Genomic DNA, 115,343 nt, shown 5'->3' on the forward strand with positions numbered 1-115,343 from the left:
CGCGTCGTAGCGCCCCGCGTAGGTGCGCGCTCCCGTCGCCTCGACGACCGGGGCCAGGGCCTGCCAGTGGTCGCCGTGCCGGTGGGTGGTGACGACTGAGGCGATGCCGTCGGAGCCGATGAGTTCGAGCAGCGTCTGCGGCTCGGCGGCGGCGTCGATCAGCAGTTGCTCGCCGGTCCTGCGGCAGCGCAGCAGATAGGCGTTGTTGTTCATGGAGCCGACCGCGACCTTGGAGATCATCAGGTCGGTCAGCTCGTGCACGTCGGCAGGTCCCCCGACCTGCACCTCTCCGGTGTAAGCCATGGGGACACCCTAGGGGGCCCGCCGCGGGCGGGCGCCAGGACGGCGCCGCGTCACAGCGCGGGCAGTTGCGGGAGCGGGTCACGTGCGGACAGGCCCGTGCCGGTGCTGCGGCCGGTGAGCCAGGCGACCAGGGCCGTGGGGCTTCCGGCGACGACGACGGTCTTGGCGGTGCCGTCCTCGGCCGCGCCCGTACGCCAGCTCACACCGTCCTCCGTACGGAGTTCGACGGGTACGCCGATGCCGGGGTGACCGGCGAAGCGCCGTGCCATGTTGGCCAGTTCGCGCTCGATGAAGGCGGCGGGCAGATCGTCCATGGCGTAGCCCACGCCGAGGTCGACATGGTGCAGCTCGACCTCGATCCAGCGCCGGAACGGCAGGGAATACGCCCGGTCCGTCACGCCGTTACGCAGCTCTACGGTGCGTTCCCAGTCGGAGTCGCGCTGTGCGGCGAAGGCACCGTCGAGGCGGGCCGCGCTGTCGCGCACGTCGACGAGGTGCTCGGCCACGCTGCGGGGTGCGTCGCGCTCGATGTCGGCGTCGCGGCTCTCGGCGCTGTCGTACATCGGGCGGGCGGCGAGGACGTTGATCAAGGCGTCGGCGTTGCGGGCGAGATGGGCCAGCACGTGGCCGCGGGTCCAGCCGGGCAGCAGCGAGGGCTTGGACGCGGTGGCGTCGTCGAGCTGCCCGACCGCGGCGAGCAGCCTGTCGGTGGCTCCCCGCAGGGCGGCGGCGTCGGCGACGGGGTCGGGAGCGGAGGGGGCGGGATTCGCTGACTGCGTCATGATCCCCAAGCTAGCCCCGCGCCTCCTCCGGGTGGAAGACGGCGCAAGCCACGGAAACGGCGCGGAATTCCCGCGAGGGAGACATGGTGAAGGAAGGCTCAGAATCGAATGCACGTGCTATAAGCTCTGAGGGCGGTACCGCTACGGTCCGGGACACACTCGGACGACACCGCCTCTAGTCTTGAGCGGGGGGCTCCTGCGCAGTCGGGGCACCCTGCTTCTCACACGAAAGGTGCCAACCGGCGTGGCCTCTGACCGTCTTCTCGTCCGTGGCGCTCGCGAGCACAATCTCCGGAATGTCTCGGTCGACCTCCCGCGCGACTCGCTCATCGTCTTCACCGGCCTGTCCGGCTCCGGCAAGTCCTCGCTCGCCTTCGACACGATCTTCGCCGAGGGGCAGCGCCGCTACGTCGAGTCGCTGTCCGCGTACGCCCGGCAGTTCCTCGGCCAGATGGACAAGCCCGACGTGGACTTCATCGAGGGCCTGTCCCCCGCGGTCTCCATCGACCAGAAGTCGACGTCGCGCAATCCGCGTTCCACGGTCGGCACGATCACCGAGGTCTACGACTACCTCCGGCTGCTCTTCGCCCGCATCGGCAAGCCGCACTGCCCGGAGTGCGGCCGTCCCATCGCCCGGCAGTCGCCTCAGGCCATCGTCGACCGGGTGCTGGACCTCGAGCCGGGCAGCCGCTTCCAGGTGCTGTCGCCGCTGGTGCGGGAGCGCAAGGGCGAATACGTCGACCTGTTCAACGAGTTGCAGACCAAGGGCTACAGCCGCGCCCGCGTCGACGGGCAGACGATCCAGCTCTCCGAGCCGCCCAAGCTGAAGAAGCAGGAGAAGCACACGATCGAAGTCGTCGTCGACCGCCTCACCGTCAAGGAGAGCGCGAAACGGCGGCTGACCGACTCCGTGGAGACCGCGCTCGGCCTCTCCGGCGGCATGGTGATCCTCGACTTCGTCGACCTGGACGAGGACGACCCGCAGCGCGAGCGGATGTTCTCCGAGCACCTCTACTGCCCGTACGACGACCTGTCGTTCGAGGAGCTGGAGCCGCGCACCTTCTCCTTCAACTCCCCCTTCGGCGCCTGCCCGGACTGCACCGGCATCGGCACGCGCATGGAGGTCGACCCGGAGCTGATCGTCCCGGACGAGGAGAAGTCGCTGGACGAGGGCGCGCTGCACCCGTGGTCGCACGGGCACACGCGTGACTACTTCGGCCGTCTCATCGGCGCACTCGCCGACGCGCTCGGCTTCCGTACGGACATCCCGTGGGCCGGGCTGCCGCAGCGCGCCAAGAAGGCACTGCTGCACGGCCACAAGACGCAGATCGAGGTGCGCTACCGCAACCGCTACGGACGGGAGCGGGCCTATACGACGGCGTTCGAGGGCGTCGTCCCCTTCGTCAAGCGCAGGCACCAGGAGGCGGAGACCGACAGCAGCCGGGAGCGCTTCGAGGGCTATATGCGCGAGGTGCCCTGCCCCACGTGTGAGGGCACGAGGCTGAAGCCGATCGTGCTCGCGGTGACGATGCAGGGGAAGTCGATCGCCGAGATCTCGGCGATGTCCATCAGCGAATGCGCCGACTTCCTGCGGGAGATGACGCTCAGCGACCGGGACAAGAAGATCGCCGAGCGGGTGCTGAAGGAGGTCAACGAGCGGCTGCGCTTCCTCGTCGACGTCGGACTCGACTACCTCTCGCTCAACCGTGCCGCAGGGACGCTCTCCGGCGGCGAGGCACAGCGCATCCGGCTGGCCACGCAGATCGGCTCGGGTCTGGTGGGTGTGCTCTACGTGCTGGACGAGCCGTCGATCGGACTGCACCAGCGCGACAACCACCGGCTGATCGAGACGCTGGTGCGGCTGCGGGACCTGGGCAACACCCTGATCGTCGTGGAGCACGACGAGGACACCATCAAGGCGGCCGACTGGGTCGTCGACATCGGTCCCGGCGCGGGCGAGCACGGCGGCAAGGTCGTGCACAGCGGCCCGCTCAAGGAGCTTCTGGCGAAGGCCGATTCGGTGACCGGGGACTATCTGGCGGGGAAGAAGAGCATCCCGCTTCCCGCGGTGCGCAGGCCCGCCGACCCGGAGCGGCAGTTGACGGTGCGCGGCGCCCGGGAGAACAACCTCCGCGACATCGACGTCTCCTTCCCCCTCGGCGTTCTCACGGCGGTGACGGGCGTGTCCGGATCGGGCAAGTCCACCCTCGTCAACGACATCCTCTACACCCACCTCGCACGGGAGCTGAACAACGCCAAGTCGGTGCCGGGCCGCCACACCCGGGTCGACGGCGACGACCTCGTCGACAAGGTCGTGCATGTCGACCAGTCGCCGATCGGCCGTACGCCGCGCTCCAACCCCGCCACGTACACGGGGGTCTTCGACCATGTGCGCAGGCTCTTCGCGGAGACGACGGAGGCGAAGGTGCGCGGCTACCAGCCGGGGCGCTTCTCCTTCAACGTCAAGGGCGGCCGGTGCGAGAACTGCTCCGGCGACGGCACCATCAAGATCGAGATGAACTTCCTCCCGGACGTCTTCGTGCCGTGCGAGGTCTGCCACGGCGCGCGCTACAACCGCGAGACGCTGGAGGTCCACTACAAGGGCAAGAACATCTCCGAGGTGCTGGAGATGCCCATCGAGCAGGCGATGGACTTCTTCGAGGCGGTGCCCGGCATCGCCCGCCATCTGCGGACGCTCAACGACGTCGGCCTGGGCTACGTAAGGCTGGGGCAGCCCGCGCCGACGCTCTCCGGCGGCGAGGCGCAGCGGGTGAAGCTCGCGAGCGAGCTTCAGAAACGCTCCACGGGCCGGACGGTGTACGTGCTCGACGAGCCCACGACGGGGCTGCACTTCGAGGACATCCGCAAGCTGATCTCGGTGCTGGACGGGCTGGTCGACAAGGGCAACACGGTCATCGTCATCGAGCACAATCTGGACGTCATCAAGACCGCGGACTGGGTCGTCGACATGGGCCCGGAGGGCGGATACGCCGGCGGTCTCGTCGTAGCCGAGGGCTCGCCGGAACAGGTGGCGGCCATTCCGGCCAGCCATACGGGGAAGTTCCTGCGGGACGTGCTGGGCGACCGCGTGAGCGACGCGCCGCCGTCAACGGCCCGGCGCCGTACGGGCGGGAGCAGGGCGGCGGGCACCACGGCGGGAAGCGGAGCGTCAGGCGGTGCGAGCGGCGCTGCGGGCGGCGGCGCGCGGAAGCGGACGTCGAAGACGAAGCGGTAGCAGCGGACGTCGAAGGCTGTAGTCACGGCACAGCACGGCACGACGCGACCACGGGCATAGGCACGGCACCGCGCGGTCGGCACGGCGACAGCACAGCAGTGCTGCCGTGCGCGGTCGCGCGGCCGGTGAACGTGCGCCCCGCCGCGCAGCTCGGCGAAGTCCCCGGATTTTGCTGCCGGTTCGCGTTCCACAGCGACAGGCCCGGTTGAGCCTCGGCTCAACCGGGCCTTCTCTCGGGTAAAACGGGGTTTCTCCGTCTTCGTCGAATTTCTTCCCGCCGTCTGGTGCGGACTGGAGTGCGCTGAGACGCTTTGCGGCGCTGTGCGCAAAAGCGTACGCAACAGCCGTGTTCATAGGGGATGTTGTGATACGAGTCAACGTACGCAGAAGAGTCCTCGCCCGGTCGTTGCTCACGGCAGTAACGGCCTTTTCGTTTCTGGCGGCCTTTCAGCCCCCCACACCCACACCAGCGACGACGACACGGACCAGCGCCACACACCTCGCAGCACAGACGGCAGCGGCTGCCGTACCGGCCGGGATACCGGACGGCGACGGCATGGAACTCTCCCGTACCAGCCGCCCCGTCGCACCGGGCACCCGGCTGACGTCCTTTCAGCGACTGGAGTCCGACAAGTGGCTGCGGGCGGACGCTCTGAGCATGAAGCTCGGCAGCGGCAGCAGCGGCGGTGACTCCCGAAGCGAAGCCGGTGAGAGCCGCACGGCCGGAGAGAACAGCGAAACCCACGGGAGCGGCGAGACCCGAGAAAGCAGCAGCGAAGACGGCGAAGCCGACGGCGGCACCCGCGCCGACTACCTCTCCTCCGGTGAGGTCTCGACCCGTAAACCCCTGAGCGAACTGGCCGATTCGTACGACCCGGGAAAGGGCCGCCGTACCGTGGCGGCCTTCAACGCGGACTTCTTCGACATAGACGAGACCGGCGCGCCGCTGGGTCCTGGCATCCGCGACGGGCACGTCACGCACTCCCCCGCCCCCGGCAACTCGGAAGCGCTCGGCTTCGGTCCCGACGCGGCAGGCCGGGTCCTCGGTCTCTACTTCGAGGGCACCCTCACCCTGCCCTCGGGCAAGCAGCCGCTGACCGCGTACAACGCGGCCAACGTCCCCGAGAACGGCGTCGGCGCGTACAACTCCCGCTGGGGCAGCGCCGACCGGGACCTCACCACGGACCGCGACCCCGACTCGACGGAGGTGCGGCTGCGGCAGGGCCGCGTCACGGAGGTGCTGGACGAGCCCGGCAGCGGGCCGATCGCCGACGGCACCACCGTGCTGATCGGGCGTGACGCCGCCGCGAAGTCCCTCGACGCGCTGAAGGCCGGCGACCGCGTATCGCTGGAGTACCACGCCCGTACGGCAGACGGCAGCGCGGCGCCGAGGACCGCGGTCGGCGGCCGGGGCCTGCTGGTCGTCGACGGCCAGGCGCAGAACTGGGAGGGCAGGCCCAACAACGAGGCGGCGCCGCGTACGGCGGTCGGTTTCTCCAAGGACGGCACGACCATGCATGTGATCTCGGTGGACGGACGCCAGGCCGCCTCAGGCGGTGTGACGCTCACCGAACTCGGCCTGATGATGAGGGACTTGGGCGCCTACAACGCGCTCAATCTGGACGGCGGCGGGTCGTCCACCCTTCTCGTACGCGAACCGGGCGCCGAGAAGCCCCAGTTGGAGAACTCGCCGTCGGACGGTGAGGAGCGCGAGGTGCCCAACGGCCTCGCGCTGACGGCCCCTGAGGGCAGCGGGGAGCTGAGGGACTTCTGGGTGGAGACCGCCGCCGATCCGAAGTCCGCGCCCACGGCCGACAACATGCCCGTGGGTCATCCGGAGCGTGTTTTCCCCGGCCTGACACGGAAGTTGACGGCCGCGGGCTACGACGAGTCCTACGGCCCGGCGAAAGGCGACCCGCGCTGGTCGGCCTCCCGTCCCGCCGTCGGGAAGGTGGACGGCAGCGGTGTCTTCCACGCACGCCACGCAGGCTCGACGCGGGTGTCAGCCCGTCAGGGCGAGGCGGACGGGTCGACGCGGCTGTCGGTCGTCGGGGGCCTGTCGCGCATCCAGCCCACACATGAACGGGTGGGCCTCGCCGACGGCGCCGACGAGGGCTCCTTCGGCATCGTCGGCTTCGACGCGGGCGGCACCAGCGCGCCGGTCGATCCGGCCGACGCACGCCTGGAGTACGACAGTTCGCTCTTCTCGGTCTCGCCCGACGACGCCTCCGGCGGCTTCACCGTGAAGGCGAGGCCGCAGGAGTCGGGGTCCGGCATCGTCACCGTCGATGTGCAAGGGCACAAGACGAGGCTCGCCGTCACGGTCGGACTGCACGACGAGAAGACCGCGAGCTTCGACGACGCGGCCGACTGGAAGTTCAGCGCGGCCCGCGCCGAGGGCTCCCTCGCGGCCGATCCGAACGGCCGGGAGGGCATGGGGCTGAGGATGACGTACGACTTCGGCCGCTCCACCGCCACACGCGCCGCGTATGCCACCCCGCCGAAGGAAGTGCCCGTACCGGGGCAGCCGTCGAGCTTCACGATGTGGATCAAGAGCGACGGCAAGGGCGCGTGGCCGTCGCTGCATCTGAAGGACGCGGCCGGAACGGACCAGGTGCTGCGCGGCGAGCATCTCACCGAGGAGGGATGGCAGCAGGTCACCTTCGAGGTCCCGGAGACAGTGACCTATCCGCTTCGGCTGCACCGCTTCTATCTCGCCGAGACCAGGCCCGCCGAACAGTACGCGGGTGAGGTCGTACTGGACGAGCTGACGGCACGCGTGCCGCCCGACGTCGAACTGCCCGAGAGCGCCCGCCCGCACGATCCGCTGATCTCCACGGCGGCCGATGTGGCCGGACGGGACTGGCGGTTCGCGGTGGTATCGGACGCGCAGTTCGTGGCGCGTGACCCGGACAGCGCGGTGGTACGGCAGGCGCGCCGCACCCTGCGGGAGATCCGCGCCGCCCGCCCGGACTTCGTGATCGTCAACGGAGACCTGGTCGACGAGGGCTCGAAGGAGGACCTCCGCTTCGCCCGGCGGGTGCTGGAGGAGGAACTGGGTGACTCGGTCGAGTGGACCTATGTGCCGGGCAATCACGAGGTGATGGGCGGCAGCATCGCCGACTTCACGGCCGAATTCGGCCCGGCGCAGCGCACGTTCGACCACAAGGGCACGCGCTTCGTCACGCTCGACACCTCCTCGCTGACGATCCGGGGCGGGGGCTACGCCCAATTCCAGGAGCTGCGGCGGCAGTTGGACGACGCGGCGGATGATCCGTCCGTCTCCTCGGTGGTCGTCGTAGAGCATGTGCCGCCACGCGATCCGACGGGGCAGCAGGCGAGCCGGCTGACGGACCGGATGGAGGCGGATCTGCTGGAGGACTGGCTGAGCCGCTTCCGCGCCCGCTCGGGGAAGGGCGCCGCCTTCGTGGGATCGCACGTCGGGGTGTTCGACGCGTCCCGTGTCGGCGGCGTCCCGTATCTGGTGAACGGCAACTCCGGGAAGGCGCCCGCGGCACCACCCGGCAGCGGCGGCTTCACCGGCTGGTCACTGCTCGGCGTCGACCAGGGACGTGCGGGCCAGACGAGCGGAGACCAGGCACACGGGGACGCGCGGGGCGGCCGGGACTGGATCGCCGCGCAGACCAGGCCACATGTCGACGCGCTCACGATGCGTGTACCGGACGGGCTGCGGGTGGGCGAGTCGGCACAGGCGTCGGCCACCGTCGTCCAGGGCAGCGGCGAGTCGGCGCGGAAGGTGCCGGTGGGATGGCCCGTCAGCGCGGACTGGTCCGGGTCCGGGAATCTCTGCGTGAAGGGCGGACGGTCCGCCGCCGACGATGTGCGGACGCGCTGTGCGGCTTCGTACGATCCGCGCACCGGTACTCTCACGGCGCACCGGCCCGGGACGGTCACGCTCGCCGTGGAGGTGTCCGGTGAACGGGCGGAGAGGCAGGTGACCATCGCCCGCTGAGCCTCGGCGCGAATCAGTGGTTCGTGCGCCGACATGCCGCCGCCCGGCCGGAGTCGGACAGGCCGGGCGGTCGGCACCGCCTCCCGTAGGGGCGGTCGGGATCAGGACGGACCGTGCCAGGCGGCACCGGGGCGGCACCCGTGGCGGGCACCGCTCAGACGCCGGCGTCCGTCTTCTCGCTCTCCTGCCTGCGGGTGGCGGCGAGGCTTGTGACCGTCGTGATGACGAGCACGGCGCAGATGACGCCCAGCGACACCGGAATGCTGATCTCCGGTACATGCACGCCGGATTCGTGCAGTGCGTGCAGCACGAGCTTGACGCCGATGAAGCCGAGGATGACGGACAGTCCGTACGACAGGTGCACGAGTTTCTTCAGCAGGCCGCCGATGAGGAAGTAGAGCTGGCGCAGCCCCATGAGAGCGAAGGCGTTGGCGGTGAAGACGATGTACGGGTCCTCTGTGAGGCCGAAGATCGCCGGGATGGAGTCCAGCGCGAAGAGGACGTCCGTCGATCCGATGGCCAGCATCACGATCAGCATGGGAGTCATCAGCCGCTTGCCGTTCTCGACGACGAACAGCTTGGTGCCGTGGTACCGGTCGGTGGAGGGGAAGCGGCGCTCGACCGCCTTCAGGAAGCGGTTCTCCTCGTACTCGTCCTCCTCGTGGCCCTGGCGTGCCTCCTGGATGAGCTTCCAGGCCGTCCAGATGAGGAACGCGCCGAAGATGAAGAAGACCCAGGAGAACGCCGAGATCATCGCGGCGCCAGCGGCGATGAAGACGGCTCGCAGCACCAGCGCGATCAGTACGCCGACCATCAGCACCCGCTGCTGATACGCCGCCGGTACCGAGAACTTCGCCATGATGAGGACGAAGACGAAGAGGTTGTCGACACTGAGCGACTTCTCAGTGAGGAACCCGGCGAAGAACTCACCGGACGCCTGAGGCGTGCCGAAGAGCCAAAGCCCCAGCCCGAACGCTCCCGCCAGGGCGATCCAGACGGTCGTCCACACCCCGGCCTCCTTGAGGGAGACCTCGTGCGGCTTGCGGCCGCCGATGAAGAAGTCGACGGCGATCAGGGCGCAGAGACCGACGATCGTCAGTGCCCAAAGGTTCAGGGAGACGTCCATGTACGCATCCTCCGGCTCGCGTGCTCGCATCGGCCGGAGGTCTCCTCCACCTGGCGCACGCCGTCGCACGGTGCGTCCGGGCCGGCGCCCCGGGACCGGTCGGGTCCGGTCCGTATTGACGGGCACGCCGCGTGGAAGTCGGGAGTACTCCCCTCCGCTCAAGGAAGCGTAAAGCAGTACCAAATAAACGTAAAGAAGCGCTGTTCAGGGGGCCTCGGTCTCGTACCGGCTCAGGTCCGGGTGCGGGGTCGGGGGCAGATCGGGGGCAGAGGGATATGTGGTCGGAAGTCAGGGAGCGGGGCTCAGGGGCGTCGTGCGGAGGCGACCTGGCTCAGCACCTGCGTCAGCACTCGGCTGCCGTGCGGCACCAACGGAGGCTCATACGTCCAGTGATGACCGACCCAGGGATCGGCCAGGTGATCGTCCGGAACGGGCGTGATCCGCAGCAGCGCACGCCACAGCGGTGAGAGCACGGGCCCGTAGGCGGCGGCGTCCTCGCGGTCGGCGACCATCATCAGATGGACGCCGGATGACGGCCCCTCATCGGCGATATAGCGAAGCTGTGTGACGGCGCGGTCGTCGAACCCATGAGGGAAGTCATGGACGACCAGGAGCTGTTCGGCGGTGTCGAGGTCGGGCGGCAGCGAGTCGACCGCTCCGCTGCGGACCGCCATCTGCACCAAGTCGACGCGGCGGGTGAGCTGTTCGAGCACGGTGGTCACTCCTGCCGCGCCCGCGGCAGGCGGCCCCGGCAGTACGCCGCTGTCGATGAGCGGCGCCAGCGCCGCCGACGCGGAACCGGCCGGGTCGATCACATGGAGCGTGAAGTCGCCCGGCGGGTGCACCGCGACGAGCCGCGCGGCCACGGCCGTCGCGGTCTCCGCGGCGAGGCGGCGCAGTTCGTCGGAGGTTATGACCGAGCCGGCGGCCGTGCCCGCTCCGGAGGAACCGCCCGTACCGTGACCTCCGCTGTCGATCCACAGGCCGCGCTCCAGCGGAAGCCGCACCAGCATCGGGATCCGCAGCCCGGCGCTCTCGGGGAGGCCGAGGTCGCCGAGGCGCATCGCCATCGGTGTCTGGTCGGGCGGGCGGTAGCCGTGCCATACGGGGTTGTCCCAGCGGGCGTACGCGGCCGGGAGCGCGGGCTCGACCACGTCGGATTCCGCGTGCAGTTGACCGAGGTCGCGTTCGAGTACCTCGCGGGCCTGCTCGACGAGCCTCACCTGCTTGGTGCGTGCCTCGGCGCGTGCGGCGTCCGCGGCGGGGCCGACGCGGGTGCGCGGGTCGGAGAGGACCTTGTCCAGCTCCTGCTCCATGCGGGACTCGGCGAAGTCGACCGCGGAGCGATAGGCCGCGACCGTACGGGCCAGGTCCTCGAACATGTCCCAGACCTGGTTGTAGAGCCGCTCGTCCATGGTCCAGCCGTTGGCGTCCCCGGCGACCGGCACATGGGGGCCCGCCGCCTTCCCGGGGGAGGGCGGGGGCACGGACGGGCCGGACGACCCGGACGCGGGCGTGGGTGAGGGAGCCGCCGGGCCGCCCGCGACCGGGCCCGGACCGGTCTCCGCGGAAGAGGACGCCGTCTGGGAAGGGGGTGAAGGTGGCGGCGCGGAGGCTCGGTTGGGATGCTGGTAGCTGATGCGGCCGTCGCTCGGGGCGGCCGTGCCCGCGCCACCGTCGGCGGCGCCTCTGGCACCGCCGACGGTGGCTTCGCGGGACCGCTCGCCGTCCTTGCGCGGCGGAGGCACGGCGACGGACCTGGCCCTGCCCGCCGCGACCGCCTCGTTGATCGTCGCCGCCAACTCCTGTGCGTGGGGCAGACCTTGGTCCGCGAGCATCGCGGCGAGCCCGCCCGCGTACCCCTGTCCGACCGCGCGTACCTTCCAGGCGCCCTGCCGTCGGTACAGCTCGACGGCGAGTACGGCGGACTCCGCGTCGAGCCCGGTGAGCGTGCAGTTCGCGATGCCCTCGCCGTCGAGCCCGGTCAGGGTGACGAACGGGGCCGCCAACTCGCCGAAGCGGGTGGGCTCTCCGTCCCCCGAGGGCAGGGCGAGCAGCACGTTGAGGCGGTGCGCGTCCTCGGGAAGGGCGTCGAGGTCGACGGCGAGACGGTGTTCGGCCGCGGCCTGGCGGGACACCTCAAGACCGGGAAGCTGCGGCCGGGCGGGGTGAGCTATCCATCTCTCCTCGCGCATCCTGCCGTCCTGGTCGTTGAGCGTGGCTCCGGCGATGACCGGTCGCTCGACCGACACCCGGATCTCCAGCCGGGACCCCGGCAAGGGGTGGTTCTGCCCCCGTACCAGCTCGGCCGTCATTACGTCCCCCTTCTCGCTGCCGGCGACGACCGCCACTGCGTCGTGTCAACGCCCCTGCGGCGAGCCTGCCGTTCGCCGCGTCGTCCGCCGTGTGTCCGTGCCGCCCTCGGGCGTCACAGGTGCGGCACCATCGCGGGCATCAGGTCCTGGAAGGTACGGCCGTTGGTCGGCGCCCCCACTGCCGTCATCTGCCAGCCCTTGCCCTGCCGGTGCACCTTGGCCATGATCTGCGCGGTGTACTGGCCGCCGCCGGTCAGCGTGTAGCGCGCCAGTTCCTGCCCGTTGGTCTCGTCCACCAGTCGGCAGAAGGCGTTCTCCACCTCTGCGAAGGTCTGCCCCGTGAAGGAGTTGACCGTGAAGACGATCTGGTCGATGTGCACGGGCACACGCTGTAGATCCACCATGATCGCCTCGTCGTCGCCGCCCTCGCCCGCGCCGCCGACGAGGTTGTCGCCGGTGTGCTTGACGGAGCCGTCGTCGCTGACGAGGTGACGGAAGAAGACCACGTCGACCGGCTGCTTGTCCGCGAACAGCACCGCGGACGCGTCGAGGTCGATCTCCTTGCTGCGCTTGCCGAACAGCCCCCGGCGCGGGGCGGCCTTCCAGCCGAGCCCCATCCGCACGGCCGACAAACTGCCGCCGTCCTCCTTCTGAAGACTGATGGCCTGCCCCTTGGACAAGTTCACCGACACGTGCCTACCCCTCTCGACTTTCTCTGCCATCCGCTCGGCGATGGCGGTCACGCTCCGACCCTACGCATGCACGCGAAGCACCCGGTCAGGGCGTACGGCTTTGTGTCGCTCTTGCAACATCGAGGGCCGCGCACCCGTACCCGTGTACGCTCCGCGCCCGCACGCTCGCCCCCTCGGGCCGCTCCCAACAGGGCCTCCGCGGCGCCTACTTGAGCCCTGCCTCCCTCATCTGCCGCAGCTCCTTCTTCAGCTCCGACACCTCGTCGCGCAGCCGGGCGGCCACCTCGAACTGGAGCTCCGCCGCCGCGGCACGCATCCGCTCGGTCATCTCCTCGATGGTCTCCGCCAGTTCGCTCGCGGGACGGTCGGTGAGGACCTCGGCGCCGCGCTCCTTGCGGCCCGCGGACTTCGCCGGCGTGGGTGCCTTGCCCTTGGCCGTACGGTCGGCGCCGCCCCGTCGCTCCTGGCGGTAACCGGAGCCGAGAAGCTGCTCGGTGTCGATGTCCTCGCGTGCGATGTCGGCGACGATGTCCCCGATCTTCTTGCGCAGGGGCTCCGGGTCGATGCCGTGCTCCTTGTTGTACGCGATCTGCTTCTCGCGGCGGCGGTTCGTCTCCTCGATCGCCTTCTCCATCGCCGGGGTCGCCTTGTCCGCGTACATATGGACCTGGCCGGAGACGTTGCGCGCGGCACGCCCGATCGTCTGGATCAACGACGTACCGGAGCGCAGGAAGCCCTCCTTGTCGGCGTCGAGGATCGCGACGAGGGAGACCTCGGGCAGGTCGAGCCCCTCACGCAGCAGGTTGATGCCGACCAGCACGTCGAACTCGCCGGAGCGCAGCTCCCGCAGCAGCTCGATGCGGCGCAACGTGTCCACGTCGCTGTGCAGATAGCGGACCTGGATGCCCAACTCCAGGAAGTACTCGGTGAGATCCTCCGCCATCTTCTTGGTGAGGGTCGTCACGAGCACCCGCTCGTCCTTCTCCGCACGCATGCGGATCTCGTGCACCAGATCGTCGATCTGACCCTCGGTGGACTTGACCACCACCTCCGGGTCGACGAGGCCCGTGGGGCGGATCACCTGCTCCACATGGCCGTCGCTGCGCGAGAGTTCATACGCCCCCGGCGTCGCCGAGAGATAGACGGTCTGGCCGATGCGCTCCTGGAACTCCTCCCACTTCAGCGGCCTGTTGTCGATCGCGGACGGCAGCCGGAAGCCGTGCTCGACCAGGGTGCGCTTGCGGGAGATGTCGCCCTCGAACATCGCGCCGATCTGCGGAACCGTCTGGTGCGACTCGTCGATGACGAGCAGGAAGTCGTCGGGGAAGAAGTCGAGCAGGGTGTGCGGCGCGGTGCCCGGGTCGCGGCCGTCGATGTGCCGCGAGTAGTTCTCGATGCCCGAGCAGGTGCCGATCTGGCGCATCATCTCGATGTCGTAGGTGGTGCGCATCCTCAGCCGCTGCGCCTCCAGCAGCTTCCCCTGCTTCTCCAGCGAGGCGAGCTGCTCCTCCAGCTCGCTCTCGATTCCGGCGATGGCGCGCTCCATGCGCTCCGGACCGGCCACGTAGTGCGAGGCGGGGAAGACGTAGAGCTGCTCGTCGTCGGAGATCACCTCTCCGGTGAGGGGGTGGAGGGTGGAGAGCGCCTCGATCTCGTCGCCGAACATCTCGATGCGGACGGCCAGTTCCTCATAGACCGGGAAGATCTCGATCGTGTCGCCCCGCACGCGGAAGGTGCCGCGCGTGAAAGCCATGTCGTTGCGCGTGTACTGAACGTCGACGAAGCGACGCAGCAGTTCGTCCCGGTCCGTCTCCTGTCCGACCTTGAGCGGCACCATGCGGTCGACGTACTCCTGGGGGGTGCCCAGACCGTAGATGCAGGAGACCGACGCTACGACGACCACGTCGCGCCGGGTCAGCAGCGAGTTGGTGGAGCTGTGCCGCAGCCGCTCGACCTCCTCGTTGATGGAGGAGTCCTTCTCGATGTAGGTGTCCGTCTGCGGGACGTACGCCTCCGGCTGGTAGTAGTCGTAGTACGAGACGAAGTACTCCACCGCATTGTTCGGCAGGAGTTCACGGAACTCGTTCGCGAGCTGGGCGGCCAGCGTCTTGTTCGGCGCCATCACCAGCGTCGGCCGCTGGAGCTTCTCGATCATCCAGGCCGTCGTCGCCGATTTGCCCGTGCCCGTCGCTCCGAGCAGCACGACGTCCTTCTCGCCCCCGCTGACGCGCTGCGCCAGCTCGGCGATCGCGGTGGGCTGGTCACCGCTGGGCTGATACGGGCTGACGACCTCGAAAGGCGCCACCGTGCGTTCGATCTGAGTCTCGGGCCGCATGCTGCCAACCGTACGACTCGCCACTGACAACGAGCCCGCCGGAAGAGGCCCAGGCGTCGCGCCCCGTTCACACCCAAGACACTCCGCTTCTGCTTCCGTGTATCGCACAACGGGAAGCCTCTAGCCGACAGTGTCCGCACGACCGCGAGGAGTCCCCGTATGTCGATGCGCCGTGCAGTAGCCGCCGCTACCGGTGTGCTCCTGGGTATGTCCGCTCTCACACTGACCGCCTCCCCGGCCTACGCGGCCGACAGCCAGGACACCACGAGCGACGGCGCACCCGTCGTCGTCGCCCACCGCGGAGCTTCCGGTTACGCGCCGGAGAACACGCTCGCGGCAGTCCGCAAGGCCGACAAGCTCGGCATCGACTGGGTCGAGAACGACGTACAGCGCACCAAGGACGGCGAACTCGTCGTCATGCACGACACCACGCTCGCGCGCACGACCAACGTCGAGAAGCTCTACCCGGACCGCTCGCCGTGGAACGTCTCCGACTTCACGGCGAAGGAGATCGCCCGCCTGGACGCCGGAAGCTGGTTCAGCGACGCCTACGCGGGTGAGAAGGTCCCCACCCTCGAGCAGTACCTGCGGCAGATCAACAAGAGCGGACAGAAGCTGCTGCTCGAACTGAAGTCCCCGCAGCTGTATCCCGGCATCGAACTGCAGACGCTCGGGGAGCTGCGGAGCGAGGGCTGGGCGGACCGGGCGCATCTGAAGGACAAGCTCATCATCCAGAGCTTCGACGCCAACTCCGTCAAAACGACGCACACTCTCAACGGCAGCGTGAAGACAGGGTTCCTGGGCAATCCGAAGGTCTCGGAACTGGCCTCGTACGCGAAGTTCACCGACCAGATCAACCCCACGCACTCGGCGGTGACCAAGGACTACGTCGACGCGGTGCACTCGCACAAGGGCGTCCGCGGGGAGCGGATGGAAGTCCTCACCTGGACCGTGAACGACGCCTCGACGGCGCGCACCGTGGCCAAGGCCGGGGTCGACGGCATCATCAGCAACTTCCCGGACGTGGTACGGGACGCCACGGGCGGCTGAGGCGGCCGAGGCTTCCGGGTCGCGGGGATCCACCGGCACGGCTTGCCGTGCCGGGTCCGCGGGGACGTCGCACAAGGACGGCAGGCACCGGCACCGCTCCTCCGCGCCGGCGCTGCTCCCCGTCCCGGACCGTCCCAGACCGCGTTGTCAGAGGGTGCCTCTATGGTTCCCGCATGAGTGAGACGACGGCGAGCACCACGGCCCGCACCTGCGCATGGACGGTGCGGGGCACCCCTGTCGGGCCCCTGCTGCTCGCCGCCACCGAAGAGGGCCTGGTCCACGTCGTCTTCCACGCCGACGACGTCACGGCGGACCGGGCCCTCGCGCGGCTCTCGGGGCGGCTCGGGGCGCGGACGGTCCGTGTGGACGAGCCCGCCGGTCCAGGGCGCGGGCCCGGAAAGGCGCCTGCGGGGGCGGTCGGCGAGGCGCCGTCGGCAGCGACAGTGCCGGAGGGCGCCGGGCGCGTTCTCGCCGCCGCCGTTGCGGAGCTGGACTCGTACTTCCGCGGTGAGCTGCGCGAGTTCACCGTTCCGCTGGACTGGACGCTCTCCGGCGGCTTCCACGAGAAGGTGCTTCGGGCGCTGCTCGCGTCCGTGCCATACGGAGCGACCGCGGGCTATCAGGATCTCGCCGTCAGGGTGGGCGAACCGGGGGCGGCGAGGGCGGTCGGGATGGCCATGGGCTCCAATCCGCTGCCGGTCGTCGTGCCGTGCCACCGGATCGTCGAAAGCGACGGCGGGCTGGGCGGGTTCGGCGGTGGCCGGGAGACGAAGCGCACGCTGCTCGCCCTTGAGGGGCTGCTGCCGGAGCCGCTGTTCTGATGGCCGTGCAGCGTGGGCGTACACCGCGAGAAGCGCGTATCTCCCGTCCGGGCCGCTTCGGCGCCCTGCGGACGGGGCGCGAAACCCCGTGGGCGGGTGCGCGGAAGGCTGGCAGACTGCGGGCCGTGACCGACACCGACAACAGCGCGGACGCTGCTGACAGAGCTGATGACAGAGCCGCCGGCACGTCCACGGCAGCCGTCCGTGGCGCCGCGCTTCCCCAGGGGGCCGAGCTGGCGCGGATACGGCGACGTACCTCCGTGGTGCTTGTCGCCGGTCAGATGCTCGGCGGTCTGGGGGTGGCCACGGCCGTGACGCTGGCGGCCGTGCTGGCGAAGGAGATCAGCGGCTCGGAGGCGCTGTCCGGCCTCGCCTCGACCTCGTCCGTCATCGGTACGGCGCTGCTGTCCCTGCCGCTGGCGTCGCTGATGGCGGCGCGCGGGAGACGGGCCGGGCTGACGGTCGCGTATCTCATCGGGGCTGCGGGCGGCGCGGTCGTCGTAGCCGGTGCCGTGCTGGGGAACTTTCCGCTGCTGCTGGCGGGCATGACGGCCTTCGGCGCCTCCAGTTCGGCCAACCTCCAGGCCAGATACGCCGCCGCCGACCTCGCCGAACCGGGGCAGCGGGCCCGTGCGATCTCCCTGGTCGTATGGGCGACGACGGTCGGCGCGGTACTCGGGCCGAACATCGCTGCCCCCGCCGGGGACACGGTCACCGGACTGGGGATACCGGCGACGGCGGGTGCGTTCGTCTGGGGCTCGGCGGTCTTCCTCGTCACGGGAGTCCTCATACATCTGCTGCTGCGACCCGACCCGCTGCTCACGGCACGCGCTCTCGCCGAGGCGGGGGAAGCGGAGCAGGGGTCCGTCGACGCGGGACGCGAGGTGACTCCCGCCGAGGCCGGGGGCCCGGCAGAGGCCGCGGTCGCCGACGCACCGCGCGACGGGGCGAGTTCGGGAACCGCGGGGGCCGCCGGTCGTACGGCGGAGACCGGGAAGGGCCACACCGGCAGTGCGGAGCGTTCGCTGCGCGCCGGGTTCGCCGCCGTCGCCGCCTCCTCGCGGGCGCGGCTGGCGCTGGTGACGATCGCGACCGCGCACACCGCCATGGTCTCGATCATGGTGATGACGCCCGTCGACCTCGGTCACCACGGTGCGGGCATCGAGCTGATCGGGCTGGTGATCAGCGCCCACATCGTCGGCATGTACGCGTTCTCGCCGCTGATGGGCTGGCTCGCCGACCGCTTCGGACGGCACGCCGTCATCCTGCTCTCCGCCGCGCTGATCTGCTGTGCCGCGGCCTTCGCGGGCACCGCCGGCGGCCACCATGTCCAGTCCGGGATCGGGCTCTTCCTTCTCGGGCTCGGCTGGTCGGCCGGGCTGGTCTCCGGTTCGGCGCTGCTGACCGACTCGGTGCCGCAGCCTGCCCGTGCCGCCGTACAGGGCCTGTCCGACCTGACGATGAACGCGGCGGCCGGTGCCGGTGGCGCCCTGTCCGGAGTCGTCGTATCGACGGCCGGATACGGGGCGTTGAGTGCGCTGGCGGCGATATCGCTGCTGCCGGTGGTGGGGCTCGCTCTCATCGGTCTGGTGCGTCCCGGCGCCACGACGCCGCCCTGAGCCGGCCTACGCGGTGCGCGTGCTCCATACGCCGATACGCCGGGCGCCGGGCGTATGGGCCGCTAAGGCGTGGGCCGCCAAGGCGCAGTGCAGCGCGACACCGGGCGCCCGCCGCCCCGCCCGCCCGTCGAAGTCACCGTGGATACAACTCGAAGGCCACGCACTGACGCCCGCCGAACCGCTCCGCTCCCAGCCCCACGGCCCATTCGGTGAACGAACGCGCATAGCTCTCGACGGGATCGTCGCTGAGGGCCGCGATATACGCGCGGTGCTCGGAGAGCGACGCGACAGCACGGTCCACCGCCTCCTCCCCCACGGCCACGGCGTGCGTCGCGTCCGGCGAACCGGCGACGGCCACCCAGCGCACCCCGTCCCACGTTCCGTCCCCGCCGGGGACCAACTGCTCGGGAAAGATCCAGCGGTTGCCCGCGTCCCCGGCCGCGTCGAGGACGGCACGGCCCACGGCACGGTGGTCCGGGGTGTTCCACAGCCTGGGGCCCCAGGTCTCCCGGTGGTTGATCGTGAGGAGGAGTTCCGGGCGCCACCTTCGTACGGCGGCGGCGATGTCCCGGCGCAGCGGCACCCCCTCCTCGATCACTCCGTCCCGGTGGCCGAGGAACTCCACCGCGGTCACGCCGACCTTGCCGGCGCTCGCGTGCTGCTCCGCCTCGCGTACCCGGGCGCACTCTCCCGGTTCCAGGCCGTCGATGCCTGCCTCTCCACGCGTGACCATGACGTAGGCGACCTGCTTGCCTGCCGCGGTCCATTCCGCGACCGCCGCCGCCGCGCCGTACTCCATGTCGTCGGGATGTGCGACCACGGCGAGTGCGCGCTCCCAGTCGTCGGGCATCGCCGCCAGTCGGTCGTCGGGGCTCGGGGCCACCGCGGTTCACCTGCCTTCCGGCTCGGCTGCCCGAGGGTCTCTCGCCTCCGGGTCAGCGGCGTTCGAAGGGGACCCACTCCAGCTTCTCGCCGGTCCCTTCCCCGGGACGTGTTCCCCACTGCTGCCGGCCGTCCCGTTCCATCATCGGATCGAGGCTGACGAACAGCGTGATGAGCAGCAGCACCAGCACCGGTCCGACCAGTACGGGAGTGAGCGTGCCCAGCGACGAGCTGCCCACGGCACCGTCGTCGCTGAACAGCCGTACCGACATCCCGGCCATGCCGGTGTAGTGCATCCCGATGAAGCCGAGCGCCATGGTCAGCGCTGCCGTGAGGGAGGCGCCCATGTGCCCCACCCGCGTCGCGACCCACAGCGCGGCCGACGTCACCACGACGGCCAGGGCCGCGGCGATCGCCATGATCCTGGAGTCGTAGCGGACCGCGCCCGCCACGCGCATGCCCATCATTCCCATGTAGTGCGTGGAGGCGACGCCCAGTCCGAGCACCAGTCCCCCGCCGAGCACCGCGAGCCAGGCGTGCCTGCGACCTGAGACCAGGAACAGCGCGAGGGCGGAGACGACGACGGCCAGCAGCAGGACCCCGTACGTCGTCAGCATGTCGTAGCCGATCGGCGCCTCGCCGACGCTGAAGCCGATCATCGCCACGAAGTGCATGGTGAAGATCCCGATGCCGATGGCGACGGACCCTATGGCCAACCACGCGGCACGCCCCCGGGCTTGGCCGCCCGAGGCCCGCATCGCACATCTCAGCCCGACACCACAGCCCAGGCAGGCGACGCCGTACGCCAGCAAGGGCGTGACCGGTCCGTACGTCAGAAACTCCGGCTGGACCGCGGCGGTACGGAACATCGTCCGTCACCCCCATCAGGAAGCGGTGAGTGCATGGCCACAGGACCGTCACATGGGCAACACACGTGCGGAGGACTCATGCTAGGACGCGCCGGGGAGACGTGCGCGCGATTCGTTGAAGCTTGAGGCAACCGTTTGCGGTCGCGTCGAGCGGCGCCCGAGCAGCGCCGGATTGCCTCCGGTCCGCCCCCAACGCCCGCCCCGCCTCCGTCAGTTCACGCCGAACGTTCGCCGCGGGCCGGTGTTCACAGCGGGCAGCTCAGCGCCAGCCGTATATCTGCTGGAGCCGGTGAACGACGCGGTTGAACCGGGCACGGTCCAGGGCGCACGCCTCGCGCCGCATCCCGTCCGGATGAATCCGCAGCACCCGCTCCGTACCCACCCACGACTCACGCCCGCTGCGGTCCCAGGGGCCGGACCCCAGCGGCAGCCAGTCACGCTCCCCGTCGTGTTCCCGCGAGCTCAACTGGACGCCCAGCAGCGTGCCTTGGCGCTCCCGCGCCACGATCAGCACCGGCCGGTCCTTGCCCCTGCCGTCGTCCTCCTCGTACGGGACCCACGTCCATACGATCTCGCCCGGGTCCGGGTCGCCGTCCGGGGCGGGGGCGTAGGCCGTGCGCACCCTGCCGACCTTGCGCGGCTCGACCTCCTCGGTCGCCGAAGGGCCGCTGCTGCCGGGCCCGCCGAGTGCACCGCCGTGAGTCACGTTGCTTGAATGGTTCATGCCGGGAACCTATCGCCGTCCCGGAACGGACGTACGACGGAAGGCGGGCAGGCATGGCAGCGGATGCTCCCGGACGGACCCTGGTGGTGCAGAACACCCCGGGCGGAGGGCCGGGCCGTCTCGGTGACTGGCTGCGGGAGCAGGGCCTCGCGCTGGAGGTCGTGCACGCCTACGACGGCGGCCGGCTGCCGGAGACGCTGCACGCCCACCGGGGGCTGCTCGTCCTCGGGGGCGGCTATATGCCCGACGCCGACGACCGGGCGCCATGGCTCGCCCCCGTACGAGGGCTGGTGCGTCAGGCGCTGGAGTCGTCGGTGCCGATGCTCGGGGTCTGTCTCGGCGCGCAGCTTCTCGCGTACGTCGCCGGAGGCACCGTACGGGCGGCACACGGGCTGCCGGAGTCGGGCAGCACCGAAGTGACGCTGCGGCCCGAGGCGTTGGACGATCCGCTCTTCGGCGGGCTGCCGTCCCGGGTGAAGGCGGTGGAGCACCGCGTCGACGCGATCACCCGGCTTCCCGGGGACGCACACTGGCTGGCTCGCAGCGAGCGCTGTCCCGTACAGGCGTTCCGCGTAGGGGAGTCGGCGTGGGGAGTGCAGTTCCACCCCGAGGCGACGGCCGAGACCGTACGGGGCTGGGACGCCGACGCGTTGCGCGAACAGGGCTTCGACCGGGACGAGTTGGTGCGTACGGCCGAAGCGGACGAGGCGGAGTCCGCACGGAACTGGCACGGCCTCGCGTGCCGTTTCGCATCCGTCGTCGCGGCGGGCGGCCGGGCGGAGCGGGGGCCGGGTGCGCCGGAGAGCGTGCCCGGGTGAGGGCGACGCCCGGCTGACGGGCCGGGGCCAGAGGGCGGGGCGCAAGGCACGCGGCGCCCGTCCCGTGTCCGCTGTCAGTCGCGCCCCGGAAGGCCGCTCCAGGCCGGGCGCTGCGGCCTGTCGGAGCGTACGAAGACGTCGGCGGCCTGCTGCGGGGCGACTTCGTCCTCGTAACGCTCGTAAGCGGGCAGCTTCCAGTGCTCCTCGTAGGGGGTCAGCCGCTCCAGCGCGCTCGCGGAGAGCCCGAGATGGACCGTCAGATCGAAGGGGAACCACTTCCCCAGCAGGAACGGCCCGTGGAGCAACAGCACGCCGCCCGCCGGGAGTTGCACGTACGGGCTGCGGGTGGGCCGGTCCTCGGTGGGGGCGCGCAGGTCGGGCAGCACCCTGCCGTCCCCGCCGGGGTCGAGCGGCGCGAAGACCTCACGCCACAGGGCCTGGGTGTCGTACCAGAGGTCGTAGTACGCGTCGGGGTCCTGCTTGCCGAACTCGAAGCGCAGGGAGTCCGCCCGCAGGAATCCGTCGGTGCCGACGACGAGGGCGGGCATGCCGCGCAGGCGCACGGCATCGGCCAGTCGCTCCGCGAGCGCCCCGGGTTCGGCGGGCGGCGCACCGTCGACGGCGACGCGCAGCCACTGGGCGCGGTCGTCGTCCTGGGCGGCCGGGGCGGATGCCGGAGGGCCGGTGAGTTGCCCGGCGAGGTCTGCGGCGAGATGGTCCGCGAGCTGCCGGGTGAGGAGTTCCCATGTGATCGGTTCGAGGCGCACACCCCCATCGTGACCGCATGGCGCGGCCTCACCGCCAGGTGCCGGGCCCCGTACGGCACGGCGGCGCGACGGAGGCCGCAAGCGCTTCCCGGGCGCCCGGGGGCTGCCGCGCGGGCGCCGCCGCCCGGCCCGCTCGGGTGGTTCGCCGGTCGGCGATGTCCCTATCCTTGGGAGTGATCCACCGGCGTCGACAGGATGTTCCACCGGAGGTGTCCGGCCGATGTACCGCAAGCGTGTGATCGTCTCCGGCGGTGTGCAGGGCGTGTTCTTCCGCGACACCTGCTGTGCGACGGCCTCCGCACAGGGCGTGAAGGGCTGGGTCCGCAACCTCCCCGACGGCACGGTCGAGGCCGTCTTCGAAGGCGAGACGGGCGCCGTCGAGCAGCTCGTCGACTGGGCGCACGAGGGCCCGCCGACCGCCAGCGTCGAGCACGTGGAGGTCTACGAGGAGGAGCCGGAGGGGCTCGGCTCCTTCGACGTCCGTTCCACTCCGTCCACCGCCGACGCCCCTCCCCGGTCCGACAGACCGTGACGCGGGGGCACATCCGGCTCCGCTTCGACGACGGTCTGCGCTTCTTCCTCGCCGCGCGGCACCGCCGCCCCGGCGGCACGTCGGTGCCGTACGACGGTACGTCGACGCTCGGCCATGTCGTGCAGTCGCTGGGCGTACCGCTGACGGAGGTCGGCGAGCTGCGGGTGCACGGGCCGGAGGCGGACGCCGGTGCGGGGACGGACCGGCGCCTTGTCTGCCCCTCCTACCGCCCGCGCGACGGCGAGACCGCAGACGTCGCAACTGCCGCCCGCCCGCAGCCGGTTCCCGGGCCGGGCCCGCCGCGTTTCCTGCTCGACGTGCATCTGGGCGCGCTGGCGCGGCGGCTTCGGCTGATGGGCCTCGACGCCGAGTACGGCAACGACGCCGCCGACGAGGAGCTGGTCGCCGAGGCCAACGCCGGGCGCCGGGTACTGCTCACCCAGGACCGGGGCCTGCTGCTGCGCCGGGCGCTGTGGCTCGGTGCGTATGTGCGCGGCGCCCGCCCGGATCGCCAACTCCTCGACGTGCTCGACCGGTTCGCGCCGCCCCTGGAGCCGTGGACACGCTGCATGGCCTGCAACGGGACGCTCGCCCCCGTTGCCAAGTCCGAGATCGCCGAACTGCTGAGGCCGGGCACGCGGCGTACCTATGACACGTTCGTGCGCTGCCGCTCCTGTTCCCGGCTCTACTGGCGGGGCGCGCACAGCGGCAGGCTGGAGTCCCTGGTGGCGGACGCGTGCGAGGCGGCCGGGGCTACGGGAACGAGCGGGATGAGCGGGACGGTCGGCGGCGTCGAGGCCACCGGGGACTCCGCCGACGGCGCCGGGCGGGGCCGCCGCGAACCGTAGAGCCGTAGGGCGAAGGACCGTGGAGTCGTAAGGCGAAGGACCGTGGCGCCATGCGGTCGAAGCCCAGAGCCGTAGCGCCGTGGAGCAGTCGTACGGCGGCCGCAGAGCGTTAACCGGCATAAGCCGCAAAGCAGTGCGACGGTGCGTGCGGGAGGCTCAACACGCCTGCCGGACAGGCCAGTTGGCACCCCTGGTCGCGGCCCGCCATACGCCTCCACGACCCCGTCCGCTGCGTTACAGGTCACAGCAGCGGCATATTTTGCTCGGAAGCATCCCCAGTGGGGCCCCTGTGCTGCACGATGCGGTATGGCCGCGTCAGGTGCGGCCTTTGACTCTCCACTGGAGCTCGGATGAAAAGACGCGTGATTGCCGTATACGGCGGCGCCGCGGTCGTACTGGCCGGACTGATCACAGCCATACCGGTGGCTGCGAACGCCGGAGCAACGGACGACGGGGGCACGTCGAAGACCGCGGCAGGCAAGCTGAGATGGAAGGACTGCGCCACCGAGGACTACCCGGACTTGCAGTGCTCCACGGTCAGCGTGCCGCTCGACCACAGCAAGCCCGACGGCAAGAAGATCAAGATCGCACTCTCGCGTGTTCAGCACACCGCGGACAAGTCGCAGGGGCCGCTGCTGGTCAACCCCGGCGGCCCCGGGGGCAGCGGGCTGACTCTCGCGGGCTTCGTCGCCAAGTCGCTGCCGAAGAAGGTCGCGTCGCAGTACGACGTGATCGGTTTCGACCCTCGCGGAGTCGGCAAGAGTGAGCCGGCGCTCGACTGCAAGCCCGGCCACTTCGACCCGGTACGGCCGGACACCGTGCCGACCAGCAAGAAGGACGAGCTGGCAAACGTCAAGCGTGCCAAGGACTTCGCGGCGGCCTGCGGCAAGAAGCACGGCGATCTGCTGAAGCACATCAACACGGTCGACGCGGTCAAGGACATGGACCGCATCCGCGCCGCCCTCGGCGCGAAGAAGATCAACTACTTCGGCTACTCGTACGGCACCTACCTCGGCGCCGTCTACGGCAAGCTCTTCCCGGACCGGGTGCGCCGCGCGGTGCTCGACAGCATCGTCAACCCCGACGGCGTCTGGTACGAGGACAACATCGACCAGGACTACGCCTTCGACGGGCGCCAGAAGGCGTTCGCGGCGTGGGTCGCCAAGCACGACGCCGACTACAAGCTCGGCAAGGACCCGGCCGCCGTCGAGGAGGCCTGGTACAAGATGCGCGCCGCCGTGGCGAAGAAGCCCGCGGGCGGCAAGGTCGGCGCCTCCGAACTCGAGGACACCTTCATCCCCGGCGGCTACTTCAACGGCTACTGGCCCGATCTGGCCGCCGCCTTCGCAGCGTTCGTCAACGACAAGGACACCGCTCCGCTCGTCGACGCGTTCGAGGCGATGGGCGCCGTCGACGCCGAGGGCGACAACGGCTACAGCATCTACACCTCGGTGCAGTGCCGTGACGTGGCCTGGCCGCGCGACTGGGACACCTGGCACCGCGACACCGAGAAGGTGTACAAGAAGGCACCCTTCATGGCCTGGAACAACGCCTGGTACAACGCTCCTTGCGCGTTCTGGCCGGTCGGGTCCCAGAAGCCGGTGGACGTCGCCAACAAGAAGCTTCCGCCGGTGCTGCTCTTCCAGGCCACCGACGACGCCGCCACTCCGTACGAGGGCGGCATCGTGATGCACCGCAAGCTGCGTGATTCGAGCCTCGTCGTGGAAGAGGGCGGCGGCAACCACGGCATCACGCTGAGCGGCAGCAAGTGCCTGGACGGCCACCTCGCCGACTACCTCGCCACGGGCAAGGTGCCGAAGGCGAAGGGCGGCGGTGACGCCGACGCCACCTGCAAGGCGCTGCCCGAACCGAAGCCGCTGAGCCCGGAGGACGCCAAGTCGGCCGTGCCCGCGCCGTACGGCTCGGACAGCACCGCCGACGGCGGCGCCCTGCTGCACCACCTGCTCGGCGACCGCTGAGAACAGACGGCCGGGGGCCGGTCGCGGTGCGCACCCACGGATGCCGCCGCGGCGGTCCCGGCCGTGCCTTCGGGCATCTGAAGTACGGGCGGACGGCGGGCGGTTGAGGCCCGCCGCCCGCCCGGGCCTACGGTACGGATGTGAATCACCTCGCCGAGTCGATGAGCCTGCTGCGCCCTCCGTACGAGCTGCGCAAGCACCAGCGGGACGCGCTGGAACGGCTGGCGAGAGCGATGGGCGGCGACCGTGCGGCGGAGAGCGGGGTCGCCATGCGGCGGCTCGTCCGATGGCACCGGCGGCACGCACGTCGCCCACCGGCAGGGCACCCACTCGCACGGCACCCGCCCGGACGCCTCCCACCCGTACGTCTCCCAGAGAGGCGCGGAACGCCGTCAGGCCCGCGCCTGGGTGGTGTTGCCACCCGGCATGGGAAAGACGCTGACCGGGCTGGAGGCCGCGCGGAGACTCGGCGACCCGGTCGTCGTCCTCACCCCCAACACGGCGATCCAGGGACAGTGGCTGCGCGAGTGGGAGGCGTTCGTCCCGGGTGACGAGGGGGAAGGGGCGGTCTCCTCTGGCGCCGACGGGGCGAGCGGGCGGGCCTCCCACGCGAGTGCCTCCCCGGCGGGCGCCTTCCCTGCGAGCGACGCCCACGTGCCCGCGAGCACGGACCGCGCCCTCGACTCCCCCGTCACCGTGCTCACTTACCAGTCCCTCGCCTCCTTCGACCCCGACACCGAGGTCGACGAGGAGGGCAGTGAGCACAGCCCCGGCCGTGCCGCGCCTCCGCGCACGGCGGCAGCGGGCGCGGCAGCAGGAGGGGCAGCGGACGGGGCAGCAGGCGCGACGGCAGGCAGACGGAGGCATCTGCACAGGCTCCGCCCGCAGGGCAGGGAACTCGTCGAAGCGCTGCGCCGCACCGGGAAGTTCACGCTTCTCCTCGACGAGTGCCACCATCTCCTCGACACCTGGGGCGAGTTGCTCGCCGAACTCCTGGACGAGATTCCCGACGCCACCGTCATCGGCCTCACCGCCACACCCCCGGACCGGCTCTCGCCCGCCCAGGCCGAGCTGGTCGCCGAGCTCTTCGGCCCGGCAGTGCAGGGCCCGTCGATCCCCGCAGCCGTACGGGAGGGACACCTCGCCCCGTACGCCGAGCTGTGCTGGCTGACCTCCCCCACACCCGTGGAGACCGACTGGCTCTCCGGTGAGGCGGAGCGGTTCAGGGAGCTGACGACCGGCCTGCTCGACCCGGAGTTCACCGCCTCACGTCCCTTTCTCGGCTGGCTCGACGAGCGCTTCGTGAACCGCGCGGGCCCGGACGGGACACGTCTGCCCTGGTCGAAGCTGGCCCGCGACCGTCCCGAACTCGCCGCCGCGGCCCTGCGGTTCCACCACAGCGGGCTGCTCGCCCTGCCCGACGGTGCACGCCCGCGCGAGGAGCACCGCCGCGCGCCCGGCGCCGACGACTGGGTGACGCTGCTCGACGACTGGGTACGTCACTGTCTGCGCCGCAGCGGTTCGCCCCGCGACGCCGAGGTGCTGGAGACGCTGAGAGCCGCCCTGCCGTCCGTGGGCCACCAGCTCACGGCACGAGGCATCCGCGCGGGACGCTCCCCGGTGGACCGGGTGCTGGCGCGCAGCGCCGCCAAGCCCCTTGCGGTACGGGAGATCCTCGCGGCGGAGGACGCGGCACTCGGCGAAGAGCTGCGCGCGGTCGTCGTCTGCGACCACGAGCGCGCGACGGCGACCTTGCCCGGACGGCTGACGGGCGTGCTGGAAGCGCAGGCCGGATCGGCGGTCCTGGTGCTGGAGGAGCTGGTCGGCGATCCCCGTACGGCCGCGCTGGACCCGGTACTGGTGACGGGCCGCACGGTGGCCGCGTCACGGGAGACGGCGGAGCGTCTGCTGGCGTACTGCCGGGCGGCGGGACCGCCCGTATCCCAACTGGAGCTGGGCATCGAGCCGTTGCGGGCCGGGGACGAGGCTGGGCACGAGGCCGGGGACCAGGCTGGGCACGGGGACGGTGCGGGGCGGCGCGAGGACGACGAGCGGGATCGCGGCGCGGGCACAGGCGGAGGCGTCGGCGCAGGTACCGCCGTGCGCGTCGTGGGACCGCCCGGCTGGAACAGCCGGACCTGGGTCGCGCTCGTCACCCGCTTCTTCGAACGGGGCGGCAGCCGCGTACTCATCGGCACACGCGGCATGCTCGGCGAAGGCTGGGACGCCCGCCGCGTCAACACGCTCATCGACCTCACCGAGGCGACGACACCCACCGCCGTCGTCCAGACCCGCGGCCGCGCCCTCCGGCTCGACCCGGAACATCCCCTCAAGGTCGCCAACACCTGGTCGGTGGTGTGCGTCGCGGAGGCTCATCCGCGCGGCGACCGCGACTGGGGCCGCTTCGTACGCAAGCACGACGGCTATCTCGGGCTGACCGACGCGGGCGAGGTCATGGTCGGCGTCCCCCACGTCCATCCGGAGCTGTCCCCCTACGCGCCGCCTCCCGCCCGGGAGTTCGACCGTTTCAACGCCGCGATGCTTCAGCGTGCCGCCGCCCGTGACGAGGTCCGCGAACGCTGGCGCATCGGCGAACCGTACGCGGACGAGCTGATCCACACCGTCCGTGTGACCGTTCCGCGTACAACAGCGGTCGGCGCGGCGGCAGTCGACCTTTCCGCCGGCCCATCTCCGTCTGCGGTCCGGGTGCCTTCGGCGGTGCCCGCCGCCTGCGGCATCCATCCCGTACGGCAGCGCAGCGGTGCGGCACGCTCCCATACGGCCGTCACCGCCGCGGCGTTGACGGGCGGCACCCTCGCCACGGCCGCTCCGGTGGCCGCCGCGCTTCCATGGCCGACGGTCACGGCGGCTGGGGGCCTCGTGGCGTGCGCCGCGTACGCCATGGGCCGCACCGCCGTGGTACGCCGCCGTCTGGAGGCGGTGGCGGAGGCTCCGGCACTGCTGCACATCGCTTGGGCCACGGCTGACGCGCTGTTCAACTCCCGGCTGGTGCCGCGCGGTTCGGAGGGCGTCTCGTTCGCCCCCGACGAGACAGGCGCCTACCGCGTGGAGCTGGACGGCGTGCCGAGGGAGGCGTCCGCGCTCTTCGCCGACGCCTTGGACGAGGTGATCTCCCCACTGGCGTACCCGCGTTATGTGATTCCCCGCCATATCCTTCCGGCCCCCACCGCGGGCGCGGCGTTCCGTGCGCTGTGCCGCAGGCCGGCGGCGAACGCGGTCGTCCACCACGCCGTGCCCGCCTCGCTCGGCGAGAACCGCCGCCTTGCCCGCATATTCGCCGCCGCATGGAACACCTACGTCAGCACCGGCACGCCGCTCTACACCCGCAGCCCCGAAGGAGCGGGCGTCCTCGCGGCACAGGCGGGCGGCTCCCCGCTGGAGGTCACGACGGCGATGCGCATGACGTGGCAGTGAGCGGAACGGGGCCCGACCCAGCCCCAAGCGCCGGGACTTCGCCGGAAAACCGGGACGCGCCGAGCGGGACGGCGTTGGTAGGTTCCCGTCATGCCGGACCACGCCGGGCCTGCCCGGATCTCAGAGGTGACCGCCGAAGACGTGCACGAGGCAGTGCGGCTGGCCGTCACCGCCCTGCGCGAAGGGATCGAAGCGGACTGGAGCGTCAAGGCGGGCTCACTGGAGTGGGACTGCTGGGACACCGTCGAGCACCTGGCCGACGACCTGTTCGCCTATGCCGCCCAACTCACCCCGGACAATCCGCCGTCGGCCGACGACATCCCCTTCCGCTACACACAGCGGCGCGAAGTCAGCCCGTACAACGCCGTGTTCGCGGACCGCGACTCCGGCCCTGCCGGGCTGCTGCGCGTTCTGGAGGCGTGCGGTGCGCTGCTGGTCGCCATGGTGCGTACGGCGCCGCCCGGTCTGCGGGCCTGGCACCCGTTCGGGGTCGCCGATCCGGAAGGCTTCGCGGCGATGGGCGTCGTGGAGACGCTCGTCCACGCGCACGACGTCGCCCAGGGCGTCGGCGTCTCCTGGAGCCCGCCGGAGGACATGTGCGAGCGGGTGCTCAAGCGCCTCTTCCCCGATGTCGAGCCCGACGACGCGGCACCATGGCAGGTCCTGCTGTGGGCCACGGGCCGCACCGGGCTCCCGGGCCGCCCCCGCCGTACATCCTGGCGCTGGTACGGCGCGCCGCCCGGTCAGCCGGAGGACACCGAGACCCCCGCAGCCGTCCCCTCAGCCGCCGAACCGCCCGGTACGACTCACGTACCCCCGCCGTGAGTCGACTCGCACCCGGAAGACCGGAGACCAGCGGACCGGAGACCAGCGGACCGAGGAACGGCCCCCTCAGAGCACCCACATCATGTACAGGCACACCGCGATCCCCGCCGCCCCGCTGAGGAAGAGATACTTCATCACCATCGCGGCCCGCGTACCGCGGATGCGCGCGCCCACGGCGAACGCCTGCTCCCTGCCGGGGAAGATGCCGGTCACGGCGAAGGGCACTCCGAGGGCGGCGACGATCCAGCCGAGGAAGAACAGCGCGTTCCACCGCCAGATCTCGCGGAAGCCGACGGGCAGGAAACCGTTCGCCGACTGCTGGACCTCTGTCTTCTGGCCCTGCCGCAGCTCGCGGCTGATCTTCGCGTCGGGCACGGGGCGCGAGCCGTCATCCGGACGGAACTTCCCCGAACAGACCGTCTGGTCGCTGCTGTTGCGGCTGCCCTGCTCGACCCAGCAGCTCTCGACGGTCACGGTGCCGCCGCGTCCCGCGAGGCCCGCGGCGTGCGCCGCGTTGTAGACGGAGAAGCACACACAGACGAGTGCGCCGAGGAAGAACACCGCCCCGAAGGCCCGGCCCTTCCAGCTCGCGCCCGGCGTCGAGGCGTAGGGGCTGGTGCGGCCCAGTTCGGGGTCCGCGCCGGAAGGCCCGGAGGGTCCGCTTCCAGGCGCCCTGCTTCCGAAGACTCCCCGTCGTCCGGCACCCGCCATGCTCTCCCCCTGCCGCCGCTGCACGCTGCCCCACCGCGGACCGATCGGGACGCTCTCCACGCGGGGCCTGATCACGGCCGCCACGCGCGGACAGCACACCCTAGCGGGAGCGTGTCAGGACGAACGCGGAGGGTCGAAGTCCGCTGCCTCCACGAAATCCGGCCGCGGGTCCAGCGCCGCCGCCAGCCGGAAGTGGCGTCGTGCCTCGTCCTTACGGTCGGCGCGCTGAAGCGTACGGGCCAGCGCGAAGTGCGCGAACGCGTTGTCCGGTTCACGCTCCAGCACGGTCTGGAACTCCATCTCCGCGGGCCGCAGTTGGGCGCCCAGAAAGAAAGCGCGTGCGCGCAGCAGCCGCGCCGCCGTGTTCTCGGGGTGTGCCGCGACCACCGTGTCGAGCAGCTTCAACGCACCACGCGGATCGCGGGCGTTGAGCAGTTGCTCGGCAGCGCGGAACTCGATGACCAGGGTCTCAGGGGTGGCCTCGGACACGGTGCCTGCCTCCTCACCGACGCCGGTGTGACAGTTGCGGTGCACAGGTACGGTGCACAGGCGCGGGAACGCCTCGTCCCCGGTAGCTATTCCCTGTCGCAACCGCAGGCACTCCGCTCCCACCGGAGCGGACTACGCCCCCGAGCGCTCCTGTGCTCGCTTGCACAGCTCGTCCCACACCTCGCGCACCCTCGTCTCCAGCTCCTCCAGCGGCCCGTCGTTGCCGATCACGAGGTCGGCCACCGCGAGCCGCTCCTCGCGCGTCGCCTGCGCAGCCATGCGCGCCTGCGCGTCCTCCTCCGTCATGCCGCGCAGACGTACGAGCCGGTCGAGCTGGGTCTTCGGGGAGGCGTCGACGACGAGGACGAGGTCATAGAGGGGCGCGAGGCCGTTCTCGGTGAGAAGCGGCACGTCGTGGACGATCACGGCGCTTGCGGAATCGGCCGCCGCCTGCCGTTCCAGCTCGGCCGAGCGCTCGCCCACGAGCGGGTGGACGATCGCGTTGAGCGCCGCGAGCCGTTCCGTGTCGGCGAAAACGACGGCCCCCAGCCTGGGCCGGTCCAGGCTGCCGTCGGGCGCGAGCACCTCCTCGCCGAACTCCTCGACCACGGCCGTCAGCCCGGGCGTGCCCGGCTCGACGACCTCCCGGGCGATCTTGTCCGCGTCGACGATCACGGCGCCGTGCCCCTGGAGAAGCCGTGAGACCTCGCTCTTTCCCGCGCCGATTCCGCCCGTCAGTCCGACCTTCAGCATGACGGCCACGCTATACGGTGCGCGAAACCGGCCACCGCCCCGGCCGGTACGGACAGCGGCCACGGGAACGAACCAGCCGCGCGAGGTTCGCGGAAGCGCGCGGGCCGGTGCTGTGGGCAAGGCCGACGCTCAGCCGGTGCTCTCTCCGCCTGCCCCGTCGGCGCCGCCTTCGCCGTCGTCCCCGCTGTCGCCGCTGCCGGGCGCGGCCTCGCGTTCGGCGAGGAACTGCTCGAAGACCGCTCCCAGCTCGTCGGCGGACGGCAGCTCACTGGGCTCGGCGACGAGGCTGCCCCGCGTCTCGGCACCGGCCATCGCGTCGTACTGCTGCTCAAGTCCCCGTACGACGGAGACAAGATCCTCGTCTCCCTCGGCGAGCTGCCGCTCGATCTCGTTCTGCGTCTTGAGCGCCTCGTTGCGCAGCGCATGGGCGATGTCGGGCAGCACAAGCCCGGTCGCGGACGTGATGGCCTCGACGATGACGAGAGCCGCGTCGGGGTAGGCCGAGCGCGCGACATAGTGCGGCACGTGCGCGACGACACCGAGCACGTCGTGGCCTGATTCCGCGAGCCGCAGCTCGATCAGCCCGGCCGCGCTGCCCGGGACCTCGGCCTCCTCGAAGAGGGGACGGTGGCCGGGCACGAGATCCGTGCGGGTGCCGTGCGGGGTGAGGCCGACGGGCCGGGTGTGGGGCACGCCCATCGGAATGCCGTGGAAGTTCACGGACATCCGTACGTTGAGCCGCTCGGTGATCTCGCGGACCGCCGACGTGAACGCCTCCCACTGGACGTCCGGTTCGGGCCCGGACAGCAGCAGGAACGGCGCGCCCGTGGCGTCGCGCACGAGACGCAGCTCCAGCCGGGGAGTGTCGTAGGCGACCCAGCGGTCGCTGCGGAAGGTCATGGTGGGGCGGCGCGCACGGTAGTCGACGAGCCGGTCGGCGTCGAAACGCGCCACGGTGACGGACGGCTGGGTGTCCTTCAGCCGCTCGACGATCTGCTCCCCCGCCTCGCCGGCGTCCATGTAGCCCTCGAAGTGGTACAGCATCACCAGGCCGCCGCTGCCGGGCTCGCCGATGACGGCGTCGACCGCTTCGAGTCCGCTCTCGTCCCACGTGTACACGCTCTGCCCACTGTGCGGTTCAAGCACTGCTGGCGCCCCTAACTAGTCGCGTTCACACGGAACAACGGTGCGGGCACTCCTTGCATTCCTGCCAGCGGGACACACCGGACGGCGAAGCGCCCGGCGACAGCGACGGGGCCCGCCCCCCGGAGGGAACGGGCCCCGCTTTCGTGCTGTCGGCCGCTGCCGTCGTTCAGCCGCGAGCCGTGTGCTTCGGCGTGTCAGCGCTTCAGCTCTGACCGCCTGCGAGCTTCTCACGCAGCGCCGCCAGGGCCTCGTCCGAGGCGAGGGCGCCGGAGTCGTCGTTCGACTCCGAGGAGTACGAGCCACCGGAACCGCCCGCCTGGCCGCCGCCGGCGTTGCCGCCCTGCTGCGGCTGGGCGTTGCCGCCGCCACCGCCCGCGCCTTCGGCCGCCGCCTGCTCGTCGGCCTCGCGGGACTTGATGACCTGCGCCTGGTGCTGCTCGAAGCGCTGCTGCGCCTCGGCGTACTGGCGCTCCCACTCCTCACGCTGCTTCTCGTACCCCTCCAGCCAGTCGTTGGCCTCGGGGTCGAAGCCCTCGGGGTAGATGTAGTTGCCCTGGTCGTCGTAGGACGCGGCCATGCCGTAGAGCGTCGGGTCGAAGTCGACCGTGGTCGGGTCGGCACCGAAGGACTCGTTGGCCTGCTTCAGCGAGAGGCTGATGCGGCGGCGCTCCAGGTCGATGTCGATGACCTTGACGAAGATCTCGTCGTTGACCTGGACGACCTGCTCCGGGATCTCCACGTGGCGCTCGGCCAGTTCGGAGATGTGGACCAGACCCTCGATCCCCTCGTCCACGCGGACGAACGCGCCGAACGGCACCAGCTTCGTGACCTTGCCGGGCACGACCTGGCCGATCTGGTGCGTACGGGCGAACTGCTGCCACGGGTCTTCCTGAGTCGCCTTGAGCGACAGGGAGACACGCTCGCGGTCCATGTCGACGTCCAGGACCTCGACCGTGACCTCCTGGCCGACCTCGACGACCTCGGAGGGGTGGTCGATGTGCTTCCAGGACAGCTCGGAGACGTGGACGAGTCCGTCCACACCGCCGAGGTCGACGAAGGCGCCGAAGTTGACGATGGAGGAGACGACGCCGGAGCGCACCTGGCCCTTCTGGAGGGTGGTGAGGAAGGTCTGGCGGACCTCGCTCTGCGTCTGCTCCAGCCATGCGCGGCGGGAGAGAACCACGTTGTTGCGGTTCTTGTCCAGCTCGATGATCTTCGCCTCGAGCTCCTTGCCGACGTACGGCTGGAGGTCGCGGACACGGCGCATCTCGACCAGGGAGGCCGGCAGGAAGCCCCGCAGGCCGATGTCGAGGATGAGACCGCCCTTGACGACCTCGATGACGGTGCCGGTGACGATCCCGTCCTCTTCCTTGATCTTCTCGATGGTGCCCCAGGCACGCTCGTACTGAGCGCGCTTCTTCGAGAGGATCAGGCGTCCCTCCTTGTCCTCCTTCTGGAGAACGAGGGCTTCGATCTCGTCACCGACGGCGACGACCTCGTTGGGGTCGACGTCGTGCTTGATCGACAGTTCGCGGGACGGGATGACGCCTTCGGTCTTGTAACCGATGTCGAGCAGGACCTCGTCCCGGTCGACCTTCACGATGACGCCGTCGACGATGTCGCCGTCGTTGAAGTACTTGATCGTCTCGTCGATCGCGGCGAGGAAGGCTTCCTCGGAACCGATGTCGTTTACCGCAACCTGCGGAGTGGTGGCGGTGGTCTCGGTGCTGCTCGTCATGTGTGAAAGGGTCTCCGGGTACGGACATGAAGTCGTAGGTCCTGCTACGCCGAGAGCCCGTTATCGCACCGCGCATGCAAGCCAGCCGGACACAGCCTTTAGAGCCACAAACCCGAGGGGATACACCACCGATGCGAGCGCGGCCTGCTCCGTCCGAGGCGCGCAGGCCCGCAGCGCAACTTGTAGCATACGGGGGCCACTGGGCATGGTCAATGCGCGAAAGAGCACAGCTGGGGTGGAACGTCCCATAACCGGCGTGCCCGTCACAGCGTGCACCCCTTGCGGCACTGAGCGGTGTCCCTCGACCCCCACGGCGACAAGTTATAGGTGCGAGAGTACGGCGGCGGGCCCGATGATCCAAGACGACGGCGGCAGGAACTTCGCGGCGGCCGGGCCCGCGGGTACCGATCCCGGTGCGGAACCGGCGGCCGTGCGCAGGCAGGCCGGCGGCGCCGAGAGCAGCCGGGCCAACCGCGGCTGGTGGGACCGGAACGCCGACGAGTACCAGGACGATCACGGTGCGTTCCTCGGCGACGCGCGTTTCGTGTGGTGCCCCGAGGGTCTGGACGAGGCGGAGGCGCGGCTGCTGGGTCCGGCCGCCGGGCTGCGCGGGCGGCGGGTGCTGGAGGTGGGCGCCGGTGCCGCGCAGTGCTCGCGGTGGCTGGCCGCGCAGGGCGCCCTTCCCGTCGCGCTGGACCTCTCGCACCGGCAGCTTCTGCACGCGCTGCGCATCGGCGGCGCGGACGCTCCCGCCGGTGGCGGAGGCGCCGGGCCGGGTTCCGGTACGCGGTTGCCGCTGGTGGAGGCGGACGCGCGGGCACTGCCGTTCGCTGACGGGTCGTTCGACATGGCCTGTTCCGCTTACGGGGCGCTGCCGTTCGTGGCCGATCCGCTGCGGGTGCTGAGGGAGGTCCGGCGGGTGCTGAGGCCGGGTGGGCGCTGGGTGTTCTCGGTGACGCATCCGATGCGCTGGGCGCTGCCGGACGAGCCGGGCCCGGAGGGGCTTACGGTGATCGGCTCGTACTTCGACCGCACTCCTTATGTGGAGGAGGACGAGCGGGGGCGGGCGGTCTACGTCGAGCATCACCGGACACTGGGCGACCGCGTGCGGGATCTGGTGGCCGCGGGTTTCCGGCTGCTGGACGTCGTAGAGCCGGAGTGGCCGGAGTGGAACTCGCAGGAGTGGGGCGGGTGGTCGCCGCTGCGGGGGCGGCTGATCCCCGGGACTGCGATCTTCGTGTGCGAGCACGACGGGGCGGCGGGGCGTCCGTAGGGCTCCGGCGGCCGCCTCGCGGTGCTGCGGCCCGGCGCGGCGTCTTCCTCAAGTCCGTGCGGGCTGCGGCTACTTGGCGGTGACCTTCAGGGGGATGTCGTAGGTGGAGCCGTCCTCGGTGGTGAGGCGGAGGGTGTAGGTGCCGGTGTGGCCGTCGGTGTGGACGGCGGGCAGTTCCAGTACGCCCTTCTTGCTGAGCACTCCGCCGCCCGTGGTCTTGGTGATCGAGCGGTCCTCGTTGCCGAACAGGTCCTTGAAGTAAGGGCCCTTGGTGTTCTCTTCGCCGTCCTCGGTGATCATGGTGGCGGTGACGGGGACCCCGCCGGCCGCCTCCTTCTCGTGTTCGAGTTCGACCTTGATCTCGGTGAACTCCGAGTCGACGGGGGCCTTCAGGGGGCCCTCGGGGGTGCGGGCGAAGGTGTACTTCGGGGAGACGGTCGCATGCATCTTCGCGGCGGACAGGTCGCGGCCCTCGGCCGTGGCCGAGACGGTGAACTCCCCTGCGCGTTCGCCCGCGTCGATGACGGGGGCGAGGGAGATGCCGTCGGCGCCGGTGGGTGCGGTGGCCGAGGTCCTGCCGCCGGGGAAGCGGGCGTCGGTGTCGCCCTTGATGGTGTATTTGATGCGCACACCCTTGACGGCCTTGCCGGAGGCGTTGACGGCCTTTACCCGCGGGCGCTGTTCGAAGGTGCCGCCGGTGTAGGCGGTGAGCGGGCCGGCGAGTACGGGCTTGAGGTCGGTGGGGGTGCCGGGGCTGGGTGCGGGAGAGTCGTGGCCGCCGTCGCCGTTGCCGCCGCCGTGGCCCTTGCCGGGTTTGTGGGAACCGGAGCCGCCGTGGGAGCCGTTGCCCTTGCCGGCGCCGTCCGTGGCGCCGGCGCCGGGTGAGTCGGGCAGCGGTCCGGTGCCGTCGGGAACCTTGTGCGTGCCCTTGCGGTAGAAGTCGTACCAGGCGAGGACGGTACGCAGATAGGCGCGGGAGTCGTTGTAGCTGAGGACAGAGCGGTGGAGTCCCGCCTTGGTGCCCAAGTCCCGTTCGCCCGCGCAGAGATACCCGGCGGCGGCCAGCGCGGCGTCCTGGATGTTTGCGGGGTCGCGGCTGCCGTCGCCGTTGCCGTCTGCGCCCCAGCGCGACCAAGTCGAGGGTATGAACTGCATCGGCCCGACGGCCCGGTCGAAGCGCTTGTCGCCGTCGAGGCGTCCGCCGTCGGTGTCGTGGATGCGGGCGAAGCCCGAGCCGTTCAGCACCGGGCCGAGGATCGGCTTGAGGGTGGTGCCGGACTTGTCGACGGCTCCGCCGCGTGCCTGCCCCGACTCGACCTTGCCGATCGCGGCGAGGAGTTCCCAGCGCAGCCCGCATGCGGCGTCGGAGGCGCCGAGTGAGCGTGCGGCCATCTTGTACGCGGCGAGGACCGACGCGGGTATGCCGGACTCGGACGGGCCGGGTGAAGTGCGAGGCGGTGCGGGGGATTCCAGCGGCGGCAGCTCGGTGTGGTACGCGTCGTCGCCGGGGGCGCCGTCGGGCTGTGCCTCGTCGGGGCGTTCCTTGCCGGGGTCGCCCACGCGGTGGTCCACTTCGGCGCCGGGTGCCTGAGACGCGGTCAGCGCCGCCATGGTGGCGGCGGCGATAGCCGTGCCGGTCACGCCCCGGCGGATCTTTCTGCCGCCGGGAAACCCGCGATACCGCGCCATGTGCCGAACCCCCAGATTCTGCCCCTGACTTCGCCGACGCTGCCTTCGTCGACACGGTGACACTAATGCAACTCCCGTGCGGCGTCTGCGGGTCGGCGTAAGAGGGGCGCAGAGCGCAGGGGCCGCTCAGTGCGCGGCTGATTCCCAGTCGTCGCCGACGCCCACGGACACATCCAGCGGTGCCCGCAGTTCGACGGCTCCGGCCATCTCGCGGCACACCAGCTCCTCGACGGCGTCCCGCTCCCCGGGGGCGACCTCCAGCACGATCTCGTCGTGCACCTGGAGCAGCATGCGTGAGGCGAGCTTCTCCTTGCGCAGTGCGGCGTCCACGCGGAGCATCGCCACCTTCACGATGTCGGCGGCGGTGCCCTGGATGGGTGCGTTGAGCGCCATCCGCTCGGCCATGTCACGGCGCTGGCGGTTGTCGCTGGTCAGGTCGGGCAGATAGCGGCGGCGGCCCATGATGGTCTCGGTGTAGCCGGTGGCGCGTGCCTCGGCTACGGCGCGGTGGAGATAGTCGCGTACTCCGCCGAACCGTTCGAAGTAGTCGTCCATCAGCTTGCGGGCCTCGTCCGGGGTGATGCCGAGCTGCTGGGAGAGGCCGAACGCCGAGAGCCCGTAGGCCAGTCCGTACGACATGGCCTTGATCTTGCGGCGCATCTCCGCGTCGACCTGGTCCTCGGTGACGTCGAAGACCTGGGAGGCGACCGTGGTGTGCAGATTCTCCCCGGAGGTGATGGCCTCGATGAGCTTCTCGTCGTCCGACATGTGCGCCATCACGCGCAGTTCGATCTGGCTGTAGTCGGCCGTCATCAGCGTCTCGTAGCCCTCGCCGACGCGGAAGGCACGGCGGATGGCGCGGCCCTCGTCCGTACGGATCGGCACGTTCTGCAAGTTGGGGTCGGTGGAGGAGAGCCGGCCGGTGGCGGCGACGGTCTGGCTGAAAGTGGTGTGGATGCGGCCGTCGGCGGCGATGGTCTTGATCAGGCCCTCGACGGTGGTGCGCAGCTTCTGCTGTTCGCGGTAGCGCAGCATCAGCACGGGCAGTTCGTGCTCGGTCTGCGCCGCGAGCCACGTCAGGGCGTCGGCGTCCGTCGTCCAGCCCGTCTTGGTCTTCTTCGTCTTGGGCAGGCCCAGCTCTCCGAAGAGGACCTCCTGGAGCTGCTTGGGCGAGCCGAGGTTGAACTCGTGGCCCACGGCGGCATGTGCGTCCTTCACCGCCTGCTGCGCGGCGTCGGCGAACTGCTGCTCCAGATTGGTCAGCCACTCGCGGTCGGCGCAGATCCCCGCGCGCTCCATCCGCGCCAGCACCGCCGAGGTCGGCAGCTCCAGATCGCGCAGCAGATCGGCGGCGCCGACCTGGGCGAGCCTGTCCTCGAATACCGCCCCGAGGTCGAGGATCGTACGGGCCTTGAGCATCAGCGCCTGGGCCTCGGCCTGTTCGTCCAGGCCGAACGCCAACTGGCCGCCGCCCGCGTCCGCGGGGCCGAGTTCGCGGCCCAGATACTCCACCGACAGCGCGTCCATCTCGAACGAGCGGCGGCCGGGCTTGTCGAGATACGCGGCGAGCGCCGTGTCCGTGGTGACCCCGGCGACGCTCCAGCCGTGCTCGGCGAAGACCCGCATGATCGCCTTGGCGTCGTGTACGACCTTCGGGCGGGCGTCGTCGGCGATCCACGACGAGAACGCCTTCTCCTCCGCCTCGTCGAGCTGTGCCGGGTCGAACCAGGCCGCGGGGCCGTCGGCCGCGGCGAGGGCGATCTCGCTGACGCTGCCGGTGCCCAGCTTCCACACGTCGACGGTGGCGAGGCCGAGGACCTGGCCGTCGTGCTCGTCCAGCCAGCCGGTCAGCTCGCCGGGGCCGAGGACCGTGCCGTCGATCTCGACGCCCTCCGCCGAGGGTGCGGCCTCTTCCTCCTTCGTGCCGGGGTCGACGGCGAACAGCCGCTCGCGGAAGTTCTGATGGCGGAACTCCAGGGCGTCCAGCACGACGTTCAGCGTGTCGCGGTCGTAGGGGACGCGCTCCAAGTCCTCGGGGCCGCAGGTCAGTTCGACGTCGCGCACCAGCTCGGTGAGATGGCGGTTGAGCGTCACCGACTCCAGATGCGCCCGCAGATTCTCCCCGGCCTTGCCCTTCACCTCGTCCGCGCGGCGGGCGAGTTCGGCGAAGGAACCGAACTGGCTGATCCACTTCGTGGCCGTCTTCTCCCCCACGCCGGGAATGCCGGGGAGGTTGTCGGACGGGTCGCCGCGCAGCGCCGCGAAGTCCGGATACTGCTCGGGCGTCAGGCCGTACTTCTCGAAGACCTTCTCCGGGGTGAAGCGCGTCAACTCCGAGACGCCCTTCGTCGGATAGAGCACCGTCACGTCGTCGCTGACGAGCTGGAGGGCGTCGCGGTCGCCGGTGACGATGGAGACCTTGAAGCCCTCGGCGACCGCCTGCGTGGTGAGGGTGGCGATGACGTCGTCGGCCTCGAAGCCCTCGACGGCGAAGCGCCGCACCCGCATCGCGTCCAGCAGCTCGCCGATCAGCTCCACCTGGCCCTTGAACTCGTCGGGCGCCTTGGAGCGGTTCGCCTTGTACTCCGCGAACTCCGCGGAGCGCCAGGTCTTGCGGGAGACGTCGAAGGCGACCGCGAAGTGCGTGGGCTCCTCGTCACGCAATGTGTTCGACAGCATCGAGGTGAAGCCGTAGATCGCGTTCGTCGTCTGGCCCGTGGAGGTGGCGAAGTTCTCAGCGGGCAGGGCGTAGAACGCGCGGTAGGCGAGGGAGTGCCCGTCCATCAGGAGCAGGCGGGGAGCCGTCTGCTGCGGGGCCTTCTGCCGGGTCTTCTCGGGAGCCTTCTGCTGGGTCTTCTTCGGAGCCTTCTCAGTCACGTTCCCGATCCTCCCACGCGCCACTGACAACCCGGACCCGTGCACACGGCGCCCGCACGGGCCGCCTCCCCCGGCACCGGCGCAGGCCGCTCGCGGAGCAGCCGGGCCGGGTCCGCCGACCCGCCGCGTGGCACCATCGCCGTATGAGGAAGCCCCCGGCCGAAGACCCCGTACAGGACGCACCCGACGTCTCCGCCCCGGCGGACTCCGCAGCCGGTACGAAGGCGGTGACGCGTTCGCTGCGCACCGCACGGCAGCAGATGGGCGTACGCAGGACGGCGCTGACGCTGCTGCGCGTCAACCAGAAGGACGGCTTCGACTGCCCCGGCTGCGCCTGGCCGGAGGAGGACAAGCGGCACACCGCGGAGTTCTGCGAGAACGGCGCGAAGGCCGTGGCCGAGGAGGCGACGCTGCGCCGCGTCACGCCCGGCTTCTTCGAGGCGCATCCCGTGCCGGACCTCGCACGGCGCTCCGGGTACTGGCTGGGGCAGCAGGGCAGGCTGACGCAGCCGATGTATCTGCCGGAGGGCGCCGACACCTACCAGCCGGTGCCGTGGGAGCGGGCGTTCGACATCGTCGCCGAGGAGCTGCACTCGCTCGCATCCCCCGACGAGGCCGTCTTCTACACCTCCGGCCGCACCGGCAACGAGGCGGCGTTCCTCTACCAGCTCTTCGCCCGCGAGTTCGGCACGAACAACCTGCCCGACTGCTCCAACATGTGCCACGAGTCCTCCGGGGCGGCGCTCACCGAGACCCTCGGCGTGGGCAAGGGCAGCGTGCTGCTCGAGGACCTGCACCAGGCGGAACTGATCATCGTCGCCGGGCAGAACCCGGGCACCAACCATCCGCGGATGCTGACCGCCCTGGAGAAGGCCAAGGCCGCCGGGGCGAAGATCATCACCGTCAATCCGCTGCCCGAAGCGGGCATGACCCGCTTCAAGAACCCGCAGCGGGCCCGCGGACTCGCCGGTTCCGGCACGGCGCTCACCGATCTGTTCCTCCAGGTCCGCCTCGGCGGCGACCAGGCCCTCTTCCGTGCGCTGAACCGGATGATCATCGAACGCGGCGGCGTCGACGAGGAGTTCGTCGGTGCCTTCACCCACGGCTACGAGCAGTTCGCGCGAGCGGCACTGGGCACCGGCTGGGAGGAGACACTGGAGGCGACCGGCCTGCGCCGCGAGGAGATCGAGCAGGCGCTGGAGATGGTCCTCGCCTCCCGCCGCACCGTCGTGTGCTGGGCCATGGGCCTCACCCAGCACAAGCACTCCGTGCCGACGATCCGCGAGGTCGTCAACTTCCTGCTGCTGCGCGGCGACGTGGGCCGCCCCGGCTCGGGAGTGTGCCCCGTACGCGGTCACAGCAACGTGCAGGGCGACCGCACCATGGGCATCACGGAGCGGCCCGCGCCCTCGTTCCTCGACGCCCTGGAGCGGGAGTTCGCGATCAGTGCTCCCCGCCGCCCCGGCATGGACGTCGTAGGGGCGATCCACGCGCTGCGCGACGGCCGCGCCAAGGTGTTCTTCGCGATGGGCGGCAACTTCGTCTCGGCGTCCCCCGACACGGCCGTGACGGAGGACGCGATGCGCCGCGCCCGGCTCACCGTGCACGTCTCCACGAAGCTCAACCGCTCGCACTGCGTCACCGGGGCGCGTGCGCTGATCCTCCCCACGCTGGGCCGCACGGAGCGCGATCTCCAGGGCGGCGGCGAGCAGTTCGTGACGGTGGAGGACTCCATGGGGATGGTGCACGCCTCCCGTGGGCGGCTCGAACCGGCGAGCCCCCATCTGCTGTCCGAGCCGGCGATCGTGGCACGCATGGCGCGCCGCGTGCTGGGAGTCGAGTCGCGCACGCCCTGGGAGGACTTCGAGAAGGACTACGCCACGGTCCGTGACCGCATCGCCCGCGTCGTGCCCGGCTTCGAGGACTTCAACGAACGTGTGGCCAGGCCGGGGGGCTTCACGCTGCCGCACGCCCCGCGCGACGAGAGGCGCTTCCCCACCGCCACGGGCAAGGCCAACTTCACAGCGGCGCCCGTCACTTGGCCGAAGGTCCCCGAGGGGCGGCTGCTGTTGCAGACCCTGCGGTCGCACGACCAGTACAACACCACCGTCTACGGCCTCGACGACCGCTACCGGGGCATCCGCAACGGGCGCCGCGTCGTCCTCGTCAACCCGCGGGACGCCGAGGCCCTCGGCCTGGAGGACGGTTCGTACGCCGATCTGACCAGCGAGTGGACGGACGGCAGCACCCGCACCGCCCGAGGATTCCGCGTCGTGCACTACCCCACCGCACGCGGATGCGCGGCGGCCTACTACCCCGAGACGAACGTGCTCGTCCCGCTGGAGGCGACGGCCGACACCAGCAACACACCCGCGAGCAAGTCCCTGGTGATCCGCGTCACTTCGGCCTGAGCGCACGCTCAGCGACCTGATAGGACGGTGCCGGAACATCGACCGCACCGGATCGGAGCGCTGCCCATGGGCGAGCACACCCAGACCACGTTCCCGCAGGAGATCGTCGACGAGTGGGCCGGGCTCGGCCTCGACCTGCCCGCCCTGTTCTCCGCGGGACACCTCGGCGAACGCATGGACCTGCGCATCCTCCACGCCTCGCCCGGGAAGGTCACCGGCACGCTCCCCGTCGAGGGCAACACCCAGCCGTACGGGCTGCTGCACGGCGGCGCCTCCGCCGTGCTCGCCGAGACCCTCGGCTCCGTGGGCGCGATGCTGCACGGCGGCCCCGGGAAGGTGGCCGTCGGCGTCGACCTCAACTGCACGCACCACCGCGGCATCCGCTCGGGGCTGATCACCGGGACGGCCACACCGGTGCACCGCGGGCGTTCCACGGCCACCTACGAGACCGTCATCACCGACGACGAGGGCAGGCGCGTGTGCACGGCCAGACTGACGTGCCTGCTGCGTGAGGCCCCCTCAGCCGGCGGCCCCGCCTCGGACGATGCCGCGACTCTGGCCACCCCGCCGGAAGGCCGCTAGCTTCCCCACATGGGAGGCACAGGACGCAGACGGGGGGAGAGACGGGGACGCGGCGGGGACGACGCGCGAAGACCCCGAGGTCCCGGGGCGGGCCGCGACGTACCGCAGCCGGGGCAGCCGCCCCGGCAGCAGCCGCTGCCACCGCAGTCGCCGCAACGGCCCCCCGGAACGGGGCGCAGGCCCGGTCCTCTCCCGCCCCAAGTGCCCTACCGGGCCCGGCCGCACATGCCGCCGCAGGCCCCTCCCCCGGTGCCGCCACAGGCCCCTCCCCAGCCGCCGGCCGGAATGGGACGGCCGGGCGCAGACCCGACGCGGGCCCTGTATCCCGTACCCCGCCCGGTCCCGCAGCGTTCGCTGTCCGTGCCCCGCCCGCCGATGCCCCCGCACCGGCCGGGCCCGCCCGGACCGTACGCCCCGCGTGAACCGTACGGACCAGCCGACGACATGATCGCCTCCGGCCGCGAAGCCCTCGGCCCCGGCGAACTGTGGTACCGGCTGCCCGTACGCAGCCGGCGCGCCGCCGCAGCCGCGCTCTGCCTCGCGCTGCTGGCCGCCGGCGGCTACACCGTGCTCACCCGGCCCGAGGCCACCGGCTCCTGGTGGCAGTCCGACCGGCAGCCGCAGCCGCCGCCCGACTCCACCAAACCCTCCGCCACGGCACGGCGCCTGCCCTACCCCGCGCAGACCGCACGCATCACCTTCGACCGGCTCGCCGTCTCCGACCGTGCACGCCGCACCTTCACCGTCGAACTGCGCGCCGCGTCCAGCGCGCCGCTGACCGTACTCAAGGTCGACCAGGGCTACGAAGCCGTCGACCTCGACCTCGCCGGCAGCTCCCCCGTGGCCGTCCGCCCCGAGTCCCCCAGAACCCTCGTACTCAAGGCGAGAGTCACAAACTGTGAACGAGCGCCGCTCCGTGCCCGCTCACCCTTCCTGAACGTGACCCTTCGTAACGACCGCGCACGGCAGGAACTGAGCGTCATCCCCGGCGAGCGCTACGCCGACGCCCTCACGCACGCATTCCGGACGCTCTGCGGCCCTGACGACTCCGCAGCCGAGCCCGCCCCCTGAACGATCTGCTGATTCGCACTCCTGAAATGTGTCCGCTACACGCACGGCACACAGCGCATCCCGCCACGCGGTCCCGCGTCGGCACACCTCGGGCCGGTCTCAATAACAAGAACGTCACACCTTGCCCTGCCCCTCTGCCCCCCGCGATCCCCCGGCCATAGAGTCACCGCCAGTCACCGCGCAGCCGGGTGTGCAGTGCGAACCCCTGAACCGCCGCGCTTCAGGGTGCCCGGCGCGCGACACGGCCCTCATCTCCGAAGGCCGCGCCAGGGGAAAGGACTGATCGTGCGCCACCGTTCATTGCTCATCATCACCACCGCGGTCGCCGCGGGATCTCTCACGCTGTCGGCCTGCGGCTCACGCGGGGACGACAGCGGCGGCAAGGGTGGCGACAAGTCCACCGTGACCATCGGTCTCGACGCACCGCTCACCGGTGATCTCTCCGCACTCGGCCAGGGCATCAAGAACTCGGCCGACCTCGCCGTGAAGACCGCCAACAAGAAGCAGGAAGTCGACGGCGTCACCTTCAAACTCCAGGCACTCGACGACGCCGCACAGCCGGCCTCCGGCCAGCAGAACGCCAACAAGCTCGTCGCGGACGACAAGGTTGTCGGCGCCGTAGGACCGCTCAACTCCAACGTCGGCCAGTCCATGCAGAAGGTCTTCGACAAGGCCGGCATGGTCGAGGTCTCGCCCGCCAACACCGCGCCCGAACTGACGCAGGGCACCGACTGGCGCACCGGCAAGAAGCAGCGGCCCTTCAAGACGTACTTCCGCACCTCCACCACGGACGCCATCCAGGGCCCGTACGCCGCGCAGTACATGTACAACGAGAAGAAGCTCAAGAAGGTCTACGTCATCGACGACAAGAAGACCTACGGCAAGGGCCTCGCCGCCACCTTCAAGGAGGAGTTCGAAGACCTCGGCGGCAAGGTCGTCGGCACCGACCACGTCGACCCGAAGGAGAAGGACTTCACCGCGGTCGCCAACAAGGTCGCCAAGGCCAAGCCCGACTTCGTCTACTACGGCGGCGAATACCCCGCCGGCGCGCCCCTCGCCGACCAGGCCAAGAAGGCCGGGCTCAAGGGCCCCGTCGTCGGCGGCGACGCGCTCTTCAGCGCCGAGTACGTCAAGCTCGCCAAGAAGAACTCCGAGGGCGACATCGCCTCCTCCGTGGGCGCGCCCCTCGAAACCCTCGACAGCGCCAAGGAGTTCACCAAGAACTACGAGGCCGCCGGCTACAAGCTGCCCTACGAGGCATACGGCGGCTACGCCTACGACGCCACCTGGTCCATCATCCAGGCCGTCAAGGCCGTCGCCGAGAAGAACGACGGCAAGCTGCCCGAGGACATGAACGACACCCGCGAGCAGGTCGTCGAAGCCATGCAGGACGTCAAGTTCGACGGCGTCAGCGGCAAGGTCGGCTTCGACGAGTTCGGCGACACCACCAACAAGCAGCTCTCGCTGTACGAGGTCAAGGACGGCGAACACAAGCCCGTCAAGACCGGCACCTTCGAAGAGAACTGAACCGGGCGACCGCCCCGTTCATCCACCACTACGCCGCGCGGGGACGCGAACAGCGCCCCCGCGCGGCCGTATACAGACACCCACTCGGAGGCCCCGCGGTGAACGACCTGCCGCAGCAACTGGCCAGTGGACTCATCCTCGGCGCGATGTACGGCCTCATCGCGATCGGATACACGATGGTCTACGGCATCGTTCAGCTCATCAACTTCGCCCACGGCGAGATCGTCATGTTCGGGGCCTTCGGCGGCCTCACCGCATGGCTGCTCCTCCCACAGGGCACCGCACTCGCACTCGCACTGCCCGTCATGCTCGTCATGGCGGTCGGAGTGTCCGTACTCGTCGGCATCGGAGCGGAACGCTTCGCCTACCGGCCGCTGCGCAACGCCCCCCGGCTCGCACCGCTCATCACCGCGATCGGCCTGTCGATCATGCTCCAGCAGCTCATCTGGAGCTTCTACCCCGACGCCAAGAAGGCCCGCACCTTCCCGCAGTTCAGCGGCGACAGCGTCGAACTCCTCGGCGCCAACATCCAGCGCGGCGAACTGTTCCTCCTCATAGCAGCCCCCGTCTGCATGATCGCCCTCGGCTTCTTCGTCGCCAAGACCCGCACCGGCCGCGCCATGCAGGCCACCTCGCAGGACCCCGACACCGCCAAGCTGATGGGCATCAACACCGACCGCATCATCGTCACCGCGTTCGCCATCGGCGCCGCCTTCGGCGGAGTCGCGGCCATCGCCTACGGCCTCAAGTACGGCCAGATCGACTTCAAGATCGGCTTCATCCTCGGCCTCAAGGCCTTCACCGCAGCCGTGCTCGGCGGCATCGGCAACATCTACGGAGCCATGGTCGGCGGCGTCGTCCTCGGCCTCGCCGAATCACTGGCCACCGCATACATCGAACACATCCCCGGCATGGAACTCTTCGGCGGCGGCGCCTGGAAGAACGTATGGGCATTCGTCCTGCTGATCCTCGTGCTGCTCGTACGACCACAGGGCCTGCTCGGCGAACGCATCGCGGACAGGGCGTGATAGCGATGGCAACCACCGACACCCACAGCGGCGCCACCGCACCCGCCGCCCCCACACAGCCCCTCGACCCCACCGGCGCACCCGGCACCCTGCCCCTGCCGCCCAAGGCCGCACGCATCCTCACCGCCGCCGGCGCCGCAGGCACCTTCGCGAGCACCATGCTCGCCTGGACCTGGACCGCCGACTTCCCAGGCGACCTCACCTACTACGGCTCGCCCGTCGACCTCCAGACCCTCACCCTCGTCGGCTCGCTGCTCACCCTCGCCGTACTGCTCTCCGGCAGCGGCGTACGCGGACTGCGCTGGCTCACACCCGGAGGCAAGACGGCACCCGTCGTACTCCTCGCCCTCGGCACACTCGGAGTCGCCTGGTTCACCGCCGGAGCCATAGCCGTCGTACTCGGCGGCCTCGTCAACTTCGAACCCGGCATGTGGGTCGCCGTAGCCACCAGCCTCATCACCGTCATCGGCGCCCTCGGCCTCCGCGCCGACGAACCCTTCGACCCCGCCGACCCCGCACTGCGCGACCCCGGCCCCTGGCAGCGCCTACGGCACTCGCTCAAGGCGCCGGCACCCGCCGCGCCCGCGAAACAACTCCCCGGCTGGGCCGAACTCCTCACCATCGCCGGCACGTTCGGCCTCGGACTGTTCGTCTTCACCTACGGCATCGACACCCCGTACGGCGAACTGTTCATCGGCTACCTCATCCTCGTAGCCTTCGCCGCCACCGCACTCGCACGCGCCGGACTCAGCCAGCGCCTGTCCCGGCTCACCGGAAAGCACCGCAACATCACCTTCACCGCGGCCTTCGTCGCCGCCGCGTGCTTCCCCTTCACCCAAAGCAGCGACCAGTACACCTCCGTCGCCGCCAACATCCTCATCTTCGCCACCGTCGCACTCGGCCTCAACGTCGTCGTCGGCCTCGCCGGGCTCCTCGACCTCGGATACGTGGCCTTCCTCGGCGTCGGCGCCTACGCCGCGGCACTCGTCTCCGGATCCGACACCTCCGTACTCGGCGTCGAATTCCCCTTCTGGGCCGCCGTCCTCACCGGCGCCGGAGCCTCACTCGTCTTCGGCGTCGTCATCGGAGCACCCACACTCCGCCTCCACGGCGACTACCTCGCCATCGTCACCCTCGGCTTCGGCGAGATCTTCCGCATCGGCATGGAGAACCTCGACGGCTCCTCGGGGCCCTCCGTCACCAACGGCGCCAACGGCATCGCCAACATCCCCGACCTCGTCATCCTCGGCTTCGACCTCGGCGAGGACCACACCGTGTTCGGCGTCGAACTCGGCCCCTTCGCCAACTACTACCTGCTCATGCTCCTCTTCACGATCATCATCGTGACGATCTTCCGCCGCGCCGACCGCTCCCGCATCGGCCGCGCATGGGTAGCCGTACGCGAGGACGAGACCGCCGCACGCGCCATGGGCATCAACGGCTTCCGCGTCAAGCTCATCGCCTTCGCACTCGGCGCCACACTCGCCGGCATGGCAGGCACCGTCCAGGCCCACGTCACCTCCTCCGTGACACCCGAGCAGTACCAGTTCGTCGAAGTCGTACCGCCCAACTCGGCGTTCCTGCTCGCCGCCGTCATCCTCGGCGGCATGGGAACCGTCTCCGGGCCCCTCGTCGGCGCCTCACTGCTCTACCTCATCCCGGCCAAGCTCCAGTTCATCGGCGACTACCAACTCCTCCTCTTCGGCCTCGCGTTGATCATCCTGATGCGCTACCGCCCCGAAGGACTCCTCGCCGACCGCCGCAAGAAACTCGAATTCCACGACACCGGCCAGCTCGACGTACCGACCGGCGGCCCCGGCCTCAGCAAGACGGAGGCGTAGACGATGACCACCACGACCACCACAGGCGCACCGCAGACCGCGCCCGCAGGCCGCACCGACGTACTGCGCGCCACCGGAGTCACCATGCGCTTCGGCGGCCTCACCGCCGTGCGCAACGTCGACCTCAACGTCGACAGCGGCGAGATCGTCGGCCTCATCGGCCCCAACGGAGCCGGAAAGACCACCTTCTTCAACTGCCTCACCGGCCTGTACATACCGACCGAAGGACAGGTCGCCTACAAAGGGAAAGTGCTCCCGCACCGCTCCCACCTCGTCACCAAGGCAGGCATCGCCCGCACCTTCCAGAACATCCGCCTCTTCTCCAACATGACGGTCCTCGAAAACGTCCTCGTAGGCCGCCACACCCGCACCAAAGAAGGACTCCTCTCCGCACTCCTGCGCGGCCCCGGCTTCCGCAAAGCCGAACGCACCTCCGAAGAACGCGCCATGGAACTACTGGAGTTCACCGGCCTCGCCGCCAAACGCGAACACCTCGCCCGCAACCTCCCCTACGGCGAACAACGCAAGCTGGAGATCGCCCGCGCACTCGCCAGCGAACCCGGCCTGCTGCTCCTCGACGAACCCACCGCGGGCATGACCGCAGGCGAGACCAGCGCCACCCGCGACCTCGTACTCGCCATACGGGAACAAGGCACAGCCGTACTCGTCATCGAGCACGACATGCGCTTCATCTTCAACCTCTGCGACCGCGTCTCCGTCCTCGTACAAGGCGAGAAACTCGTCGAAGGCTCACCCGAGACCGTCCAGGCCGACGAACGCGTCATCGCCGCCTACCTCGGCACACCCTTCGAAGGAGAACCCGGCGAAGCCGAAGCAGCGGAAGTCCGCGAAGCCGAAAAGGCCACCGGACACGCGGCCACCGGCACCCCCGCGGACGACACCGAAACCGGGTCCGGCGAGAACCCGAAGGGAGAGCGGTCCTGATGCCACTCCTCGAAGTCGAAGACCTCCGCGTCGCCTACGGCAAGATCGAAGCCGTCAAAGGCATCTCCTTCACCGTCGACGCAGGCGAAGTCGTCACCCTCATCGGCACCAACGGCGCCGGCAAGACAACCACCCTGCGCACCCTCTCCGGCCTGCTCAAACCACTCGCCGGAAAGATCACCTTCGACGGAGAAGTGATCAACGACCTCGGCGCACACAAGATCGTCGCCAGGGGACTCGCACACTCCCCCGAAGGCCGCCGCATCTTCCCCCGCCTCACCATCGCCGAGAACCTCCAACTCGGCGCATTCCTGCGCAAGGACACCGCAGGCATCCAACGCGACATCGAACGCGCCTACACCCTCTTCCCCATCCTCGGAGAACGCCGCAACCAAGCCGCCGGCACCCTCTCCGGAGGCGAACAGCAGATGCTCGCCATGGGACGCGCCCTGATGTCCCAGCCCAAACTGCTCATGCTCGACGAGCCCTCCATGGGCCTCTCCCCGATCATGATGCAGAAGATCATGGAGACCATCACCGAACTCAAGGCCCAGGGCACGACGATCCTCCTCGTCGAACAGAACGCCCAGGCCGCCCTCTCCCTCGCCGACCACGGCCACGTCATGGAGATCGGCACCATCGCCCTCTCCGGCACCGGCGAGGAACTCATGCACGACGAATCCGTACGCAAGGCCTACCTCGGCGAGGACTGACACGCCGCCCGGCAACGCCTGCCGCACGCCCGACGCGCAAACGCCGCTGGGGCCGCCCGGAACTCCGGACGGCCCCAGCACGCGTAAGCGCACCTCGGCACTCGCAAGATTCGTTCGACGACATCTGCCGCGCAGGCCCCGCACTCAGGGGAGCGCAAGGGACCAGGTGCGCAGGGGGCAGCGGGACACACCACAGCGGCGACTTCGGGCCACTCCCTCAGGAGACCCGCCCCGGGGCGCTCCCTCAGACCGCAACCTCGGCCCGACCGGTCACTGCCCCCGCTGATCCCGGTCGCTCTGCTCCCGGCCCTGCTGCTTCTGCTGCTTCTGCTGCTTGCGCTCCTCGCCGTCCGCGATCACGGCCTCCGCGACCTGCCGCATCGACAACCGCCGGTCCATCGACGTCTTCTGTATCCACCGGAACGCGGCAGGCTCCGTAAGCCCGTACTGCGTCTGAAGAACACTCTTCGCCCGGTCCACCAGCTTCCGCGTCTCCAACCGCTGGGAGAGATCCGCGACCTCCTTCTCCAGCGCCCGCAGCTCCGTGAACCTCGACACCGCCATCTCGATCGCCGGCACCACATCGCTCTTGCTGAACGGCTTCACCAGATACGCCATCGCACCCGCGTCCCGCGCACGCTCCACCAACTCGCGCTGCGAGAACGCCGTCAGCATCAGCACCGGCGCGATGCCCTCCTCGGCGACCTTCTCCGCCGCCGAGATCCCGTCCAGCACCGGCATCTTCACATCGAAGATGCACAGATCCGGCCGGTGCTCCCGCGTCAACTCCACCGCGCTGCGCCCGTCACCGGCCTCGCCGACGACGGAGTAGCCCTCCTCCTCCAGCATCTCCTTGAGATCCATGCGGATCAGCGCCTCGTCCTCGGCGATCACCACTCGCGTGGTCAGCGGCGGCACATGCGCGCTCGCCTCCTCGGCACCGGAGGCGTCGGCGCCGGAGTTCTCGGGCTCGGGGATGTCCGCGGTGCTCACTGGGCTCCTCGTTTCCGCACGGGTGGGAGGTACGAGAGTATCGAGTACCTCACGAGCACCCACACCCGGTATACTCCCAGGGCGACTGCGGCCGGGTTGGCGGAACGGCATACGCGGATGCCTCAAAAGCATCTGTCCGAAAGGGCATGCGGGTTCGAATCCCGCACCCGGCACCCTCTTTGCTCCAATCGAGTGACTCGATCAGGCTTTCCCTTATCGCACAGCGACACATCCTGCACGCTCTGTGCATGGAACAGCACCACCCCTCTCTGAGAAGCGAAGCCCTGGCTCTCCTGCGGAGCGGCGTCACCAACCGGGAAGTCGCGGAAAAGCTCGGCGTGCCCCGCGGCACTGTCGGCTGGTGGCTGCACGAAGACCGCAAGGCGCGGGGCGTAGTCGTTGCCGAGCGCCCGCACAACTGCCCGCGCTGCCTGAGTCTGCCGATCAACCGCCCCGCGTACGCCTACCTGCTCGGCCTATATCTCGGTGACGGCCACATCGTCGCGAAAGGCAAGCAGAACCACCTGTCGATCTACTGCTGTGACGGCTGGCCGGGCCTCATCGATGACGCGGAAGACACGATGCGGAAGGTGCTCACCGGTACAAACACCGGGCGGCGGGCGAAAATCGGCTGTACGGAGGTGAAGTCGTACAGCAAGCACTGGACATGCCTCTTCCCTCAGCACGGTCCCGGAATGAAGCATCAACGGCGCATCGAACTCTCGGACTGGCAGCAGGAGATCGCTGACGGATTTCCATGGGAGCTGGTGCGCGGACTGATCCACTCCGACGGCTGCCGGTTCACCAACTGGACGACCCGCATGGTCGGTGGGAAGCGCAAGCGCTACGAATACCCCCGCTACTACTTCACCAACAAGTCGGACGACATCAGGAAGATCTTCACCGACACCCTGGACCGGCTCGGGGTCGAGTGGAGGACGCTCGCACGTGGCAGCGACCCTTACAACATCTCCATAGCCCGCCGCCCCTCCGTCGCGCTCATGGACGCGCATATCGGGCCCAAGTACTGAGCCCGTGCTCCCCGCTTACTCCGGTGCGGCTGTCGGCGGGCTACGGGAGCATGGCACGTATGCGATCACTGACGCGCGATGAGGCGCAGACGCGGGCCGGGCTTCTCGATGTGGAGCGGTACGTCATCGATCTCGATCTGACGTGCGGCGGGGAGGTGTTCGGGTCGGTGACGACGGTGCGTTTCTCCGTGAAGGAGGGGCGCGGCGGGGCCGATTCGTTCGTCGAGGTGCGGCCCGTCGAGTTGCTGGGGGCAGAGCTGGACGGGGTGGCGCTGGATACGGAGGGGGCTTTCGCGGATGGCCGGTTGTGGCTGCGGGGTCTGGCCGAGGGGGTTCATGAGCTGCGTGTCGAGGCGCGTATGGGGTTTTCGCGGGTCGGTGAGGGGATGCACCGGTTCACGGATCCGGCGGACGGGCGGGTGTATCTGTACACGCAGTGTTTTCTGGATGATGCGCCGCTGGTGTTCGCGTGTTTCGACCAGCCTGACTTGAAGGCGGTCTTCGAGGTGGGGGTGACGGCGCCGGAGGGTTGGACGGTGCTGGGCAACGGTGTGGCGCGGCGGGTGCCGGGGAGTGGTGGCCGTTGGGTGTGTGCGCCGACGCCGCGGTTGAGTACGTATCTGGTGGCGGTGGTGGCGGGGCCCTATCACTCGGTGCGTACGGAGCATGCGGGGTTGCCGTTCGGTCTTCATGTGCGGCGTTCTCTGGGGGAGTTCCTGGATGCGGATGCGGAGGAGCTGCTGGAGGTTACGCGGCGTTGTTTCGACCGTTATCACGAGTTGTTCGACGAGCCGTATCCGTTCGACTCGTACGACCAGGCTTTCGTGCCGGAGTTCAATGCGGGTGCGATGGAGAATCCGGGGCTGGTGACGTTGCGGGACGAGTATGTGTTCCGTTCGGCGGTGACGGGTCTGGATCGTCGTACGCGTGGTGTGACGGTGGCTCATGAGATGGCCCATATGTGGTTCGGGGATCTGGTGACCCTGCGGTGGTGGGACGACATCTGGCTGAACGAGTCGTTCGCGGAGTACATGGGGTATCGGACGCTGCGTGAGGCGACGCGTTTCTCGGGGGTGTGGACGGATTTCGCGGTGGCGCGTAAGGGGTGGGGTTATGACGCGGATCAGCGGCCGTCGACTCATCCGGTGGCTCCGGAGCCGGGTTCTGTGCCGGATACTGCTTCGGCGTTGCTGAATTTCGATGGGATCTCTTATGCGAAGGGTGCGTCGGTGCTGCGTCAGTTGGTGGCGTGGCTGGGTGAGCGGGATTTCCTCGCGGGGGTCAACAGGCATTTGACGCGGCACCGTTTCGGTAATGCGTCGCTGACGGATTTCGTGGGTTCACTGGCGGAGGCGTCGGGGCGTGATGTGCATGGCTGGGCGGAGCGCTGGCTGCGTACGACGGGGGTGGACGGGTTCTCCCCGTCGGTGTCGGAGGGTCATGGGCAGTGGTCGGTGGCGCTGCGGCATGAGGGGAGCCGTCCGCATCGTCTGGAGTTGGGTCTCTACGATGTGGCGCCCGCGGAGCCGGGGCGTCTGGTGCTGCGGGAGCGGCTGGGGCGTGATGTGGGGGCGGAGGAGGCGGAGTCGGTCGTGGTGGCGGAGGGGCCGCGTCCTGATCTGCTGTTGGTGAACGACGGTGATCTGACGTACGCGAAGGTGCGGTTGGACGGGGTTTCGTGGGGGACGGTGCGGGGGGCGTTGTCGGGGCTTCCGGATGCGTTGTCGCGTGCGGTGGTGTGGAACGCGGTGCGGGACATGGTGCGGGACGGGGAGTTGGCGCCGGGGGAGTTTCTGGAGGCGGTGCGGGTTCATGCTCCGGCGGAGTCCGAGGTGGCGGTGCTGGAGGGTGTGTTGTCGTTCGCGCGGGGGACGGTGGCGGACTGTTTTGTGCCGGTGGAGCGGCGTGGTGCGGCGTTGGGGCTGCTGGCGGGTGTGTGCGGTGAGGTGCTGGCGGGTTCGGATTGTGCTTCGGGGTCGGGCACGGGGGCGGCGGGGGCCGGTCCGGGGTCGGGTGTGGATGTCGCGGGGCTGCGTTTGACGGCGGTGCGCCGGTTCATCGACTGTGCTTCGGATTCCGGGGAGTTGCTGGCGTGGCGTGAGGCGGGTTCGGTGCCGGGTGGTCCGGTGCTGGATGCGGAGTTGCGGTGGCGGCTGCTGTTGCGTCTTTCGGCGCTGGGTGCGGTGGGTGAGGCGGAGATCGACGGGGAGCTGGCCGCCGATCCGGGGGCGGCGGGTGAGGAGGGTGCGGCTCGGTGCCGGGCTGCGTTGCCTGATGCGGCGGGCAAGGAGGCGGCGTGGGGGGCGATGTTCTTCTCGGACGGGTTGTCGAACTATCTGCTGCGGGCGACGGCGGAGGGGTTCTGGCAGGCGGAGCAGGGGGAGTTGCTGGCCGCCGGTGGTTTCGCGGAGCGGTATTTCGCGGATGTGGTGCCGGTGGCGGCGCGGCGTGGTGCTGCGGTGGCGTCGGTTCTGGGGCGTACGGCCTTTCCTCGTACGGTCGTTGAGGAGACGGTGTTGCGGCGTGGGCTGGAGTGTGTGGCGGGGGCGGGTCTGACGCCTGCGTTGCGGCGGGAGTTGGTGGACCGGCTGGATGATCTGCGGCGTGCGCTGCGGGTGCGGGGGCTTGTGTAGCGGCTGAGGGTTCGGGCGGGGCGCCGTGTGCCGGGGTTGCGGGGCGGGGTGCCGCTTGCGGCGGGGTGCAGGGGTGGCTCAACTCGCGGGTGCCGGTTGCCCGTTCGGGCGTGGTGTGTGACCGGTCGTGTGGGCTGGGCCGACTTTTCTCATGTCTTGGCTTAAGGCTTGACCGGTGCTTGGTTCAGACCTACGGTCCACTCACCATCCTGACATCGTCGAGGAGTTGGACCCCATGTCCCCCACACCCCACTCGCCCCGCGGCAGCGGTGACCCCGGCAGCGAGCCGGTCGCCGCGGACGCCTCCGCTCCGCCGTCCCGTACGGGAGTGCGCCGCCGTACGGTGCTGGCGACGATCGCCGCGGCCGGGCTCGGCGGCGCCGGCGTGGCCGCCGCGCCCAAGGCCGCCTCCGCCCTCGGTCTCGCCGGCCGGTCCGGAGTGTCCGCCGCGGAGCCCGACTTCGGCCCGAACGTGTCCGTGTTCGGCCCGGACACGTCCGCGAAGGACATCCAGGCGAAGGTCGACGCGGTCTTCAAGGAGCAGGAGAAGGCCCAGTTCGGCAAGGCGCGCCATGCGTTCCTGTTCAAGCCGGGCTCTTACGAGGCCGATGTGAACGTCGGCTTCTTCACCCAGGTCGCCGGTCTCGGTCTGACCCCGGACGAGGTGAAGGTCTCGGGCGCGGTGCACGCGGAGGCCGACTGGTTCGACGGCAACGCCACGCAGAACTTCTGGCGTTCGGCCGAGGGCATCGCGGTGACGCCGAAGGGCGGCAAGGACCGCTGGGCCGTCTCCCAGGCCGCCCCGTACCGGCGTATGCATGTGAAGGGCGATCTGGAGCTGGACGACGGCGGCTGGTCGAGCGGCGGTCTGATGGCGGACACGGTGGTCGACGGCCAGGTGCGTTCCGGTTCGCAGCAGCAGTGGCTCTCGCGCAACACCGAGTGGAAGAGCTGGGAAGGCGCGAACTGGAACATGGTCTTCGTGGGTGCGAAGAACGCCCCGGGCGGCGACGGCTTCCCCTCTCCCCCGTACACGACGGTCGAGGCGACGCCGAAGGTGCGTGAGAAGCCCTATCTGTACGTCGACGAGGGCGGCGCGTACCAGGTGTTCGTGCCCGCGCTGCGTGCCGACTCCACGGGGGCGAGCTGGTCCGGCGGTGCGCCCAAGGGCGAGTCGCTGCCGCTGGACGGCTTCCGCATCGCGAAGGCGGGCGACTCGGCGAAGGAGCTGAACTCGGCGCTGAAGGACGGCAAGCACCTGCTGCTGACGCCGGGCGTCTACGAGTTGGACGAGCCGCTGGCTGTGACGGAGAAGAACACCGTCGTGCTGGGGCTGGGCCTGGCCACGCTCATGCCGGCCGGAGGCGACGCGGCGTTGAAGGTGGCGGACGTGGACGGCGTGAAGCTCGCCGGTTTCCTCGTCGAGGCGGGCGCGAAGAACTCGCCGACGCTCATCGAGATCGGCCCGAAGGGCGCGGACGCGGACCACTCCGCCAACCCGACGTCGCTGCACGATGTGTTCGTACGCATCGGCGGTGCCGGTGAGGCGAAGTCGGAGACCAGCCTCGTCATCAACAGCTCCCATGTGATCGCCGACCATCTGTGGCTGTGGCGCGCCGACCACGGCGACGGCGTCGGCTGGGAGACCAACCCGGCCGACACCGGTCTGGTCGTCAACGGCAGTGATGTGACGGCCTACGGGCTGTTCGCGGAGCACTACAAGAAGTACCAGGTGATCTGGAACGGCGAGCGGGGCCGTACGTACTTCTTCCAGAACGAGCTGCCCTACGACCCGCCGAATCAGGACGCGTGGATGAACGGCGACACTCGCGGCTACGCGGCCTACAAGGTCGACGGCTCCGTGAAGGACCACCAGGCGTTCGGGCTGGGGAGTTACTGCTTCTTCAACGTCGACAAGTCCGTCGTCGCGGACCGTTCGTTCGAGGTGCCGCGGGCGGAGGGCGTGAAGCTTCACCACATGACGTCGGTGTCGCTGGGCGGTACGGGCACGATCGAGCACGTCGTCAACGACACGGGCGGGCCCGCGAACGCCGACAAGAACGTGGCGACGGTGACGTCCTACCCGTGACCGGACGCGCCGGGCGGTGAGGGGCACCGGCGAGACGCCGCGGTCGCGCACGGCCGGCTCCCCGGGGTGAGCGTGCCCCGGGGAGCCTCGTGACGCCGGGCAGGCTCCGGGGTCCCCGGGACCGCTGTCTCGGGCGCCGCGTCACCCCTTCGGGCGAACCGGACCGGTATCGAGATCAACGCACGGCGTGCGCACGTAAGTTGGGCCATCTCGACACTCCTCCCCGGTCCGGCGGCGCCGTTCGTGTGCCTCCGGGCCGGGGAGCTGTGGGACCGCGACGGCGAAGGATCTCCGCTCATGCCGCTCCCGACCGTGCCCGCACAGACAGGCGCCGCGCCGCTGCTCGCGGGCGGGACCCAAGGGGCCGCCGCGCTGCGGCCGTTGACGGCCGTGGTGGCCGATGCGCTGGAGGAGGGCGCGGCGAGGCGCTGCGGGCCGCTGCCCGGCGGCGGCCCGCGCCGGCTGGCCGAGGTGGTCGGTGGGGTGCTGCGCGGCGGTGTGCTGCCGGAGCACGGCACGGGTGAGCGTGAGGCGCTGTCGTCACTGGTGCGGATGGTGGCCCAGGGGGCGGCCGATCCCGCCGATCCGCTGTGTGCGGCGCATCTGCACTGCCCCCCGCTGGCCGTGGCCGCTGCCGCCGACCTCGCGGCGAGTGCGCTCAATCCGTCGCTGGACTCATGGGATCAGGCGCCTGCCGCTTCGGAGTTGGAGGCCCGTACGTGTGCCGGGCTGGCGCGGCTCGTGTACGGCGAGCGGGGCGCAGCGCCGGACGCGCTGGTGACCACGGGCGGTACGGAGTCGAATCAGCTCGGTCTGCTGCTCGCGCGTGAGCGTCTCGGTCCGGATGTGCGTGTCGTATGCGGGGATTCCGCGCATCACAGCGTGCGGCGTGCGGCGTGGCTGCTGGGGCTGCGCGAGCCGTTGCTCGTGCCCACGCCGGGCGGGGTGCTCCGCGCGGAGGCGCTGCGCGGGGTGCTCGGTGCGGGGCGCCCGTGCGGGGGCGTACTCGTGGTCGCGACGGCCGGTACGACCGATACGGGCGCTATCGATCCGCTGGACGAACTGGCCGATGTCGCCGCGGAGTTCGGTGCGCGGCTCCATGTGGACGCGGCGTACGGCGGCATGCTGCTCTTCAGCCGCGCTCTGCGTGGGCGGCTGGCCGGGCTGGAGCGGGCGCACAGCGTCACCCTCGATCTGCACAAGCTGGGCTGGCAGCCGGTCGCGGCAGGGCTGTTCGCGGTGCCGGACGGCGGGGACCTCGCGCCGCTCGACCACCGCGCCGACTATCTCAACGCCGGCGACGACAGCGACGCCGGGCTTCCCGATCTGCTGGGCCGCTCGCTGCGTACGACGCGGCGGCCCGACGTTCTGAAGATCGCCGTCACGCTGCGCGCCCTGGGCCGCAGTGGGATGGCCGCCCTTGTGGAGCGTACGTGTGCGGTGGCCCGGGAGCTGGCCGAACTGGTGGCGGACGACCCGGCGTTGGAGCTGTTCGGCATGCCGGAGCTGTCGACGGTGCTGTTCCGTCCCGTGGGCGCCGACGGTGAGGCGGTGGCCTCGGTGAGGCGACGGCTGCTGGCGGACGGCCGTGCGGTGCTGGGGCGGGCCCGCGTGGCTGCGCCCGGGGGCGATGGGCCTGAGGGCACCGGCCTCGGGCACCAGGGGCGAAGCAGCGGCGGTGATCTGCCCTCCGGTCTCTGGCTGAAGGCGACGCTGCTCAATCCGTATGCGCGCCGCGCCGATCTGGAGGCGCTGCTCAAGCTGGTGAGGGACGCCGTGCCGTCGGCTCCTCCGCCGGGGCCCGGGCGCCCGGACCCGTACTCGCCGCCGACCGGCGGAGACACGGGCACAGTCACGGCCGCTGCGCACGGCGCCGCCCGTACGAGCAGTACGGGCAGTACGGGCAGTACGGGCAGCACGAGCGGCACGAGCGGCACGGACGGCACCGCCGATGTGAGAGGCAGCAGGAAAGCCAGCACGGGCACCCCCGGCACCGCAAGGAGGCCCCGGTCATGACGACAGCCGACCGTCCGCTCATCGTGCCTGCCCAGGCGAAGGCCCAGCCGGGGTCCCCCGTGGCCGGGCGGCGCCGCCCGGACGCCGCCGCCGACGGCGGGCAGGACGGCCCGCCGCTGGATCTGCTGGGCGTCGGCGTCGGCCCGTTCAACCTCTCACTCGCCGCGCTCGCCGAAGGGCTGCCCGGACTGCGCACGGCGTTCTACGAGCAGCGCCCCGGTTTCCAGTGGCACCCGGGCATGCTCATCGAGGGCGCCACCCTCCAAGTGCCGTTCCTCGCCGACCTGGTGACGCTCGCCGACCCCGCGAGCCGCTGGTCCTTCCTCAGCTTCCTCAAGGCACGCGACCGGCTCTTCCCGTTCTACTTCGCGGAGCGCTTCCACATCGAGCGTGCCGAGTACGACGCGTACTGCCGCTGGGTCTGCGAGGGCCTGGAGAGCGTCCACTTCGGCCACCGCGTGGAATCGGTGCGCTGGCACCCCGAACTGCGCCTGTTCGAGGTGGACTTCACTCGTCTCGGCTCCGACGGGCCTGTGGCGCAGGGCAGTTCCTACGCCCGCAACCTGGTCCTCGGCGTCGGCACCGCGCCGCATGTGCCGGAGCCGTTGCGTGCCCTGGCCTCGTCGGTGGGCGCGGGCGCGCCCGTGGTCCACTCGTCGGACTATCTCGACCACCGTGAGCGGCTGCTGGAGGCCGGGCATGTCACGGTCATCGGGTCGGGCCAGTCCGGGGCGGAGGTCTTCCTGGATCTGCTGCGCCGCCGCCCGGTCGGCAGGGAGGGGCTGCACTGGCTGACGCGCAGCGCCGCGTTCTCGCCCATGGAGTACAGCAAGCTGGGCCTGGAGCACTTCACCCCGGACTACACCAGCTACTTCCACGGGCTGCCCGAGTCCGTGAGGGACCGGCTGGTGCCCCGGCAGTGGCAGCTCCACAAGGCCGTCGACCACGGCACGCTGGGCGCCGTCCACGACGAGCTGTACCACCGGACGCTGAGCGGCGGCTGGCCGGACGCCGTGCTCACCCCCGGGGTCGCCGTCCGCACGGCGGGGCGCATCGGTGCCACGCGGGTGGAGCTTCATCTGGAACACGTCGAGCAGGGCGTACGTACGCGACTGGCGACGGATGCGGTGGTGCTGGCGACGGGCTACCGGGAGCGGCCGCTGGGCAGCGTGCTCGCGTCGCTGGAGCCGTATCTGCGGCGGGACGCGTCTGAGCGGCTGCGCATCGACGAGCAGTACCGGCTGGTGACGGACCGGTCGGTGTCGGGAGCGGTGTATGTGCAGAACGCCGAGCGGCATACGCACGGTGTGGGCGCGCCCGATCTGGGACTGGCCGCACACCGCAGCGCGGTGATCCTCAACTCCCTCACGGAGCAGGAGAGTTACCGCATCCCGAGGCGTACGGCCTTTACGACGTTCGGGCTGCGGCCGGAGGGGCCGCTGGCCAGCGGCACGCCGGGCGTGGCCGAGCAGGCCGACCCGCAGCACTCGGACTTCCGGCCGCTGCGCATGACCTAGCAACGAGGCAGGGGCGAGACGGCCGTGAGCAGCCGCGAGGGATGCGGGGTTCGGCACGGGTTCGCCACGGGGCACACCCAGGGCTCGCCCCCGCCGTTGCGGGATGTGCGCGGGCTCGGCGGCGGGCCGGGCATCCCGGATGATCTCCCGCGCGCCTCATGGGAGTTCTGCGAGAGTTGACCGTATGACGAACACACCCGGTCACTCCGCAGCCGCCGGCCCCCTCCCCTACGGCACGCCCGACGAGCCGAGGCTGGCCGTGCGCGGCGAGGCCAGCCTCGAGTTCGATCCCGAGATCGCCCGCATCGCGGTGACGGTCACCGCACGCGGCACCGACCGGCGGGAGGCGCTGGAGTCGCTGACGCGCCGCAACTCCAATGTGCTGGAGCTGCTGAAGGAGTACGGCGAAGCCGTGGAGAAGCTGGCGACGGGCACGTTCTCGGTGTCGCCGGAGCTGACGGAGAAGGGCCGCCGTGAACGGGTGCGCACCTACAACGGAAGTGTGCGGATCACGGCCACCGTCGGTGACTTCACGGCGCTCGGCGAGATGACCACGCAGCTCGCCGAGTTGGAGATGACGAGGGTGGAGGGCCCCTGGTGGGCGCTGCGCGAGGACTCGCCCGCGCATCGCGAGGCGCGGCAGCAGGCGGTGCGGGAGGCCGTGACGAGGGCGCGTGAGTATGCGGCGGCGCTGGACGCGGAGTTGGTGGCGCTGCTGGAGCTGGCGGATCTGGGCGCGGAGAACGCAGCGCCCGCCTCCGCTCCGTCGTTCAGGGGCCGTCCCGCCGGATACGGGGGCGAGGCGGCTCCGGCGCTGGATCTTGAGCCGCAGCGGCAACGGGTCCAGGCGCAGGTCAACGCACGGTTCCTGATGAGCAGGCCCGCCCTCTGAACCTCCCGAGCGCGGAGCGCGGCGATGTGCCCGGCCGGGGCCGTTGACGCGAGGGCGGGCAAGGACGGGCGAGCCCGGCGCACCCGCCTTGAACGCGCTCATCGGAGCAAGCGCCATCTCACTTTAGAAGTTGTCAATGACCGCTTTGGCCAAGGATGTTGACGAATCCTCCGTGAGCCGGTCTCTACCTGTGGGTAAGCCCTAGGCTCGTGGCATGCGCCGCGCAAGGATCGTCAGCACACTAGGACCCGCCAGCCACTCGTACGAGCAGATCAAGGCGCTCGTAGAGGCGGGAATGGACGTCGCCAGGTTCAACATGAGCCATGGCACGCACGCAGAGCACGAGGAGCGTTACCACCGGGTGCGCAGAGCCGCGAAGGAGGCGGGCCGCGCCGTGGGCGTGCTCGCCGATCTTCAAGGCCCGAAGATCCGCCTCGGCCGATTCCGCGAGGGGCCGGTACTTCTTGAACGCGGCGATGAGTTCGCCATCACCGTCGAGCAGGTGGAGGGCGACCGCTCCCGCTGCGGCACCACCTACACCGGACTGGCCCACGACGTCTCGCCTGGCGAACGCATCCTCGTCGACGACGGCCGCGTCACGCTGGAGGTGACCTCCGTCGACGGGCCGGTCGTACACACCGTCGTCGTCGAGGGCGGAATGGTCTCCGACCACAAGGGCCTCAACCTCCCGGGCGTCGCGGTCTCCGTGCCCGCCCTGTCGGACAAGGACGTCGAGGATCTTCGCTGGGCCCTGCGCACGGGCGCCGACGTGATCGCGCTCTCGTTCGTGCGCAGCGGCGACGACGTGAAGGAGGTTCACCGGATCATGGCGGAGGAGGACCGCTACCTCCCCGTGATCGCGAAGCTGGAGAAGCCGCAGGGCGTGACGAACCTGGAGTCGGTCGTCGACGCGTTCGACGGTGTGATGGTCGCCCGCGGCGACCTGGGTGTGGAGATGCCGCTGGAGTCGGTGCCGCTGGTGCAGAAGCGCGCGATCAAGATGTGCCGCCGCAACGCCAAGCCCGTCATCGTGGCCACGCAGATGCTCGATTCGATGATCGAAGCCTCCCGGCCCACGCGTGCCGAGGTCTCCGACGTGGCGAACGCCGTCATGGACGGCACCGACGCCGTGATGCTCTCGGGCGAGACCAGCGTCGGCAAGCATCCCGCCGAGACGGTCAGGACGATGGGACGCATCGTCGAGGCGGCGGAGAAGGAACAGCTCGCCAAGGGCCTGCCGCCGCTGACCGAGCACAGCAAGCCGCGCACCCAGGGCGGTGCGGTCGCGCGTGCGGCAGCGGAGATGGGCGACTTCCTCGGCGCGAAGTATCTGGTGGCGTTCACACAGTCCGGGGACACGGTGCGCAGGCTGTCGCGCTACCGCTCTCCGGTGCCGGTGCTGGCCTTCACCCCGGACCCGGCCACGCGTGCGCAGCTCAGCCTGACCTGGGGCGTCGAGGCGCTCACGGGCCCGATGGTGCAGAGCACCGACGAGATGGTCGACCAGGTCGACGAGCAGTTGCTGAAGCTGGGCCGCTGTGAGAAGGGCGATCTGGTCGTCATCACCGCGGGCTCGCCGCCCGGAGTCCCCGGGTCCACGAACCTCGTACGCGTCCACCACATCGGCGAGGACGACGCGCCCACGCGCTGAGCGCGCCGCCCGCGGCCACGAGGGCCGCGAGGGGCGGGGCGTCCGGGCGGCCGGCCTCGCCGTCGCCGCCGTGTGCGCCCCGCACGCCCCGCCGCTCGTGTCAGGTACGGGCGATCGTCTCGTGGTGGCGGATCACCTCGGCGATCACGAAGTTGAGCAGCTTCTCCGCGAAGGCCGGATCGAGTTTGGCGCTCACGGCCAGCTCCCTCAGCCGCGCGATCTGACGTGCCTCGCGCGCCGGGTCGGCGGGCGGCAGATCGTGGTCGGCCTTGAGGCGTCCGACGCGCTGTGTGCACTTGAAACGCTCGGCGAGCATGTGCACCACAGCGGCGTCGATGTTGTCGATGCTGTCGCGCAGTGCGATCAGCTCGGCGCGTACGGACTCGTCCACGCCCGCGGTGGTGTCCTCCCGGGAGCCTGCCGCGCGGGCGCCTCCCGCCCCGGCGCGGGCGGCCGCTCCGGGCTCCCCTTCCGTACCTTCGGGTCCCGGGTCGTTCGCGGATGCCGGTTCCGTGCCTGGCCCCGGTTCCGTTCCGGGTGCCGATTCCGTACCGGATTCCGTACCGGGCTGCGTACCGGACCGGGTGCCGGTGCCGCTGGTCTCGCCGTGGGTCTTCGCCATGCCTGCCGTTCCAGTTCGCGGGTTGGTGACCTGCTCCGACCCTATGACGCCGCGCGGTCCGTGCCCTCGCCCGTACAGTGACAGTGGACGAGGAGACTCCGGGGGTGTTGTCGATGACGGCACAGGACGCGCCGACCGGCCCTGCCGCGGACGCCGTGGAGCGGGGCTTCCCGCACCTGGCGACCGTGCGGGCCGCCGTCACCGCGCTCTACAAGCGCCTCTCGCCAGACACCGTCCGGCAGTTCGACGTCAGCGTGTCACCCGCCGACGTGGCCTTCTCCGACGACGAGGACCTCTACACCGGGGTGCAGCGCGTCGCCCGCGTCATGGTGCAGCAGTTCCGGCTGCCCGACGCCCGCATGATCGTCAGCTTCCGTGAGATGGAACACGCAGCACACGTCGAACTCGCCGCGGGCCCCGAGTACTTCATCGAACTCAACGCCCGCTTCAAGCACCACCGACGCGACATCGGAGCCGCCCTCGCGCACGAGGTGATGCATGTGTATCTGCACCGCCTCGGCCTCGCCTTCCACGGCACCCGCGACAACGAGATCCTCACCGACACCGCCACCACCTACCTCGGTGCGGGCTGGCTGCTGCTGGACGCCTTCCGGCAGGACCAGGTCTCCTCGCAGAAGCTGGGCTATCTCACACCGGAGGAGTTCGGCTACGTGCTGGCGAAGCGCGCCGCGGTCTTCGGTGAGGGCCCCGAAGTGTGGTTCACCAGCCCGCAGGCCTACGAGGCGTATCTCAAGGGCAGCGGGCTGGCACGCGCCGACGAGACGCGGCCGCCGCTGGCCGCCTCCGGCTGGGCGGGCCGCCGCCGCTATACGCGGGACCGGCGGCACGCGCTGGCCCGTCCCCGCGCCACCCCGTATCCGCCCGACGCCGACGCCTACTCGTACGCCTTCGAGAGCCGCTCGCCGGTGCGGGTGTCCTTCCCCTGCCCGACGTGCCAGCAGCGCATCCGCGTGCCCGTGCGGGGGCGGATGAAGGCGCGGTGCGGGCTGTGCCGCTCCGTGCTGGACTGCGACACCTGAGACCGGTGGACCGGGCCGGGACTGGCCGTGGCCCCGGGACCCCGCCGGACCCGCCGTACCGTGCGCTGCGCCGCCGAGAACGCCTCTCCCCCGCCGCGGCCCCGACTGCGGCCGCCCCACGGGGAGTTGAGACCTCCCCCCGCACGACGACGCCCGGCGGCGGACGCCACGGGCCGCGGGAGCCGTTGGTGACGCGACGGGCGCGCGTGGGGGCCCGATGAACTACGTTCGGCGGTATGAGCCCTTCCATCGCCACCAACACACGTGTCGAGCTGGCCGGTCTCCTCGACTTCGTGCGCCCGCGCCACCGTGCCCTGCTGATCACCCGCCGGGCCGACGGCTCGCCCCAGGCCTCGCCGTTGACGTGCGGCGTGGACGACTCGGGCAGAATCGTCGTCTCCACGTATCCGGAACGAGCCAAGACCCATAACGCGCGCCGCGATCCGCGGGTGAGCGTCCTCGTGCTCTCCGACGAGTGGAACGGCCCGTGGGTGCAGATCGACGGGGACGCCGAAGTCATCGACGCCCCGGACTCGGTGGAGCCGCTCGTCGAGTACTACCGCAACATCTCCGGCGAACACCCCGACTGGGACGAGTACCGGGCCGCGATGCTCAAGCAGGGCAAGTCCCTGATCCGCGTGACGCCACGGCACTGGGGGCCGATTGCGACCGGAGGCTTCCCGGCACGTCTCGTCGGCTGAGCCTCCGCCCCTCTCCACTGCCAGGGCGTATGCGGACGGTGACCGCCGGTCGCCGCCCGGCCGCGCTCCGGCACCGCGTGCCGCGCTGATTTTTCGGGCTGCGGGGTGCGCTCACTCGGGTGAGAATCGAAGTGCGGGGGCCTTACGGGAGCGGGTCGCATCCCACGACTCGTCGTGCCCGAACGCCCACCGCGCCCGAGTCGTTCAGGGGAGTTGACACAGAGATGACCATGACAGTGCCCATGGCCACTGCTTCGCCGTCAGGGTCGCCGAGTGAAGTCGTGACGGGCGAGGACGAACTGCCGTTGCCGCCCGGGGTGTGGCTGGAGGCGCCGCTGTGGCTGCTGGCCGGCGTCGAGGACGAGGAAGAGACCAGCTTCGAGCCGAACATCTGGCGGGGCATCGACTGAGAGCCCATCGGTTCGCGGTTCATCGGTCCGAGGTTCATCGGCTGAGAGCCCATCGCTGAGGACCCATCGCTGAGGGTTCGTCGGCTGCGGTCCGACGACGGACCCTTCCGGGCGCCGGGCTCCGGGCGCGGAATGCAGCGCCCGGTGCCGCCTCCAAGGCCCCGCGCCGCGAGGGCAGGCCCGTACCCGCTTCAGGGCTTACGGGCCGCGCCCGCGTAGATGAAGGCCTCCGCGTCGCTGATCGTGGAGGGCCCGTCGGGACGCCAGCGGTGTGTGGGCGTCAGACCGGGCTCGATCAGCTCCAGCCCGTCGAAGAAGACCTCGATCTCCGCCTTGTCGCGGATCTGCACGGGCGTTCCGCCCTCCTCGTAGATCTTCTTCACCTCCTCCAGGTGGCCGTCCTCGTCGAAGTCGGCGGTGGCGTGGGAGAGAAGCAGGAAGCTGCCGGGCGCCAGCCGGTCCAGCATCGAGCGGACGATGGCCTGCGGGACGTGCTCGTCCGGTACGAAGTGCAGCAACGCGAGCAGCGACAGGGCGACCGGCCGATCCAGGTCCAGCGTCTCGTGCACCTCGCGGCTGTCGAGCACGGAGTCATGGCGAACGTCGGCCTGTACATAGGCGGTTCGGCCCTCGGGAGTGCTGAGCATGAGGGCGTCGGCGTATTCGAGTACGAGCGGATCGTGGTCGGCGTAGACGACCGCGCACTCGGGGGCCACCTCCTGGGCGACCTGGTGCAGATTGGGCGCGGTGGGTATGCCGGTGCCGATGTCGATGAACTGCCGCACGCCGTACTCGCGGGCGACGTGGCGCACGGCGCGGTGCATGAAGTCCCGGTTGGCGCGGGCCCCCTTCTCCGCCTCGGGGAAGATCTTCTTGACCTGCTCGGCCGCCTCCTTGTCGACGGGGAACCAGTCCTTGCCGCCCAGGTAGTAGTCGTAGAGGCGTGCGGCGTGCGGTCTGCTCGTGTCGACTTCCGAGGAGTTCCTCACCGGCTGAACTCCTTGCGGAGCTGGTCGAGATACGTGCGGGGGTCGGGCAGCAGTTCCGAGGCGAGGCGCGAGATGCGGGTGTAGGCCTCGAGATGGGCGACGACGTCGGGACGCTGGTCCAGATAGACGGCGCTGGTGAGGCCGACCTCGGTGTAGACGATGTCCTGCAACTCCCGTTCCCTGAAACGGAAGTACGTCATGTGGCCGCTCGTCGCCGAGTGCGCGCCCGCGGCCAGCGGAAGGATGCGCAGCGTGATGCGGGGGTCCTTCACGGCCTCCAGCAGATGCTCGATCTGCGCGCGCATCACCGCGGGCCCGCCGACCAGCCGCCGCAGCGCGGCCTCCTCCAGCACCACCCACAGGGACGGTGCTTCGGAGGACTGGAGCAGGGCCTGTCTGCGCAGCCGCAGATCGACGCGGTGTTCCAGTGCGTCGTCGGGCTCGTAGGGGAACCCGGCGCGGATCACGGCCCTCGCGTAGTCGCGCGTCTGCAACAGGCCCGTCATGTAGTGCGGTTCGTAGACGCGGATGACCTGCGCCGCCGTCTCCAGGGAGACGTAGGCGCGGAACCAGTCGGGCAGTGCCGTCTTGTAGTTGTGCCACCAGCCGGGCTCGTTGGCGCGCTCGGCCATGTCCGTGAAGTCACGGGCCTCCTCGTCGGAGACGGCGTAGAGCCTCAGCAGCTCTCTCACATAGGGGATCTTCAGGCTGACTTGGGCGTTCTCGATGCGGCGGATCGTGAGATGACTCACGCTCAGCGCTTTGGCCGCCTCTTCCAGCGAGATGCCCCGGCTCTCCCGCAGCTCCTTCAGCCGCTTGCCGAGGACGATACGCAGCACCGTGGGCGCACTCTGGCCGCTGGGCAGTGCCTCGCTCACGCACAGGCTCCTGTCCGCGACGGACACGAGAGAGAGCACGGATGCTCCTCAAGTCCCCCTGGCCGCCGCGTCGTTGTATTGGTCGATCGTGAAAAGGACGAGGTCGGGCCGAAACTATCAGAGGCGCGTCCGCACACGGCAGGCCCCGCACCACTGCTCGTGGTGCGGGGCCTGCCAGCCGGGAGCCAACCGGCGGTCCGTGGCCGAGGGGCGTCGGCGCGTACCCGGTGCTGCGGGGGCGCACGCCCGCTCGGCGGCGTCTTTCAGGCGTGCATCAGCCCTTCAGCAGCGTCTTGCCCGTCGCCGCGTCGACGACGGTGCGTTTGCCCAGTTCGCTCTTCAGCTCGACCTTCGCCTTGTCGGTAACGATCTGTTTCGTGCAGAAGTCTGCCTTTTTGTCCTTCTTCGACCAGCCCGAGACGATCACGAGTTTGTCGGTCTCCTGCACGCGCGCCCCGTACTTCGTCTCGCATCCGCCGTGGCCCACGGTCACGGTCAGGTGGTCCTCCTTGCCGTGCACGGGCCGCTGAGCGGCTTCGAGCGGCAGCATGTCGAGGTGCCTGCCCTTGGTCTTGTCCACCTTCGGCCAGGTCTGCTCGATCTGCGCCGCGCGCTTCTCGAAACGAGTCTGCTTCTCAGGGGGTTCGCTGCTGACCGTCTGCTCGCTGCCCCCGCACGCCGTCGCCGTCAGCGCCACGGCGGCCATCGCCGGGGCGAGGACGAGCGCGGCCCTGCGTCGGGTGGTACCTGTCGTGCTGCGTCGCATCTTTGATCTACCTCCTGCTTCACGGCTCTGACGGAAGAGGTCCGCAGGAGGTTCCCCCTACGGTCCTACGGGCTGCCGCGGATGCGTTCGCGCACGTCGGAACCGGTGTGGCCGCACGTGGGACCGAAGGGGTGCCGTGCGCGGTCCGCGCACACCGCCCGTGCTCCGGTCCCTGCCGCCGCCCGTGCTTCCGTCCCTGCTGACCGTCCCTGCCCGACCGGTGTAAATCCGTGGTGCGCGTCTCGCGGGCGCCGTAGGGTCGGTCGGCGTGGCGAGAGACTTCAACGGTCATTACCACCCCCTGCTGCTGAAGCAGGTGCCCGACGGTGCCCGTACGGCCCTGGACGTCGGATGCGGTACGGGAGGCTTCGCGCGGCTGCTCGCCCGGCACGGCCTGGACGTCGACGGCGTCGACCGCGACGCGGGCGTCATCGAGGCGGCGCGGGCGGCCGGCAGCGCAAGCGGCACAGACGCCGGACCGGACCCGGGCCGGGGGCCGCGCCGGAATCCGGAACCGGGCACGGGCCCCAGTCCGCGGTTCCGTCAGGCCGATGTGCGTGCGGACCAACTCCCCGACGGGCACTACGACTTCATCTCATGCATCGCCAGCCTCCACCACATGCCGTTCGACACGGTGCTGACGCTGCGCAAGGCCCTCGCCCCCGGCGGTGTCCTCGCCGTACTCGGGCTCTGTCCCGCCCGGACCCCGGCCGACTTCGTATGCGCCGTGCCCGCGCTGGCCCTGCTGACGACGCAGCGGCTGCTGCACCGGCGAAGGCCACAGGCCGCGGTGCAGGTGCCGATGGTCTGGCCGCCGCCGATGTCGTACGCCCAGACGCGTGCGGAGGCCGCAAGGCTGCTGCCAGGTTCGACGCTGCGGCGGCTGCTGTGGTGGCGGTATCTGCTGGTGTACCGGGCCGACGGCACGAACGGCCCTGAGCGAGAAGGAAGGAGGGGATCGCCGTGAGATTCCGAACCTAGCCGCCCGCCCGGAGAGTCCGGGAGCACGGGCGGCGGTTCCGGAAGGAACGCGATGTCCCGTACGGACAAGACGAAGCCGCTGTGGGTCCGCCACGCGGAGCACCGCCCCCGCCCCGTCCACGATCACCGCCACGGCGACTGCGATCTGCCGCCGAAGCCGACGCGTGAGGAGACGGACACCCGCTGCCGCTGGGAACGCCCCGACGCGCTGCTGTTCACCCACACCTGCTGCTCGGGATGCAACAGGCGCGGCTGTGTGAAGGAGTGGCAGGGCATGGTCAAGGCGAGCAACCGCAGGGAGCGCTACGAGGGGCGGCGTCAGGCCCGCCGCGCCGCCGCGGAAGCGGCCGAAGAAGCCGAAGCGGCCGGGGAGTTCGACCGCTGCGACGAGTACGGCGAACAAGACGAACTCGGCGGCTGAGTCCGCACGCGCCGCGCGTCTGCCCCGCCTGGCGCACCCCCGACGCGGGCTCCACGGCACCGGCCGGCACCCCGCCGCCGGTGCCGCACGGGCGGAACCGCGCCGCACGGTACGCAAGCACACCACGGCACCCGCCCCGGTCGGGGAGGGGCGAGTGCCGTGGCCGTGCGGAAACCCCCGGCCCGCTCAGGCGGAGGCTGAGGCTCAGACCGCCATCGCGCGGTCCGTGGGCGCGATGGGCGACGGAAGCGCGCTGGCGCCCATGAGATAGCGGTCGACGCCCTTGGCCGCCGAGCGTCCCTCGGCGATGGCCCAGACGATCAGCGACTGGCCGCGGCCCGCGTCGCCCGCGACGAAGACGCCGTCGACGCTGGTCGCGTAGTTGCCGTCACGGGCGACGTTGCCGCGCTCGTCGAGTTCGACGCCGAACTGCTCGACAAGACCGTTCTCCCGGTCCACACCGGTGAACCCCATTGCCAGGGTGACCAGTTGGGCGGGAATCCTCCGCTCGGTGCCCGGCTTGGACTCCGGCTTGCCGTCCTTCATCTCCACCTCGACCAGGTGCAGCCACTGGACGTTGCCGTCCTCGTCGCCCTCGAAGTGCGTGGTGTTGACGGAGTAGACGCGCTCGCCGCCCTCCTCGTGCGCGGAGGTGACCTTGTAGAGCATCGGGAAGGTCGGCCACGGCTGGTGCGGTGCCCGCTCCTCCCCCGGCTTCGGCATGATCTCCAACTGCGTCACCGAGGCGGCGCCCTGGCGGTGTGCCGTACCGACGCAGTCGGCGCCGGTGTCGCCGCCGCCGATGACGACGACGTGCTTGCCCTCGGCGCTGATCGGGGAGACCGTCAGGTCGCCCTCCTGCACCTTGTTGGACAGCGGCAGATACTCCATCGCCTGGTGGATGCCGTTCAACTCGCGGCCGGGCACCGGCAGATCGCGCGCCGTGGTGGCGCCTGCCGCGATGACGACCGCGTCGTGCCGCTTGCGCAGCTTCTTCGCGTCGATGTCGCGGCCGATCTCCACCTCCGTACGGAACTTGGTGCCCTCCGTACGCATCTGCTCGATACGGCGGTTGATGTGCCGCTTCTCCATCTTGAACTCGGGGATGCCGTAGCGCAGCAGCCCGCCGAGCCGGTCGGCACGCTCGTAGACGACGACGGTGTGGCCCGCACGCGTGAGCTGCTGCGCCGCCGCCAGACCGGCCGGGCCGGAGCCGATGACGGCGACCGTCTTACCGGAGAGCCGCTCCGGCGGCTGCGGCGTGACGTGCCCGTTGTCCCACGCCTTGTCGATGATGGTGACCTCGACGTTCTTGATGGTCACCGGCGGCTGGTTGATGCCGAGCACACACGCCGACTCGCACGGCGCCGGGCACAACCGCCCCGTGAACTCGGGGAAGTTGTTCGTCGCGTGCAGCCGCTCGATGGCCGCCTGCCAGTCCTCGCGGTAGGCGTAGTCGTTCCACTCGGGGATCAGATTGCCCAGCGGGCATCCCTGGTGGCAGAAGGGGATGCCGCAGTCCATGCAGCGCCCGGCCTGCTTGCTGACGATGGGCAGCAGCGAGCCCGGTACGTACACCTCGTTCCAGTCCTTGACCCGCTCCTCGACGGGACGGGACTGCGCGACCTCACGGTCGGTGTTCAGGAAGCCCTTGGGGTCAGCCATTGGTCGCCGCCTCCATCATCTTCTCGTGGGTCTCGGACTCGCTGAGTCCCGCTTGCTCGGCGGCGTCCTTGGCGGCGAGCACTGCCTTGTACGTGGCGGGAATGACCTTGCCGAAGCGGGTGAGGGCCGTGTCCCAGTCGGCCAGCAGGGCCTCGGCGACGGTCGAGCCGGTCTCCTCGTGGTGGCGGCGCACGACGTCGTGCAGCCACTGCCGGTCCACGTCGTCGAGGTCCTCGTGGCCGTAGACGGCGTCGCGCAGACCCGCGTTGACGTTGTCCGGGTCGAGGTCGATGACGTAGGCGATGCCGCCGGACATGCCGGCGCCGAAGTTACGGCCGGTCTCGCCCAGTACGACGGCCGCGCCGCCCGTCATGTACTCGCAGCCGTGGTCGCCGACGCCTTCGGAGACCACCAGCGCACCGGAGTTGCGTACGCAGAATCGCTCGCCGACGCGTCCGCGCAGGAACATCTCGCCGCCGGTGGCGCCGTAGGCGAGGGTGTTGCCCGCGATCGTCGAGTACTCGGCGAGGTGGTCGGCGTCCCGGTCGGGACGGACCACGAGCCGGCCGCCCGAAAGGCCCTTGCCCACATAGTCGTTGGCGTCGCCTTCCAGGCGCAGCGTCACGCCGCGCGGCAGGAACGCCCCGAAGGACTGGCCCGCCGAGCCGGTGAAGGTGATGTCGATGGTGTCGTCGGGAAGCCCGGCACCGCCGAACTTCTTCGTCACCTCGTGGCCGAGCATCGTGCCGACGGTCCGGTTGATGTTGCGGATCGCGATGCGGCCGCGTACGGGCTGTGCCTCCTGCGCGGAATCGGCGGACAGCGCGTCCGCGGACAACTTGATCAGCTCGTTGTCGAGGGCCTTGGCGAGGCCGTGGTCCTGCTCGACGGCCTGGTGCATGACGGCGCCGTCGGGCAGGTCCGGGACGTGCAGCAGGGGCTCCAGGTCCAGTCCCTGCGCCTTCCAGTGGTCCACGGCGCGGGACACGTCGAGGAGTTCGGCGTGCCCGATGGCCTCGTCGAGGGTGCGGAAGCCGAGCTCCGCGAGGAGTTCCCGTACCTCTTCGGCGATGAACTGGAAGTAGTTCACGACGAATTCGGCCTTGCCGTTGTAGCGCTCGCGCAGCACCGGGTTCTGTGTGGCGATGCCGACCGGGCAGGTGTCCAGGTGGCACACGCGCATCATCACGCAGCCGGAGACCACCAGCGGCGCCGTGGCGAAGCCGAACTCCTCGGCGCCCAGCAGCGCGGCGACGATCACGTCACGGCCGGTCTTGAGCTGCCCGTCAGTCTGCACGACGATGCGGTCGCGCAGACCGTTGAGCAGCAGTGTCTGCTGCGTCTCGGCCAGGCCCAGCTCCCAGGGGCCGCCCGCGTGCTTGAGCGAGGTCAGCGGGGAGGCGCCGGTGCCGCCGTCGTGCCCGGAGATGAGCACCACGTCGGCGTGTGCCTTGCTGACGCCCGCCGCGACCGTGCCGACGCCGACCTCGGAGACGAGCTTGACGTGGATACGGGCCCTGGGGTTGGCGTTCTTCAGGTCGTGGATGAGCTGGGCTAGGTCCTCGATGGAGTAGATGTCGTGGTGCGGCGGCGGCGAGATGAGGCCGACGCCGGGCGTGGAGTGCCGGGTCTTGGCGACCCACGGATAGACCTTGTGGCCGGGGAGCTGGCCGCCCTCGCCGGGCTTGGCGCCCTGGGCCATCTTGATCTGGATGTCGTCGGAGTTGACGAGGTATTCGCTGGTGACGCCGAAGCGGCCGGAGGCGACCTGCTTGATCGCCGAGCGGCGGGCCGGGTCGTAGAGGCGTACGGGGTCCTCGCCGCCCTCGCCGGTGTTGGACTTGCCGCCGAGCTGGTTCATGGCGATGGCGAGGGTCTCGTGCGCCTCCTGCGAGATGGAGCCGTACGACATGGCGCCGGTGGAGAACCGCTTGACGATCTCGCTGACGGGCTCCACCTCCTCGATGGGCACCGACGGCCGGTCGCCCTTGAGCTGGAAGAGGCCGCGCAGCGTCATCAGGCGCTCCGACTGCTCGTCGACGCGCTGCGTGTACTGCTTGAAGATGTCGTAGCGGCGGGTCCGCGTGGAGTGCTGGAGGCGGAAGACCGTGTCCGGGTCGAACAGATGCGGCTCGCCCTCGCGGCGCCACTGGTACTCGCCGCCGATGTCCAGGGTCCGATGAGCCGGGGCGATGCCGGTGGCCGGGTACGCCTTAGCGTGGCGGGCGGCGACCTCCTTGGCGATGACGTCCAGGTCGGCCCCGCCGATCTTCGTCGTCGTGCCGTGGAAGTAGGTGTCGACGAAGGACTCGTCCAGGCCGACGGCCTCGAAGACCTGGGCGCCGCGGTAGGAGGCGACGGTGGAGATGCCCATCTTGGACATCACCTTCAGCACGCCCTTGCCGAGCGCCTTGATCAGGTTGCGGATGGCGGCCTCGGGGTCGGTGTCGCCGGGCAGGAAGGTGCCTGCCCGCACCAGGTCCTCGACGGTCTCCATGGCGAGGTAGGGGTTGACGGCGGCGGCGCCGTAGCCGATGAGCAGCGCGACGTGGTGCACCTCGCGCACGTCGCCTGCCTCGATGAGCAGGCCGACCTGGGTGCGCTGCTTCGTACGGATCAGATGGTGGTGTACGGCCGAGGTCAGCAGCAGCGACGGGATCGGGGCGTGCTCGGCGTCGGAGTGCCGGTCGGAGAGCACGATGAGGCGGGCGCCTGCCTCGATGGCGGCGTCGGCCTCTACGCAGATCTCCTTGAGGCGTTCGGCCAGGCCCCTGCCGCCCTCGTGCACCCGGTAGAGGCCGGAGAGCGTCGTGGCCTTGAAGCCGGGCAGGTCGCCGTCGGCGTTGATGTGGATGAGCTTGGCCAGCTCGTCGTTGTCGATGACGGGGAAGGGCAGGGTCACGCTGCGGCAGGACGCGGCGGTCGGCTCCAGCAGATTGCCCTGCGGGCCGAGCGACGAGTGCAGCGAGGTGACCAGCTCCTCGCGGATGGCGTCCAGCGGCGGGTTGGTGACCTGCGCGAAGAGCTGTGTGAAGTAGTCGAAGATCAGCCGCGGACGGTCGGAGAGCGCGGCGATCGGCGAGTCGGTACCCATGGAACCGATGGGCTCCGCCCCGGTCTTGGCCATGGGCGCCAGCAGTACGCGCAGCTCCTCCTCGGTGTAGCCGAAGGTCTGCTGGCGTCGCGTGACGGAGGCGTGCGTGTGGACGATGTGCTCGCGGTCCGGCAGGTCCGCGAGGTCGATCAGCCCGGCCTCCAGCCACTCCTCGTAGGGGTGCTCGGAGGCGAGCTGCTCCTTGATCTCGTCGTCCTCGATGATGCGGTGCTCGGCGGTGTCGACGAGGAACATGCGGCCCGGCTGGAAGCCGGCCCTTGCGCACCACGCGGGAGGGGTCGATGTCGAGGACGCCGACCTCGGAGCCGAGCACGACGAGCCCGTCGTCGGTGACCCAGTACCGGCCGGGGCGCAGCCCGTTGCGGTCGAGCACGGCGCCGACCTGGGTGCCGTCGGTGAAGGTGACGCAGGCGGGGCCGTCCCAGGGCTCCATCATCGTCGAGTGGTACTGGTAGAACGCCCGGCGGGCGGGGCTCATCGAGTCGTGGTTCTCCCACGCCTCGGGCACCATCATCAGCACCGAGTGCGGCAGGGAACGCCCGCCGAGGTGCAGCAGCTCCAGCACCTCGTCGAAGGTGGCGGAGTCGGACGCGCCGGGGGTGTTGACGGGGAAGATCCGCTCCAGGGCCTTGCGCTGCTCGTCCTCACCGGCGTCGGTGCCGCGTCCGAACAGCTCGGACGCGAGCTGCGACTCACGGGCACGCATCCAGTTGCGGTTGCCCTGGACGGTGTTGATCTCGCCGTTGTGCGCGACGAAGCGGTACGGGTGCGCCAGCGGCCAGCTCGGGAAGGTGTTGGTGGAGAAGCGGGAGTGCACCAGCGCGATGGCGCTGGCGAAGCGCCGGTCGGACAGGTCGGGGAAGAACGGCTCCAACTGCCCGGTGGTCAGCATCCCCTTGTAGACGAGGGTGCGGGAGGAGAGCGAGGGGAAGTAGACCCCGGCCTCCCGCTCGGCCCGCTTGCGCAGCACGAAGGCGAGCCGGTCCAGTGCGATTCCCGTACGGGGGGCGCCGGTGTCCTTGTCGGCGGTCGCGTCCTTCACGAAGAGCTGGCGGAAGGACGGCATGGTCGCGCGGGCGCCGGGGCCCAGCAGCTCCGGTGCGACGGGCACCTCGCGCCAGCCGAGTACGGTCAGACCCTCCTCGGACGCCAGTGTCTCGATCTGCGAGACGGCTTCGGCTGCGTCGGACTCCTCGGCGGGCAGGAAGGCGATGCCGACGGCGTAGCCGCCCGCGGGGGGCAGCGGGGAAGCCGGCGGTCTCGCGGAGGAAGCCGTCGGGGACCTGGAGCAGCAGGCCGGCGCCGTCGCCGGTGTCGGGGTCCGAGCCGGTGGCGCCGCGGTGTTCCAGGTTCCGCAGTACGGTCAGCCCCTGCTCGACGAGGGCGTGGCTGGGCTCACCGGTCAGGGTGGCCACGAAGCCGACACCGCAGGCGTCGTGCTCGTACCGGGGGTCGTACATGCCCTGCTTGGCAGGGTGGGCCGCCTGAAACGATGCACGCATCGGCTCTCCCGTCGTCGTCATGGCTTGTGCTCCCCCGGCGAGCGCCTGGGGGGCGGGGTCTCCCGGCGGGGCCGGGGGCCGAGGGACGACGTTGGCCCTCCGCTGAACAAATTTCCGTGAAGATTACATGGTGGACCAGAACCCGAAAAAATGACGTCGCGTCTCGGATCGTGGGCGCGACGACCACATGTCGATACGAGAAGGGTTGGTCCCGGGACCTGCGGCGGGGGCGTGGGTGGCCCCTGTGCAGCAGGGGTGTGGGCGGGCCCGTTGCGAGCGTCGTTGCCCGCGGGCCTTCGGGCTTTTGCCCCGCTACAGGTGACCTGAAACCGAGAAGTAACAAGGAGATCGTAACGGGGCCGGCGGCGCCGGGGCCAGGCACCGGCGGCGCCCGGCCCGCAGCTCAGCCCTGTTTCCGGCCCTGGGGTCCGCGTCCGGGCACCGGGCACGGGCTCGGTCCAGGGCCACATCCCACGATCTCAGACGGGCCCCGGTCCGGGCCCTCGTGATCTCAGAGCCCGGAAGCGTTGGATCTCGGCCCCGGACCTCAGCCGGTGACCTCCGCCTGGGACCGCTGCCTGGGACCGCTGCCTGGGACCGCTGTCCGGAACCTCAGCCGAGGGCGACCCCGAAGACCGCGCCCAGCCCGTACGTCACGGCCGCCGCAGCCGCACCCAGCGCGAGCTGCCGCAGCCCGCTGAACCACCACTTGCGCGCGGTGACCCGGGCGACCATCGCACCGCAGGCGAAGAGCCCGGCGAGAGCCAGCACCACCGCGTACCACAGCGACGTGGCACCCAGCAGATACGGCAGCACGGGCAGCACGGCGCCGACGGAGAAGGACAGGAACGAGGAGACCGCGGCGGTCGCCGGGGACGGCAGATCGCCGGGGTCGACGCCCAGCTCCTCGCGGGCGTGCGTCTCCAGCGCCTGCTCCGGGTCCTCGTGGAGCTGCCGGGCGACCTCCATCGCCAGGTCGGGCTCCACGCCGCGCGACTCGTAGACCGCCGCCAGCTCCTTCAGCTCGTCCTCGGGGTGGCGCCGCAGCTCACGTCGCTCGACCTCCAGCTCGGCCTGTACGAGTTCGCGCTGCGAGGCGACGGAGGTGTACTCGCCCGCGGCCATCGAGAACGCGCCTGCCACGAGTCCGGCGAGCCCCGAGATGACGATGACCTTGTTCGAGGCGTCGCTGCCGGCGACGCCGGCGACCAGGCCGAGGTTGGAGACCAGGCCGTCCATGGCGCCGAAGACGGCGGGGCGCAGCCAGCCGCCGTTGATGTCCCGGTGTGTGTGGGTGTGATCCCGGTGATCCACGCTGTGCCCTGTGTCGCGCTCCATGACCGCCATGTCTTGTCCGCTTCCCTCCCGTACGGAGCACCGCCGCGAGGCCGCGGCACCGCCGTGCTCCGTCCCCATCGACACCTCGAAGGTATGCGCGAGACGAGCGGGCCCGCCAGCAAGGAAGGCCGAACTTACCTGGTGAGGAGGGGCGCCGGCGGGGTCGAGGGCGGCGGTCGGCGAGACCGCGAGCGCGGCGCTCGCTTCGCCGGACCCGACCCGATCCCGATCCCCGATCTCATCTCCGATCTCGATCTCCGACCCCGGCGCGGTTCTCGGCCGCGATCTTGTCCACAGGGGTTGACGAGTGCGATCCGTGGCCGGAGGATGCCGGACCGTGGCTGTAAACGTTTCCAGCGGCGCACGTACATATGAGGGGCGGTCGGACCGTGGTGACGACAGGGGGAGCCCCCACCGTCGAGACGATCGCAGAGCGCGCCGGTGTCTCCATAGCGTCGGTCTCCCGCGTACTCAACGGGCACGGTGCGCGGCCCGAGACCATAAGCCGCGTGGAGCGGGCAGCCGCCGAGGTCGGCTATGTGCCCAACGCCGTGGCCCGCTCCCTCAAGGGCGGCCGTACGAGGCAGCTCACCTTCGCCATGCAGGACATCGGCAACCCCGTCTACGTCGCGATGGTCCGGCAGATACAGGCCATCACCAAGGCCGAGGGCTACCGCCTGCTGCTGCACTCGACCGACGCCGTCGCCGAGGACGAACTCGCCGTCGTGCGCAGCCTCGCCGACCGTACGAGCGACGGGCTGATCCTCTGCCCGATCCGCGTCACCCCGGAGCACGTCGAGGCGTTGCGCACCGCCGCACAGCCCGTGGTGGTCATCGGCTCGCTGCCCGACGAGGCACCGCCGGTCGACAGCGTCCGCGCCGACTCCGTCACCGGGGCCGAGCTGGCGGTGCGGCATCTGGCCGCCACGGGCCGACGCCGTATCGCGTTCGTCAACGGGCCCGGCGACACCGTGCCGGGGCGCAACCGCCGCCTCGGCTACCGCCGGGCGCTGGAGGCGTGCGGGCTGCCCGCGGACCCGGAGCTGGAGGTGACCACCGAGTTCACGATCGAGGACGGCGCCCGCTCACTGCACCGGCTGCTGGACCGGGCCCGGGGCGCGAGCGGCTCCGGCGGTCCCGGGTTCGACGCCGTCTTCTGCGCCAACGACCAGCTCGCGCTCGGCGCCTCGCAGGCCCTGCACTCTCGCGGGCTGCGCATCCCCGGGGACGTCGCGGTCGCGGGGATGGACGACACCGTGCTCGTACGGGCCGGATGGCCGCCGCTGACCAGCGTCGATCTCGGCTCGGCCGAGCGCGGGAGGATCGCGGCGCAGATGCTGCTGGAGCGGATCTCCGGGTCCGGGCAGGGGCAGGGGACGGGGCAGCGGAAGGAGCCGCCGCCGCGAGTGCGGACGGTCACGCCGCGCCTGGTCGTACGGGCCTCCTCCGACCCGGCGTCCGACCGGGCGGCGTACGGCCCCTCGGCTCCCGGCGCATCGGAATCCGGCGCATCGGAATCCGGCGCGCCCTCCCCCGGCGACCGCCTCCCCGGGGAGGTCGCCCCATGAGCGCCACCGCCACCGGGACCGGCGTCTCGCCTTCCGCGAGCACCGGCACCCCGCCGCCCCGTACCACGGCGGCCCGCAAGCGGGCCCTCGGTCTCGACCGCGACGCCTGGTTCCTGCTGCTGCCCGCTCTGCTGCCGGTGCTGCTGCTGAGCGCGGGCCCGCTGTTGTACGGACTCTCGCTGGCCTTCACCGACGCCCAGTCCGGCCGCAGGGAGGTCACCAGATTCACCGGCCTCGCCAACCTGTCCGATCTGCGGCTGGATTCGCTCTTCTGGGACTCCTTCAGGATCGGCCTCGTATGGGCCGTGTCCGTGACGGCACTGCAACTGCTGCTCTCGCTCGGCCTCGCGCTGCTGCTCGACCAGAACCTCCGGTTCCGCTGGCTGGCCCGCACGCTCGCGCTCGTGCCGTGGGCGATGCCCGAGGTCGTCGTCGGCGTGATGTGGCGGCTCGTCTACAACCAGGACGCGGGCATCCTCAACTCCACGCTCCGCGACCTGCATCTGATCTCCGAGAACGTCGACTGGCTCGCCGGGATCTCGCTCGCCCTGCCCGCGGTGATCGTGGTCGGCGTGTGGGCGGGCATGCCGCAGACCACGGTCGTACTGCTCGCGGGGCTCCAGAACGTACCGCTGGATCTGCACGAGGCCGCGGCGCTGGACGGCGCGGGCCTGTGGCAGCGCTTCCGTTCGGTGACCTGGCCCGCGCTGAAGCCCGTGGTGCTGGCGATCACGGCGCTCGACTTCATCTGGAACTTCAACTCCTTCGGCCTGGTCTACGTGCTCACCGGCGGAGGACCGGGCGGGGCGACGCGGCTGCCGATGCTCTTCGCATACGAAGAGGCGTTCCGCTACGGGCAGTTCGGCTACGCCGCCGCGATGGGGCTGGTGATGGTCGCGGTCGTAGCCGTGCTGCTGACGGTCTTTCTGCGCAACCGGCTGAGGGAGGACGACCAGTGACCCGCCCAGCGACCCGGCCGACTTCCCGGCCTGTGACCCCGTCAGGGACCCGGCCAGGGCCCCGGCCAGGGCCCCGATCAGGGCCCCGATCAGGGACCGCTCTGCGCTCGGGCGCGGCCCGCGCCGGCCAGTATCTGGCCCTGCTCTGCTATCTGGTCTTCCTCGCCTTCCCTCTCCTGTGGCTGCTGTCGACGGCCTTCAAGTCCCCTCAGGAACTGGGCTCGGTGGACGCGTCCTGGCTGCCCCGGCACCCGTCACTGGACAGCTTCACCGCCGCATTCGGGCAGCAGCCGCTGGCGCGTTCGGCGCTCAACAGCGTCATCGTGGCCTCGTGCGCGGCGGCGGTCTCGGTGGCGATCGCGGTGCCCGCCGCGTACGCGATGGCCAGATACCGCTCGGTGGTCGGCAAGGCGGCCACGGGCTGGATTCTGGTCAGCCAGATGTTCCCCTTCGTGCTGGTGATCATCCCGCTGTTCCTGGTGCTGAAGAGCTTCCACCTCATCGACTCCCTCACCGGGCTCGTCCTCGTGTACGTGGTGTGGAACCTGCCGTTCGCGCTGTGGATGCTCCAGGGCTATGTGCGCGCCGTGCCCGCCTCGCTGGAGGAGGCCGCCGCCATCGACGGCTGCGGACGGCTGCGGACCTTGCGCAGCGTCGTACTCCCCCTGCTCACGCCGGGGCTGGTGGCGACGGTGATGTTCTCCTTCGTCACCGCCTGGAACGAGTTCTTCTTCGCCCTGGTCCTGCTCAAGTCGCCGGAGAAGCAGACGATGTCCGTGATCCTCACCCACTTCATAGGCGCCGAGGGCGCCGCCGACCTGGGGCCGCTGGCCGCGGCGGCGCTGATGGCGACCCTGCCCAGCCTGCTGTTCTTCGCGCTGCTCCAGCGGAGGCTGGTCAGCGGCGTGATGAGCGGGGCGGTGAAGGGCTGATGAGGCGCCGCGACTTCCTCACAGCGGCGGCGACGGCCGGAGCGGCCGGAGCCCCCGCCCTGCTCGGCGGCTGCGCGACCACCGGTGGCGGCGACTCCGGGCCGATGGACTTCCTCAGCCTGGCCTGGCAGAAGGAGTCCATCGCGGTCAACAAGGCGCTGGTGGCCGAGTGGAACAGGCGCCATCCGAAGGCACGGGTCCGCTATGTGCAGGGCGCCTGGGAGTCCGTGCACGACCAGTTGCTCACGTCCTTCGAGGGGGGTGAGGCGCCCGACATCATCCACGACGAGGCCAACGACCTCACCGACTTCGCCCACGGCGGCTATCTCGCCGACCTCCGCCCGCTGCTGCCCGAAGACCTCAAGCAGCAGATATCGCAGGCCAATTGGGACACCGCCACCATCGAGGGCGGCGTGTACGGAGTGCCGTTCCTGCACGACCCACGCGTACTGATAGCCGACCGCAGGCTGCTGGAGAAGTCCGGCGTACGGATACCGACCGCCGAACGGCCCTGGAGCTGGGGCGAGTTCGAGGACGTCGCCAAGGAACTGACCCACGGCCGGGGACGCGACCGCAGATACGGCGTCGCCTGGTCGATGAAGGAACCCGTCAACCAGTCCGTCAATCTGGCGATGAGCACCGGCGGCGCCGTCTTCCACCGCGAGCACGGAAAGAACGTCGTGCGCTTCGACGACGCCGACTCCCGCGTCTTCGAACTGATCCACCGCCAGGTCAACGAGGACCGTACGGCGGCCAGAAGCACCCTCGGCATGGCCGGTTCCGACACGCTTCCGGGCTTCTTCGCGGGCCGGTACGCGATCGTGCCGCTCAACTTCTCCTTCCGGCAGCAGGTCCAGCAGCAGGCACCGGACGACTTCGAATGGGTGACGCTGCCGATGCCCGCCGGGCGCGGCACGAAGGGCGGGGGACAACTCCAGGGCGTGAGCCCGCAGACCCTGTCCGTCTCCCAGGACACCTCGCGGAAGGAGGCAGCCATGGCGTTCATCGCGTTCCTGACCCGCCCCGGCCACATGGCTCGTCTCGCGAAGGGCGACTGGCTCGTTCCCACCGGACGTGAGGCACTGCGCGATCCGGCCCTCGACACCGGGAAGTACGGCTGGAGCACCGGGCTTCGGATCGCCTCCGACCTGCGGGCGTCGCCCGTACTGGGCGTACGCGGCTACCCGGAGTGGAAGGACAAGGTCGCCACGCCCGCCCTCCAGGAGTACTACGCGGGCGGCATCGGCCTGCGCGCCCTGCGGGACAAGCTCGTCGTCGACGGCAACCGCATCCTCGCCAGGTATCAGCGCTGACCGGCGACGTACGGCAGCGAGAGCGAGGCCCGGGCGCACGGGCGCACGGGCACGGAGCGAAGAACCGAGAACGGCAGCAGAGAGCGAACGCGCAGAAAGACGGCAAACAACAGCAAACGACGGCAAACAGCAGCAGCTACGACAGCGGCAACAGGCAGCAGCAACAGCTACGGATCAACGGAACAGACGCAGGAACAACGGCACAGAACGGCAATCCGCACCATGAGCGCAGCCCCCGCCTCCCCGGCACCCTCCGCCCCCTTTCCCGCACGGGAGCATCCGCCCGCCCCCGTACCGGCGCCGTCCGCGGAAGGGACGTCCCCCGCGCGGAAGGCGGCGCCGAACGTCCCCGCGCCCGCGGATCTGCGTGAGAGGGCACGCGGCGGAATGCTGGGGCTCGCGGTCGGCGACGCGCTCGGCGCGCCCGCCGAGAACATGAAACCGTCGCAGATCAGGGAGCGTTGGGGCCGCATCGAGGGCTTCGTGGAGGAGGAGCCGTCGGGCACCGACGACACCGAGTACGCCGTCTTCTCCGGCCTGATGCTCGCCGAGCACGGCTCCGAATTGACCCTCGCGCACGTCGAGGAGGCGTGGCACCGCTGGATCGCCAACCTCGACGAGGGCCCTTTCCGGGGTGCCGGGTTCAGCGAGCGCGGCACCCTGGAGAACCTCCGGCGCGGCCTGGCCGCCCCCATCTCGGCACAGCACCGGCACGCGTGGAGCGACGGACTGGCCATGCGTGCCGCGCCGTTCGGGATCTTCGCCGCCGGGCGCCCGGCCGAGGCCGCGCGCCTCGTCGCTCTCGACGGCACCGTCAGCCACGACGGCGAGGGCATCTACGGAGGCCAGGCCGTCGCCGCGGGTGTGGCCGCCGCGATGGTGGGGCGCGGTACGGACGCCGTGATCGCCGCCGCGCTCTCCGTCGTACCGGAGGACTCCTGGACGGCACGCTCGCTGCGCCGCGCCGTCGCCACAGCGCAACGCGCCCGCCACGACCGCGACGCCACGCGGCTGGGGCGGGAGCGTGCCGTGCGTTCGGCCGTGGTGATCGGCGGCTATCCGTGGATGGATCTGGCGCCGGAGGCGGTGGGGCTGGCGTTCGGCGCCTTCGCCGTCGCCCAGGGCGACTTCAGGGACTCCGTGCTGACCGCCGTCAACATGGGACGCGACGCCGATACGACGGCCGCCGTCGCGGGCGCGCTCGCCGGGGCTCTGGGCGGTGCGGGTGCCGTGCCCGAGGAGTGGGCGGCGGAGATCGGGCCCGCACGAGGGAGTTGTCTGCCGTCGATGGCGGGCTATCACGTCCTGGACATCGCGGAGTTGCTCACGCCGCTCCCCGAGCACTCGGACACTCCCCCGGGCTCGGCCCCGGGTTCTTCACGGCGGGGGACGTCCGGCCGCGGCGGCGCCAAGAGCCGTGCCAAGAGCCGTGACGACGCCGAGAACCGTGACGGTGCCGAGAACCGTGACGGTGCCGAGAGCCGAGACGGTGCGACGAAGAAGAGGACGCGGCGATGAGCGGTACGGGGTCAGGCGGAGGGGCAGTCCGCCTGGGGGGCGCCGCACAAGCCGGTACGGACGGCAGTACGGGCGTCCACGGCGGCGCCGGTGCCCACGGCCTCGCGGGAGACGGCAACGGGGCCGGGACAAGGACCGGGACCGGGACACGGGCCGGGACCGGGACACGGGCCGGGACCGGGACCGGAGACGGCCCAAGTGACGCCGCCGGCGGCCGAGTCGGCGCCCGCCGCGCGGCCGCTGCCGCCCCCGCCGGCAGTGAACCGCCCCCGGACCCGCGCCGTATCGAGGGCCTGCTGCTGGGCATCGCCGCGGGCGACGCCGCCGGGTGGCCCGCGGCACGGCACCGCGCTTCCCGTATGCCGGAGTGGACGCGCAGGCTCACCCGTGAGCTGGACACCTTCGCCGAGCACAACGCCACCACCACCCTCCCGGTGCCCATCGCGCTCAACCAGCCGCCCGAGCCGCTGCGGCTGGGCCCCTCCGACGACGCCGAATGGGCCGCGTTCACCGCGGAGTCGGTGCTCACCGCCGCGGGTGCGCTGCTGAGCGACCTGGGCCGGGACCGCAGAATCCGCGCCGCCGTCGACCTCGCCTGGAACGAACTCGCCGGTGAGGTCGCCGCCGCCGCGGGCCGCGCTCCCGAGGTGGAGTCGGCGGTGCTGCCGCTGCGTGCCCGCATCTCCGTACGGGCCGGGCTGGGGAACCTCGCGACGGGCCTGCGGCCCCCGGCGACAGGCCACGACAATCCGCACTTCTTCGACGACGCCGCCTGCGTACGCGCGGCCGTGCTGGCGACCGTCCACCCCGGAAGTCCGTCCCGTGCCGCCGACCTCGCCGAGTGCGACGCCCGCTACACACAGGACGGCGACGGCGTGCACGGCGCCCGTGCCATGGCGGCGGCCGTCGCCGCGGCGCTCGGCGGCTCGGACGCGGAGACATGTGTCGCGGCGGCGATGGTCCAACTGCCTTCCGGTACGGAGATCCGCCGCAACGCGCGGCACGCCGTACGCCTCGCCCGCGAGGCCGCCGCCGACCGGCCCGGCGGCGCGGGCAACGCCTTCGCCCTCGTGCCGGTGCTGGAGCACGAGATCGTCGACCACATCTACAGCTACGGCATCGCCGCCGCCGAGACCGTTCCCGTAGCGCTGGCGCTCTGCCTCGCCGGGGGCGGCTCGATCGCCGAGGCGGTACCGGCGGCGGCCTGTCTCTCCCGCGTCGCGGACTCCGCTCCTGCCCTCGCGGGCGCGTTGACGGGTGCGATCGGCGGCGGTGCGGCCATCCCCGGGAGCTGGCGGAAGGCATGCCGCACGCTCTCCGGCTGCGCCCTGCCGCGCCTCGCCGGAAGAGACCTCGTCGAGCTGGCCGAACTGCTCGTACAGACCGAACTGACCACGCCCGAGGGCACTTTCGCGGAAGGAACGACCTGCGTATGAGGCCCACACCGATCTCCGCACCGACGACCGCATCCGCCTCCACCGGCCCGTCCGGCGAGGCGCCCTCGGATACGTGTGCGGGTGAGTCCGCGGACAAGTCCGCGAGCCCCGACGCGAGTACGGGCACGCCGACGCTGGAGGACCGCGTCACCGGCTGCCTCGTCGGGGCCGCGGTCGGCGACGCCCTCGGCGGGCCCGTCGAGGGCTGGAGCCCCGAGCAGATCGTGGAGCGCCACGGCGGACGGGTGGAGGGCATCGTCGGCCCGTTCTACGAGGACTGGCGCAACGCAAGGCCGATCGCCCCGTACCACAAGGGCGACGGCCACGTCACCGACGACACCCTGATGACCCACGCTCTGGTGCGGGTCTATGAGAAGGTCCGCGACCACCTCGGCGCGTACGACGTCGCCGAGCATCTGGTGCCGGATCTGATGGGCGATCCCCGCTGGATTCCCGAACTCGAGGCGGAGGCACTGCCGTTGCAGCGGCTCTTCCTCGCGGAGAAGTGGATCGTCGCAAGGCTCCACTACGGCCACGCCGACCCGCGCGAGGCGGGCACGGGGAACATCGTCAACTGCGGTGCGGCGATGTACATGGCGCCCGTGGGGCTGGTCAACGCCGGTAATCCCGCGGGTGCTTACGCCGAGGCGCTGGATGTGGCGGGCGCTCACCAGTCGTCCTACGGGCGTGAGGCCGCCGGGGTCTTCGCCGCGGCGGTCGCCTCGGCGTGCGGACCGGGCGCGACACCGCAGTCCGTCGTGGAGGACGTGCTGGCGCTGGCGAAGGACGGCACCCGGGAGGCGATCGCGGCGGTGTGCGAAGTGGCCGCCGGATACGGCGCCTTCGAGGAGGCGCTGAAGCCGCTGCGCGACGCGGTCGCCCCGTACGACACGGTCGGCCCGGAGTACCGCAACCCGTCGCTGGGCGCCCGCCGCCCCTCGCGGCTGCACTCCATCGAGGAACTGCCCGTCGCCCTGGGCATGTTGCTCGTCGGCGGCGGCGACTTCCGCCGTACGGTGCTGGGTTCGGTCAACTACGGGCGCGACTGCGACTCCATCGCCACGATGAGCGGCGCCGTCGTCGGCGCCATGCGGGGCGCTGACGCCGTACCGGAGGAGTGGGGCACGGAGGTCGCACGCGCCAGCAGACTCGATCTGCACGCCCCGGCGGCTTCGCTCGCGAAGGTCGCACGTGAGGTCTTCGAACGCGACCTGGGACGCCGCAGGGCCCACGAGGCCGCGTTCCGCGCCATCGCACCGGACGACGACGGGGAGGCGAACCCGGGCCGCAGCGGCGGCAGTTCGGCACAGGCGCCACAGGAGACCGACGGGGCCCGTGCCACCGGCACCGGTGACGCCCGTACGAGCGGCGCACCCGGCGCGCCCCGCACCGCCGAGGACGGTTCATGATGCGGCTGACCTGGGTGCAGCCCGAGGATCTGCTCGGGCACGAGCTACGGCAGGCAGCAGAGGACGGCCGTGACGTCTCCGGGGTCGAACGGGTGTGGCGCGATGCGGGAGGCGCGCCCGCGCCCGAGCGGGCGGGCGCGTCCGAGGCGCCCGCCGATGCGCGGCTGCGTGCTACGGCGCTGCGTCTCCTGGATGAACTCGCCCTGCTCCCCTCCCCGTTGGCCGACGACGAGCCCACGGATCTCGCCGCTGTGAAAGCGGCGTGCCCGGACTGGCCGGAGCCGCCACGGCCACGCGACGGGTCCGCCCCACGGCCGCATGGGCGGCGACGAGGGCCTGCGGGAGCGTCTGGAGGCCGCGTGGCTCGGCCGTGCCGCGGGCTGTCTCCTCGGCAAGCCCGTCGAGAAGATGCCGCTCGACGGCATCCGCGAGATCGCCCGCGCCACGGGCAACTGGCCGCTCGACGGCTGGTTCACCCAAGTCGGCCTGCCCGACGCCACGTTGAGGCGGCTGCCGTGGAACCGCCGCAGCGCGGCCACCTCTCTCGCCGAGAACATCGACGGCATGCCCGAGGACGACGACCTCAACTACCCACTGCTGGGCCTGCTGTTGCTCCAGCGTCACGGGAACGCCTTCACCACCGCGGACGTCGCCTCGCTCTGGCTGGACGAGCTGCCCGCGGGCCGCACCTTCACCGCCGAACGCATCGCCTACCGCAACCTCCTCGACGGCCTGGAGCCACCGGAGACCGCCCGCCGTCACAACCCGTTCCGTGAGTGGATCGGCGCGCAGATCCGAGCCGACGTCTTCGGCTGGACCCACCCCGGCGATCCGGGTACGGCTGCCGAACTCGCCTGGCGCGACGCCGTGTTGAGCCACACCGGCAACGGCGTCTACGGGGAGATGTTCGCCGCCGCCGTCGTCGCCGAGGCGGCCTCCGTCGACTCCCCCGACGTCGTGTCCTGTCTGCGTACCGGGCTGCGGGTCGTGCCGCCGCGTTCCCGTCTCGCCCGTGCCGTCGGCTTCGGCATCGAGGCGGCACTCGCCGAACCGGCGGGCGACGCCGCCGGGTTCGAGTCCGTGGTCGACCGTCTCCACCGCGAGTACGGGCACCACCACTGGGTGCATGTGCTGCCCAACGCGGCGCTGCTCGCCGCCGCGCTCACCCATGCGCGAGGCGACTTCACCGGCTCCGTCTGCCGTGCGGTGTCCGGGGGTTGGGACACCGACTCGGTCGGCGCCACCGCCGGTTCCGTCGCGGGACTCCTCGCGGGCTCGCCCGGCGTACTGCCCTCCCGATGGACCGCACCGCTGAAGAACCGGCTGGCCACCAGCGTCCGCGGCTTCGACGGCACCGGCTTCGACGCCCTTGCCGCTCTCACCCGTGACCTGGCCGTGCCGCATCCGTCCGTTCCACACGAACCTGCGTACGCGCATGGGGGGTTCGAACAGCCGCACCCGTACGGCCCGTCAGCCGGTGCCACCGGCCGAGACCGACAGGAGACCTCCGCACCGTGACCGACACGACGCCAAGTTCCCTGCCACGACCGGCGATCGCCGTGCTGGGCAGCACCAACATGGACCTCGTCGCCTACGTCGAGACCGCACCCCGCCGGGGCGAGACCGTCACCGGCCGCGCCTTCCGTACCGTCCCCGGCGGCAAGGGCGCCAACCAGGCGGTCGCCGCCGCCCGTTCGGGCGGTTCCGTCTCGATGATCGGAGCCGTCGGCGAGGACGACTTCGGCGTGCGGCTGCGCGCCTCGCTGGCCGACGCGGGCGTGGACACGACCGGGCTGCGCACCGTCGAGGGTGAGAGCGGCACCGCCCACATCGTCGTCGACGACGACGGCGGCAACGCGATCGTCGTCGTGCCCGGCGCCAACGGCACCGTCGACGGCCTCGCCGACGGCGACGAACAGCGCATCGCCGCCGCCGACGCCCTCCTCCTCCAACTGGAGATCCCGCTCCCCGGTGTGATCGCCGCGGCCCGCACCGCCTGGGAACACGGCGTGAGCGTCGTCCTCACCCCCGCGCCCGCCCGTCCGCTGCCGTCCGAACTCCTCGCCGTCACCGGGCTGTTGGTGCCCAACGAACACGAGGCCGCCGTGCTCACCGGCAAATCCGACCCACGTGACGCCGCCGCCTCGCTGCTGGCCCACGTACCCGAGGTGGTCGTGACGCTCGGCGAGAAGGGCTCCCTCTACGCCGTACGGGACGCGGAACCGCTGTGGATTCCCGCACCCCGGGTGAAGGCCGAGGACACGACCGCCGCCGGTGACACCTTCGTCGGCGCGCTGGCCGTCGCCCGCGGCGAAGGCCGTGCCATGCCCGACGCGCTGACCTGGGCGTCCGCGGCGTCCGCCCTGTCCGTACAGCGGCCGGGCGCGTCCGCGTCCATGCCGTACCGCACCGAGACCGACGCCTTCGCCGCCACGCTCAACGGAAGCCGGACGCCCTCATGAACCAAGCGCCTCGCCCGCCGCATGCGGACTCCGCCCGCCCGCGGCCCGGCCCGCTCGACGGGCTCCGCGTGCTCGACCTCGCGACGCTCTTCGCGGGCCCGCTCGCCGCCACCATGCTCGGCGACTTCGGCGCGGACGTCATCAAGGTCGAGCATCCGCGCCGTCCCGACCCGTCCCGTGGCCACGGCCCCGCCAAGGACGGCGTCGGCCTGTGGTGGAAGCTGCTGGGCCGCAACAAGCGCAACGTCACCCTCGACCTGTCGACGCCCGGCGGCCATGACGTGCTGCTGCGCCTGGCCGCCCGCTCGGACGTCGTCATCGAGAACTTCCGCCCCGGCACCCTGGAGAAGTGGGACCTGGGCTGGGACCGGCTCTCGGCCGCCAACCCCCGGCTGGTGCTCGCGAGGGTCACCGGCTTCGGGCAGTTCGGCCCGTACGCGCGGCGCCCCGGCTTCGGCACCCTCGCCGAGGCCATGACCGGATTCGCCGCGATCACCGGCGAACCGGACGGCCCGCCGACGCTGCCGCCGTTCGGTCTCGCCGACTCCATCGCCGCACTGGCCACGTCGTACGCGGTCATGGCGGCGCTGCGCGGCAGGGAGTCGACCGGCCGAGGGCAGGTCGTCGACATGTCCATCATCGAGCCGATGCTCATCGCGCTCGGCCCGCAGCCCCTCTGGTACGACCAACTCGGCTATGTACAGCCCCGTATGGGCAACCGCTCCGCCAACAACGCGCCCCGGAACACCTATCGCACTGCGGACGGCGCCTGGCTGGCCGTCTCGACGTCCGCGCAGTCGGTGGCGGAGCGCGTGCTGAGGCTCGTCGGGCGCCCGGAGTTCATCGACGAGCCGTGGTTCGCGTCGGGCGCGGGACGCGCGGCGCACGCCGACGAGCTGGACGAGGCGGTCGGCGGCTGGATCGCACGGCACGGCCGCGACGAGGTCGTCGCCGCGTTCGAGCAGGCCGAGGCGGCCGTGGCGACGGTCAACGACATCCGGGGCGTGATGGAGGACGAGCAGTTCCGTGCGCTGGGCTCCGTCACCGAGGTCGAGGACGAGGAACTGGGCACCGTACGCATGCAGAACGTCCTCTTCCGGCTCTCGGAGACGCCCGGCGCGATCAAGTGGGCGGGCCGGGCGCACGGCCGCGACACGGACGCCGTTCTCGCCGAACTCGGCCTGGACGAACGGGAGATCGCCACGCTGCGGGAGGGCGGCGCACTGTGAACGGCGGCAGGCTGAGCGACACCGCCGACGGAGCGCACGGGAGTCAGAGCCGAGGCCCGCACGAGGTGCCGGGCGGAGGCCCGCACGAGGTCGCGCCCGAAGGCGCCCAGGGTCCGGAGTCGTTTCCGCTGACCTGGCTCTACGCTCCGGGCGACCGTCCTGAAGTGGTACGCAAGGCCCTCACGTCCGGTGCCGATGTGGTGATCGTCGACTTGGAGGACGCGGTCGCCTCCGAGCGCAAGGCGTACGCACTGCACGCCACGGCCGGCCTTCTCGCACGGCCGCGTCCCGGGCCGCCCGTGCATGTGCGGATCAACGCGCTGGACGGGCCGCTCGCCGCCGACGAGGTGCGTGCCCTCGCCGGGCTGCCGGGGCTGGCGGGCCTGCGGCTGCCGAAGGTCGACGGTCCGGAGGACGTGCTGCGAGTCGCACGGTGGGCGAGGGAGGCCCGTGGGGAGGGGGCGGGAGCGCAGGCGGATGCGCTCACGGGCGCGGGCGCGGGATCGCCGGGCGTCGGCTCCGGCGTGGGCGTACCCCCGCTGTACGCGCTGCTCGAATCCGCCCTCGGCATCGAGAACGCCTTCGCGATCGCCACCGCGCATCCGTCCGTACGCGGCATCGCGCTCGGTGAGGCCGATCTGCGCGCGGTGCTCGGCGTGACCGGCGAGGCGGGGCTGGCCTGGCCGCGCAGCCGCACGGTGGTCGCGGCACGCGCCGCCGGTCTCGCTCCCCCACCGCAGTCCGTCTATCCGGACGTCGCCGACATCGCGGGCCTGGCCCGATCGTGCGCCGAGGGACGGGCGCTGGGCTTCTGCGGACGTACGGCTGTCCATCCGTCCCAGTTGGCGATCATCGAGCGGGCGTATCTGCCCACACGCCAGGAGACCGAGGCCGCGGAGGAGGTCGTGAAGGCGGCGGCGAGCAGAGCGGGCGCGCTGGCGCTCCCTGACGGGAGGTTCGTCGACGCGGCGGTCGTCGCTGGCGCCCGGCGCACGCTGGCACTGGCGAGGCGTCGCGGCTGACCGCGAGGAGACAGGGCGATAGGAACGCCGGAGTCCCTACGTCAACTCGGGCTCTCGGCCGCCAGATTGAACCGCCGGTCGTCAGATCGAACTCTCGGACGTCTCAGACGTCAGCTTGAACTCTCCGGCGCGGAGACGGCCGACGGCGCTCCGCCGTCGCTCCCGTCGCCGCCCTTGCTCCCGGCTTCCTCGGGGGAAGCAGGAGACGCGGCGGAAGCACCGGCCTTGTGCTTCCTGCCGCCCAAGCGACCGGAGCCGCCGGAACCACCGGCAGACGAACCGTCACCGGCGGCCTCCGGCTCGACGATCTTCTCCCTGCCCGGCCGGGTCTTCGCGGAGATCACGATGCCGACGACGGCACCGACGAAGACGAGGATCGACGTCCAGTCGTTGAGCCGCAGCCCGGCGATGTGGTGGGCGTCGTCGACGCGCAGATACTCGACCCAGAAGCGGCCGACGGTGTACGACGCGACGTAGAGGCCCAGCGCACGGCCGTGCCCCAGCTTGAAGCGGCGGTCGGCCCAGATCACCAGGAACCCCACGCCCACGCACCACAGGGACTCGTAGAGGAACGTCGGGTGGTAGGTCGCCAGGCTGGGGGTGTCGACGGGCCGGTGCTGGGCGTCGATCTCGACCGCCCAGGGGAGATCCGTGGCCCGCCCGTACAGCTCCTGGTTGAACCAGTTGCCCCAGCGGCCGATCGCCTGCGCGAACGCCACCCCGGGGGCCACCGCGTCCGCGTACGCGGGAAGCGGGATGCCGCGCCTGCGGCACCCGATCCAGGCACCCAGGGCGCCGAGGGCGACCGCGCCCCAGATGCCGAGCCCGCCGTCCCAGATCTTGAAGGCGTCGACCCAGTTGCGGCCCTCGCCGAAGTAGAGCTGGTAGTCGGTGACGACGTGGTAGAGACGCCCGCCCACCAGGCCGAACGGCACGGCCCACACGGCGATGTCGGCGACGGTGCCGACCCGGCCGCCCCGCTCGACCCAGCGGCGGCCGCCGAGCCATACGGCGACGAAGACGCCGATGATGATGCAGAAGGCGTAGCCGCGCAGCGGCACCGGACCGAGATGGATCTCGCCGGCCGAGGGGCTGGGAATGAATGCAAGGATCTCCATGGCGGTCCCGACGCTACATTGCCCGGCCTCGCCATCGGCAATGCACCCTGTGCAACAGCTCCATAACGGCCGATCGGCTCAGGCCCCTGACCGGTGCCTATCCGCCAGGCCCGGCCCACCGGCCGGGCCCCCGCGACCTGCACCGCTGCGGGCGCCCGCCGGAACGAGACGTTCACCACAGAAGCGGCCGCGGAGCAGGCGGTCCGGTGGGGTACGGGGCAGGCCGGGGCGGACCGGTGGCCGGAGGCCGGGCGGGCGCGGCGGGCGGCCCGGCCCCGGCTGGACGGCGTCAGTCCGCCGACTCGACCTTCTCCCTCAGCGACGCCGGGGTCAGCGGCTCACTGCGTCCGTAGATGTTCTCCCCGTCGAGCAGCACGGTGGGAGTCGACTGATGGCCCGACTTCTTGAAGGCGGCGGCGGTCTTCTTCACCCAGCCGTCGTGCTCACCGCCGTCGACGCACTCACGGAAGCGCGGGCCGTCCAGTCCGTCCACCTTCCCGGCCAGCTCGATGAGCCGCTTCGTACTGCCGAAGGCGTCCTTCTGCTCGGGCGGCTGATGCCGGTAGAGCACGTCGTGGAACTGGCGGAACCTGCCCTCGTCCTCCGCGCACGCGGCCGCGTTGGCCGCACGGCGGGAGCCCTTGCCGCCGAGGTTGTCGTCGATGATCGTGACGAGGTGGTAGTCGGTCCTGAGCTTGCCGCGCTTCTCCAGGCCCCGGATCGTGTTACGGAACCGGTTCTCGAACTGGCCGCAGGCCGGGCAGCGGAAGTCCTCGTAGACGGTGAGCTGCGCGGGAGCGTTCCGCTTGCCCACGGCGATCCCCTTCGCGTCGTCCTTGTGTCGTCCGCTCTTCGCGGTCTGCTGCGCGACGAGGGCGGCGACTCCGGTGCCCACGGCCAGCAGCGCCACCACGGCGCCCGCGACCTTGAGCTGACGGCCGAGCCGCTGCACCGAGCGCTCCCGTTCCCGCGAGGCCCTCATGCGTTGCGTCGCGGTGCGCCGGCCCTCGCTGCCTTCGCTGCCTTCCCGGTCCCGGCGTTCTTCGTTCTTCTTCTGGCTCTTCACACCGTGAGCCAACGAACAAGAGCCCGTACCGCCTGCGCGACCGCCCCGCGTTTCGCCCGAAAGAGCGAGACGCGGGGCGGTACGCAACTCGGCGAGGAACGCCTGTGCCCAACTGCCTTACGGGGACCGGCGCGTGGGCCTCCGCCGTACCCCCTCGGCCAGTTCGGCGGCGAGCGTACGGATCTCGTCCAGCCCGGAACGGAGATCGTCCGGGTGCGCCAGCAGCCGCTTGACGAAGGCCGATCCCACGATCACGCCGTCCGCGAAGGCGGCGACCTCCTCCGCCTGTGCGGCGTTGGAGACCCCGAGCCCTACACACACGGGCAGCCGCGTCGTCTCCCGCGTACGGGCCACGAGTCGCTGTGCCTCCCGGCCCACCGACTCCCTGGTGCCGGTGACGCCCATCAGCGACGCGGCGTAGACGAAGCCGCTGCCCGCGGCGGTGATCCTGGCCAGCCGCTCGTCCTTGCTGCTGGGCGCGACGACGAACACCGTGGCCAGCCCGTGCTGTTCGGCCGCCTTGCGCCAGCCCTCGGACTCCTCCACCGGGAGGTCGGGCAGGATGCAGCCCGCGCCGCCCGCCTCGGCGAGTTCGGCGGCGAAGCGCTCGACGCCGTAGCGGTCGACCGGGTTCCAGTACGTCATGCACAGCACCGGCTTGCCCGTGGCCGCGTGTGCGTCGCGCACGGTGCGCACGACGTCGGCGATGCGGACGCCGCCGCGCAGCGCGATGTCGTCGGCGGTCTGGATGACGGGGCCGTCCAGCACTGGGTCGCTGTGCGGCAGACCCACCTCGACGATGTCGCAGCCGCTCTCCAGCAGCGCGACGCACGCCTCGATTCCGCCGTCGACGGTCGGGAACCCGGCGGGCAGATAGCCGACGAGCGCCGCCCTGTCCTCCTCGCGCGCCCGCGCCAGCACGGAGTCCAGCAGCTCGATGCCGCCGGTGCGCGAGCCGGGGCCGTCGGTGCGTGAGCCGGGACCGTTCTGCGCCGTGGTCGCCTCCGTGCCGCTGCTCATGTCGCTCACAGGTCCGCCCCCTCGTCGTAGAGCCCGAAGTAACGCGCGGCGGTGTCCATGTCCTTGTCGCCGCGTCCGGAAAGATTCACCAGGATCAGCCCCTCGGGCCCCAGCTCACGCCCCAACTCCAGCGCACCGGCGAGCGCGTGAGCGCTCTCGATGGCCGGGATGATGCCTTCCGACTCCGACAGCAGCCGCAGTGCGCGCATCGCCTCGTCGTCCGTGACGGGCCGGTACTCGCCGCGTCCGGACTGCTTCAGATACGCGTGCTCGGGCCCGATCCCCGGGTAGTCCAGCCCGGCCGAGATCGAGTACGGCTCGGTGATCTGACCCTCGTCGTCCTGGAGTACGTAGCTGCGCGAGCCGTGCAGGATGCCGGGCTCGCCCACGGAGAGCGTGGCCGCGTGCTCGCCGGAGTCGACCCCGTGCCCTGCCGCTTCGAGGCCGACGAGCCGTACGTCCTCGTCGCCGAGGAACGCGTGGAAGAGCCCGATCGCGTTGGAGCCGCCGCCGACGCACGCCGCGACGGCGTCCGGCAGCCGCCCGGCCCGCTCCAGGATCTGACGGCGTGCCTCCACGCCGATCACGCGGTGGAAGTCCCGTACGAGCTGCGGGAAGGGGTGCGGTCCGGCGACCGTGCCGAAGAGGTAGTGGGTGCGGTCGACGTTGGCGACCCAGTCGCGGAACGCCTCGTTGATGGCGTCCTTGAGGGTGCGGCTGCCGGAGGCGACGGGCACGACCTCGGCGCCGAGCATCCGCATGCGCGCCACGTTCAGCGCCTGGCGGCGGGTGTCGATCTCGCCCATGTAGACGGTGCATTCGAGGCCGAAGAGGGCGCAGGCCGTGGCGGTGGCCACGCCGTGCTGCCCGGCGCCGGTCTCGGCGATGACACGGGTCTTGCCCATGCGCTTGGTCAGCAGGGCCTGCCCGAGCACGTTGTTGATCTTGTGGGAGCCGGTGTGGTTGAGGTCTTCGCGCTTGAGGAAGACCCGGGCGCCGCCTGCCTGTTCGGCGAAGCGCGGCACCTCGGTCAGGGGGCTGGGCCGACCGGTGTAGTTGACCATCAGGTCTTCGAGTTCGGCCGTGAAGACCGGGTCGGCCTTGGCCTTCTCGTACTCGACGGCCACTTCGTCGACGGCGGCGACGAGCGCCTCCGGAATGAACTTGCCGCCGAAGGCGCCGAAATAACCGCCGGAGTCGGGGACTCGGCCTTCGGGGTCGGGGACAAAGAAGTCGGACATCCGACGTGCTCCTTGTGAAGTACAGGTGTGCGGAAGCAGATACGCGAAGGTGCGTGCGTTGTTCCTGGGCGTGGGTACGGGCGCAACTGAGGCGCCGCGCCCACCGCGCCCGCGCCGACGTCGCCCGCCGCTCGTCACCCGTGTCGCCGCGTACGGCCGAAGACCTGCGGTGACGGAATCAACTCCCGTACCGCATCGGCGACTTCGCCCGAACTTCGGCGACTCAAGGACCGACGGGACTGACGGGCCCGCCCGTCGGCCCCCGTCTCGGCGGGCGGGGACGGCGACAGACGTATGGCGCTCAGCGGACGTGTGGGGCGCGGGCGCCCGTACGCCATCGCCTGCCGTTGATCTGCCCTGGCTCACAGCCGATGTGGTAGCGCACCCGCCTTCCGTGCACCCGCCGTGCCGGCGCCCGGCAGCCGCGAGGCCGGCAGCCGCGCGCCAGCGCCGCATGGGGGCAGCGCGCCGCGGGCCGGCGTTCACGGACGGCGGTCGTGCGGGGGCCCATGGGAGTTCAGCCCCTACCGTGCCCGTGCCGCAGCGCCGGGTGCGCACCTGCCGCGACGAGGTCCGCGACGGCCGACTTGGGGTCCTTGCCGGTGACGAGCGATTCGCCGACGAGCACGGCGTCGGCTCCGTCGTTGGCGTAGGCGATCAGGTCGTGCGGCCCACGGACGCCGGACTCGGCGATCTTGACGATGTGGTCGGGGATGTCGGGGGCGATGCGGGCGAAGTTGCCGCGGTCCACCTCGAGCGTCTTGAGATTACGCGCATTGATCCCCACGATCCGGGCCCCGGCGTCCAGCGCACGCTGGGCCTCCTCCTCGTCGTGCGCCTCGACGAGCGGGGTCAGCCCGATCGACTCGGCACGCTCGATCAGCGAGACCAGCGCCTCCTGCTCCAGCGCGGCGACGATCAGCAGCACCAGGTCGGCGCCGTGCGCACGCGCCTCCCAGAGCTGATACGAGGAGAAGACGAAGTCCTTGCGCAGCACCGGGACGTCGACCTTGGCCCGCACCGCTTCGAGGTCCGCGAGCGAGCCGCCGAAGCGCCGCTGCTCGGTGAGTACGGAGATGACCGCCGCGCCGCCCGTCTCGTAGTCCACGGCGAGTGCGGCCGGGTCGGCGATCGCCGCGAGGGCGCCCTTGGAGGGGCTGGAGCGCTTCACCTCGCAGATGACCCTGACGTCCTCGCCCTTCAGCGCGGCCACGCCGTCCTTCGCGGGACGCCCCGCGGCGGCGCGCTCCTTGAGCTCGTCGAGGCTGACGCGGGCCTGCCGCTCGGCAAGGTCCTCACGCACCCCTTCGATGATCTCGTCGAGCACACTCACCGAGCGGCCTCCTTCGGGTCGGGTACGGGCTCCTCGCGGCGGGCGGAGGAATGGTCAGATCGGGCACTGCGATGCTATCGGGCGGGAGCCGGAGGACTCGCATCCGCCCGTCTTGAATCCCACATTCCGGACAAACCGCCTCCGGCTCCGTTGCCGTGACGCCGCTCGTATCGGCTCGGGACGTTGGTGCTTTCCGGCTCGCTGCCCGGACTTCAGGGCGCGAGCGCCGCTCCCGCCGGCAGGTTCCGTACGACGGTGAAGGCGAGCGCGAGCACGCCCAGGGCCCACCAGTGCGAGGTACGCAGCGGCACCGTCACCGGCCGGGCCCGAAGCACCCGCACCACCCAATGAACCATGAACAGCGCGAAGACGCCGAAGGCGGCCACCGCCAGGGCGTTCGCACCGAGAGCGCCCGCGAGGTCGCCGTGCACGAGGGCGTGAGCGCAGCGGAGCCCGCCGCAGCCGGGGCAGTAGAGGCCGGTGAAGCGCAGCAGCGGGCAGACCGGATAGTGGCCGGGCTCACCCGGGTCAACGGCTCCCACATACGCGAAGGCCGCGCCGACGGCCACGAGCGTGCCGGCCGGCGCGGCGAGACGGGACACCGGGATCGCGGTCCGGCGCCCCGCTGGTGCGGGCTCGTGCCCGCTCAGGACGACTGCTCCTGCGGCCGGCCCTGGGCGCGTGCGCTGCCGGAGGTGCCGGACGTGCCGGACGCCTTCGGCTGGCCGAGGCCCGCGGCCTTCATCAGCAGGCCGACGACGCCGCCGCCGACCGCCACGACGAGGCCGGCCACGAAGCCGATCGGCTGGGCCAGCACCGTGCAGATGCCGGAGATGCAGAAGCCGACGAAGCTGATCGTCACGCCCGTCCACGCGGCCAGGGTGTGACCGTGGCTGTTGCCCGCCATGTGTGTGCTCCTCGTAAGTTCAACCGAATGGGCCACCGGCCCGCTCGCCCACCATTGTTCCCCCTGTCCCGCCGGGACGCCGAGCCAGGGGTGCACTGGGCGCCCGGCGGGGCTCAACTCCCGCCCCGGCGCTGCTGTTTCGCCACGCCGGGCGTCGTCGCTTACGGGGCGGGCGGGGCGCTTGCCCGCGTGCTCAGGGCGCGTCCCCCGTGGGGTCCTCGCCGCGGTCGAGGGCCTTCCACATCTCCTCGGGACGGCCGGGGTCGGCCGCCGTCGCGGCGCCGCGTGGCCCTGGACGGCGGCGGCGCGGCACCCGCTCGTTCCTCTCGTAGCGTGCGCTGCCCGACATCGACGGCCACGCCGTCCCGTATCGCAGCGCCAGTACGCCCGCGATCAGCAGCAGCGCACCGCCTGTCGCAGAGAGGTACGGCCAGGCGCTGACGTGCACCGCGTCGACGCCGGTGCGGGCGAGACCGCTCGCCTTGGCCGCCTTCTCCTCCAGCGCCGCGCTGTCGTCGGCGGTGAGGAGTGCGGCGGCGAGGGTGCCCGTACCGCAGAGGGCGAGCAGCGCGGCGACGAGGACCCGGCCCGCCCGCTTGACCGCGAACACCGCGACGAGGGCGGCGAGTCCGACGAGCGCGAGGGCGCTGGGCAGGCCGGTGACGTCGCCGCCCTTGGCCTTCACGGGAAGCTCGCCCTGTGCGAACGACGCCGTGGCGTGGCTCCACACCTGGCCACCGGCGAGCAGCACGAGGGCGGCACCTGCCGCTCCGCACAGCAGCGCGAACGCGAGGGCGCGGCGGGCGGCACGCGCGCCCGGCCGTGCGGGAGCGCCCGTGGAAGCGGCCGTGGAAGCGGCCTGCTCCGCACGGCGTTCGGCGGCCGGACCTGTCGCTCCCCCGGTCTCCACACCGGTCTCGTCGCCGGTCTGATCGCCGGTCTCCTCGCCGTGCGGGGCGTCCGAGGAGCGTGCCTTTGGTACGGAAGTCACCCGTCCACGCTACCGCCGAGCCTTTCGGCCGAGGCGACCGCCCTGAGGACCGCTGCGGCCTTGTTCCTGCACTCCGTGTCCTCGGCCGCGGGGTCCGAGTCGGCGACGACGCCCGCCCCGGCCTGCACATACGCGGTGCCCTCGCGCAGCAGTGCCGTACGGATCGCGATGGCCATGTCGGCGTCCCCGGCGAAGTCGAGATAGCCGGCGCAGCCGCCGTAGACGCCGCGGCGGGTCGGCTCCAGTTCTTCGATGATCTGCAAGGCGCGCGGCTTGGGAGCGCCGGAGAGCGTCCCGGCGGGGAAGCATGCGGTGAGCGCGTCGAAGGCCGTGCGCCCGTGGGCGAGCCGACCGGTCACGGTGGAGACGATGTGCATGACGTGGCTGTAGCGCTCGATCGACATGAAGTCGACGACCTCGACGCTGCCCGGCTCGCAGACCTTGCCCAGGTCGTTGCGGCCGAGGTCGACGAGCATCAGATGCTCGGCGCGCTCCTTGGGGTCGGCGAGGAGTTCGTCGGCCAGCGCCGTGTCCTCCTGCGGGGTGTGGCCTCGGGGCCTGGTGCCTGCGATGGGGTGCATCATCGCCTGCCCGTCCTCGACCTTGACCAGGGCCTCCGGGCTCGAACCGACGACGTCGAAGCCGCCGTCGCGCTCCGGGGTGCCGTCCCCGTCGGCCGTGTCCGCGAAGCGGAACAGATACATGTACGGGCTGGGGTTGGTCGCCCTCAGCACCCGGTAGACGTCGAGTGCGCTCGCGCGGCACTCGGCCTCGAAGCGCTGGGAGGGCACGACCTGGAACGCCTCGCCCGCGCGGATGCGTTCCTTGATGTCCTCCACCCACGCCCGGTACATCGCGCCGCCCGAGCGTGCCGTGAACTCCGGGAGCCGGGACGGCGGGAGCACCGCGGGCGCCGCGGGCACCGGGCGCGCCAGGTCGGCGGCCATCGCGTCCAGCCGTGCGACGGCGTCCTCGTACGCCTCGTCGACGCCGGTGTCGAGGTCGTTGTGGTTGATGGCGTTGGCGATGAGCATCACCGTGCCGTCGCGGTGGTCGAGTACGGCCAGGTCCGAGGCGAGGAGCATCGTCAGCTCGGGCAGCCGGAGGTCGTCGACCGTGCCGCTTCCCCTCTGTTCGCCCTCGCCGTCGCCGTCACCGGCGTTGCCGTCGCCGTCGCCCTCGGGGCCGTCCGCGCTGATCTTCTCCAGCCTTCGCACGATGTCGTAGCCGAGGTAGCCGACCATGCCGCCGGTGAACGGCGGCAGGTCGGAGTCCTCATGGAGGTCGCGCGGGGTGTGCAGGGCCTCGACCGTCTCGCGCAGGGCGGTCAGCGGATCGCCGCCGACGGGCACTCCCACGGGCGGCGCGCCCAGCCAGTGCGCGCGGCCTTCGCGCACCGTGAGCGTCGCCGCGCTGCGCACGCCGATGAAGGAGTACCGCGACCAAGTCCGGCCGTTCTCCGCCGACTCCAGCAGAAAAGTGCCGGGGCGTTCACCGGCGAGCTTGCGGTAGAGCGCGATGGGGGTGTCGCCGTCGACGAGCAGGCGCCGGGTCACGGGGATGACGCGGCGGTCCTTCGCGAGCGTGCGGAATGTGTCGAGGTCCGGAGTCGTCATGATCGGTGACCTTACTGTCCGTCAGCCCTCGTCGGCTTGCGGACCGGAGGGCGGTACGGAGTGCGTCCCGGAGCGCGCTCCGGCGGGCGGCGCCTCGACCGGCAGCCCGCCCGCGTCGAAGCAGGTACGGTCGCCGGTGTGGCAGGCCCCGCCGGTCTGGTCGACCTTGACGAGCACCGTGTCGCCGTCGCAGTCGAGGGCCACGGAACGTACGTGCTGGACGTGCCCGGAGGTGTCGCCCTTGACCCAGTACTCCTGGCGGCTGCGGCTGAAGTAGGTCGCGCGCCCGGTGGTGAGGGTCCGGTGCAGCGCCTCGTCGTCCATCCATCCCAGCATCAGCACCTCGCCCGTGTCGTACTGCTGGGCTACGGCGGGGAAAAGGCCGTGCGCGTCGCGCTTGAGGCGAGCGGCGATCTCGGGGGCGAGCGAGGTCGCGGAGGTTCGTGCGGGCATGCGGCCCATTCTCGCGCATGCGGCGGGCGAACGTGCACGTGGTGTGCGTACCTGCTTCCGGTGTGCGTGCCTGCTTCGCGAGGCATTCCCGGGCGGCCCGGCACGGAGCCGTTCATGGAGCGGGGTATAGAGCGGATCTATGCCGGTTCTTTGTTTTTTCTATTCGACACCGCGGGCCTTTTTCGCTCATCGTATGGCTGGGACTTCACCGCTGGAGACGGGAGGAGTACGGCCTATGACACCGACGCCGGGCCACGGCGAGACGGACCCCTGGGCGAAGCCGGTGAAACCGCCTCTTCCACGCAAGGAGCTCAAAGGACTCCAGCGGCGGCGCAACGGCCCCGCACTGCGGCACATGGCCGGGCACCTGGCGACCGGAGCGGCCACCACGGGCCTCATCGCGTGGAGTTGGGGGACGTACTGGATGATCCCCGCGATGTTCGCGCAGGGGATCGTGGTGGTTTTCCTCTTCGCTCCCATGCATGAGTGCACACACGGCACGGCTTTCCGTACGCGGCGGCTGAACAGCGCGGTGGCGGCATTCTGCGGTGTGCTGATGATGCGGCCCGCGCTTTATTTCCGTTACCGTCACGCCGCTCACCATTCCTACACACAGGACCCGGAGCGCGACCCCGATCTGGTGGCGATGCCGGACGGTGTCTCCGGATATCTCGGCGAGGTTTTCGGAATGGAATTCTGGCCGAAGGTCGCGGGCACCCTGTACCGGAGCTGCACGGGGCGCTTCAACGACCGCGAGCGGTTCTTCCTCCCGGAGTCCGAACGGCCCCGTGTGGTGCGGGAGGCCCGGCTGATGGTCGGCCTCTACGCGGCCGTGGCCACCGTATGCGGCGTGACGGGGACATGGCCGGGACTGCTGGCGTTCTGGCTGCTGCCGAGGATCGTGGCCGAGCCCGCGCTGCGCCTCGTGAGGATGGCCGAGCACACCGGCATGGCCGAGGGCGCGGACCCGCTCACCAACACCCGGACCACGCTCACCAATCCGCTGGTGCGGTTCCTGTACTGGAACATGCCCTTCCACGCGGAGCACCATCTGGCGCCCTCCGTTCCCTTTCACAGCCTTCGGCAGTTGCACAGGGCGCTGCCCGGCGCCCCCGGGGAGCGGCCGTACGTCGTGAGCAAGGGGTACGTACGGGCCCACCGCGACATCGTCGGCAACCTCGGCAACGGGTCCGGTTCGACCGTGCCGACCAGCACGTCCGCAGCGGTGACCGGCTGACCCCGGGGCCCGTTCCGTTCCGGTGGCGGGGCCCGATACGGGGCGGGCCCGATCCGGGTGCCGCCGGCACGGGAAGCCCCCGGGCGCACACCGTCCCGCGCGGGCGCTCCATGCGGCGCGGCGGCCTGGCCTCGCCGCCGCGCCGCGTGCGGTGCGCGACGCTCCGTTCCGGTCCGGTCCGCCGCCGTCCGCCTGCGGCCTTACGTGTCCGAACTCCCCTGCCGTACGGGGAAGTCCGCACTCCCCCTGCCCGTCCGCACATCACCCCCGACTCCGCTCCCCGACTCCCGCGATGCAAAGGAGCATCCGTTGTCCGGACACCTCACGCTCGGCATCGACATCGGCACCACCAACGTCAAGGCGTGCGTCCTCGACACCGCGGAGGGCCGGGTCGTGGCCTCCGCCGCGGCCGAACACCCGCTGCACCACCCGCACCCCGGCTGGGCCGAGCAGGACCCCGACGACTACTGGCGTGCCGTCTCCTCCTGCATCGCCCGCTGCCTGAACGACTGTCCGGGCCCGGCCTCCGACGTGGCGGCGGTGTCCGTCTCGGGCCTGGTCGGCGTGACCCTCCCCGTCGACCGCGACGGACGGCCGCTGCGCCGGGCGATGATCTGGATGGACAGCCGCTCGCAGCGCGAGTGCGAGGAGATACGCGAACAGGTCGGCGAGGACCGCATCAAGGCCGTCAACGGCAACCGGGTCGCACCCTGGTTCATCGAGCCGAAGGCGATGTGGCTGCGCCGCCACGAGCCGGAGGTCTACGCCGCGATCCACAAGCTGCTCTCCCCGGCCGGCTACTGCACCCTGCGCCTGAGCGGCGAATACGCGATGAACCACGGCGACGCCGGGCTGTTCTACCCGTACGAGCACCGACGCTCGCGCTGGGACCACTCCCTCACGGAGGCGCTCGGCCTCTCCCCCGGCGTCTATCCGGACATCCACCCCTCGGACACGGTCATCGGGGCGGTCACCTCGCGGGCGGCCCGCGAGACCGGACTGCGCGAGGGCACGGCCGTGGTGGCGGGCGGCACCGACATCGGCGCGGCCGCCCTCGGCGCCGGAGCCATCGAGACCGGGCAGGCGTACTACTCGATGGGCACCGGTTCCAATCTGGGCGTCGTAGTGCCCCGGGAGGAGCTGCCGGAGGAGTACCGCATCCTCAAGTGGCCCCACGTCATCGACGGGTTGACGCTCTTCGACGCGCCGATGGCCTTCACGGGCGCCTCGCTGAAGTGGTTCCGCGACAAGTTCGCCGACCCCGAGAGCGCGCTCGCCGAACGTATGGGACGCAACGTCTTCGATCTGGTGACGGCGCAGGCCGAGCGCATCACGCCGGGCGCCGACGGGCTGCTGTACCTGCCGTACCTCGGCAACTCCCTCTCGCCGCGCTGGGACGGGAACGCCTGCGGGGTCTTCTTCGGGATGCAGCCGTTCACCAGCCGCGCCCATGTGATCAGGGCGCTGATCGAGGGCGTCGCCTTCGACCTCTACTCAAACGTGCGCATCGCCGAGGCCGGCGGCGCGGACTTCCCCGAACTCGTGCTCAACGGCGGCCCGACGAAGAGCGCCCTGTGGAACCAGATCACCGCGAACGTCACCGGCAGGCGGCTGCTGATCCCGGACGTTGACGAGGCCGCGCCGCTCGGCGACGCCGTCGTGGCCGCTTCGGGCGCCGGACTGTACGACGACATGCGCGAGCCGATGAAGGACCTCGCCCCCGTACGGGACGTAGTGGAACCCGATCCCGAACTCCACGCCATGTACGCCGACTTCTTCGAACTGTGGTCCCGGATCTACGACGACCTCGCACCCAGCATGAGCCGCCACCACGCCCTGGTGGAGCGCTACAGCGACCCGGAGCCCAGCGTCGTCAGCGGTGCGGGCGGCGGCAGTTGACGCGGACGTACGGGCGAGAGCGGCCGACGAGGACGGCCGGCGGCGCCGACGGGAACGCATCGGCGACGGCAGGCGGACCGAGCGCGTCCGGCGAGACGAGCGGAAGCGGAGCGACATGGTGAGCGGACCCGAACCGGGCTGGTACGCCCTGACCGACGCCCGCGAGGTGGAGGAGGACGACTGCGTACGCGTGACCCTGCACGGGCGTGCGTACGCCGTCTTCAACGTCGCGGGGGACTACTACGTGACCGACGACTGCTGCACCCACCAGGAGGCGTCGCTGTCGGAGGGGTACGTGCAGGACGACACCGTCGAATGCCCGCGCCACCAGGGCGTCTTCCACATACCGACGGGCAAGGCCATGGGCCCGCCGCTGACCCGGCCCTTGCGCGTGTATCCGGCACGGGTCGACGATGGAAAGGTCTGGGCCCGCGTCTCGGAGTAGGGGTGACGGAGCTGATGTCCGAGTCCGTCGCCGCACCCGGAACGACCTCCGCACCCGGAACGACCTCCGCACCGGGAACGACCTCCGCGCCCAACTCCGCCGATTCGGTAACCGACGCCGCGCCCGGGGCCGTTGAGCCCGGGGCCGTTGAGGCCGGGGCCGTTGAGCCCGGGGCCGGTACGGGACGAGCCGACACGGGACGAGCCGATACGGCCGGGGGCCGGGCGCAGCATCGCGAGGCCGGGCCGGAGCCCGCGGACAGCGCCGCCGGGCAGCCCGACGCGCTGCCGTACGTCAGCTTCAACCAGCTCCGCTCCTTTCACGCAGTGGCCGTCGCCGGAAGCATCACCGCGGCGGCCTCGCTGCTGCATGTGAGCCAGCCGACGGTGACGGTCCAACTCCGCCAGCTCGAAGCCCACTACGGCGTCGAACTGGTGCGCCGTACGCCCCGCAGCTTCCAACTCACCGACCTGGGCGAGTCCCTGTACACCATCACCAGACAGCTCTTCGCCCTGGAGGGCGAGGCGGTGGAGCTGCTGAACTCGGCGGGCAGCACCCTGCGGGGCAGGCTCCGCGTGGGCGGTGTGGCGCCGTACTTCGTGATGCGGCTGCTGTCGGCCTTCAACCGGGCACACCCAGGCGTCGACCTCTCCCTCCAACTCGACAACTCCGCAACGGTCGTTCGCAGGCTCACAGGCCGGGAGATCGATGTGGGCATCGTCGGCCAGACCACCCTGGACAGCCGCCTGCACGCGCTGCCCTACAGCAGACAGGACGTGGTCCTCTTCTGCCGGGACGACCATCCCTGGGCGGGGCGCGACGGCGTCCGGCTCGCCGAACTCGCCGACGCCGCACTGGTGTTGCGCGAGAAGGGCTCGACTTGCCGGCTCACACTGGAGCAGGCGCTACAGGAACGCGGCGTCGTTCCCCGGGTCACCCTGGAGGTGTGCCGCGAGGGCGTGCGGGAGGCCGTCGTCGCGGGTTTCGGTGTGGGCATCACCACTGAGATCGAATACGTGCCTGACAGCCGCACCCGCATGCTGCGCATCCTCGACGCCGACATCTTCACCGAAGCGTTCGCGGTGTGCCTGCGTGAGCGCCGTACGTACTCGGTGATCCGCGCGTTCATGGCGACCGCCGAGGAGTTCTTCGACCGGGGTCCGCGGGAGGCCGGAGCACGGAAGGCATCGAAGGCACCGCGGACGCCGAGCACAACGAGGACGCCGAGGACCCCACGGGTCTCCGAAGCCCTCGGAGAACGCGGGGAGTCAGGGGAATAGCGCCCGCGCCGGGGCGTGAATCGGCGCTACGGCGGGCCCGCCGCCGTACCCTTGGCCACATGTCCACCCATGCCAAGCGTGAACGCCTCATTCTGGCGGATCTGTTGGAGAGCGGCGGCCCCGAGGCCCCCACCCTGTGCGACGGATGGAAGGCCCGCGACCTCGCCGCGCACGTGGTGGTGCGCGAGCGCCGCGCGGACGCCGCCGGCGGGATACTGCTCAAGTCGCTCGCCCCACGGCTCGAACGGGTGCAAGGCGAGTTCACCGCCAAGCCCTACGAGGAGCTGATCCAGCTCATCCGCACGGGTCCGCCGCGCATGTCCCCGTACGCGCTGAAGCAGGTCGACGAGGCCGCCAACACCGTCGAGTTCTACGTGCACGCGGAAGACGTCCGCCGCGCGGTGCCCGACTGGACGCCGCGCGAACTGGACGCCGTCTTCCAGAACGCGCTGTGGAAGCGCCTGGAGACCATGGCACGCGTCTTCGGCCGCAAGTCGCCCGTGGGACTCGTGCTGCGCCGCCCCGACGGCCAGACCGCCGTCACCCGCAAGGGCACACCCGTGGTGACGGTCACCGGCGAGCCCAACGAACTGGTGCTGTACGTATCTGGCCGCCAGCGGGTCGCGGTGGTCGAGGAGGAGGGCGAGAAGGAGGCCGTGGCGCGGGTCCACGACGCGTCGTTGGGACTCTGAGCGGTACGGGGAGCCGGGGGCCTGGGCGGAGCGCCACCCCGGCCCCCGTTGCTGCGCGGGCCCGCTCGCTGCCCGCGCTGCCCGTAGCGCTGCCCGCTCAAGTACAGCCGCCCGTACGGGACTTCAGACGGCCGCCGTACCGATGAGCCCTTCCCTCGTCACAAGCTGCGCCAGCTCATCCTCGCTCAACTCGCCTGTCCCGTCGGGCCGTTGCGGCAGCACCATGTAGCGGCTCTCCGCGCTGGAGTCCCAGACCGTGATCTCCTGCCCGCCGGGAACGTCGAGGCCGAACTCGGTGAGCACGGCACGCGGTTCACGTACCACGCGCGAGCGGTACGCCTCGCTCTTGTACCAGGAAGGGGACGGCCCGAGCAGCGCCACCGGATAGCACGAACACAGCGTGCAGACCAGCACGTTGTGGCGTTCCGGGGTGTTCGCCACGACCTTCAGGCGCTGCTCCTGGAGACCGCCCGCCATGGAGAGACCCAACTCGGGAAGGGCTGCGTTTGCGTCGGCCAGCAGCCGCTCGCGGAACCCGGCGTCGCACCAGGCATGCGCCACGACACGGGCGCCGTTGAGCGGTGACGCCCCGTCGAGGACCGCGCTGAGGACGGCGTCCAGTTCGTCGTCGGTCACAAGCCCCTGCTCGATCAGCCGCTCCTCCAGTCGGCGCACCCGCGCCGCGACGGGGTTGCCGGTGTGCGTACCGCTCATGACGCGGCCTTTCCGTGAGGCTCCAGATACGACTGCCACAGATCCAGCGTCACCTCGTGGTCGCCCTCGCCCCACAGCTCACGCGCGGCGAACGCCACGGTGTAGACGGGTTCGACGCGAGGCTCCACATCCGGCTCGGCCCGCCTTCGTGCTACATCGTCGGCGAGCGGCCAGGTCCCGGTGACGGCGACGATCCGGCCGGTGCATCCGCGTGCGTATCGCGGCAGGCGCGTATGCCGGTCGGGGTCGAGGGCACGAGTACGGACCCGGTCGCCCGGCGCGAAGCGGGCAGCGGCGGCTTGGGCGGCGGCCTCGGCGGCGGGCTCAGTCATCTTTGCCACCGCTCGGCCCGGCGGTCAGCTCCTCGATCGCGTGGAGCCAGCGCTCGTAGTACGAGGCGGCCAAGTACGCCTGCGGAGGCATGCGTTCGATGGCGTCACGGAACTCGTCGAGGGTGTACGCGCCCCGCCGCACCAGCGCGGTGTTCAGCGCATAGACCCGTGCCTCCCAGTCGGCGTGGAAGACCGGTTCGTTCTCCTCGGGCACGACGGACCCGAAGCCCGTCTGCCCGCCGACGTCGTTCACCCTGCTCATACGCCGCACCCTAAGCGCGCTCACGGGCTGCGGGAACCGCCCGGCACCGGCGTGCCGGGGTCCGGACGGGTGCCGGTCCCGGGTGGCGGGGATACGGCACGACGTCGCGGCTGTTGCCATCACCCGAAGCCGAAGCCGAAGCCGAAGCCGGAGTCGGAATCGGAATCGGAGACGGAGACACTCGCGGACATGACCGGCCCCCGACGATCCTGTAGGAGGCAAGCGGATGCGCCCAGACGGGAGGCGGCTCGGTCGACTCCCCTCCCCCGGCCGCCACTTGACCGCCCGCCAGAGGAAACCGCGGAAAGGGACGAATTCGCGCTTTCCTCCCGGCTTCGCGCTTTCTTCCCGTCAGGCCCGGGACCGGCTACGCCCGCCGTCGGGGAAACGTATTCGACGCTGACAAAAGCGGCCCGCGCGGCGGGGGTTCGTTTGCCCTCTTCATGGCATGTCATCAGGTCTTGCGGAGCGCTGTGGCACGCGGCGCGGGTACTCGCTCAACTTCTCCTGTCCGTCGTCTTGAATTCAATGACCGCTGCCGTATCTTGACGTACCACCGGAGTCGCCCCGCTTCGATTGCGCCAAGTGCACCGACCATGGGCACAGGTTCGGCCTGTCCGTTCGAACGGAGCCCTGATGATTTCAGCCATTCGTGACTTGGTGACAGGTCCATCCCGCGGGCGGCGTCCCGTGCCCGGCGTACGCGGGCCCGACTTCGAGGCGTGGCAGGCGACTTCCCGTGCCGGGCCGGTCCGTTGGGCCTCCGCCTCCGCTCATGCACATCCGACCGGCGAAGTTGCTCCTGCTTGAGGATTCGAAGATGCACATATCGGACGTAGCCCTCTGGCTCGTGCCGCCCCTCGCAGTGGCCGCGGTCGCGGCCTGGATCACGGCACTCCGGTACCGCGGGCACTCGGCGCACCACGCACGGCGTGCCGACGCGCTCGAACAGCAGGTCCGCATGAGAGACAAGGAGACCCAGCACCTGGTCCGCGAGCGGCTTCAGGCACTCGCGGACGCGCAGTGGAAGGGGCGGCGCAGGCAGGTGCCGGGACCGCTGCACGAAGAGCTGGCGGGTACGGAGTTCGCCGACGCGCACGACTCGGTGCTGGAGATGTTCAGCTTCGCGAGCGACCGCGCCGAACAGTCGGCGGAGGGCCTGCTGCTGGCCGTGGCCCGCAAGCTCCAGGGGCTGGCGAACGGTCAGCAGCTCAAGATCAACGAGATGACGGAGCGTCACGACGACCCCGTCTTCCTAGAGGATCTGATGCAGCTCGACCACACCAACGCCCAGATCCTCCGGCGGGCGGTGGGCATGGCCGTGGCCTGCCGTGCGTGGCCGGGCCGTCAGCACAACGCGACCTCGCTGCACGACATCGTCCGTGGCGCCATCGGCCGCATCCTGGACTACAAGCGCGTGCAGATCGTACGTATCGAGGACACTCGTGCGGTGACGGGCCGCGTCGTGGAACCCCTCGTCATGACGATCGCGGAGCTGCTGGAGAACGCCACCCGCTCCTCGCACCCGCAGACCCCCGTCCAGGTGCATGTCCAACTCACCCACACCGGGCTGGCGTTCGTGATCGAGGACGCCGGAGTGGGGCTCAACGCCGCCGAGCAGGAGAAGGCGGTACGACTGCTCAACGACGAGTCGCTGGGACTCGCGAAGCTGGGCGACCCGCCGCGCTTCGGGCTCGCCGCGTGCGGTGCGCTCGCCAGGCGTTACGGCTTCAAGGTCTCGGTCGACACGGCCTCGGCGTTCGGCGGCGTACGTGCCGTGGTGAACCTTCCGCGGACCTTGCTGACCGACCCCGTCGACACGGTGTCGTCGCCCGCTCCGGGTACGCGGCGACAGGAGACGGCCGCACCCGCGGCGGCTGCCGTGGCCGGAGCGGATGCCGGGACTGCCTCGCCCACAGAGCCCACCGCGCCCCCGGCGGACCCGGGACCCGCCTCGCCCGACAGGGGCCGGCAGCCGACGCCCGCCGCCTCGGCGACCGACGCGAGGGACGCGACCGACGCGAAGGAACCCGCACCGACGACCGGCACGACGGACGCCACCACAACGACGGACACGAGCCGCACGACCGACGCGACGCCGAAGGCGACCCCCACCACCGCGAACGGGCTGCCCAAGCGCACACGTAAGCAGCCCGCCCCCAGCGCCGAACACACCCCGCCCCCCACCGCGCGGCCGGCCCCGGAGCCGAAGCCGGACGAGCGCACACCCAGCCAGGCGGCGGCCTCGATCGGAGCGTTCCAGCGAGCAGGCAAGGCGGCGGCCGACCGTCTCCGTCAGTCCACGGAAGGAACTCCCGAGTCATGACCCAGAATTCGGACGCCTGGATGCTCAATCAGGTGCTGGACCAGCCCGAGGTCCACGACGCCATCCTCATCACCGCCGACGGGCTGGTGAAGGCGTTCTCGCAGGGCCTGGACCAGGACCAGGCCGACAGCATCGCCGCCGCCCTCGCGGGAGTGCAGTCCACCAGCAGCGCCACCGCGATGTTCTGCCGTGCGCCCGCCGACTCGTGGCGGCAGAGCATGGTCGAGTTCGACGGCGGATTCGTGGTCACCATCCGTGCCCACGACTCGACGTTCCTGTCCGTGGCGACGTCGGGCGCCGCGGACGTCGGGCAGGTCGCGTACCGGATGCACGAGGTCGTGGCCCAGCTCGGGCGGGAGATGGGCGCCGAACTCCGCGAGGACGTTGGCAGCGGAGCATGACCCACCGGCACAGGCACGACCTGGTGAGATCGTTCGTGCTGACGGGCGGACGCGCTCAGCCCGCACAGGGCGCCGGCGCACTCGACGTACTGACGATGGTGACCGCCGTACCGGGCAAGCCCCCGGGTACGGGACTCCAGCCCGAACACCTCAAGGTGATCGACCTGTGCCGCGGTGGCTATCTCTCCGTCGTCGAAGTGGCCGGCCACCTCGGGCAGCCGCTCACCATCACCCGCGTACTGCTGGGCGATCTCATCGACGCGGGCCTGCTGTCGGTCAAGGCGGACCAGACGGCCCCGGACGCCGGGTCCGCGCCGGCCCCCGGCACGAAGCCCGACCCCGACCGACTGCGAACCCTGGAGAGGATGCTGCATGGCCTCCAGGCTCTCTGACGGTGTCTATGTACGAGACACCGTGCAGATCACTCCGAAGCTGATGGTGGTCGGCCCCTTCGGCGTCGGCAAGACGACCCTGATCGGGGCCGTGAGCGAGATAGAGCCGCTGCGCACCGAGGAGTTGATGACGCAGAACAGCGCCGTGGTGGACGACCTGACCGGCGTGCCAGGCAAGAGATCCACCACCGTCGCCCTCGACTTCGGGCGGCTCACACTCGCCGAGGACCTCGCGCTGTATCTGTTCGGCACACCCGGCCAGCACCGCTTCAAGCAGATCTGGGACGACCTCTCCCGGGGGGCGTACGGGGCGCTGGTGCTCGCCGACTCACGCTTCCTCGACCAGTCCTTCGAGGCGCTGAGCCTGGTGGAGAAGAGCGGACTGCCGCACGTCGTCGCCCTCAACACCTTCCCCGACACCCCGGACTACCCCGACGAGGAGCTGCGTGAGGCGCTCGACCTCGACTCCCGTACGCCGCTGATCAATTGCGACGCCAGGGACCGCGAGTCCGCGAAGGGCGCCCTCATCTCGCTCGTCAAGCACCTGTACGCCGGCCACCAGGAGTCGTCGTGACCTCCTCCTCCGAGCACACCGAACAAACCGAGCCCACCGGAGCGGCCGGAGCCGCCGAACACACCGAGCGGCCCGGGCACTTGGAACGCCCCGGCGGCCCCGGCAAGCCCGAGCACCTCCAGGCGCTGTCCGCCCTGCGGGAGCCCCTGCCGGAGGCCGCGCCGGAACCCGCACGGTCCGAGGCGGGCCCGCCCGCTTCCGGCCCGCGGGGCTGCCCCGTACAGCGGCCGTCGTCCGGGACTGCGTCCGGGACTGGGACCGGGGGCGGACCTGAATCCGGTTCAGGACTGCCGAAGCTCTACGACGACGCCTTCGCCAGGGACCCCAACGCCCTCTACGACAGGCTCCGTTCACAGGGCGGCCCCGCGCAGTGGGTGGAGCTGGCGCCGGGCGTCGAGTCCATACTCGTCACCGGCTACCAGGCGTGCCTCGAAGTCCTGCGCAGCCCGTACTTCTCCAAGGACGCCCACCGCTGGAAGGCGCTGGCCGACGGCGAGGTGCCCGCCGACAGCCCCATCCTCCCGATCATGGGTCCGCGGAAGAGCCTCTGGTTCGCCGACGGCCAGGAGCATCTGCGGCTGCGCACGCCCGTCGACCGCGCTCTCGCCGGGATCGACCCGCACGAACTGCGAGCCGTCGTACAGCGCAGCGCCACTCAGCTCATCGACGAGTTCGCGAAGGACGGCCGGGCCGACCTGGTCTCCCAGTACGCGGCGCGAATCCCCGTCATGGTCCTCACTCAGCTCTTCGGCTGCCCGAACCATCTCAACGGCCGCATCTCCACCGCGTTCCTCCAGATGGTCAACGCCGTCGAACCGGACGCCGCCACCGAGGGGTTGAAGGACCTGGTGGCCTGTCTGAACGAGCTGATCGAGATCAAGTACCGGACCCCCGGCGACGATGTCACGACCCGGCTGCTGCGCCACTCCGCCAATGTGACGCGCGAGGAACTGATCGACCAGCTCGTGGTGCTCACCGGTGCCGGGCAGGTGCCCGGCACGGCCTGGATCTCCACCGCCACGATGATGCTGCTCTCCGACGACCGCTTCGCAGGCGACCTGACCGGGGGCAGCCTCACGGTCACCGACGCGCTCAACGAGGTGCTGTGGCTGCACGCCCCGCACTCGAACTACTCGTTCGTCTACGCCATCGAGGACTACGTACTGCGCGACCAGGAGACCGGCGAGGAGACCTTCGTCCCCGCAGGCGTCCCGGTGACGATCAGTCACGCCGCGGCCAATCTGGACCCGAGCCTGCCGACCAGCCAGACCCAGCGCGCCTCCAACACCGCCCATCTCGCCTTCAGCGCGGGCCCGCACGCCTGCCCCGCGCAGGACATCGCCGGTGTCATCGCCGAGGTCGCCATCGACACCCTGCTCGACCGGCTCCCCGAGATGGAACTCGCCGTGCCCGCCGATCAACTCGCCTGGCGCCCCGGCCCGTTCATCCGCGCCCTGACCGAACTGCCGGTGCGCTTCTCCTCGGCGGCCGAGCGCACACGGTACGAGCCACCGGGGCGGACCGGTGCGGTCGACGCACCCGTCACGAACGGCGCGGGCGATCCCCCGGGCGGGGGCGCGGGTGTCGACGGCACGGCGACGGCGTACGGGGCAGACGTGAGTACGGGCACGGGTACGGGCTCCGGCTCCGGTACGCCCACGCCCGATGCGGAGCGGCAGCACCAGGCCCCGGCACGTAAGGCGCCGCGCCGCTACTGGGCACTGCCGGGCCGCCGCCGACGGTGAACCGCCCGGCCTCCACCGGGCCTCACCGCTGAACCGGCGAACCGCGAACCCGCGAAGCCGCGAACGGACGGTCCTCCGAACCTGCGAACCGGCGGTCCCGCGAACCCGCGAACCGGCGGTCCCCCGAACTCGTAACCTGCGAACCGCGATCCGCCCCGCGCTCAGCGGACGGGCGCGCCCGCCTCACGCAGCGCGTCCTTGACCTGCCCGATCCGCAGTTCGCCGAAGTGGAAGACGGAGGCCGCCAGCACCGCGTCGGCTCCCGCGCCGACCGCGGCGGGAAAGTGCTCCAGCCTGCCCGCACCGCCCGACGCGATCACCGGTACGGAGACATGCCGTCCCACGGCCTCGATCATCTCGGTGTCGTAGCCGTCCTTGGTGCCGTCCGCGTCCATCGAGTTCAGCAGGATCTCCCCCACGCCCAACTCGGCCGCGCGGCGCGCCCATTCGGCGGCGTCCATCCCGGTGCCGCGGCGGCCGCCGTGCGTGGTGACCTCGAAGCCGGAGGGCGTGGAAGCGTCCTCGCCGCAGCGCCGGGCGTCGACCGACAGCACCAGCACCTGGCTGCCGAAGCGTTCGGCGATCTCACGGATCAGCTCGGGCCGTGCGATGGCCGCGGTGTTCACGCCGACCTTGTCGGCGCCCGCGCGCAGCAGCCTGTCGACGTCGTCGCCGCTGCGTACGCCGCCGCCGACCGTGAGCGGGATGAAGACCTGCTCGGCGGTGCGCCGTACGACGTCGTATGTCGTCTCACGGTCGGAGGAGGAGGCGGTGATGTCGAGGAAGGTGAGTTCGTCGGCGCCTTCCTGGTCGTAGATCTTCGCCATCTCGACCGGGTCGCCCGCGTCCCGCAGATTACGGAAGTTGACGCCCTTCACGACCCGTCCGGCGTCGACGTCCAGGCAGGGGATGACTCGTACGGCCACGGACATGCTGTGCTGACTCCTTGTTGGATGGTGCGAGGGACGTGCCGGGGGCGGTGCCGGGCGGGTTCGGACGCCGCGGCAGTACGGAGGCGGTGACTGCGGACAACCGGGCTGCGGACGAGCGGGCTGCGGACAACGGAGCTGCCGACGACAGGGCTGCGAAGCCCGGGATCGTACGGCCGTCAGGAACGGTCGGTGCGGAACGCCTCCAACTCCACCTGCACCAGCACCCGGGAGTCCACGAAGCCCGAGACGATCACGACGGTCGCCGCGGGGGCGACCTCGCCGAAGATCTCACGGTGCGCGCGTCCGACGTCCCCCACGTCCCGCGCGTGCGTGAGATACATCCGGGTGCGGATCACCGACTCCGCGCCGAGCCCGAACGGTTCGAGTGCCTTGAGGGCGTTGCCGAAAGCGGCCCTGGTCTGCTCGTAGGGCGAGCCCTCGCCGAGCAGCTTGCCGTCCGCGAGCGGCATCGTCCCCGCCACCAGCACCCGGTCTCCCGCGGCGACGGCGCGTGCGAAGCCGATCGTCTCTTCCCAGGTGCTTCC

At 70.9% G+C, this 115,343-nt stretch carries 92 protein-coding genes, 1 tRNA gene and 2 pseudogenes (2 of these 95 running past the window's edge); 54 read left to right on the forward strand and 41 right to left on the reverse strand.

All coding sequences use genetic code 11. The features are described from left to right. Both MMA15_RS04290 and MMA15_RS04295 read right to left on the reverse strand, forming a co-directional pair. Positions 1 to 303 carry the 5' end (the start) of an MBL fold metallo-hydrolase gene (locus MMA15_RS04290; protein WP_241057619.1) on the reverse strand. It extends 354 nt beyond the left edge of the window, so only the first 303 of its 657 coding nucleotides appear in the window; the start codon lies at positions 301 to 303; its stop codon lies off the left edge, out of view. 50 nt (positions 304 to 353) lie between these two features. Further along, positions 354 to 1,085, reverse strand: a complete 732-nt coding sequence (locus MMA15_RS04295; RefSeq protein ID WP_241057621.1) for a maleylpyruvate isomerase family mycothiol-dependent enzyme — start codon at positions 1,083 to 1,085, stop codon at positions 354 to 356. Positions 1,086 to 1,317: 232 nt separating this feature from the next. Between MMA15_RS04295 and uvrA the strand changes: the two genes are divergently transcribed. Together uvrA and MMA15_RS04305 are read left to right on the forward strand one after the other, a co-directional pair. Beyond that, a complete protein-coding gene (gene uvrA, locus MMA15_RS04300; RefSeq protein ID WP_241057622.1) occupies positions 1,318 to 4,320 on the forward strand; it encodes an excinuclease ABC subunit UvrA in 3,003 nt (1,000 codons plus the stop codon). Positions 4,321 to 4,876: 556 nt separating this feature from the next. Continuing rightward, positions 4,877 to 8,293, forward strand: a complete 3,417-nt coding sequence (locus MMA15_RS04305) for a phosphodiester glycosidase family protein (protein WP_241057624.1) — start codon at positions 4,877 to 4,879, stop codon at positions 8,291 to 8,293. 154 nt (positions 8,294 to 8,447) lie between these two features. Here the strand turns inward: MMA15_RS04305 and MMA15_RS04310 are convergent, their stop codons facing one another. The 4 genes from MMA15_RS04310 to uvrB form a co-directional block, all read right to left on the reverse strand. Then, positions 8,448 to 9,419 (reverse strand): TerC family protein, encoded by a 972-nt coding sequence (locus MMA15_RS04310; protein ID WP_241062977.1) that lies wholly within the window; start codon positions 9,417 to 9,419, stop codon positions 8,448 to 8,450. Between the two features lie 302 nt (positions 9,420 to 9,721). Next, entirely contained in the window at positions 9,722 to 11,734 is a 2,013-nt protein-coding gene (locus MMA15_RS04315; protein WP_241057625.1) for a TerD family protein, read from the reverse strand. A 113-nt stretch (positions 11,735 to 11,847) separates the two neighbouring features. After that, complete coding sequence (locus tag MMA15_RS04320; RefSeq protein ID WP_241057627.1) at positions 11,848 to 12,426, reverse strand: TerD family protein; 579 nt, start codon at positions 12,424 to 12,426, stop codon at positions 11,848 to 11,850. A 205-nt stretch (positions 12,427 to 12,631) separates the two neighbouring features. Further along, entirely contained in the window at positions 12,632 to 14,761 is a 2,130-nt protein-coding gene (gene uvrB / locus MMA15_RS04325) for an excinuclease ABC subunit UvrB (RefSeq protein WP_241057628.1), read from the reverse strand. A 159-nt stretch (positions 14,762 to 14,920) separates the two neighbouring features. Here uvrB and MMA15_RS04330 point away from each other — a divergent pair, with 159 nt between their 5' ends. The 3 genes from MMA15_RS04330 (at position 14,921) to MMA15_RS04340 (ending at position 18,251) form a co-directional block, all read left to right on the forward strand. After that, the gene (locus MMA15_RS04330) at positions 14,921 to 15,811 is read left to right on the forward strand and encodes a glycerophosphodiester phosphodiesterase (protein ID WP_241057629.1); all 891 of its coding nucleotides are present in this window, start codon (positions 14,921 to 14,923) and stop codon (positions 15,809 to 15,811) included. 173 nt (positions 15,812 to 15,984) lie between these two features. Then, on the forward strand, positions 15,985 to 16,632 hold the full coding sequence (locus tag MMA15_RS04335) for a methylated-DNA--[protein]-cysteine S-methyltransferase (RefSeq protein WP_241057630.1): 648 nt from the start codon (positions 15,985 to 15,987) through the stop codon (positions 16,630 to 16,632). 125 nt (positions 16,633 to 16,757) lie between these two features. Then, positions 16,758 to 18,251, forward strand: coding sequence for an MFS transporter (locus MMA15_RS04340; protein WP_372498174.1), 1,494 nt, complete (start codon positions 16,758 to 16,760; stop codon positions 18,249 to 18,251). Between the two features lie 133 nt (positions 18,252 to 18,384). Here MMA15_RS04340 and MMA15_RS04345 read toward each other — a convergent pair whose 3' ends face one another. The 3 genes from MMA15_RS04345 to MMA15_RS04355 all read right to left on the reverse strand — a co-directional run bounded on the left by MMA15_RS04345 (position 18,385) and on the right by MMA15_RS04355 (position 20,726). After that, the gene (locus MMA15_RS04345) at positions 18,385 to 19,101 is read right to left on the reverse strand and encodes a PIG-L deacetylase family protein (protein ID WP_241062979.1); all 717 of its coding nucleotides are present in this window, start codon (positions 19,099 to 19,101) and stop codon (positions 18,385 to 18,387) included. A gap of 85 nt (positions 19,102 to 19,186) precedes the next feature. Beyond that, on the reverse strand, positions 19,187 to 20,002 hold the full coding sequence (locus MMA15_RS04350) for an MHYT domain-containing protein (protein ID WP_241057631.1): 816 nt from the start codon (positions 20,000 to 20,002) through the stop codon (positions 19,187 to 19,189). A 259-nt stretch (positions 20,003 to 20,261) separates the two neighbouring features. After that, positions 20,262 to 20,726 (reverse strand): type II toxin-antitoxin system PemK/MazF family toxin, encoded by a 465-nt coding sequence (locus tag MMA15_RS04355; protein ID WP_241057632.1) that lies wholly within the window; start codon positions 20,724 to 20,726, stop codon positions 20,262 to 20,264. Between the two features lie 53 nt (positions 20,727 to 20,779). Between MMA15_RS04355 and MMA15_RS04360 the strand changes: the two genes are divergently transcribed. Beyond that, positions 20,780 to 21,544 (forward strand): type 1 glutamine amidotransferase, encoded by a 765-nt coding sequence (locus tag MMA15_RS04360; RefSeq protein WP_241057633.1) that lies wholly within the window; start codon positions 20,780 to 20,782, stop codon positions 21,542 to 21,544. A gap of 74 nt (positions 21,545 to 21,618) precedes the next feature. Here MMA15_RS04360 and MMA15_RS04365 read toward each other — a convergent pair whose 3' ends face one another. Beyond that, positions 21,619 to 22,311, reverse strand: coding sequence for a nucleoside/nucleotide kinase family protein (locus MMA15_RS04365; RefSeq protein ID WP_241057635.1), 693 nt, complete (start codon positions 22,309 to 22,311; stop codon positions 21,619 to 21,621). Positions 22,312 to 22,531: 220 nt separating this feature from the next. Between MMA15_RS04365 and MMA15_RS04370 the strand changes: the two genes are divergently transcribed. The 5 genes from MMA15_RS04370 to MMA15_RS04390 all read left to right on the forward strand — a co-directional run bounded on the left by MMA15_RS04370 (position 22,532) and on the right by MMA15_RS04390 (position 29,930). Then, the gene (locus MMA15_RS04370) at positions 22,532 to 22,843 is read left to right on the forward strand and encodes an acylphosphatase (protein ID WP_241057636.1); all 312 of its coding nucleotides are present in this window, start codon (positions 22,532 to 22,534) and stop codon (positions 22,841 to 22,843) included. Then, positions 22,840 to 23,691 (forward strand): Mut7-C RNAse domain-containing protein, encoded by an 852-nt coding sequence (locus tag MMA15_RS04375; RefSeq protein WP_241057637.1) that lies wholly within the window; start codon positions 22,840 to 22,842, stop codon positions 23,689 to 23,691. Before MMA15_RS04370 ends, MMA15_RS04375 begins: the two co-directional genes overlap by 4 nt. Positions 23,692 to 24,041: 350 nt before the next feature. Beyond that, on the forward strand, positions 24,042 to 25,670 hold the full coding sequence (locus tag MMA15_RS04380) for an alpha/beta hydrolase (RefSeq protein ID WP_241057639.1): 1,629 nt from the start codon (positions 24,042 to 24,044) through the stop codon (positions 25,668 to 25,670). 246 nt (positions 25,671 to 25,916) lie between these two features. Beyond that, positions 25,917 to 29,105, forward strand: coding sequence for a DEAD/DEAH box helicase family protein (locus MMA15_RS04385; RefSeq protein WP_308290502.1), 3,189 nt, complete (start codon positions 25,917 to 25,919; stop codon positions 29,103 to 29,105). A gap of 90 nt (positions 29,106 to 29,195) precedes the next feature. Next, positions 29,196 to 29,930 (forward strand): maleylpyruvate isomerase N-terminal domain-containing protein, encoded by a 735-nt coding sequence (locus tag MMA15_RS04390; protein ID WP_241057641.1) that lies wholly within the window; start codon positions 29,196 to 29,198, stop codon positions 29,928 to 29,930. A gap of 66 nt (positions 29,931 to 29,996) precedes the next feature. On the opposite strand, the gene MMA15_RS04395 is transcribed toward MMA15_RS04390, so the two are convergent. From MMA15_RS04395 to rpsA, 5 genes are all read right to left on the reverse strand, one after another. Next, a complete protein-coding gene (locus MMA15_RS04395; protein WP_241057642.1) occupies positions 29,997 to 30,725 on the reverse strand; it encodes a hypothetical protein in 729 nt (242 codons plus the stop codon). Positions 30,726 to 30,755: 30 nt separating this feature from the next. Next, positions 30,756 to 31,130 carry a tetratricopeptide repeat protein gene (locus tag MMA15_RS04400; RefSeq protein WP_241057643.1) on the reverse strand — a complete coding sequence of 125 codons (375 nt, stop codon included), beginning with the start codon at positions 31,128 to 31,130 and terminating at the stop codon, positions 30,756 to 30,758. Positions 31,131 to 31,262: 132 nt separating this feature from the next. Further along, positions 31,263 to 31,883 carry a dephospho-CoA kinase gene (coaE, locus tag MMA15_RS04405; protein ID WP_241057644.1) on the reverse strand — a complete coding sequence of 207 codons (621 nt, stop codon included), beginning with the start codon at positions 31,881 to 31,883 and terminating at the stop codon, positions 31,263 to 31,265. Positions 31,884 to 32,012: 129 nt separating this feature from the next. Continuing rightward, a complete protein-coding gene (locus MMA15_RS04410) occupies positions 32,013 to 33,002 on the reverse strand; it encodes a PAC2 family protein (RefSeq protein ID WP_241057645.1) in 990 nt (329 codons plus the stop codon). A 229-nt stretch (positions 33,003 to 33,231) separates the two neighbouring features. Further along, positions 33,232 to 34,767: a 30S ribosomal protein S1 gene (rpsA, locus tag MMA15_RS04415; protein ID WP_241057647.1), complete on the reverse strand. Its 1,536-nt coding sequence runs from the start codon at positions 34,765 to 34,767 to the stop codon at positions 33,232 to 33,234. 352 nt (positions 34,768 to 35,119) lie between these two features. Here rpsA and MMA15_RS04420 point away from each other — a divergent pair, with 352 nt between their 5' ends. Then, a complete protein-coding gene (locus MMA15_RS04420; RefSeq protein ID WP_241057648.1) occupies positions 35,120 to 36,040 on the forward strand; it encodes a class I SAM-dependent methyltransferase in 921 nt (306 codons plus the stop codon). A 69-nt stretch (positions 36,041 to 36,109) separates the two neighbouring features. On the opposite strand, the gene MMA15_RS04425 is transcribed toward MMA15_RS04420, so the two are convergent. Beyond that, complete coding sequence (locus MMA15_RS04425) at positions 36,110 to 37,681, reverse strand: lytic transglycosylase domain-containing protein (RefSeq protein WP_308290503.1); 1,572 nt, start codon at positions 37,679 to 37,681, stop codon at positions 36,110 to 36,112. 174 nt (positions 37,682 to 37,855) lie between these two features. Next, positions 37,856 to 40,606 (reverse strand): DNA polymerase I, encoded by a 2,751-nt coding sequence (gene polA / locus MMA15_RS04430; RefSeq protein WP_372498175.1) that lies wholly within the window; start codon positions 40,604 to 40,606, stop codon positions 37,856 to 37,858. Positions 40,607 to 40,749: 143 nt separating this feature from the next. On the opposite strand from polA, the gene MMA15_RS04435 reads away from it, so the two are divergent. From MMA15_RS04435 to MMA15_RS04470, 8 genes are all read left to right on the forward strand, one after another. Next, positions 40,750 to 43,017, forward strand: coding sequence for an FdhF/YdeP family oxidoreductase (locus MMA15_RS04435; protein ID WP_241057651.1), 2,268 nt, complete (start codon positions 40,750 to 40,752; stop codon positions 43,015 to 43,017). Between the two features lie 66 nt (positions 43,018 to 43,083). After that, entirely contained in the window at positions 43,084 to 43,599 is a 516-nt protein-coding gene (locus tag MMA15_RS04440; protein WP_241057652.1) for a PaaI family thioesterase, read from the forward strand. Positions 43,600 to 44,043: 444 nt separating this feature from the next. After that, positions 44,044 to 44,670: a hypothetical protein gene (locus MMA15_RS04445; protein ID WP_241057653.1), complete on the forward strand. Its 627-nt coding sequence runs from the start codon at positions 44,044 to 44,046 to the stop codon at positions 44,668 to 44,670. Positions 44,671 to 44,955: 285 nt separating this feature from the next. Continuing rightward, positions 44,956 to 46,197 carry a branched-chain amino acid ABC transporter substrate-binding protein gene (locus MMA15_RS04450; protein ID WP_241057654.1) on the forward strand — a complete coding sequence of 414 codons (1,242 nt, stop codon included), beginning with the start codon at positions 44,956 to 44,958 and terminating at the stop codon, positions 46,195 to 46,197. A 98-nt stretch (positions 46,198 to 46,295) separates the two neighbouring features. Next, positions 46,296 to 47,225, forward strand: coding sequence for a branched-chain amino acid ABC transporter permease (locus MMA15_RS04455; protein WP_241057655.1), 930 nt, complete (start codon positions 46,296 to 46,298; stop codon positions 47,223 to 47,225). Between the two features lie 5 nt (positions 47,226 to 47,230). Next, complete coding sequence (locus tag MMA15_RS04460; protein ID WP_241057657.1) at positions 47,231 to 49,066, forward strand: branched-chain amino acid ABC transporter permease; 1,836 nt, start codon at positions 47,231 to 47,233, stop codon at positions 49,064 to 49,066. 3 nt (positions 49,067 to 49,069) lie between these two features. After that, positions 49,070 to 50,011: an ABC transporter ATP-binding protein gene (locus MMA15_RS04465; protein WP_241057659.1), complete on the forward strand. Its 942-nt coding sequence runs from the start codon at positions 49,070 to 49,072 to the stop codon at positions 50,009 to 50,011. Beyond that, positions 50,008 to 50,724 (forward strand): ABC transporter ATP-binding protein, encoded by a 717-nt coding sequence (locus tag MMA15_RS04470; RefSeq protein WP_241062982.1) that lies wholly within the window; start codon positions 50,008 to 50,010, stop codon positions 50,722 to 50,724. Before MMA15_RS04465 ends, MMA15_RS04470 begins: the two co-directional genes overlap by 4 nt. A gap of 270 nt (positions 50,725 to 50,994) precedes the next feature. Here the strand turns inward: MMA15_RS04470 and MMA15_RS04475 are convergent, their stop codons facing one another. After that, entirely contained in the window at positions 50,995 to 51,717 is a 723-nt protein-coding gene (locus MMA15_RS04475) for an ANTAR domain-containing response regulator (protein ID WP_372498176.1), read from the reverse strand. Positions 51,718 to 51,807: 90 nt separating this feature from the next. On the opposite strand from MMA15_RS04475, the gene MMA15_RS04480 reads away from it, so the two are divergent. The 8 genes from MMA15_RS04480 (at position 51,808) to pyk (ending at position 63,546) form a co-directional block, all read left to right on the forward strand. Then, positions 51,808 to 51,890: transfer RNA gene (locus MMA15_RS04480), tRNA-Leu, on the forward strand. 75 nt (positions 51,891 to 51,965) lie between these two features. Further along, positions 51,966 to 52,748 (forward strand): helix-turn-helix domain-containing protein, encoded by a 783-nt coding sequence (locus MMA15_RS04485; protein ID WP_241057660.1) that lies wholly within the window; start codon positions 51,966 to 51,968, stop codon positions 52,746 to 52,748. A 59-nt stretch (positions 52,749 to 52,807) separates the two neighbouring features. Then, positions 52,808 to 55,381 carry an aminopeptidase N gene (gene pepN / locus MMA15_RS04490; RefSeq protein ID WP_241057661.1) on the forward strand — a complete coding sequence of 858 codons (2,574 nt, stop codon included), beginning with the start codon at positions 52,808 to 52,810 and terminating at the stop codon, positions 55,379 to 55,381. Positions 55,382 to 55,616: 235 nt separating this feature from the next. Then, positions 55,617 to 57,470: a pectate lyase-like domain-containing protein gene (locus MMA15_RS04495; protein ID WP_241057663.1), complete on the forward strand. Its 1,854-nt coding sequence runs from the start codon at positions 55,617 to 55,619 to the stop codon at positions 57,468 to 57,470. A 297-nt stretch (positions 57,471 to 57,767) separates the two neighbouring features. After that, complete coding sequence (locus tag MMA15_RS04500) at positions 57,768 to 59,486, forward strand: pyridoxal phosphate-dependent decarboxylase family protein (RefSeq protein ID WP_241057665.1); 1,719 nt, start codon at positions 57,768 to 57,770, stop codon at positions 59,484 to 59,486. Beyond that, positions 59,483 to 61,003, forward strand: a complete 1,521-nt coding sequence (locus MMA15_RS04505; protein WP_241057666.1) for a lysine N(6)-hydroxylase/L-ornithine N(5)-oxygenase family protein — start codon at positions 59,483 to 59,485, stop codon at positions 61,001 to 61,003. Before MMA15_RS04500 ends, MMA15_RS04505 begins: the two co-directional genes overlap by 4 nt. A gap of 184 nt (positions 61,004 to 61,187) precedes the next feature. Further along, positions 61,188 to 61,895: an SIMPL domain-containing protein gene (locus MMA15_RS04510; RefSeq protein ID WP_241057667.1), complete on the forward strand. Its 708-nt coding sequence runs from the start codon at positions 61,188 to 61,190 to the stop codon at positions 61,893 to 61,895. A gap of 214 nt (positions 61,896 to 62,109) precedes the next feature. Further along, on the forward strand, positions 62,110 to 63,546 hold the full coding sequence (gene pyk / locus MMA15_RS04515) for a pyruvate kinase (protein WP_241057668.1): 1,437 nt from the start codon (positions 62,110 to 62,112) through the stop codon (positions 63,544 to 63,546). Positions 63,547 to 63,646: 100 nt separating this feature from the next. On the opposite strand, the gene MMA15_RS04520 is transcribed toward pyk, so the two are convergent. Then, the gene (locus MMA15_RS04520) at positions 63,647 to 63,937 is read right to left on the reverse strand and encodes a chorismate mutase (protein ID WP_241062984.1); all 291 of its coding nucleotides are present in this window, start codon (positions 63,935 to 63,937) and stop codon (positions 63,647 to 63,649) included. 344 nt (positions 63,938 to 64,281) lie between these two features. On the opposite strand from MMA15_RS04520, the gene MMA15_RS04525 reads away from it, so the two are divergent. The 3 genes from MMA15_RS04525 (at position 64,282) to MMA15_RS04535 (ending at position 66,319) form a co-directional block, all read left to right on the forward strand. Next, positions 64,282 to 65,208 carry a hypothetical protein gene (locus tag MMA15_RS04525; protein WP_241057669.1) on the forward strand — a complete coding sequence of 309 codons (927 nt, stop codon included), beginning with the start codon at positions 64,282 to 64,284 and terminating at the stop codon, positions 65,206 to 65,208. Between the two features lie 236 nt (positions 65,209 to 65,444). Next, positions 65,445 to 65,909 (forward strand): PPOX class F420-dependent oxidoreductase, encoded by a 465-nt coding sequence (locus MMA15_RS04530; RefSeq protein WP_241057671.1) that lies wholly within the window; start codon positions 65,445 to 65,447, stop codon positions 65,907 to 65,909. Between the two features lie 224 nt (positions 65,910 to 66,133). Further along, complete coding sequence (locus MMA15_RS04535; protein WP_241057672.1) at positions 66,134 to 66,319, forward strand: hypothetical protein; 186 nt, start codon at positions 66,134 to 66,136, stop codon at positions 66,317 to 66,319. A gap of 191 nt (positions 66,320 to 66,510) precedes the next feature. Here MMA15_RS04535 and MMA15_RS04540 read toward each other — a convergent pair whose 3' ends face one another. The 3 genes from MMA15_RS04540 to MMA15_RS04550 form a co-directional block, all read right to left on the reverse strand. Continuing rightward, on the reverse strand, positions 66,511 to 67,308 hold the full coding sequence (locus tag MMA15_RS04540) for an SAM-dependent methyltransferase (protein WP_241057673.1): 798 nt from the start codon (positions 67,306 to 67,308) through the stop codon (positions 66,511 to 66,513). Continuing rightward, positions 67,305 to 68,225, reverse strand: a complete 921-nt coding sequence (locus MMA15_RS04545) for a Sco1979 family transcriptional regulator (protein ID WP_372498177.1) — start codon at positions 68,223 to 68,225, stop codon at positions 67,305 to 67,307. The genes MMA15_RS04540 and MMA15_RS04545 overlap by 4 nt, the downstream gene beginning before the upstream one ends. Before the next feature lie 235 nt (positions 68,226 to 68,460). Then, positions 68,461 to 68,952 carry a hypothetical protein gene (locus tag MMA15_RS04550; RefSeq protein ID WP_241057674.1) on the reverse strand — a complete coding sequence of 164 codons (492 nt, stop codon included), beginning with the start codon at positions 68,950 to 68,952 and terminating at the stop codon, positions 68,461 to 68,463. A gap of 268 nt (positions 68,953 to 69,220) precedes the next feature. Here MMA15_RS04550 and MMA15_RS04555 point away from each other — a divergent pair, with 268 nt between their 5' ends. Both MMA15_RS04555 and MMA15_RS04560 read left to right on the forward strand, forming a co-directional pair. Continuing rightward, positions 69,221 to 69,919 (forward strand): class I SAM-dependent methyltransferase, encoded by a 699-nt coding sequence (locus tag MMA15_RS04555; protein WP_241057675.1) that lies wholly within the window; start codon positions 69,221 to 69,223, stop codon positions 69,917 to 69,919. A 66-nt stretch (positions 69,920 to 69,985) separates the two neighbouring features. Beyond that, a complete protein-coding gene (locus tag MMA15_RS04560; protein WP_241057677.1) occupies positions 69,986 to 70,354 on the forward strand; it encodes a hypothetical protein in 369 nt (122 codons plus the stop codon). Positions 70,355 to 70,558: 204 nt separating this feature from the next. Here MMA15_RS04560 and MMA15_RS04565 read toward each other — a convergent pair whose 3' ends face one another. The 3 genes and pseudogenes from MMA15_RS04565 to MMA15_RS04575 all read right to left on the reverse strand — a co-directional run bounded on the left by MMA15_RS04565 (position 70,559) and on the right by MMA15_RS04575 (position 77,983). After that, positions 70,559 to 72,019 (reverse strand): glutamate synthase subunit beta, encoded by a 1,461-nt coding sequence (locus MMA15_RS04565; protein WP_241057678.1) that lies wholly within the window; start codon positions 72,017 to 72,019, stop codon positions 70,559 to 70,561. Then, positions 72,012 to 76,594: pseudogene (gene gltB, locus MMA15_RS04570) on the reverse strand (glutamate synthase large subunit). Before gltB ends, MMA15_RS04565 begins: the two are co-directional and overlap by 8 nt. 654 nt (positions 76,595 to 77,248) lie before the next feature. Next, on the reverse strand, positions 77,249 to 77,983 hold the full coding sequence (locus tag MMA15_RS04575; RefSeq protein WP_241057679.1) for a VIT1/CCC1 transporter family protein: 735 nt from the start codon (positions 77,981 to 77,983) through the stop codon (positions 77,249 to 77,251). Positions 77,984 to 78,363: 380 nt separating this feature from the next. Here MMA15_RS04575 and MMA15_RS04580 point away from each other — a divergent pair, with 380 nt between their 5' ends. The 11 genes and pseudogenes from MMA15_RS04580 (at position 78,364) to MMA15_RS04630 (ending at position 91,822) form a co-directional block, all read left to right on the forward strand. Further along, positions 78,364 to 79,542 carry a LacI family DNA-binding transcriptional regulator gene (locus MMA15_RS04580; protein WP_241057680.1) on the forward strand — a complete coding sequence of 393 codons (1,179 nt, stop codon included), beginning with the start codon at positions 78,364 to 78,366 and terminating at the stop codon, positions 79,540 to 79,542. Then, on the forward strand, positions 79,539 to 80,501 hold the full coding sequence (locus tag MMA15_RS04585; RefSeq protein ID WP_241057681.1) for a carbohydrate ABC transporter permease: 963 nt from the start codon (positions 79,539 to 79,541) through the stop codon (positions 80,499 to 80,501). Before MMA15_RS04580 ends, MMA15_RS04585 begins: the two co-directional genes overlap by 4 nt. Before the next feature lie 101 nt (positions 80,502 to 80,602). Beyond that, positions 80,603 to 81,433, forward strand: coding sequence for a carbohydrate ABC transporter permease (locus MMA15_RS04590; protein ID WP_241062986.1), 831 nt, complete (start codon positions 80,603 to 80,605; stop codon positions 81,431 to 81,433). Beyond that, positions 81,433 to 82,746 (forward strand): ABC transporter substrate-binding protein, encoded by a 1,314-nt coding sequence (locus tag MMA15_RS04595; RefSeq protein WP_241057682.1) that lies wholly within the window; start codon positions 81,433 to 81,435, stop codon positions 82,744 to 82,746. The genes MMA15_RS04590 and MMA15_RS04595 overlap by 1 nt, the downstream gene beginning before the upstream one ends. Before the next feature lie 222 nt (positions 82,747 to 82,968). Continuing rightward, entirely contained in the window at positions 82,969 to 84,264 is a 1,296-nt protein-coding gene (locus MMA15_RS04600) for an ADP-ribosylglycohydrolase family protein (protein WP_505016607.1), read from the forward strand. Next, positions 84,261 to 85,700 carry an ADP-ribosylglycohydrolase family protein gene (locus tag MMA15_RS04605; protein ID WP_241057686.1) on the forward strand — a complete coding sequence of 480 codons (1,440 nt, stop codon included), beginning with the start codon at positions 84,261 to 84,263 and terminating at the stop codon, positions 85,698 to 85,700. Before MMA15_RS04600 ends, MMA15_RS04605 begins: the two co-directional genes overlap by 4 nt. After that, entirely contained in the window at positions 85,697 to 87,109 is a 1,413-nt protein-coding gene (locus MMA15_RS04610) for an ADP-ribosylglycohydrolase family protein (protein ID WP_241057688.1), read from the forward strand. The genes MMA15_RS04605 and MMA15_RS04610 overlap by 4 nt, the downstream gene beginning before the upstream one ends. Continuing rightward, positions 87,106 to 88,492, forward strand: a pseudogene (locus MMA15_RS04615) (ADP-ribosylglycohydrolase family protein); the annotation flags it as partial. The gene MMA15_RS04610 and the pseudogene MMA15_RS04615, both read left to right, overlap by 4 nt. 194 nt (positions 88,493 to 88,686) lie before the next feature. Next, on the forward strand, positions 88,687 to 89,571 hold the full coding sequence (locus MMA15_RS04620) for a ribokinase (RefSeq protein ID WP_241062988.1): 885 nt from the start codon (positions 88,687 to 88,689) through the stop codon (positions 89,569 to 89,571). Further along, positions 89,568 to 90,800, forward strand: coding sequence for a CaiB/BaiF CoA transferase family protein (locus MMA15_RS04625; protein ID WP_241057689.1), 1,233 nt, complete (start codon positions 89,568 to 89,570; stop codon positions 90,798 to 90,800). Before MMA15_RS04620 ends, MMA15_RS04625 begins: the two co-directional genes overlap by 4 nt. Positions 90,801 to 90,865: 65 nt before the next feature. Next, positions 90,866 to 91,822 (forward strand): HpcH/HpaI aldolase/citrate lyase family protein, encoded by a 957-nt coding sequence (locus MMA15_RS04630; protein WP_372498319.1) that lies wholly within the window; start codon positions 90,866 to 90,868, stop codon positions 91,820 to 91,822. 110 nt (positions 91,823 to 91,932) lie between these two features. On the opposite strand, the gene lgt is transcribed toward MMA15_RS04630, so the two are convergent. From lgt to hisI, 11 genes are all read right to left on the reverse strand, one after another. Beyond that, the gene (lgt, locus tag MMA15_RS04635; protein ID WP_241057690.1) at positions 91,933 to 92,940 is read right to left on the reverse strand and encodes a prolipoprotein diacylglyceryl transferase; all 1,008 of its coding nucleotides are present in this window, start codon (positions 92,938 to 92,940) and stop codon (positions 91,933 to 91,935) included. A gap of 289 nt (positions 92,941 to 93,229) precedes the next feature. Then, on the reverse strand, positions 93,230 to 94,006 hold the full coding sequence (locus tag MMA15_RS04640; RefSeq protein WP_308290504.1) for a DsbA family protein: 777 nt from the start codon (positions 94,004 to 94,006) through the stop codon (positions 93,230 to 93,232). Positions 94,007 to 94,123: 117 nt separating this feature from the next. Next, positions 94,124 to 95,026 (reverse strand): tryptophan synthase subunit alpha, encoded by a 903-nt coding sequence (gene trpA, locus MMA15_RS04645; RefSeq protein ID WP_277400770.1) that lies wholly within the window; start codon positions 95,024 to 95,026, stop codon positions 94,124 to 94,126. Positions 95,027 to 95,031: 5 nt separating this feature from the next. Next, the gene (gene trpB, locus MMA15_RS04650; RefSeq protein WP_241057692.1) at positions 95,032 to 96,267 is read right to left on the reverse strand and encodes a tryptophan synthase subunit beta; all 1,236 of its coding nucleotides are present in this window, start codon (positions 96,265 to 96,267) and stop codon (positions 95,032 to 95,034) included. Between the two features lie 301 nt (positions 96,268 to 96,568). After that, positions 96,569 to 96,778 (reverse strand): tryptophan biosynthesis modulator TrpM, encoded by a 210-nt coding sequence (gene trpM / locus MMA15_RS04655; protein ID WP_241057693.1) that lies wholly within the window; start codon positions 96,776 to 96,778, stop codon positions 96,569 to 96,571. A gap of 6 nt (positions 96,779 to 96,784) precedes the next feature. Next, on the reverse strand, positions 96,785 to 97,600 hold the full coding sequence (gene trpC / locus MMA15_RS04660; protein ID WP_241057694.1) for an indole-3-glycerol phosphate synthase TrpC: 816 nt from the start codon (positions 97,598 to 97,600) through the stop codon (positions 96,785 to 96,787). Between the two features lie 212 nt (positions 97,601 to 97,812). Continuing rightward, positions 97,813 to 98,202, reverse strand: a complete 390-nt coding sequence (locus tag MMA15_RS04665; protein WP_372498178.1) for a DUF2752 domain-containing protein — start codon at positions 98,200 to 98,202, stop codon at positions 97,813 to 97,815. A 44-nt stretch (positions 98,203 to 98,246) separates the two neighbouring features. After that, positions 98,247 to 98,507 carry an HGxxPAAW family protein gene (locus tag MMA15_RS04670; protein WP_241057696.1) on the reverse strand — a complete coding sequence of 87 codons (261 nt, stop codon included), beginning with the start codon at positions 98,505 to 98,507 and terminating at the stop codon, positions 98,247 to 98,249. A gap of 193 nt (positions 98,508 to 98,700) precedes the next feature. After that, a complete protein-coding gene (locus tag MMA15_RS04675; RefSeq protein WP_308290505.1) occupies positions 98,701 to 99,498 on the reverse strand; it encodes a TIGR02234 family membrane protein in 798 nt (265 codons plus the stop codon). Further along, a complete protein-coding gene (locus MMA15_RS04680; RefSeq protein WP_241057697.1) occupies positions 99,495 to 101,114 on the reverse strand; it encodes an anthranilate synthase component I in 1,620 nt (539 codons plus the stop codon). Before MMA15_RS04680 ends, MMA15_RS04675 begins: the two co-directional genes overlap by 4 nt. A 21-nt stretch (positions 101,115 to 101,135) precedes the next feature. Next, a complete protein-coding gene (gene hisI, locus MMA15_RS04685) occupies positions 101,136 to 101,567 on the reverse strand; it encodes a phosphoribosyl-AMP cyclohydrolase (RefSeq protein ID WP_241057698.1) in 432 nt (143 codons plus the stop codon). 235 nt (positions 101,568 to 101,802) lie between these two features. Here hisI and MMA15_RS04690 point away from each other — a divergent pair, with 235 nt between their 5' ends. The 5 genes from MMA15_RS04690 (at position 101,803) to MMA15_RS04710 (ending at position 107,120) form a co-directional block, all read left to right on the forward strand. Then, on the forward strand, positions 101,803 to 102,804 hold the full coding sequence (locus tag MMA15_RS04690; RefSeq protein WP_241057699.1) for a fatty acid desaturase: 1,002 nt from the start codon (positions 101,803 to 101,805) through the stop codon (positions 102,802 to 102,804). Between the two features lie 309 nt (positions 102,805 to 103,113). Then, on the forward strand, positions 103,114 to 104,703 hold the full coding sequence (locus MMA15_RS04695; RefSeq protein WP_241057700.1) for a xylulokinase: 1,590 nt from the start codon (positions 103,114 to 103,116) through the stop codon (positions 104,701 to 104,703). Positions 104,704 to 104,818: 115 nt separating this feature from the next. After that, positions 104,819 to 105,148, forward strand: coding sequence for a non-heme iron oxygenase ferredoxin subunit (locus tag MMA15_RS04700; protein ID WP_241057701.1), 330 nt, complete (start codon positions 104,819 to 104,821; stop codon positions 105,146 to 105,148). 2 nt (positions 105,149 to 105,150) lie between these two features. Continuing rightward, the gene (locus MMA15_RS04705) at positions 105,151 to 106,428 is read left to right on the forward strand and encodes a LysR substrate-binding domain-containing protein (protein ID WP_241057702.1); all 1,278 of its coding nucleotides are present in this window, start codon (positions 105,151 to 105,153) and stop codon (positions 106,426 to 106,428) included. 59 nt (positions 106,429 to 106,487) lie between these two features. Continuing rightward, positions 106,488 to 107,120: a TIGR03085 family metal-binding protein gene (locus tag MMA15_RS04710; RefSeq protein WP_241057703.1), complete on the forward strand. Its 633-nt coding sequence runs from the start codon at positions 106,488 to 106,490 to the stop codon at positions 107,118 to 107,120. Positions 107,121 to 107,243: 123 nt separating this feature from the next. On the opposite strand, the gene MMA15_RS04715 is transcribed toward MMA15_RS04710, so the two are convergent. From MMA15_RS04715 to MMA15_RS27795, 3 genes are read right to left on the reverse strand one after another with little or no spacing between them, the layout of a single operon-like run. Continuing rightward, positions 107,244 to 107,834, reverse strand: a complete 591-nt coding sequence (locus MMA15_RS04715) for a nitrile hydratase subunit alpha (protein WP_241057705.1) — start codon at positions 107,832 to 107,834, stop codon at positions 107,244 to 107,246. After that, a complete protein-coding gene (locus MMA15_RS27790) occupies positions 107,831 to 108,166 on the reverse strand; it encodes an SH3-like domain-containing protein (RefSeq protein WP_277400022.1) in 336 nt (111 codons plus the stop codon). The genes MMA15_RS04715 and MMA15_RS27790 overlap by 4 nt, the downstream gene beginning before the upstream one ends. After that, positions 108,159 to 108,428: an SH3-like domain-containing protein gene (locus tag MMA15_RS27795; RefSeq protein WP_277400023.1), complete on the reverse strand. Its 270-nt coding sequence runs from the start codon at positions 108,426 to 108,428 to the stop codon at positions 108,159 to 108,161. The genes MMA15_RS27790 and MMA15_RS27795 overlap by 8 nt, the downstream gene beginning before the upstream one ends. Before the next feature lie 820 nt (positions 108,429 to 109,248). On the opposite strand from MMA15_RS27795, the gene MMA15_RS04725 reads away from it, so the two are divergent. From MMA15_RS04725 to MMA15_RS04745, 5 genes are read left to right on the forward strand one after another with little or no spacing between them, the layout of a single operon-like run. After that, positions 109,249 to 110,754: an ATP-binding protein gene (locus MMA15_RS04725; RefSeq protein WP_241057706.1), complete on the forward strand. Its 1,506-nt coding sequence runs from the start codon at positions 109,249 to 109,251 to the stop codon at positions 110,752 to 110,754. Then, a complete protein-coding gene (locus tag MMA15_RS04730) occupies positions 110,751 to 111,155 on the forward strand; it encodes a roadblock/LC7 domain-containing protein (RefSeq protein ID WP_241057707.1) in 405 nt (134 codons plus the stop codon). The genes MMA15_RS04725 and MMA15_RS04730 overlap by 4 nt, the downstream gene beginning before the upstream one ends. Next, positions 111,152 to 111,547 carry a DUF742 domain-containing protein gene (locus tag MMA15_RS04735; RefSeq protein WP_241057708.1) on the forward strand — a complete coding sequence of 132 codons (396 nt, stop codon included), beginning with the start codon at positions 111,152 to 111,154 and terminating at the stop codon, positions 111,545 to 111,547. Before MMA15_RS04730 ends, MMA15_RS04735 begins: the two co-directional genes overlap by 4 nt. Beyond that, the gene (locus MMA15_RS04740) at positions 111,528 to 112,121 is read left to right on the forward strand and encodes a GTP-binding protein (RefSeq protein WP_241057710.1); all 594 of its coding nucleotides are present in this window, start codon (positions 111,528 to 111,530) and stop codon (positions 112,119 to 112,121) included. The genes MMA15_RS04735 and MMA15_RS04740 overlap by 20 nt, the downstream gene beginning before the upstream one ends. After that, positions 112,118 to 113,866 carry a cytochrome P450 family protein gene (locus MMA15_RS04745; RefSeq protein ID WP_241057711.1) on the forward strand — a complete coding sequence of 583 codons (1,749 nt, stop codon included), beginning with the start codon at positions 112,118 to 112,120 and terminating at the stop codon, positions 113,864 to 113,866. The genes MMA15_RS04740 and MMA15_RS04745 overlap by 4 nt, the downstream gene beginning before the upstream one ends. A gap of 161 nt (positions 113,867 to 114,027) precedes the next feature. On the opposite strand, the gene hisF is transcribed toward MMA15_RS04745, so the two are convergent. Both hisF and MMA15_RS04755 read right to left on the reverse strand, forming a co-directional pair. Next, positions 114,028 to 114,798 carry an imidazole glycerol phosphate synthase subunit HisF gene (gene hisF / locus MMA15_RS04750; protein ID WP_241057712.1) on the reverse strand — a complete coding sequence of 257 codons (771 nt, stop codon included), beginning with the start codon at positions 114,796 to 114,798 and terminating at the stop codon, positions 114,028 to 114,030. A gap of 176 nt (positions 114,799 to 114,974) precedes the next feature. Beyond that, on the reverse strand, positions 114,975 to 115,343 hold the 3' portion of the coding sequence (locus tag MMA15_RS04755) for a RidA family protein (RefSeq protein ID WP_241057713.1). 48 nt of this gene lie beyond the right edge of the window; only the last 369 of its 417 coding nucleotides appear in the window; its start codon lies off the right edge, out of view; it ends in the stop codon at positions 114,975 to 114,977.

Origin of the sequence: Streptomyces marispadix, from assembly GCF_022524345.1 — a bacterium.
GTDB classification, from domain to species: Bacteria; Actinomycetota; Actinomycetes; order Streptomycetales; family Streptomycetaceae; genus Streptomyces; species Streptomyces marispadix.

Coding starts and splice junctions, on each gene's coding strand:
- MMA15_RS04295 (WP_241057621.1), bottom strand. CDS start 1,085: ATGACGCAGTCAGCGAATCCCGCCCCCTCCGCTCCCGACCCCGTCGCC.
- MMA15_RS04305 (WP_241057624.1), top strand. CDS start 4,877: ATGGAACTCTCCCGTACCAGCCGCCCCGTCGCACCGGGCACCCGGCTG.
- MMA15_RS04310 (WP_241062977.1), bottom strand. CDS start 9,419: ATGGACGTCTCCCTGAACCTTTGGGCACTGACGATCGTCGGTCTCTGC.
- MMA15_RS04315 (WP_241057625.1), bottom strand. CDS start 11,734: ATGACGGCCGAGCTGGTACGGGGGCAGAACCACCCCTTGCCGGGGTCC.
- uvrB (WP_241057628.1), bottom strand. CDS start 14,761: ATGCGGCCCGAGACTCAGATCGAACGCACGGTGGCGCCTTTCGAGGTC.
- MMA15_RS04330 (WP_241057629.1), top strand. CDS start 14,921: ATGTCGATGCGCCGTGCAGTAGCCGCCGCTACCGGTGTGCTCCTGGGT.
- MMA15_RS04335 (WP_241057630.1), top strand. CDS start 15,985: ATGAGTGAGACGACGGCGAGCACCACGGCCCGCACCTGCGCATGGACG.
- MMA15_RS04345 (WP_241062979.1), bottom strand. CDS start 19,101: ATGCCCGACGACTGGGAGCGCGCACTCGCCGTGGTCGCACATCCCGAC.
- MMA15_RS04350 (WP_241057631.1), bottom strand. CDS start 20,002: ATGTTCCGTACCGCCGCGGTCCAGCCGGAGTTTCTGACGTACGGACCG.
- MMA15_RS04355 (WP_241057632.1), bottom strand. CDS start 20,726: ATGAACCATTCAAGCAACGTGACTCACGGCGGTGCACTCGGCGGGCCC.
- MMA15_RS04360 (WP_241057633.1), top strand. CDS start 20,780: ATGGCAGCGGATGCTCCCGGACGGACCCTGGTGGTGCAGAACACCCCG.
- MMA15_RS04370 (WP_241057636.1), top strand. CDS start 22,532: ATGTACCGCAAGCGTGTGATCGTCTCCGGCGGTGTGCAGGGCGTGTTC.
- MMA15_RS04380 (WP_241057639.1), top strand. CDS start 24,042: ATGAAAAGACGCGTGATTGCCGTATACGGCGGCGCCGCGGTCGTACTG.
- MMA15_RS04390 (WP_241057641.1), top strand. CDS start 29,196: ATGCCGGACCACGCCGGGCCTGCCCGGATCTCAGAGGTGACCGCCGAA.
- coaE (WP_241057644.1), bottom strand. CDS start 31,883: ATGCTGAAGGTCGGACTGACGGGCGGAATCGGCGCGGGAAAGAGCGAG.
- rpsA (WP_241057647.1), bottom strand. CDS start 34,767: ATGACGAGCAGCACCGAGACCACCGCCACCACTCCGCAGGTTGCGGTA.
- MMA15_RS04420 (WP_241057648.1), top strand. CDS start 35,120: ATGATCCAAGACGACGGCGGCAGGAACTTCGCGGCGGCCGGGCCCGCG.
- MMA15_RS04435 (WP_241057651.1), top strand. CDS start 40,750: ATGAGGAAGCCCCCGGCCGAAGACCCCGTACAGGACGCACCCGACGTC.
- MMA15_RS04440 (WP_241057652.1), top strand. CDS start 43,084: ATGGGCGAGCACACCCAGACCACGTTCCCGCAGGAGATCGTCGACGAG.
- MMA15_RS04445 (WP_241057653.1), top strand. CDS start 44,044: ATGATCGCCTCCGGCCGCGAAGCCCTCGGCCCCGGCGAACTGTGGTAC.
- MMA15_RS04460 (WP_241057657.1), top strand. CDS start 47,231: ATGGCAACCACCGACACCCACAGCGGCGCCACCGCACCCGCCGCCCCC.
- MMA15_RS04465 (WP_241057659.1), top strand. CDS start 49,070: ATGACCACCACGACCACCACAGGCGCACCGCAGACCGCGCCCGCAGGC.
- MMA15_RS04485 (WP_241057660.1), top strand. CDS start 51,966: ATGGAACAGCACCACCCCTCTCTGAGAAGCGAAGCCCTGGCTCTCCTG.
- pepN (WP_241057661.1), top strand. CDS start 52,808: ATGCGATCACTGACGCGCGATGAGGCGCAGACGCGGGCCGGGCTTCTC.
- MMA15_RS04495 (WP_241057663.1), top strand. CDS start 55,617: ATGTCCCCCACACCCCACTCGCCCCGCGGCAGCGGTGACCCCGGCAGC.
- MMA15_RS04500 (WP_241057665.1), top strand. CDS start 57,768: ATGCCGCTCCCGACCGTGCCCGCACAGACAGGCGCCGCGCCGCTGCTC.
- MMA15_RS04505 (WP_241057666.1), top strand. CDS start 59,483: ATGACGACAGCCGACCGTCCGCTCATCGTGCCTGCCCAGGCGAAGGCC.
- MMA15_RS04510 (WP_241057667.1), top strand. CDS start 61,188: ATGACGAACACACCCGGTCACTCCGCAGCCGCCGGCCCCCTCCCCTAC.
- pyk (WP_241057668.1), top strand. CDS start 62,110: ATGCGCCGCGCAAGGATCGTCAGCACACTAGGACCCGCCAGCCACTCG.
- MMA15_RS04525 (WP_241057669.1), top strand. CDS start 64,282: ATGACGGCACAGGACGCGCCGACCGGCCCTGCCGCGGACGCCGTGGAG.
- MMA15_RS04530 (WP_241057671.1), top strand. CDS start 65,445: ATGAGCCCTTCCATCGCCACCAACACACGTGTCGAGCTGGCCGGTCTC.
- MMA15_RS04535 (WP_241057672.1), top strand. CDS start 66,134: ATGACCATGACAGTGCCCATGGCCACTGCTTCGCCGTCAGGGTCGCCG.
- MMA15_RS04550 (WP_241057674.1), bottom strand. CDS start 68,952: ATGCGACGCAGCACGACAGGTACCACCCGACGCAGGGCCGCGCTCGTC.
- MMA15_RS04560 (WP_241057677.1), top strand. CDS start 69,986: ATGTCCCGTACGGACAAGACGAAGCCGCTGTGGGTCCGCCACGCGGAG.
- MMA15_RS04565 (WP_241057678.1), bottom strand. CDS start 72,019: ATGGCTGACCCCAAGGGCTTCCTGAACACCGACCGTGAGGTCGCGCAG.
- MMA15_RS04575 (WP_241057679.1), bottom strand. CDS start 77,983: ATGGCGGTCATGGAGCGCGACACAGGGCACAGCGTGGATCACCGGGAT.
- MMA15_RS04585 (WP_241057681.1), top strand. CDS start 79,539: ATGAGCGCCACCGCCACCGGGACCGGCGTCTCGCCTTCCGCGAGCACC.
- MMA15_RS04595 (WP_241057682.1), top strand. CDS start 81,433: ATGAGGCGCCGCGACTTCCTCACAGCGGCGGCGACGGCCGGAGCGGCC.
- MMA15_RS04600 (WP_505016607.1), top strand. CDS start 82,969: ATGAGCGCAGCCCCCGCCTCCCCGGCACCCTCCGCCCCCTTTCCCGCA.
- MMA15_RS04605 (WP_241057686.1), top strand. CDS start 84,261: ATGAGCGGTACGGGGTCAGGCGGAGGGGCAGTCCGCCTGGGGGGCGCC.
- MMA15_RS04610 (WP_241057688.1), top strand. CDS start 85,697: ATGAGGCCCACACCGATCTCCGCACCGACGACCGCATCCGCCTCCACC.
- MMA15_RS04620 (WP_241062988.1), top strand. CDS start 88,687: ATGGACCTCGTCGCCTACGTCGAGACCGCACCCCGCCGGGGCGAGACC.
- MMA15_RS04625 (WP_241057689.1), top strand. CDS start 89,568: ATGAACCAAGCGCCTCGCCCGCCGCATGCGGACTCCGCCCGCCCGCGG.
- lgt (WP_241057690.1), bottom strand. CDS start 92,940: ATGGAGATCCTTGCATTCATTCCCAGCCCCTCGGCCGGCGAGATCCAT.
- trpA (WP_277400770.1), bottom strand. CDS start 95,026: ATGAGCAGCGGCACGGAGGCGACCACGGCGCAGAACGGTCCCGGCTCA.
- trpB (WP_241057692.1), bottom strand. CDS start 96,267: ATGTCCGACTTCTTTGTCCCCGACCCCGAAGGCCGAGTCCCCGACTCC.
- trpM (WP_241057693.1), bottom strand. CDS start 96,778: ATGGGCCCCCGCACGACCGCCGTCCGTGAACGCCGGCCCGCGGCGCGC.
- MMA15_RS04670 (WP_241057696.1), bottom strand. CDS start 98,507: ATGGCGGGCAACAGCCACGGTCACACCCTGGCCGCGTGGACGGGCGTG.
- MMA15_RS04680 (WP_241057697.1), bottom strand. CDS start 101,114: ATGACGACTCCGGACCTCGACACATTCCGCACGCTCGCGAAGGACCGC.
- hisI (WP_241057698.1), bottom strand. CDS start 101,567: ATGCCCGCACGAACCTCCGCGACCTCGCTCGCCCCCGAGATCGCCGCT.
- MMA15_RS04690 (WP_241057699.1), top strand. CDS start 101,803: ATGACACCGACGCCGGGCCACGGCGAGACGGACCCCTGGGCGAAGCCG.
- MMA15_RS04700 (WP_241057701.1), top strand. CDS start 104,819: ATGGTGAGCGGACCCGAACCGGGCTGGTACGCCCTGACCGACGCCCGC.
- MMA15_RS04710 (WP_241057703.1), top strand. CDS start 106,488: ATGTCCACCCATGCCAAGCGTGAACGCCTCATTCTGGCGGATCTGTTG.
- MMA15_RS04715 (WP_241057705.1), bottom strand. CDS start 107,834: ATGAGCGGTACGCACACCGGCAACCCCGTCGCGGCGCGGGTGCGCCGA.
- MMA15_RS27790 (WP_277400022.1), bottom strand. CDS start 108,166: ATGACTGAGCCCGCCGCCGAGGCCGCCGCCCAAGCCGCCGCTGCCCGC.
- MMA15_RS27795 (WP_277400023.1), bottom strand. CDS start 108,428: ATGAGCAGGGTGAACGACGTCGGCGGGCAGACGGGCTTCGGGTCCGTC.
- MMA15_RS04725 (WP_241057706.1), top strand. CDS start 109,249: ATGCACATATCGGACGTAGCCCTCTGGCTCGTGCCGCCCCTCGCAGTG.
- MMA15_RS04730 (WP_241057707.1), top strand. CDS start 110,751: ATGACCCAGAATTCGGACGCCTGGATGCTCAATCAGGTGCTGGACCAG.
- MMA15_RS04735 (WP_241057708.1), top strand. CDS start 111,152: ATGACCCACCGGCACAGGCACGACCTGGTGAGATCGTTCGTGCTGACG.
- MMA15_RS04740 (WP_241057710.1), top strand. CDS start 111,528: ATGGCCTCCAGGCTCTCTGACGGTGTCTATGTACGAGACACCGTGCAG.
- hisF (WP_241057712.1), bottom strand. CDS start 114,798: ATGTCCGTGGCCGTACGAGTCATCCCCTGCCTGGACGTCGACGCCGGA.